Source organism: Aeromonas sp. PI_26 (genome assembly GCF_027854445.1).
In the GTDB taxonomy this organism is placed as follows: Bacteria; Pseudomonadota; Gammaproteobacteria; order Enterobacterales; family Aeromonadaceae; genus Aeromonas; species Aeromonas veronii.
The window spans coordinates 1-109962 of sequence record NZ_JAJNOE010000015.1 but is presented as its reverse complement, the minus strand read 5'-3'; the positions used below and the strand labels follow the sequence as shown (position 1 = coordinate 109962).

The following is a 109962-nucleotide window of genomic DNA, read 5'->3' as shown; positions in this document are numbered from 1 at the left end:
TTTTAAATAAAATAAACTCACTGCAAGCATTGAAGAAAATAAACAAGGTTATTTACATTTTCGTTGCCCTTAGCTATGAAAAAGAAGCACTGAATAAGCTTAAAGAAAAAGGCGTTATACCAGCAACACCAGAAAGTCTTTTTGGTAAAGATATAGCGGAAGCATTCATATCTTTAATCGATATTACTAAAAAGTCAGCTATAGGAGAGATTGAAAGTAAAGCTTTTGATGAAGTGATTACAAGGTTAGGCAGTCTCGAAGGTGCTATGGGTAATATGCGTGGCGCGTTCTTTGAAATACTGGTCAGTCACATAATAAGAAATTCTACTGCTGGCAATGTCTATCTTAATAGAACATTTAAAAATAATGGTGGAGAAAAGGCTGAGGTTGATGTTTATGTCGTTCCTCAAGTCGGTGAGCCAAGAATCATCGAGTGTAAAGCCATGAAGCCAGGTTCTTTTGTGAGTAATGAAGAAGTAAATAGATGGTTAGATATTAGAATTAAACGAGTCAGAGAGCATTTGCAGAGACTAGAAATAACGAACAAAAATGGTGGCATTCCTAATTTCGAGCTGTGGACAACTGGACGTCTGTCTGATGAGTCAATTGCCCGTATTGAAAGGACTAAAGAAGCAAATATAAAGAAATTTAATCTTTTGGTTTTTGGTCCGAATGAAATAAGGAATGTGGCAAGTTCTGATGATGCAGCTTTGAAAATATTGAAAGAGCATTTTCTTCCTAAGGCTTAGCATATCTCGTATGTTGGGCTTCTCAGACTCAGCACCAACCTACCGATTATGTAGGTTGTGGCTGAGCGTAGCGAAGCCCAACGTTTACCGCGAAATCTCTTTTTCTTTCCCCTTATCCCCGACCCTTTTCCTCCTTTTTTAATCAATGGGAGACGGGAGCAATGCCGTTACCGCTGTCCGATTACGCTTCGCTAATCGAACCTACGTGGCTGGCGATCATATTTCCGGTGCCGCTTTATCCCCTCTCCCTTTGGGAGAGGGTGAGGGGAGCGGGTTGGCACAATATGCTGCACTTGATCACCCCCCTCTTGCGCCGCCCGATTATCCCATCCCCCAAATGACTGAATCGTGAGTTAAATCCGGTAAATGGGGCGCGCTTGAGCCACACTTATGGCCACCCTGACTCAGCCTGCGCCGTGAGTGGCCGATAACCGGGGAAACGGCGGTACGGTGGGGTTCTGGCTGACAGATCTGTTGCAATATGCCAAGGTAGCGCCTCACGACAACAGCGCGATTCCCCGTGGTGGCGCGGGGCGGAAGAACAAGGATAACTGCTATGGTGCAGGACAGTGACACGATCAGGATCTCGGATGTCAGCGAGGCCGTGATGCATGGCATTCTGGAGGTGACCAGCGATGGCATCTGGGATTGGCATGCCAATACCGGTTTTGTCTATCGCAACCCCGGCTGGTACCGGATGCTGGGTTACGAGCCTCACTCCCTCGGCAATACCGTCTTCACCTGGGAGAACGTGATCCACCCCGACGATCTGTCGGCTGTGATGGCCAAGTTCGATCTCTGCCTGAGCGGCAGTGCCCATGAGTATCGTGCCGAGTACCGTTGCCGCTGCCGGGATGGCAGTTACCTCTGGATTGAGGATTGCGGCCGCATCATTGAGCGCAATCCCGACGGGTCTGTGGCGCGGATGATCGGCGCCCATCGCGATATCCACGCCAGCAAGCTGTTGCTGGAGCAGCTGGAGCGGCGCAATCAGTCGCTGGAGCAGCAGGTTGCCGAGCGCACCGCCGAGCTGGTGCGACTCAACGAGGCGCTGCAACAGAAAGCCGAGGAGAACCGTCTGCTGGCAGAGACCGATGCCCTGACCGGCGCCGCCAGCCGCTATCGGCTGGAGCGGGCGTTGCAGCTGGAGTGCGAGCGGGCGCGCCGCTTCCATCAGCCGTTTACGGTGATCGCCATGGATGTGGACAACTTCAAGCAGATCAACGACAGCTATGGCCACAACGCCGGGGATCAGACCCTGATCAACATAGTGGCGCTGGTGCGCCACCATATCCGCGAGATCGATCTGCTGGCCCGCTGGGGCGGTGACGAGTTTATGGTGTTGTTGCCCAACACCGGCCGCGAGGATGCGCTGGTGGTGGCGAGCAAGTTTCAGGCATTGATGGCGAGCGAGCCCATCTGCCCCCATGCGCCTGCTACCATGAGCTTCGGGCTGGCGGAGTATCAGCAGGATGAGCAGAAGGAGAGCCTGATGGTGCGCGCCGATCGGGCGCTCTATCAGGCCAAGCAGCTGGGTAAAGACCAGATCTGCTAACGCGCAAGGTATGGAAAGAGAGCAGTAAAAAGGGCCGCAGGTTTGAAACCTGCGGCCCTTTTGCATTGTTACTGACGCGGCGCGACTTAGAAGTGGTAGCGCAGACCCAGCTTGAAGGTATCCAGAGAGTAGTGCTCGTCACCCAGGCTCAGGGCGTCGAACTGGCGCTCGTAACCGATACCGGCAGAGAAGTGGTCGTTGAAGGCGTAGTCCAGACCTACTTCCAGATTGGGGTGTACCTTGCTCTTGGTTGCGCTCTTGCTTACCTGATCGCTGAAACCGAGGAAGGTGGCGTTGCCGACAACTTCCAATTCGGTGCGGGTGTAGGCGATGCCCGGTTTGGCATAGGCGCTGAAGCCCCAGGCCAGCGGCTGGCTCAGCTTGGCGGCCAGGCTGATGCTGCGGGTTTCGATGGTGGTGTCGGCAAAGCCGCTTGCAATCGGGGAGGTTACCCAGGTCAGCTGATCCATCTGCTGGGCGTGCAAGCCACCTTCAACCGCCAGCCAGGGTTTGAAGCTGTAACCCACGATCAGGCTGCCGCCGTCGAGCTGGTCGTCGATCACTTTGGCGTCATAGGCGTCTTTGGCCGCACCATCGAGATCCATCTTGGAGGTAGTCAGATCCAGACCTGCATACCAGCCTTCGGCATGGGCGCCGCCATTCATGGCCAGAGCAAGCAGGGAGAAAGCGGCAATTTTATTAAACTTGTTCATGGATAAATAACCTTGTGTTGCGTGAACTGCGTGTGATTTATATTGCTCAATCCATGAAGCTTTTTATATTTCCGTCATTGCTCTGCTCTCACAGAGGGGCCGCAGTATAGTCAGCACATTTCTGAATAACAAGAGAGTGATTTCCGCATTCTTCTAAATATGACTGGCGGCCATCAGGGTCATTTTGTTTAATAAATGGTGTTATTAGAGTTTTAGCTTTATTGAGGTTTAAATAATTAACCAGTGAGGCAAATGACAGGCTGTGAGTTCGGTTTTGATTCTATGTGATTGATTTATATCGGCATTAAATTTTCATTCGAGCGTAGCCGTGATGAGTTGTCTAAAAATTGGCATCTCAGATGTCACTCACAGGTGTCAGGCTCTTTTTGATGTTTTTTGAACGCCTCACAAGGTGAAACCGTGAGAAAAAAATCTATCTTTTTGCCTGTTTTTTGCTCTTTTCGAGGTTTGGGATTGTTCCCAATGTGACTTTTGGTGTTCTTTTGAGGCTGTTTTTGCGTGGGCCATGCTACCCATCAGATACGCAGATGGGCTCTTGTGGGTGGCTTTTCTCTTCACCCGGTAGCAGTTGTTGGGGTGGGAGCGGGGAGTGATAAGAAAATATTGGTAGTACTGGTTGATTAATTTTGTTGTCTTATATATGCAAGCCATTTACAAGATAAGTTTTTGATGTTTTAAATTACTTGCTTATATTTGTTTTTATATTGAATGAAGCTTTCCAAGTAAGCCATTTAAATATATTGAATGGCAATAACACGGTATTGATGATCGTTTAGGATACCTTGCCAGAACGGTCGTGATGGTTGGTGCATCAGTGGGCGGCGGGTGGCCGGTGACACTTCCCCTTGCCAGGGCCCTTGACCTGACCTGCGAATTCAGGGAAAAGAAAAGGGCGGTGCTATCAGCGCCGCCCAATGCCAGGAAAGAGAAAAAACCTTACGGTTTAAAAGATAAAAATTTGGAAGCAAACAATCGATTTCTCAACCAGGAAGGGTCTTGAATTCGATACGTTTCGATTATGCGCGATGTTCTATGCAGCACTAGCAAAATGTTTGCGGGTTGAAAGATATGCACTGTCTGGTGTCATATTTTGCGACCTCATCGTTCAACTGGTCTGTCCTGATGGGCGTTGTAGGCGATTTTTTCTCTAGGCTGTTTTTTCGGTGTCAATATCTGAGCCTTGAAGGTAAAAACAGGTCAGAAGCTGACTCGGCATAACCATGCAATGAAAGTGCGATAACAAGGAAGAGTGGCATGACCTACAGCCAGACCCTGGCCAACAATATTCTCGACACCCTGAAGAAGACCCTGACCGACAAGGGGATCCGCTATCAGACCCTGGCAGAAGCCATGGGTGTCTCCATCGCGACCGTGAAACGGATGATGAACAAGCCCTCCCTGCCGTTCGATACTCTGCTGGAGATCTGCCATCTGGTGGGGCTCTCGTTCGAGGAGTTGCTGGATCGCACTCAGGACGCCCAGAGCCGCCGCGCCGTCTTCACCCAGGAGCAGGATGAGGCGTTTCACAACGAGCCGGGGCTCTACGCCTTTCTCGCCAATATCTTCTGGCGCGACAAGACACTGATCGATCTCAAGCGGGAGTACGGCCTGACCGATGCCTCCTGCTACCTCTATCTGCGCAAGCTGGAGAAGCTCGGCATTTTGCAGCTTGGTATCGACAACAGTTACCACTTCCTCATCAGCGAGCGGATCAGCTTCGAGCAGCACAGCCGTTTCGCCCGCCAGCAGGCACGGCAGGCGATGTCGGTGCTGGGGGAGTATCTGGTGGAGAACATGCACAAGTCGAACAACTATATGGCGCTCTGCCAGCTGCACCTCAACGAGGGAGAGGCGATGGCGCTGATCGACCGGATGAAGGAGTACTGGCATCAGGAGATCAAGCTCAACCGCCCCGCCATCGGCCAGCAGGAGCACGCCAAGACCTACACCATGTCGTTGCAACTGGCCGACTGCGGCTACCAGAGCTTCGACGAAATGATCCCCAATATCGACAACTGATCCCGGCGGATCCTGCGGGATCCGCTCTGTTGGTTGGAATCTAATCGGCGACCCGGGTTTGTTGCAGCTTGCCTGCGAGCGGCTGCAATGCTCGCGTATCCAGACAGATGCGGATCGCATCCGGCCGCCAGTGCTCGATATCGCAATCCACCAGACCGCCTCGCTCGTCGTAGTTGACCCGCACCAGCCGTAGCACCGCGCTCCCCTCCGCCAGATTGAGGGCGCGGGCGATGGCGCCACGCGCCGCCGAGGGGGTGATCTCGAGACTCGCCCCGCCCTGGCCTATGCCATAACGCTGCTGATAGAGCTCGGTGAGGGAGCTGGCCAGCGGCGCGCTGGCGATATCGGGAAAGCGGCTCGCCAGCAGGTGGTGGCTGACATGCAGCACCGGGCGACCGTCGATCAGCCGCTGGCGGCGGATCTCGTAGAGCGGCGTGAAGGGTTCCAGCCCCATCCAGCGGCACAGTTCGCTGCTGGCAAGCTCGCTGCCGTGGGCCAGCACCCGGGTTTCGGCGGTGCGTTGCTGCTCGCCGATCCACTGGTGAAAGTGGGTGTGGATGGCGGGGTCGTAGGTGAGGCGGGGTGGCGCCACAAACCAGCCGCGCCGCTCGGCACGGTAGATAAGGCCATCCGCTTCGAGGCTGGAGAGCGCCTCCTTGATGGTGATGCGGGTGGTGGCGAAACGCTCGCTCAGGGCCCGTTCGGCGGGTAGCTGCTGCCCGGCCCCCAATTGGCCGCTGCCGATATAGCGGCGCAGGGTCTGGCAAATCTGTTCGCACTTGGAGGATGAGCGGCCATCGGCCATGCTCTGTTCGTTTACTCTCTGCTCGCTCAATCTCGGCTCGGTCACACTCTTGTCCCTGTTGCTTATTCAGAAGGTGGATGACTGGAGTAGTCCAGCTTCACTTGGGTTCAGAGTTGTAACCGCTGTGGATGACAGCGCCATGACAGGGTGATTGTCATCAAACTGCCATTAAAGCGCCCCGCCACCGTCACAATTCCCCTTTAGCATCCCTCTCGAACCTTAACTGACCTAGTCCAGAGGGATGGGATGATGAAAAGCGTGATCGCAAGTGCACTGGCCATGGTGGCCATCAGCCAACCGTTGTTTGCCACAAATAGCTATGCAGCCGAAAATATCGCGGATCTCGAAAAGGCCGCCCGTGGCGAAGGCCAGCTCCACAGCATCGGCATGCCCGACAGCTGGGCCAACTGGAAGGATACCTGGCAGCAGCTGGGCAGCATCTACGGCATCAAGCATCAGGATACCGACATGAGCTCGGCGCAGGAGATCGCCAAGTTCGCCGCCGAGAAGGCCAATGCCACCGCCGATATCGGTGACGTGGGCGGCGCCTTCGGTCCGGTTGCGGTCAAGCAGGGGGTCACCCAGCCCTACAAACCCTCCACCTGGGCCGATATTCCCAACTGGGCCAAGGATGCGGACGGTCACTGGATGCTGGCCTATACCGGCACCATCGCCTTCCTGATCAACAAGGATCTGGTCAAGGCCGCCCCTACCAGCTGGCAATCCCTGCTGGGTGGCGACTACAAGGTGACCCTGGGTGATGTGGGCGTTGCCTCCCAGGCCAACAACGGCGTGCTGGCGGCGGCCTATGCCACCGGCGGCAGCGAGAAGAACCTCAAGCCCGCGCTGGAGCTGTTCGGTCAGCTGGCCAAGCAGGGCCGTCTCTCCCTGAACGATCCCACCATCGCCAACATCGAGAAGGGTGAGGTGGAAGTGGGTGTGCTGTGGGACTTCAACGCCCTCAACTACCGCGACCAGATCGACCCCAAGAAGTTTGATGTGGTGATCCCGAGCGACGGTTCAGTCATCGCCGGTTACACCACCATCATCAACAAGTGGGCCAAGAACCCCAACGCCGCCAAACTGGCCCGTGAATACATCCTCTCCGATGCCGGTCAAATCAACCTGGCCCGTGGCTACGCTCGCCCGATCCGCAGCAATGTGACCCTGCCGGATGACGTGAAGGCCAAGCTGCTGCCAGCCGAGCAGTACGCCAATGCCAAGCCGGTGCAGGATCACGCCGCCTGGGAGCAGAGCTCCAAAGCCCTGCCGCGTCAGTGGCAAGAAACCGTCATGATCAACATGCAGTAAGGGAATCCAGTGCAACACAAGGTGATAGTGGTACTTGTGGATGGTCTGGCAGCCGAGGTAGCCCACACCATGGGCTACCTCGGTGGCATGGTGGAGGCGGGGCGGGGCCTGCATACGACCCTGAATGCGGCCCTGCCGTCTCTCTCCCGACCCCTCTACGAGTGCATCCTGACCGGCGTGCCGCCGGTGGTGAGCGGCATCACCCACAACGGGGTGAGTCGCCTCAGTCTGCATGACTCCATCTTCCATCTGGCCCGTGCCGCGGGCAAACGCACCGCAGCGGCGGCTTACCATTGGGTGAGCGAACTCTACAACCGCAGCCCCTGGCTGGCTGCCCGCGATCGCTTTACTCACGATGAGCAGTTGCCCATTCAGCACGGCTGCTTCTACTGGGATGACAACTACCCCGACAGTCATCTGTTGATGGATGGTGAGTGGCTGCGCAGCCAGTACGACCCCGATTTTCTGCTGATCCACCCGATGGGGGTGGACGATGCGGGCCACAAGTTTGGCCTCGATTCCCGCCAGTACCGCAATCAGGCGCGCCGCATGGACAGCCTGCTGGCCGATCTGCTGCCCCAGTGGCTGGCGGAGGGATATCAGGTGGTGATCACCTCGGATCACGGCATGAACAACGATCTGAGCCACGGCGGCACCCTGCCCGAAGAGCGCACCGTGCCGCTCTGGCTGTTTGGCGATGCCTTTATCGAGCGCTGGCCGGATGGCGTGGTGATCGCCCAGACCCAGCTCTGCGCCCTGATGGCCGATCTGTTGGGCATTCCCCACGACAAGCCGGCAGCGCCACCGCTGCTCAAGGCCGCCTTTATGCGCGAGGTGCACTGATGATGCCTGCCACCACCGAGATCCTCGTGGATCAACCCGTGGCAACCAAGCACAAGGTGCGCCGCCACTGGCTGCCCGCGCTGGTGCTGCTGCCGTTTATCCTGCTGATGATCCTGTTCCAGCTCGCCCCCATGGTGTGGGTGCTGGTGGGCAGCTTTCAGACCCCCGATGGCTGGGGCCTCGACTACTACCGGGAGATATTGAGCTCCCCCTTCTACCTGCAATCGTTCGGCAACTCGTTGCGCATTGCCGGTATCGCCAGTCTGGCGGGGCTTGCCATCGGCACCCTCGGGGCAGCCGCGCTGCGCCACAGCGGCGAGCGGGTCAAGCGGGTACTCTTGGCCTTTGTCACCATGACCGGCAACTTCAGCGGGGTACCGCTGGCATTCGCCTTCATCATCATTCTCGGCATCAATGGTGCGGTGACTCTGCTGCTGAAATCCTGGGGATTGATCGACGGCTTCAACCTCTACTCGGGCAGCGGCCTTATCCTCATCTACACCTACTTCCAGATCCCGCTTGCCCTGCTGTTGCTCTACCCGGCGTTTGATGCGCTGCAAGATGAGTGGCCGCAGGCTGCCGCGCTGCTCGGCGCGAGCAAGGGGCAGTATGTATGGCACGTGGCGCTGCCGGTGCTGACGCCCGCGCTGCTCGGAACCCTGATCATCCTGTTCGCCAACGCGGTGGGGGCCTATGCCTCTGCCTACGCCCTCACCACCGGCAACTTCAATCTGGTGACTATCCGGGTGGCCAGTCTGGTCTCCGGCGATATCTTCCTCGAGCCCAATATGGCGGCGGCGCTGGCGGTGATCCTGATGGTGCTGCTGGGGGTCGTGACGGCCGCCAACCAGTGGCTGCTGAAAAAGAGCTATGTGAACAAGGGGCAATCCCATGCATGATTTGACGCCGCGCTGGCCAAAGTGGGTGCTGGGTGGGCTGGTCGCCACCCTGCTGCTGCCGCTGCTGGCCACGTTTCTCTACTCCATCTCCACCCGCTGGGGGGCGACCCTGCTGCCGGACGGCTTTACCCTCGACTGGTATCTCAAGCTGTGGGGCGACCCGCGCTTTCTGGCGGCTTTTGGCCGAAGCCTCCTGGTCTGCTTCGCCACCCTGCTGCTGGGCACCCTGGTGCTGGTACCGACCGTGCTGGTAGTGGCCTACTACTTCCCCAAGCTGGATCCCTGGATGAACCTGCTGATCCTGCTCCCCTTTGCGGTGCCACCTGTGGTCTCCTCGGTGGGGCTGCTGCAGATCTACGCCGATGGTGTCCTGCCGATTATCGGCACGCCGTGGATCCTGATCGGCACCTGGTTCACCGTGGTGCTCCCCTTCATGTACCGGGCGCTGGCCAACAGCCTGCAAGGGGTACCGCTCAGGGATTTGATGGATGCCGCCCATCTGCTGGGGGCCAGTAGTCGCCGCGCCTTTCTGCTGGTGGTGATCCCCTGCCTGCGCAAGGGATTGCTGGCGGCGCTGTTTCTCTCCCTCTCCTTCCTGCTCGGCGAGTTCGTGTTTGCCAACATGCTGGTGGGCACCCGTTACGAGACCCTGCAGGTCTACCTCTACAACATGCGCGCCACTTCGGGCCACTTCACCAGTGCGCTGGTGATGAGCTACTTCCTGCTGACCCTGCTGCTCACCTGGGCGGCTAACAGATTTCATCGGTGAATCAACATGTTCCATCTAGAAGTGAATCAACTGCACAAATCCTACGGCGACACCCGGGTGTTCGAGGGGATCGAATTCGGCATTCGCAAGGGGGAGCTGGTGACCCTGCTCGGCCCCTCCGGCTGTGGCAAGTCCACCCTGCTGCGGGCGCTGGCCGGGCTCACCCCTGTGGATGGCGGTCAGGTGCGGGTGGCCGGTGAGGAGATCACCTGGCAGGCGCCCCAGAAGCGCGGCATCGGCATGGTGTTCCAGAGCTATGCGCTGTTCCCCAACATGACGGTGTGGGACAACGTCGCCTTCGGCCTCAAGATGAAACCCCAGCCGGGACGGGAGTTGGCGGCCAGCGTGCAGGAGGCATTGGCGCTGGTGGAGCTGACCGGTTTCGAGCGCCGCTATCCGGCCGAGCTCTCCGGCGGCCAGCGCCAGCGGGTGGCACTGGCCCGGGCGCTGGTGGTGCAGCCGCGGATCCTGCTGCTGGACGAGCCGCTCTCGGCACTGGATGCCCGCATCCGCCGCAGCCTGCGCCAGCAGATCCGCGAGATCCAGCAGCGGCTCGAACTCACCACCATCTTCGTGACCCACGATCAGGAGGAGGCGCTCACCATGTCGGATCGGATCTTCCTGATGAACAAGGGATCCATCGTCCAGAGCGGCACGCCGGAGGAGATCTATACCCGTCCCGCCAGCGAGTTTGTGGCGGGTTTTATCGGCAACTACAACCTGCTCGGCGCAGAGCAGGGCAAGTCGCTGTTCGGCCCCCGTTTTCAGGGCAAGCTGGCTCTGCGGCCAGAGTCCATCACCCTGCTGCCCGCCGGGGCGACCAGCAGCGAACCCAGCCTGCCCGGCATCGTTCGCCAGCAACAGTTGCTCGGCAACGTGATCCGCTATCAGGTGGAGTGCGAGGCGGGGCTGTTGATGGTGGATTGCCTCAACCGTTCGGCTGGCGATTTGCTGGCACCCGGCAGTGCCGTGACTCTGGCGGTGGCCCGGGATCAACTCTGTGAGGTAGCATGACGCCTCGTTTCATTTTCGTTGTTACCGCAAGGAGCCCTCATGGCACTGGCACTGTTTGATCTGGACGAGACCCTGATTGCCGGGGATTCCGCCAGCCTCTGGCTGGAGTACATGGTGGCCGAGGAGCTGGCCTCCGCCAGCATGATCGCGGAGGAGCAGGCCATGATGTCCCTCTACCATCAGGGCAAGATGGATATGCACCAGTACATGGCCTTCACCCTGCAACCGCTGGCGGGCAAGACGCGCCAGTGGCTCGACTCGCTCTCTACCCGCTTTGCCGAGCAGGTGCTGCGCGAGCGCCTCTACCCCGAGGGGTTGGCGCGCATCGAATGGCATCGGGAGCGGGGCGACGATCTGGTGCTCATCTCCGCCTCCGGCGAGCATCTGGTGGCCCCCATGGCGAAGATGCTGGGGATGGATCACTGCGTCGCCATTTTGCTCGATGAGGAGGAGGGGATGCTGACCGGCCAGACCCGCGGCACCCTCAGCTTTCGCGAAGGCAAGGTGGCCCGTATCAACCAGCTGTTTGCAGGCAGGGACCATCTCTGGCAGGGGAGCTTTGGCTACAGCGACTCCCACAACGATCTGCCCATGCTGCGGGCGGTGAGCCATCCCCATGCGGTCAATCCGGCCCCCGCGCTGCGTCAGCAAGCCGAGGAGCTGGGCTGGCCGGTGTGGGAGTGGCTGCGCTGAGTCGCGCGCCACACAGGCTTAACGTGCGGCAAGAAGCACGATAAACAAAGAGAGAGGCAGGAGCCTCTCTCTTTGTTTTTACTGACGGCGTTGTGGTTGGTGCTGGCCGCTGTAGGCTACCCCTCGTTGGTTTGTTGCCGGGGCTCGCCAAAGGCGGGAACGCCCTCCTCGGCACTCTGGTGAGGGGTGTGGCGCAGCGGGAAGCAGATACGGTTTTTCCCCTCCCGCTTGGCCTGATAGACCCCCTTGTCGGCCAGCTCCACCAGCTCTTTGGCCGAGAGCCCGGAGCGGCTGAAGGCCACCCCGCCACTGATGGTGATGGTGAGGTCGGGTTCGCGCCACTCCAGCTGCTCCACCCCGAGCCGGAACGCTTCCAGCAGGGAGGGGAGCATCGGCTGCTCTTCGCCGTAACGGAAGATCAGCACCAGCTCCTCGCCGCCATAGCGGCAGAACCAGCCCCACTCGTGGAACAGATTCATGCCCAGCTTGCTCACCCGCTTGAGCACCACATCCCCCGCCTGATGGCCATGGGTATCGTTGACCCGCTTGAAATCATCCAGATCGAACATCACCACCCCGAAGGGAGCGCCACTGTTGAGCTGTTTCTGCAGGCACTCGTCGAAGAAGCGACGATTGTAGAGCCCGGTGAGCTTGTCCTGATGGGCTTGCAGGCGGATCTGGGCAAAGTCCTGGCTTGCGGCATCCATCTCTTCATAGACCTTGGCCAGCTCCAGCATACGGCGGCCGTTGTATGCGATACCGCCGGAGCGGCTGGCGCGGATCAGCAGGGTGATCTCCCCCAGCATCCGGCGGAAGTAGCGGGACCAGAGCAGGGCCAGCAGCAGATAGAGAATGCAGGCGACAGCAATCATCAACTGCACGTTGATGGAAACGCTGTCGATCACCTGCTGCATGCTGGCGGTGGGCTCGACGCTGAGCAGGATCCAGCGCTGCTCGGGGATGCGGTAGTAGGAGACCATCAGGCCGCTGGCATTATCGAGGAAAAAGCCCTGCGGCAGTTGCATCCGGGTCAGCCAGTCGGGGTGGGCGAGGGGTTTGAATACCCGTTCGCGATCCGGATGGGCCAGCACCAGCCCGTCATGGTTGAGCAGGATCTGATAGCCAGCCCCCAGAGGGTGAGTCTCATCATGCTTGTTGTTGAGCCAGCTGGTGAGGGGGGTGAGCTGGGTATCCAGCGAGAGTACGCCAACCCGCTTGCCGTCAGGATCTTCAATTACCCTGGCCAGCGCCATGGTGAGAGTGCCCAAGGTGTAGTCGTAATAAGGATCAGTCCAGACAATCTGTCCGGGATGGCTGGCGGCCAGCAGATACCAGGGGCGGGTTCTGGGATCGAACTTCTCGTCGGCCTGCCAGGAGGGGTGGATCAGCATCTTGCGATGTTCGGTGCCCACGTAGACGTAATCGAGCTCCATCACCTTGTGATAGGCCTGCCACTGTTTCAGGTAGCGCTCGCCGTTGCGGATCTCCGGACCGCTGAAATCCTGATAATTTACCTGCTGATAAATGAGCGTAAACTGGTGTTTGAGGGTCGCCAGATAGGGTTCGATCAGGGTATGGAAATACTGGGTGTTGCGAGCAATCAGGTTCTGTTGCTGCTCGTGGCGCAGGGTGCGCTCCATATGCAGGTAGTAGATGCTGCCGAGCAGCAACACAGGGATAAAGAGCAAGAGGAGGCCCAGCCGCATGCGGGTGATCAAAGACCAAGTGTTCTTGGGCTTGGCGGGGGACATGAACAGATCCTTTTCGTCTCGGGTGGCACCAGCATATATGATGCTGTGCGGCTCGTCTAAAGGCAGCAAATGAGATGTTTCCGATGCTGAACCACACTCTGCTCTCAATGATTCATTATGGCAGCATAGCGGTGCTAATCCTTGCCCTCTGTGTCGAGTATCTGATCTTTCGGCGCGGCCTGAACATGCTGCGAGTGCGCCGCCTGCTGCTGGCAGATGGGGTGGCGGCGCTGGCGCTCTTCTCCATCTTTGCGACCGGGTGTCTGCTGGCCCTCGAGCATGCCAGCTCGGTGGCAGAGATCTTTGCCCATCCTGCCCACGGCCTCAAGATGGGGCTGTTTCTGCTGATTGTTGGCTCCCTCGTTTATCCCAGTCGCCTCTTCTATCGCTGGCGTCGCGCCCTGCGTCTGGGCAAGGCGCCGATGATCTCCATCCAGCAGCACTTCCGGGTGGTGTGGATCCTGCGGGGTAATCTGCTATTGATTGCCCTGTTGGCCGTGTTCACCAAGCCCTCGCTGCTGTAACACTCGCGGTGCTCAAAAGCAGTGCGATGCAGCGCGTTGAGAGCAAGAGCGAAGACAAAGAGTGGAGACAAGAGGATAGGGAGGCGGGTATCTTGGATCGGATAACCCGTCACGCGCCGATTTAAGGAAGAATCGCCATGCGCTCCAATCTGATGTTGCTGATGGCTGCCACCATATGGGGTATGGGTTTTGTCGCCCAGCGCCTCGGGATGGATCACATGGGGCCCTATACTTTCAATGGCCTGCGCTTTCTGCTCGGCGCCCTCTCCCTGCTGCCGCTGCTCTGGTGGCTCAAATCCCGACAACCTGTTGCCGTCGCGGGCGACCATCGCCAACTGCTGATCGGTGGTGTGCTGGCCGGGCTGGTGCTGTTCTGTGCCGCCTCCCTGCAGCAGGTGGGGCTGCTCTATACCACTGCCGCCAAGGCCGGTTTCATCACCGGGCTCTACATCATTCTGGTGCCGGTACTGGGGCTGCTGCTGCGCCACAAGAGCGGCCTCAATACCTGGATTGGTGCCCTGATTGCTCTGACGGGCCTCTATGTGTTGAGCGTCACCGACGAGTTCACCATCGGCTTTGGCGATCTGCTGCAGGTGGCCGGGGCACTGTTTTGGGCCGTTCACCTGCTGCTGGTGGATCACTACTCCAACCGGGTCGCTCCCATCAAGCTGGCCGGGGTGCAATTCGTGGTCTGCGGCCTGCTCAGTCTCGCCACCGCTTTTGTTATTGAAACTCCGACTGTTAGCGGTGTCGTGGCCGGTTGGCAGGCGCTGCTCTATGCCGGGCTGGTGTCGGTCGGGGTCGGTTATACCCTGCAGGTGGTGGGGCAGCGGGGTGCCCATCCGGCCCATGCCGCCATCATCCTCAGTCTGGAGACCGTCTTTGCCGCCGTGGGTGGCGTATTGTTGCTGGATGAAATGCTGGATGAGCGCGCCATTGCCGGTTGTGCCCTGATGCTGGCGGGGATGCTCATCTCCCAGATCCGCTTGAGATGGTGGTGGAAGTCGCGCCGGGACAAGGTGCCAGCGACCAAGTAAACCGCGCTCGCAGCATAACAAAAACGCCCCGACTGTCGGGGCGTTTTGCATGGTGGCGGCTCGGTCAGGGGCGTAGATCCAGCTCGCGTTCCAGCTCTACTGCCTTCTGGCGGGCTGGGTGAGTATTGAGGCGTTCCCGGTAGGCTTGCAGGTGCGGGAAGTGGGCCAGCTGGCCGCTTTGCGCCAGCAGATCCACCAGGAAGGAGTTCATGATGTCGGCGCCGGAGAGGCGATCCCCCACCAGATAGTGGCGATTCGCCATCACATCGTTGAGGTAGCCCATCACCTTGGCACACTCCGCCTTGGCGTAGTCCGGCAGGAAGCGCATCGGGCTGCCATCCTTGCGCACGAACATGTCGAGCAGCAGTGGCAGGATGCCCGAGCTCTCGGCAAAGTGAAGCCACTGCAGGTATTCGGGATACTCCGGGCTATCTGGTGCAGGAGCCAGCCGATCGGCGGCATAGCGGGCAATCAGGTACTCGGTGATGGCACCCGATTCTGCCAGCACCTGGCCGTCGAACTCGATGACCGGCGACTTGCCGAGGGGGTGAATGGCTTTTAGCTCGGGCGGTGCCAGAAAGGTGGTGGCATCGCGCTGATACGCCTTGATCTCATAGGGTTGGCCCAGCTCTTCGAGCAGCCAGATGATGCGTTGGGAGCGGGATTTGTTCAGGTGGTGCAGGACTATCATAACGACCTCGATTCGGTGGCAGGGTGGGATGTACGAGCGGGCGAGGGGGGCGGTTCACCGGCAGTAAAAAAAGAGCGGGCTGATGCCCGCTCGCTCAACACCTGACTTATGCCTCCAGCGCCTGATCCAGATCCGCCAGAATGTCCTCGATCGCCTCGATCCCGACCGACAGCCGGATCATCTCGGGTTTGACCCCAGCCTTGGCCTGCTCCTCTTCGCTCAACTGGCGATGGGTGGTGGAGGCGGGGTGGCAGGCCAGCGACTTGGCGTCACCGATATTGACCAGCCGCTTGAATATCTTCAGTGCATCGTAGAAACGCACGCCGGCTTCATAACCCTCCTTCAGGCCGAACGAGAGGATGGCCGAGGGGCGACCGGCCATGTACTTCTCTGCGAGCAGATAGTGCGGGTGACCCGGCAGACCGGCGTAGCTGACCCATGCCACTTTGGGGTGATGCTTGAGGTGGTTGGCGACCCGCAGGGCGTTGTCGACGTGGCGCTCCATGCGCAGGCTCAGGGTCTCCAGCCCCTGCAGTAGCAGGAAGGCGTTCATCGGCGCCAGCGCTGCGCCGGTATTGCGCAGCGGCACTGTGCGTACCCGCCCGATAAAGGCGGCCGGGCCAAAGGCCTCGGTATAGACCACCCCGTGGTAGGAGGGCTCGGGTTTGGTCAACTGCGGGAAGCGCTCGGCGTGATCCGCCCAGGGGAACTTGCCCGAGTCGACGATGACGCCACCCAGCGAGTTGCCGTGGCCGCCGACATATTTGGTCAGGCTGTGGACGACGATGTCAGCGCCATGTTCGATGGGCTTGCAGAGCACCGGGGTGGCGACCGTGTTGTCGACGATGAGCGGCACGCCACGGGCATGGGCTGCCTTGGCCAGCGCGGCCAGATCGACGATGTTGCCCGCCGGGTTGCCGATGCTCTCGCAGTAGACCGCCTTGGTCTTGTCGTCGATGAGGGCGGCGATGGCTTCGGCGCTGTCATCCTTGGCGAAGCGCACCTCGACCCCGAAACTCGGCAGCATGTGGGCGAACAATGTGTAGGTGCCGCCATAGAGCTGGGGAGTGGAGACGATGTTGTCACCGGCTGCGGTCAGCGCCTGAATGGCATAGGTGATGGCGGCAGAACCTGCCGAGACTACCAGTGCGGCGATCCCCCCTTCCAGCGCGGCCATCCGCTGCTCCAGCACATCATTGGTGGGGTTCATGATGCGGGTGTAGATATTGCCCGGCACCGCCAGATTGAAGAGATCCGCCCCGTGCTGGGCGCTCTCGAACTCGTAGGCCACCGTCTGGTAGATGGGTACGGCAACGGCTTTGGTGGTGGGGTCGTTGGTAAAGCCGTGGTGCAGGGCCAGGGTCGCATCTTTCATCACACACTCCTTGTTGGATGTTGCTTATGGCAGTTATAGATGGATAGACGTCCAATCTATCAGGCCCGTGGCCGTTGTAAACAGCAAGATCCGGCAAAGCAATTGCTCCCGCAGGGGATGCGCGTCCCGAGTGGCTGGCACGGCTCGCACTCAGAGACGGCGGCGATACTCCTTGTCGTCGATTTGGTTCATGTCCCACTGCATCAGGCGGTTGAGCTGCTGCATGGGATCCTCGATGAGCGGCAGCGGGCGCGGCAGGATCCGCTTGAAGTAACGGCGCAAGGTCTGCTGGATCCGGTTCGGTTTGAGGGGGTTGGCGTGGCTCATGATGGTGCTCCTCTACTGTGGTTCTCACGTTCATCAGCAGTATTGAGCTAAAATGCGGAAGTAAAAACTGATGACTTATAGCAACAGGATTTCCTCTTTTATGCCGACCGGTCGCCTTTACCAGCAATTTCAACGACTCGCCCAGCTGCTTGGCAGCGACGAACGGGAGATCAGCCTCGCCGAGGTGGCGGATCTGCTCTGCTGCACCCCACGCAACGCCCGTCTGCTGCTGCGGCGGATGCAGGATCAGGGCTGGCTCAGCTGGTCGGCGGAAGCGGGGCGGGGGCGGCGCTCCCGGCTCACCCTGCTCGACAGTCAGGAGAGCCTGACCCGGCGCCGCTTGCGGGAGCTGCTCAGTCAGGGCCAGCTGGCGCAGGCGGTGCGGCTGGCCGAGGATCGCCTCGATCTGCTCACTCCGCTGCTGATTGAACAGCTCGGTCAGGCCACCCGCGAGGGGCGCCAGATCCTGCGGGTGCCCTACTACCGGCCGCTGCCGCAGTTGTTGCCCACCGGCCCGATGCGCCGCTCCGAAATTCACCTGAGCCGCCAGATCTTCAACGGCCTCACCCGGCGAAATGAGGAAAATGGGGAAATCGAAGGGGATCTGGCCCACCACTGGGAGTGTCTGGGCCCCTGTCACTGGCGCTTCTATCTGCGCCCGGCGGTGCGCTTTCACCACGGCCGCGAGCTGGTGGTGGAGGATGTGATGGAGAGCCTGCTGGCCCTGCGGGATCGGCCGCTGTTTTCCCATCTGACCCGGCTGGAGAGCCCCTGGCCGCGCACACTGGATCTCTATCTCGACAGCCCGGATCCCTGGCTGCCCCACCTGCTGGCGGAGCCGGTGGCGACCATTTTGCCGCGGGAGCTCAAGGGGGAGGCGGGCTTTGCCCTGCAACCTGTGGGCACTGGCCCTTACCGGGTGGCCGCCAACGATCCCCTGCATCTTTGCCTTGCGGCGTTTGACGACTACTTCGGCCTGCGCGCCCTGCTCGACGAGATCGATATCTGGATGCTGCCGGAGCTGGCGGAGCGGCTGGAGACCCACCTGCAGCTGGGGCGCGACAGCCCTGAGCTCGGCACCATGCGCGGCGAGTCGGAGCTGGAGTCGGGCTGCTATTTCTTGCTGCAGGACGATCGTTCCGGATCCTTGCAGGATCCCGCCCTGCGCCAGTGGCTGGGTCAACTGCTCAATCCGGTAGCCCTGATGGGACGGGTCGCCCCCGAGTTGCAACGGGGCTGGACCAGTGCCCTCGGCCTGTTGCCCCACTGGCGCGAAGCGTTGCCCGCGCCCTTGCCCACACCGGCGCAGTTGCCGACAACCTTGGCGCTTGCCTGCTTCAACCAGCATCTGGAGTTCAACGAGTGCGCCAACGCCATGAGCAGCCTGCTGGCCGAACAGGGGATCCGGCTCGAGGTGCGCACCCTCGATTACGGCCGCTGGGTGAGTGGCGAGGATGAAGACGTGGATCTCTGGCTTGGCACCCTCAACCTCGAACATGCCGGCCCCTTTGCCCCCTACGCCTGGTTGCAGGGCACCCCGTTGCTGCGCAAGGTGTGGAGCAGTCAACGTGAGTTGTGGCAAGGGTTGATGCAGTGGCGCGCCAGCGGTGAGGAACCAGGCCCCCGCGCCCTGCTGGCAACCGTGCAGCAGCAGAGCTGGTTTGTGCCGCTGTTTCACCACTGGCTGGAGCTGGAGAGCCGGGTCGGCGTGCACGGGGTGCGGATGACGGCGCTCGGCTGGTTCGATTTTCGCAGCGCCTGGCTGCGGCCCGAGCCGACCCATCAACCCGCAGAGGCGCCATAGTTCGTCCAATTTCTGTCGCGGCTGACGAGTGCTCCGTGGCCGCTTGCGTGAAAGATCCGTAAATCGGCCGCTGCTGCACAGTTTGTGTCACGCCTCTGTGCCATGCTGTTTCAGGTTATGGACAGCAGAGCAAATGAGGAAAACGATGAGCAACAATTCAGACAGTTCCGCAGGAAAATGCCCGGTCATGCACGGGGGAACCACCTCCGTCGAGACGTCCAGAATGGAGTGGTGGCCGAAGAGCCTCAACCTCGACATTCTTCACCAACACGATACCAAGACCAATCCGCTGGGGGCCGGTTTCAACTATCGGGAAGCCTTGAAGGGGCTCGATATGGCGGCCCTCAAGCAGGATGTGACCGCCCTGATGACCGACAGTCAGGAGTGGTGGCCCGCCGACTGGGGCCACTACGGCGGCCTGATGATCCGCATGGCCTGGCACTCGGCCGGGACTTACCGCATCGCCGATGGCCGCGGCGGCGGTGGCAGCGGCAACCAGCGTTTCGCCCCTCTCAACTCCTGGCCGGATAACGCCAACCTCGACAAGGCCCGTCGCCTGCTATGGCCCATCAAGAAGAAGTACGGCAACAAGATCAGCTGGGCCGATCTGATCATTCTTGCGGGCACCGTGGCCTATGAGTCCATGGGGCTCAAGACCTTCGGCTTCGCCTTTGGCCGCGAGGATATCTGGCATCCGGAGAAGGATATCTACTGGGGATCGGAGAAGGAATGGCTGGCGCCCAGCGGCAAGCCGGGCGGTCGTTACTCCGGCGAGCGGGATCTGGAAAACCCGCTGGCGGCGGTGATGATGGGGCTTATCTACGTCAACCCGGAAGGGGTGGATGGCCAGCCCGATCCCCTGAAAACCGCGCAGGATATGCGGGTCACCTTCGCCCGCATGGCGATGGATGATGAAGAGACGGTAGCGTTGACCGCCGGTGGCCACACAGTCGGCAAGGCTCACGGCAACGGCGATGCCAAACAGCTTGGGCCCGAGCCGGAAGGGGCCAGCCTCGAGGAGCAGGGGCTCGGCTGGATCAATCACAACAACCGCGGCATCGGCCGCAACACTGTGACCAGCGGCATCGAGGGGGCCTGGACCACCCACCCGACCCAATGGGACAACGGCTACTTCGATCTGCTGTTCAAGTACGACTGGTGGTTGCAAAAATCACCGGCGGGGGCCCATCAGTGGGAACCGATCAATATCGCCGAAGAGGATATGCCGGTAGATGTGGAGGACCCCTCGATCCGCTGCAAACCCATGATGACGGATGCCGACATGGCGCTCAAATTCGACCCCGAGTATCGCAAGATTGCCGAGCGCTTCCGCGATGATCCGGCGGCCTTCTCCGACGCCTTTGCCCGTGCCTGGTTCAAGCTGACCCACAGGGATATGGGGCCGAAGAGCCGCTATGTCGGCCCCTATGTGCCGACAGAAGATCTGATCTGGCAGGATCCGGTGCCAGCCGGACGTGCCGATTATGACGTGGCGGCGGTGAAGGCCAGGATCGCCGCCAGCGGCCTCTCCATCAGCGAGCGGGTCACTACCGCCTGGGATAGTGCCCGTACCTTCCGAGGCTCCGACAAGCGGGGTGGTGCCAACGGCGCCCGCATCCGGCTGGCGCCGCAGAAGGATTGGCCGGGCAACGAACCGGCGAAGTTGGCGAAGGTGCTGGCGGTCTATGACAAGCTGGCGGCCGAGTGTGGCGTCAGCGTCGCGGATCTCATCGTGCTGGGGGGCAACCTCGCCATCGAGCAGGCTGCGCAGGCCGCCGGGGTGACGGTGAGCGTGCCGTTTGCGCCGGGCCGGGGGGACGCCACTCAGGCTCAGACCGATGTGGCCTCGTTCGAGGTGCTGGAACCGCTGGCCGACGGCTTCCGCAACTGGCTCAAGCAGGACTATGTGGTGACGGCGGAGGAGCTGCTGCTGGATCGCGCCCAGCTGATGGGGCTCACCGCCTGCGAGATGACGGCGCTGGTCGGCGGGATGCGGGTGCTCGGCACCAACCACGGCGGTACCGGGCACGGGGTCTTTACCGATCGGGTCGGGGTACTCAGCAACGACTTCTTCGTCAACCTGACCGACATGGGCTACCAGTGGCTGCCGAAAGCGAGCAATCTCTACGAGATCCGCGATCGCCGCAGCGGCGCCCTGAAGTGGACGGCCACCCGGGTGGATCTGGTGTTCGGCTCCAACTCGGTGCTGCGCGCCTATGCCGAGGTCTATGCCCAGGATGACAACAGCGAGAAGTTTGTCTGTGACTTCATCACCGCCTGGAACAAGGTGATGAATGCGGATCGCTTCGATCTGCTCGGCTAGTCCCCAAGCCGTTTGGTTATCTGCACCAGCCCCGCACAGCCAAGATGTGCGGGGCTTTTTACTGCCCGCTTTTCTGTGCGGCCTTACAATCAGCCGCGCTGCGACACCCGCTGGCCGGTCGCGCAGGGCCGCTGGCATCCCTGTGCTTGGGCCAGCAGTATCATGTAACATGCTGATCCGCTGGTTATGCCCGGCGGCCACCCCATTGGCCACTGATGTCCAATCAACAGGACAAGGACAGAAACAAAGAGACAAGGAGTCAACCCATGCTGGAAATGCAGATCCAACCCCGCTTTCAGGAGACGGATGCCCTCGGCCATATCAACAATACGGTGCCGGCGGTCTGGTTCGAATCGGCGCGGGATCCCCTGTTCCGGATCTTCTCCCCCGATCTGGATGTGCATAACTGGCACCTGATCATCGCGGGCTATACGGTGCAGTTCAAACGGGAGCTGTTCTACGGCCAGCCGGTCACCATCAAGACTGGTGTGCGCCGCATCGGCACCAGCTCCTTTACGGTCTGGCAGGAGGCCTGGCAGGGCGGCGAACTGGCCGTCACCGCCGAAACGACCCTGATCCATTTTGACTACCGGGCCCGCCAATCCCTGCCCCTGAGCGATGCTCACCGGGAAGGGCTGCGGGCCTGGCTGACAGAGAGTTAACCACGGGCCGGATGGCCCATCACAGGAGTGTTATGTACAACTCAATGCGCAACACAGCGATCGCGCTGACCCTGGGATTCTGCTCCCTCCCTTCTCTGGCCGCTTCTCTCGCCGAGCAGTTTACCCTGATGGAGAAGGGGGCCGAGAGCGCCCTCGATACCCGTCAATTCAGCCATGACGGCGTCGATATCAAGGCCTGGATCGATGGCGTCCCCGTTATCATCGCCGTGCCCATCATGAACGAGCTGGGCAAGCTGGAAGGGGAGAGCCGCTACTACTTCAAGGGTGGCAAGTTGTTCGGGGTCAAAGAGCCCGCCGCCCAGTTTGCCTTTGATGACAACGGCAAGCTGACCCAGTGGCTGGACGAGAAGGGCCAGCCCGCCGAGTTCGTCAGCAAAATGAGCATGCAGCAGCGTCAGGAGTGGCTCACCAAGCGAGCCGCCGAGCTGAGCAAGCTGTTTGTGGTGAGCGCGGCCGAACAGAAGGCGGCCAAGGGGGGCGTCAAGCTGAAGGGGGCGGATCTCGCTCACTGGCTCTGCAACGGCAAACTGATGGATCTTGCCCACGGCGACAAGGTGATCTTCGAGCAGGATAAGCTGAAGATTGGCGAGCAGGGGATCGAGGGGGAGGTCTCCCTGCGTCAGGATAAGGGGTGGCAGGAGCTGAGCCTCAAGTGCGAGGTGCAGGGCACCCAAGTGACCCGCCTCACCTGGCAGCCGCTGCCGGGTGCCAACAAGCCGCAATAAGCGCAGTAGCAAGGGGGCCCATCGCGGGCCCCCTTCTCATTCGGTGTGTGGCTCCCCCAGCTTGAGCCGGGTGAGCGCCTCGACCCGGCGCCACTGTCCGGGCTCGAACCAGCGGGCCAGCAGCTCCTGCTGCTGTTCGGCCCGGGCCTCGTTCGGCAGTTGCCTGAGCTCGGCCAGAAAGCCGCTGAGCTGCTCCTCGAACCCTTGCCGGTTCTGCTCCAGCTGGCGCATCCGATCCACCGCTTCCGGCCCCCCTGTCTCCAGCAGCAGAGCCTCCCGTTTGGCCGGGTCCATCTGCGCCAGCTCTTGCAACTCCCCAAGCAGGCGGCTGTTGGCCTCCGCCTCGCGAAACCAGTCCGGTTGCTCCGCCAGCCAGAGATCCAGCTCGCTGGCCAGCTGCGACTTGTCGCTGTCTCTCGCCTCCGCCAGCGCCCTGCGGCGCAGCGTCAGCTGCTCCATCAGCCGATCCTCGGCAAACAGCTGGGTCTGCTCGGCTGGAGTAAAGCTCTGCTGGCGCAGCTGCTCCCGCTCGTCAAACAGGATCTGCAAGCTGGCGAGGGAGATCTCGGTGGGCACCGTCAGGCTGCTCTGGGCCGAGATAAAGGTGCGATAGCGCGCCTGCAGGGCATCGGCGGCCTCCTGCTCGGGATCGTGCGGGTGGCTCTGTGCATGCTGGCTGGCTTGAGCTGTTGATGAGTCTGCCGTCGGTGCCGTGGGCCAGAGCAACACCCCGCCAAGTAGCAGGGTGATGGCGCAGGGCACGACGAGCAGGGTGGCTATCTTCATAGTCCCAGCTCCTTGAGACGGTTGGCATGCTGGCGATAGAGGGTGACCGGATCGGTCTCGAACAGATGGTGGATACCGAAGGACTGGTTCACTTCGTCCAGATGGTTCATCCGGTAGCCGGTGCCGATCACCTTGCCGAGGTGGCTGCTGCAGACCCCGACCAGTCCGTCATTGGGCTCCTTGAAGAAGGAGCCGGTCAGCGCCAGTGCGGGATCCACCGGATCCAGCAGATTGGTCAGGTTGCCGCGTCCGCTCCAGGAGAAGTAGTAGACGCCGTTGGTCGCCTGCATCGGCCCCTCGCCGCAATAGCGGCTGGGCAGCCCCTCCGGGTAGCGCTGGTTGAACTGGCTGGCCCCCTTGCTGGTGAGGGCATCGAGGGCGGCGACCGGATCTTGCGGTAGCTGGCTCCCGCCCGAGAGCAGTGAAATCATGCCGGAGAGGGCGTGGGCCGCGGCGGCCGCCAGCTTCTCGGCGGCGCTGCCGGGGGCGGCATTGGCCCGCACCAGATCGGCAATCTCGGAGCCGTAGTTGACCCCGCCAACGCTGGTGGCGGAGGCGACCAGCTCGGGGGCGACCGAGGCGACATAGCGGATGGTAGGGCCGCCGTGGGAGTGGCCGATGAGGTTGACCTTCTCGGCGCCGGTGGCCGCCAGCAGCAGCTCGACCTGGGCGAGCAGCTGCTCCCCCCGTTGTTCTGAACTGGCGGTGGCTGACACCTGCGCCACGTAGACTTTGGCACCATCCCGGCTCAGGGCCTGGGGAATGCCGTAGAAGTAATCGACCCCGAGCAGCTTGTCGAAGCCGAACAGGCCGTGCACCAGCACTATGGGGTAGCGGGTCTGGGTGTATCCGCTGGCGTGTGCCAGCATGGGCAGGGTGCAGAGCAGCACCAGAAGCCATCTCTTCATCATCAGCATCCTTGTTGATTCGTGAGGAACAGATTGTGTGGCGTACTCCATGTTCGCCGGTGCCAGTATGGTGGCTGCTGACGGGAGAGGCTGTGAGGGGGATCGCAACTCGGGATTCAAAAGGGATTGAGGGTACGGGCGGGGAGGCTGTGCTCCCCGCCCTGCGGCTTATTGCCACTCCACCAGGTGATACTGCTTCTTGCCCCGGCGCAGCAGCAGGTAGCGACCAAACAGCCGATCATCGGCACTCAGCTGTTCATCCTGCTTGATCACACCATTGAGGCTGATGGCCCCCGCCGCCAGCAGCTCGCGGGCGATGCGTTTGGAGTTCGCCAGACCGCAGCTGACCAGCAGGCTGACCAGATCCGTCTCGCCGCTGACGGTGCTGCTCGGCATGCCATCCTGCGCCAGCTGGGCTAGATCGCTCTCGCCGAGGCGAGCAACATCGCCGCTAAACAGCAGCTCGCTGATGCGCTGCACCGCCGCCAGCGCCGCCTTGCCGTGTACCAGCTCGGTCAGCTCGTCCGCCAACACCTGCTGGGCCTGCTTGCGCCCCTGCCGCTTTGCGTCTTCCGCCTCCAGTACATCAATCTCGCTCAGCGACATAAAGCTGTAGTAGCGCAGGAAGCGGTAGACATCCTCATCCGCGGTGCCGAGCCAGAACTGGTAGAAGGCGTAAGGGGAGGTGAGCGCCGGATCGAGCCAGACCGCGCCCCCTTCGGTCTTGCCAAACTTGGTGCCGTCCGCCTTGGTGATAAGGGGTAGAGTCATGCCGTGCACCTGCGCCTGATGGAGACGACGGGTGAGATCCATGCCGCTGGTGATATTGCCCCACTGGTCGTTGCCGCCAATCTGCAGGGTGCAACCGAGCCGCTGGTGCAGCACCGCAAAGTCGTAGGATTGCAGCAGAGCGTAGGAGAACTCGGTGAACGAGATGCCCTGATCCGGGCGAGCCAGCCGCTGACGCACCGACTCCCGCGCCAGCATGGCATTGACCGAGAAGTGCTTGCCGATATCCCGCAGAAAATCGAGGGCGGACATCTGCCCCATCCAGTCGCCATTGTTGACCAGTTGCGGGGCCGACAGGCCCTCATCGGCGGGCAGCAGCGCCCTGATTTGGGCCGACAGGCTGGCGACCCAACCCTGCACGGTATCGGCACTGTTGAGGCTGCGCTCGGTCGCCTTGAAGCTGGGATCGCCGATAAGGCCGGTTGCCCCGCCCACCAGTGCCACCGGGGTGTGGCCCGCCAGCTGGAAGCGGCGCAGCATCAAGAGCGGCACCAGATGACCGATATGCAGGCTGCCAGCGGTGGGATCAAACCCGCAATAGACGGTGCGCGGGGTGGCAAGATGATCGGCCAGGGCCGCCGGGTCGGAATTCTGGGCCACAAGGCCGCGCTCGGTCAGCTCATCAAGCAGGTGGGGGTTGATCATGTGTGCTCCAACAACAGGGGAAAAGCCGTCATCCTCGCCGTTCTGGCCAGTGGCGGATATGTCCCCTGAGGGACAGTTTTGCCACTCTCGTGCTAGCATTCAGCCATAGCGGGGAATCGCTCCCCGTTACCGGAAACGTGCCACCATGACCCAGCCATTCACCAAAGATGCCTTGACCTGCAGCATGACCGAGGTGGTCGATGCCCTGCACAGCAGCGCCTTTGCGGCGGCGCTGGTGCGGCTGATCCAGCAGCAGGTGGCGTTTGATTGTGCCCTGCTGCTCGGGGTGGGGCAGCGGCCCGTCTACCTCTACGACAACCTCAATCATCAGCGGGCTCTGCTGTTTGATCGCTACCTCACCAGCCACTTCAGTCAGGATCCCTTTATGCAGGCGCTGGAACAGGGCTTGCCTGCCGGCGTCTGGACGCTGGCGCAGGTCTCCCAAGGGCGGCTCGATCCCGAATATCGCCACCACTTCTATCAGGCCACCGGCTGGCAGGAGGAGGTGGGGCTGATCCTGCCGGTGCGGGACGGGCTGACGCTGATGCTGTTTCTGGGGCGACTCGACAAGCGCAGTACTCTCAGCCGTGACGAGCTGGCGAGGCTGGAGCAGCTGTTCCCGCTGGTGCATTCGCTCTGTCGTCAGCAGTGGCAACAGAGCTCGCCGTTGCTGGCCCAGAGCACTGCACTGCCAGACAGCGCCAGCCTCCGGAGCGCGGTGGGGCAGGCGATGGCGAGTGTCGGGGGCGATAGGCTTACCCGGCGCGAGCAGCAGGTGGCGGAGTTGCTGCTGCAGGGGCTGGATACGGAGGCGATTGCCGCGGAGCTCGGGATTGGCAGCGGCACGGTGAAGAATCACCGCAAGCATCTCTATGGCAAGTTGCGGCTCGGCTCGCGGGCAGAGCTGTTCAATCTCTTTCTGAACCACCTCATTACGGCTCCGGTGGAGGCATCACAGGCGTTATCGGCGGGAGATAAAGAGAATCCGCCATAGGGCGGGCCGGAGTTACTCGATGCGCGGGATGGTGGGATTGGTTTCGGGCAGGATACTGAGCAACTGGTAGCGCTTCATCAGCTGCTTGTATTCATCCCCCTGTCTGACCTTGTCCAGCGCCTGTTGCAGGCGGGCAACCTGTTGCTTGTCTGCCCTCAGGTTGAAGGCGAAGCAGTTATCCTGCTCTTCAATAATCGCGACGGTGACAAAATCCTCGCTGGGAAAACCCAGCTCCTTGGCCTGATGGCGCAGCATCACCTCGTTGCCCGCCACCAGATCGGTGCGTGCCATGATGAGCTGGCGCACCACCTGATCCATGCGCTCCACCGACATCATATTGCCCGGGCTGATCCCGCGGTTGAGCAGCAACTGCTCCCCGACATCCGCCTGCATCACGCCGATCTGCAGCTTGGCGAGATCCGCTTTGCTGGCCACTTTGGGGGCATCCTGCTTGCGGCCGACCAGCGCGACCCTGGAGTGGCTGATGGGGCAGACCCAGAGGAAGTGGGGATCCCGCTCCTTGGTATGGGCCGTGGTAAACAGCACGGCCTCTTGCTGCTGGGTCAGCAGATACCAGCCGCGGGCCCAGGGCAGAAAGTGGATGGGTTGTTCCGGCTCTCCCATTTCGCGCCACATCAGGCGCAGCAACTCGACCGCCAACCCCACAGGCTGACCATTTTTATCCTGGCCATTTAGCGGCATGTTCTGCTCCGAATAGTAGATAAGTGCCGGAGCAGGGAGCGCGATAAACAGGGCGAGAGAAGCGAGAGCAGGGAGCAGACGACGCATGATGCACTCCTTGTGCTGGTAGTTACCTAACAGTCTATGTGGCCTTTTCCATAACGTCATGATCCGGTAGCGGGATAAAAAACAGGCCACCTTGCGGTGGCCTGTCGGTTTATTTGAGCAGGGCTTCCATCTCCGCCTCTGCCTTGGCGCGAGCCTTGGCCTCCGCCGCTCTGGCGGCATCGGCGACGCTCTCTCCGGCCGTATGAGAGGCTGCACTGACAGCCTGCTGGGCTGGTTCTGCAACGGCCTTGGTTGCCTCTTGCGTCACGGTAGCGGCGGCACTGCTGACTGCCTGTTTGGCCGGAGCGGCAACGGCCTTTGTGGCCTCTTGCGTCACGGTAGCGGCGGCACTGCTGACTGCCTGTTTGGCAGGCGCGGCAAGGGCTTTGGTGGCTTCTTGCGTCGCGGTCGCAGCGGCGCTGCTGACGGCCTGTTTGGCAGGAGCGGTAACAGCCTTGGTGGCTTCTTGGGTCACGGTCGCAGCGGCGCTGCTGACGGCTTGCTTGGCAGGAGCAGCAACGGCCTTGGTGGCTTCTTGCGTCACGGTTGCGGCGGCGGTGCTGACGGCTTGTTTGGCAGGAGTGGCAACGGCCTTGGTGGCTTCTTGCGTTGCGGTCGCAGCGGTGCTGCTCACCGCCTGTTTGGCTGGCGCAGTGACTGCGGTGGTTGCACTACGGGTCAGATCGGTCGCGCTTTGGCTTACCGCTTGGGTGGCCTGCCCTGTGGCGTTGGCGGCTGCGCCGCTGATAGCCTGACTTGCACTGTTGGTCAGCGAGCCGGTGACGCCGCGGGTCACTGTGCCCAGAGCGCTGCCAAGGGAGAAGGGGGAGGCGCCACTCTGACTGGTCGCCGCCCCGGTCAGGGCATTGGCCGCCGGGGTGAGCTGGCTGGTGGGGGTCTGCCAGCCCTGCATGGCGGTTGGCCAGGTCGGTGCCGTGCCCGCCAGATTTTCGCCGAAGGTCAGGGTGGTGCCATCCCCTTTTTGCAGCAATACAGACATCTGGTTGGTTTGCGAGTTCCACACCATCCCCGCCTGCTTGGCGATATCCGGCACGGGCGCATACTCGGAGACCACATAGAAAAGCGGCCCCTCCTGCTGTAACTTGTCGGCCGTCTTGAGCAACTGCATGGTGCTGTCGTAATTGGGGCCAAGGATGGCGGTCATCCGATCCTTGATCAGGGGTTGTTCGAACAGATTGACCTCGTTCGGGTCAAAGCCGACCAGCGGCTTGAGTAGGGCCCACATCAGCTGGCTGGTGGGGCTCATCATCAGCAATGGAGCAACGCAGGCGGACAACATCAGGCTCAGGCAGGCAGCCTTGAGCAACGGCATGATACGCATTGGGATAATATCCAAATAACGATTTGATAAATAAGGTTATATTTTGTCAGGACGTGACAAATTCACCGGGAGTTTGCGCGTGGCAGCGAGAGACTGCCCGCAGGCGCTGGCAGGCTACCATATTGGTTCCACAATGCCAGCAGGCTGTATGATTATCCGTCAAGTAAACCCCGGGGCTGGTCGACTCTTCGAGAGTGCCTCCCATCGCAACAGGGTCCCCCTCATGAAAAATGTACTGCTCTGCCTGCTGGCTTCCCTCTGGCTTATCCCCGCTCTGGCCGCGTCCAAAACCACTGTGGTGGGCGACTCTGCCAGCCCCGAGCTGGTGATGCCGCTGGGCTCATTGCCCGAGCGGGTCTGCTGGTTTGCGGATCAGAAATATTCCGAAGGGGCCCGTATTCTGCAGGGAGATATCTGGCTGGAGTGCGGCCCGCAAAACGACCTCGAGAGCAATGGCGCGCTGGCCTGGCGCTCTCCTGCGGTGGTGTTGCCTGCCACCCGGGGAGCAAAAGATCAGAAGACGATTTCCGTGGGTCAGTGAGGCTTTTCTTGATCCAGCTAAAGACATGGACGTGATCCCTGTCGCATAATGCAGCTCCTTTCTTCTCTTGGCTGGAACCTAAGAAATGGCTCGTCGCTCTTCCAATGCACAACGTCGTCGCAGTAGCTGGTGGTACAAACGCTTGTTGGCAAGGGAGCGGGAAGAGCGCGAAGCGCGTTCCGTAAGGGATTGATACTGCATTGAAAAACGGAGCCTCGGGCTCCGTTTTTGTTGTTGGCAATTTGCCGTCTGGTTATCTTGTCCACCCATCGCATACCCTGTTGCCCGATGCCATCGGCAACTATCCAGAGAGCTGAAACTGTGAGAGTCGACGTTGTCTCCTACAACCCCCAATGGCCAGCCAGCTTTGTAGCTGAAGAGGTTCAATTACGCAGTGCGCTGGATAACTGCTTGCTAGCTGTCCACCATATCGGCAGTACCTCTGTCGTCGGTTTGGCCGCCAAGCCCATCATCGACATCATGCTTGAGGTATCATCGCTGGAGCGGCTCGATGAGCAGAATGGTCAGCTGGAGGCGCTGGGCTATGAGGCGATGGGGGAGTGCGGGATTGCGCGCCGCCGCTATTTTCGCAAGGGGGGTGATGAGAGAACCCACCAGATCCACGCCTTCTTGCAAGGGGATGACCATGTGCATCGCCATCTGGCCTTTCGTGACTATCTAAGGGCCCACCCTGCGGTATGCCGGGAATACGCCGAGTTAAAGCTGGCGGTAGCCGCGAGCTGTCAGCACGATATCGAGCGCTACTGTGCGGGCAAGAATGCCTTTGTGAAAGAGCACGAGGCGAACGCGTTGCGGTGGCAGGCCGGGCAGGATCCTGCTCTCTGAGCGAGCTTGCTCGCAATAGAAAACGGGGGCCATCAGGCCCCCGTTTTGTTTTTGCAGATCTTGCCTGCTTGCGGCTTAGCGCTGCAAGGCGGCCAGTGCCAGTTCGACTCGTTTGGCATACTCTGGGTCGGCTTGCTCGAAGTGTTTGAGCTGGGCCGCGACGATAGCGTCATCCTCCACATTGATAAGGGAGCGGGCCAGGTTGGCGGCGAGCCGCGAGCGCTGCCCCTCGTCCATGATGCGGAACAGGTTACCCGGCTGGCTGTAGTAGTCGCTGTCGTAGTCACGGAAGTCGTAGTGCAGGGCGGCCCCTTCCAGACTCAGCGCCGGTTCGTGCTGCTCGCTCGGTTGCTGGGTACCGAAACGGTTCGGCTGGTAGTTGGGGCTGGCGCCGCCATTGCTGTCCGCCCGCATGGCACCGTCACGATGGGCACCGTGATGGAACGGGCAGCGCGGGGCGTTGACCGGCAGCAGGCCGTGGTTGACGCCGAGGCGATAGCGCTGGGTGTCGCCGTAGGAGAAGAGTCGCCCTTGCAACATGCGGTCCGGCGAGAAGCCGATACCGGGCACCACGTTGGCCGGGGTAAAGGCGGCCTGCTCCACATGGGCGAAGTAGTTGTCCGGGTTCTGGTTGAGCTCCAGTATGCCCACCGGGATAAGCGGGTAGTCGCTGTGCGGCCACACCTTGGTCAGGTCGAACGGGTGGATGTTGTAAGTCTGGGCTTCGGCCTCCGGCATCACCTGCACATAGACCTTCCAGCGCGGGAAGTCGCCCCGCTCGATGGCATTGAACAGATCCGCCTGACTGGTCTCCCGATCCTGCCCGACGGCGGTGGCGGCCTCTTCATCGGTGTAGAAGCTGTGGCCCTGCTCGGTCTTGAAGTGGAACTTGACCCAGAAGCGCTCGTTGGCGTCGTTGATAAAGCTGAAGGTGTGGCTGCCGTAGCCGTTCATCTCCCGCAGGCTCTTGGGGATGCCGCGATCGCTGAACAGTATGGTGACCTGATGCAGGGATTCCGGATGGCGTGACCAGAAGTCCCAGGCGGCAGTGGCGCTGCGCAGGTTGGTGTGCGGATCCCGCTTCTGGGTGTGGATGAAGTCAGGGAATTTCAGCGGATCGCGGATGAAAAAGACCGGGGTGTTGTTGCCCACCAGATCCCAGTTGCCCTGCTCGGTATAGAACTTGAGGGCGAAGCCGCGCACATCGCGTTCGGCATCGGCGGCGCCCTTCTCACCGGCCACGGTGGAGAAGCGCAGGAATACAGGCGTCTGCTTGCCGATGGCGCGGAACAGATCGGCCTTGCTGAACGCTCTGATGTCGTGGGTCACGGTAAAGGTGCCGTAGGCGCCCGAGCCCTTAGCGTGAACCACCCGCTCGGGAATGCGCTCGCGGTCGAAGTGGGCGAGTTTCTCCATCAACCAGATGTCTTGCATCAGGATGGGGCCGCGCGGACCGGCGGTGAGGCTGTTGTTGTTGTCGACGACGGGGGCGCCGTTGGCGCTGTGCAGGGTCTTGTCAGTCATGGCTTCTCTCCTTGTTGATATGGGGCCAGCCTACGGATCTGCGCCGTGCTCGGCCAATGGGCCTTTCCTCGCCCTTTGATAGGCAAGACAAATGGGTGCATGTAACCGCGCCGGATATTGCATGATGGAGGTTTCGAGAAGGAGCCTCATATGCAGATTACTATCCGTCATGCCGAACCCACCGATGCCCCCGCCTTGCGGGATCTTTACGCCATGCCCAATGCCCAGGCGGGCACTTTGCACCTGCCTATGCCACCCCTTAGCCAGTGGCAGAAGCGGTTGGAGAGCGACAGCGTGGTGGCACTGGTCGCCGACGTTGACGGCCTGCTGGTAGGCCAGCTCTCGCTGCTGGTTGAGCCCAATCCCAGACGCAAGCATGTGGCCGGGATTGGCATGGGAGTGCGGGATGACTGGGCTGGCAAGGGGGTGGGCTCTGACCTGATGGCTGCGGCGCTGGATCTGGCCGATAACTGGCTCAACCTGCACCGGATTGAGCTGACCGTCTATACCGACAATGAGGCCGCACAGGCGCTTTATCGCAAGTTCGGTTTTACCGAGGAGGGGCGAGCCCGTGACTATGCCTTCCGCCAGGGGCGTTATGTGGATGCGCTCTATATGGCCAGAGTCGCGGGGGGCGCCAGTCGCTAACGGTATGGTCGATTATCAGGCCAGATTGCGCCCGGTGATCCGGGCGCTGGAGCAGAATCCCGATCTCTCCATCGAAACGCTGGCAAGCAGTGCCTGCTTGTCTTTCTACCATTTTCACTGGGTGTTTACGGCTGTGGCGGGGGAGACGCCCGGGGAGATGTGTCGTCGTCTGCGCATCCAGCGGGCTGCTTGGCAGCTCTGCTATACCGATGCCAGTGTCACGGCCATTGCGTTGGGGGCGGGGCTCGCCAGTTCTCAGGCGTTTGCCAAGGTATTCCGCCGTTACTATGGTTGCACGCTGGGAGAGTTTCGCCGCGACAAGAGCAAGAATGGACACTTGATGAGCAAGGATGGACACGCACTTGTGCAGCCGAATCCTTATGCTGAGGGTCACTCATCAGCAAGGAGCAATACCATGAAAACCATCGAGATGGACGCCCGTACTCTGGCCTATATGCGTGTCACCGGCCCCTATGGTGAGGGGTATGACCCCGTCTGCCGCCAGCTGCATCAGTGGGCCAGCGCCCGCGGTCTGGAAGGTGGGGAGTGGATCTTCATCTATCACGATAACCCCGAGGTGACCCCGCCAGCCCAGTGTCGCACTGACATCGGGGTGACGGTGCCTGCGGGGACGGTGGGGATGGGAGCGGTCGAGATCCAGCTTATTCCCGCCGGTCGTTACGCCCAGTCCCGTTATCTTATTACCGACCGCAGTCAGTATGGCCCGCGTTGGCAGGAACATATCGGCGATATCGTTGCTGCCGGGCTGGAGTTTGGCAATGGTCCCTGCTTCGAGCTCTATCACAGCATGAGCGATGATCCGGTGCAGGACGATGTCAGCTTTTGCTCCAGCCTAAAGGGGTAGGGCACAACAAGACGTAAGGGATGGTACAGAACGTCGCGCAGAAACGAGAGAGCCGGACAGTGTCCGGCTCTTTTGCATCTGGCGGTTGGGCGGCGGTTAGCGCTGGAACCCCTTCTGGGCGAACTTGGGACGGGCGTTCATGATCTGCTCCACCTGCTCGTCGCTCATCTTGCCGCGCGACAGCCCCAGCACCTTGTAGGTGAGCAGCGGTCGGGCGGGCAGGGCGATCATCAGGGCGCGGATCTGGTTCTCGTCATCCTTCTCCCGGGTCGGCTTGCCGTAGGCGTAGGTGAGGACGCCGGCATCCATCAGGTTTTTGACGGCGGGTTCGGTGATCGGCAAGTTTATGACGCTTTTACGCTGCAGCACGAACTCGCGCAGCACCGCTTTCTCGTTGAAGTCGAGGAAGCCGATCATCTGGGCCAGCTGGTCCTGCTGACGGCGCGCCTGCCACTCGTCACAGGCCCACTCCCAGGCGATCAGGAAGCCCTGACTGCAGAAGTAGGAGATGGCGATCAGCATGCCGACCCCCAGCCAGGCCGCATGATCCGCAGCCCACTGGCTGACGGCCCCTTTCATCAGCCCGGCCGGAAACAGCAAAATGATGCTGCAGCAGAGCAACAACCAGACCATCAGCCAATTGAGGCGGTTCAGTTGATAGAAATGTTGGATCCACCGTTTCATTGTTCATCCTTCCCAAACTGTTGTGGATAGTGAACTACCTACAGCAATCGGTGTGCCAACAGCGCAATGGCGGCAGGAGGATAGGTTACATTCCCTTACAACTTATTGAATGAGTTGTCATTAATTTGCCTTGTGAGGCGGCGGTCGAGTTGGTAAAACGTCCCCTCAGTCATTGGGGAGTAGCAACCCGCCCGCATTCCGGGCCGGGCCCATGTCAACACTCTTGGATCCTCGCATCCATGGCATGGGCGGCGATAGGCACTATCGCTCTGCAAGACCTTTGGCCTCGATATGCACGCCAGCCGGGCGAGCCATGTCGGGTCCATCGGTTATTCTGCTCGCCTGGCGGTATCTATTATGTTGATTACCCTGCTGTTATTTCTCGCCTCTGCGGTCACCATCTACCTTGCCTGCGAATACTTCGTCAACGGCATCGAGTGGACCGGCCACCACTTCAAACTCTCCCAAAGCGCCACCGGTTCGCTGCTGGCGGCGCTCGGTACGGCCCTGCCTGAGTGCATCGTCACCCTCACCGCCCTGCTGATGGGCAACACGGCCGCCCAGCAGGAGATCGGCATCGGTGCCGCCCTCGGCGGGCCGCTGGTGCTGGCGACCATCGGCTATGGGGCGGTCGGTCTCACCCTGCTGCTTTGCATGGGGCGTACCGAACGGGCCATCGATGGCGAGGTACAGCGCGAGATTGGCCGGGATCAGCGCTGGTTTATGGGCATTTTTCTGGTGGCGACTGTACTGGGTCTGGTTGCCTTTACCGGCAAGAGCTGGCTGGCCCCGCTCTTTGTGCTGGTCTACCTCGTCTATGTAAGGCGCGAGCTGAAGCAGAGCGACAGCCACGAAGTCGAGTTGCCTGAGCCCCTCAAGCTGGCTCCAAATGCCGGGATCCCGTCCCTTGGCAAGGTACTGCTGCAGACGCTGGCTGCGTTGGTGGTGGTGGCGCTGGCGGCTCAGCTGTTTGTTCATCAGCTGGAGAGCATGGGCGAACTGTTTGGCCTCTCGCCGGTGCTGGCGGCCCTGCTGTTGAGTCCGGTGGCGACCGAGATGCCGGAGCTGATGAACGTGCTGATTTGGGTGCGGCAGGGCAAGAACCGGCTGGCGCTGGCCAATATCTCCGGGGCCATGATGATCCAGGGCACCATCCCCAAGGCGTTCTGTCTGCTCTTCACCCCTTGGCTGCTGGATGGCGCTATGATGGCCTCCTCGCTGGTGACGCTGCTGGCGGTTGGCTTGCTGTGGTGGGGATTCAGAAGGGGGGCGATGACCGCCGGGCGGCTGGCGCTGGTCGGTCTGCTCTATCTCGGTTTTTGCGGCTGGCTGCTGGTGAGCTGAAGCGGGAAGCGCGGATATGAAAAAGCCCCCTTGGCCGGGGGCTTTGTTGTATCGGTTGAGGCGGTGCTTACAGCGCGGCGATTTCGGCCTGCTGGGCTTCCAGCTTGGTCAGCTGGAGACGGTAATCTTCCAGCTTCTCGCGCTCTTTGGCGATGACCGCTTCCGGCGCCTTGGCGACGAAGGCTTCGTTGCCGAGTTTGCCTTCGATACGGCCGCACTCGCCCACCAGACGGGCAACCTCTTTGGCCAGACGGGCCAGTTCGGCATCCTTGTCGATGAGACCGGCCATCGGGATCATCAGCTCGGTGGCACCGATCAGCTTCTTCACTGACAGCGGGGCGGTTTCACCGTCCGCCAGAACGCGGATGGACTCCAGACGGGCCAGCGACTTGAGGAAAGCCTCGTTGTCAGCGGCGCGCTGGGCATCCTTGGCATCGCACTGGAGCAGCACGTTGAGGGGCACGCTCGGTGCCACGTTCATCTCGGCGCGGATGTTGCGGATGCTGACGATGAACTCCTTCACCCACTCCTGATCCGCCATCGCGGCTTCGTCCACCTTGGCGGCGTCGAACTCCGGGAAGGCCTGAATCATGATGGTGTCGGCGTGTACGCCAGCCAGCGGCGCGACCGATTTCCAGATGGTCTCGGTGATGAACGGGATGATCGGGTGTGCCAGACGCAGCAGGGTCTCGAGGACGCTGACGAGGGTGTGGCGGGCAGCGCGCTGCTCGGCCTCGGAACCCTTGGTCAGCACCGGCTTGGTCAGCTCCAGATACCAGTCACAGAACTGGTTCCAGATAAATTCGTACAGCACGCCAGCCGCGATGTCGAAGCGGTAGGTATCGAGGGCGGTACGGAAGTCACGGATGGCCACTTGCAGCTGGGACTGGATCCAGCGATCCGCCAGACTGAACTGCATCTCGCCACCGGCAAAACCGCAATCCTGATCTTCGGTGTTCATCAGCACATAGCGGGAGGCGTTCCACAGCTTGTTGCAGAAGTTGTTGTAGCCGTCCAGGCGCTTCATGTCCCAGTTGATGTCACGACCGGTAGAGGCCAGCGCTGCCAGCGTGAAGCGCAGGGCATCGGTACCGTGGGCATCGATCCCTTCCGGGAACTGCTTGGCTGTACGCTTGGCGATCTTCTCGGCCATCTGCGGCTGCATCATGTTGCCGGTGCGCTTCTCCAGCAGATCTTCCAGCGAGATACCGTCGATCATGTCGAGCGGGTCCAGCACGTTGCCCTTGGACTTGGACATCTTCTGGCCCTCTTCGTCACGGATAAGGCCGGTGATGTAGACGGTCTTGAACGGGACTTGCGGCTGGCCGTTTTCGTCCTTGATGAAGTGCATGGTCATCATGATCATCCGGGCAATCCAGAAGAAGATGATGTCGAAGCCGCTCATCAGCACGTCGGTCGGGTGGAAGGTCTTGAGTGCCTCGGTGTTGTTCGGCCAGCCCAGGGTGGAGAAGGTCCACAGGGCAGAGCTGAACCAGGTGTCGAGCACGTCTTCGTCCTGACGCAGTACGGTTACGGCCGGGATGCTGTGCTTGGCGCGCACTTCATCTTCGCTGCGGCCAACGTAGACGTTGCCGGCGTCGTCATACCAGGCCGGGATGCGGTGACCCCACCACAGCTGACGGGAGACGCACCAGTCCTGGATGTCGCGCATCCAGGAGAAGTACATGTTTTCGTACTGTTTCGGCACGAACTGGATGCGGCCATCTTCCACCGCCTCGATGGCGGTCTTGGCCATGGGGGCCACGCGCACGTACCACTGGTCGGTCAGCATCGGCTCGATGGGCACGCCACCGCGATCGCCGTAGGGCTGCTGCAGCACGTGATCCTTGATCTCGGCCAGGAGGCCCAGCTCGTCCAGCTTGGCGACGATGGCCTTGCGGGCGGCGAAGCGCTCCATCCCGGCGAACTCGGTCGGCAGGGCGGCGTCATAGGCGGTGCTGGGGTTGCCGTTGGTGTCGACCACTTCGGCCTCGGCGCGCACGTGGGCGTCCAGGGTGAAGATGTTGATCATCGGCAGGTTGTGGCGCTTGCCCACTTCGTTATCGTTGAAGTCGTGGGCCGGGGTGATCTTCACGCAACCTGTGCCCTTCTCCATGTCGGCGTGTTCGTCGGCAACGATGGGGATCAGACGGTTCACCAGCGGCAGCAGGATGCGCTGGCCGATCAGCGCCTTGTAGCGCGGGTCTTCCGGGTTCACGGCCACGGCGGTATCGCCCAGCATGGTCTCCGGACGAGTGGTGGCGACGATCAGGTAATCCTTGCCTTCAGCGGTCTTGGCGCCGTTGGCCAGCGGGTAGCGCAGGTGCCACATGTGGCCCTTGATCTCGCGGTTTTCCACTTCCAGATCGGAGATGGCGGTGTTGAGTTTCGGATCCCAGTTCACCAGACGCTTGCCACGGTACATCAGGCCATCTTCGTAAAGACGGACAAACACTTCCTGCACGGCAGCGGAGAGACCCTCGTCCATGGTGAAGCGCTCGCGCTCCCAATCCACGGAGTCGCCCAGACGGCGCATCTGGCGGGTGATGGTACCGCCGGACTCTTCCTTCCACTGCCAAATCTTGTCGATGAAGGCATCACGGCCGTAATCGTGGCGAGTTTTGCCCTCTTCTGCCGCGATCTTGCGCTCAACTACCATCTGGGTGGCGATACCGGCGTGGTCGGTACCTGCCTGCCACAGGGTATTCTTGCCCTGCATGCGGTTGTAGCGGATCAGGGTATCCATCAGGGTTTGCTGGAAGGCGTGACCCATGTGCAGGCTGCCGGTGACGTTCGGCGGCGGGATCATGATGCAGAAGGAGTCTTTGCTGGTGTCGCCGTGGGGCTTGAAGTAGCCCTGAGCTTCCCAGTGCTGGTAGAGCGCCTGTTCGATGGCGTTGTGATTAAAAGTCTTTTCCATGGTCTCGCCGTAATCTGGATGGATGGAGTCTGGTGTTGATTCTTTATGGATCAATTGGTTGCAGTCAGGGCTGCGCCGGATCCGGTGCGGCAAGGACGGGCTGATCCCTCATTTCGAGGGTATGGCCTGCCTGGCGATAGTGCTTGTAGCGCTCGCGGGCTTGCTGCTTTTGTGTTTCGTCAGTGGGGACAAAATCTACCACTTGAGCGAAGTGTCCTGCAAACAAAGGTGTCGCAGTGGCCAGATTGATGAGGCGGGCGTAGCGCCGTTTCGGTGGCTGATAGCCGATCTCCACCGGGGCCATGCCGCTTTCGCCTTGCAGCTGGTGCGGCACGAAGCGCTCCGGCGGCAGCTGCCACAACAGTTCGTCGAGGCGCAGGGCCTGGGCCTCGTCGTTGCAGAGCAGGTAGATATGGCCCGCCCCCCACGACTCGGCCGCAAGAGTGCAGGCCAGTCGCTCGACCGCAGAGGCCTGCGCGTCATCCTGTTCGCTCATCAGGTAAAAGGTCACTTGGCTCATCAGGTTGATCCCGTTTTGCGGTGACGGACTGTTGACCGCCTCATGAGGCTGACGGGGCGTTTCCCGTCCGCAGCTCACTGATTCAAGAATGAAACAAGGAAGAGGCGGGCCTCTTCCTTGTGGTTCAGGGTAACGCCAACCCTTCCGATGCAGCCATCGGCAGGGGCCGGAGAGTTACTCTTTCTCTTCGATATCCACGCCAGCCCGGTTCAGCAGGAACTGGGTCAGCAGGGGCACCGGACGACCGGTGGAGCCTTTATCCTTGCCACTCTTCCAGGCGGTCCCGGCGATATCCAGGTGGGCCCAGTTGTACTTCTTGGTGAAGCGTGACAGGAAGGCGGCTGCGGTGATGGTGCCGGCCGGACGACCGCCGATGTTGGCCATGTCGGCGAACGGGCTGTCGATCTGCTCCTGATACTCGTCAAACAGCGGCAGACGCCAGGCGCGATCACCCGCCTGCTCGGAGGCGTTGAGCAGCTCGTGGGCCAGCGGGTTGTGGTTGGCCAGCAGACCCGAGGTGTGGTGACCCAGCGCGATGACGCAGGCACCGGTCAGGGTCGCCACGTCGATCACGGTTTCCGGATCGAAGCGGTCCACATAGGTCAGCGCATCACACAGCACCAGACGACCTTCCGCATCGGTGTTGAGCACTTCGATGGTCTGGCCGGACATGGAGGTGAGGATGTCACCCGGACGATAGGCGTTGCCACCCGGCATGTTCTCGCAGCCAGCCAGTACACCGATGACGTTGATCGGCAGTTGCAGCTGGGCCAGCGCATGCATGGTACCGAGCACGGAGGCGGCGCCACCCATGTCGTACTTCATCTCGTCCATGCCGTCGGCCGGTTTGATGGAGATGCCGCCGGAGTCAAAGGTCAGTCCCTTGCCGACCAGCACGATGGGCTTGGCATCCGGATGACCCTTGTATTCGATGATGGCCATCATGGCTTCGTTATCGGAGCCGCGGGCCACCGCCAGATAGGAGTTCATGCCGAGCTCGGCCATCTCCTGCTCGCCCACCACCTTGGTGGTGATGTTGTCGTAGGCATCGGCCAGACGACGGGCCTGGGAGGCCAGATAGGCCGGGTTGCAGACGTTGGGCGGCATGTTCGCCACGTCGCGGCAGACCCGCACACCCTTGGCCACGGCCAGACCGTGAGCGATGGCTTTTTCACCAATGGTCAGTTCCCGACGCGTCGGCACGTTGAATACCAGCTTGCGCAGCGGGCGACGTGGCTCGGCCTTGTTGGTCTTGAACTGATCGAAGCTGTAGAGGCCCGCCTTGGTGGTTTCTACCGCCTGGCGCACCTTCCAATAGGTATCCCGACCCTTGACGTGCAGCTCGGTGAGGAAGCAGACCGCTTCCATGGAGCCGGTTTCGTTCAGGGTGGTGATGGTCTTGTTGATGATCTGCTTGTACTGGCGTTCGTCGAGTTCCCGCTCCTTGCCGCATCCGACCAGCAGTACGCGCTCGCTGAGCACGCCCGGTACTTGATGCAGCAGCAGCATCTGGCCTGGTTTCCCTTCCAGGTCGCCACGGCGCAGCAGCGAACTGATATAGCCATCGCTGATCTTGTCCAGTTGTTCGGCAACCGGAGAGAGGCGACGAGGCTCAAATACGCCGACTACGACGCAGGCGCTCCGTTGCTTCTCTGGACTGCCACTCTTTACACTGAACTCCATGGAATCTCCTACATCCTAAAGACAAAAGGCACCTTTTATTGAATAATGCGGTGCTTGTTGGGGTATCAGAGGCGGAGCGAACAGCCACAGGCTCCGCAGTTCAAACTGGTAAAAATCCAATATACGGCCCTATTTTTCAGGCATTCGACTAAAAACACAAGTTTACTTGGGAATGACTGTGATCGTTTTCCGATATTTGTTCAGGGAAACCCTGAAAACCCAGCTGGCAGTGTTATTCGTATTGCTGCTTATCTTTGTCAGCCAACAATTTATCAAGATCATCGGTGACGCCGCCGATGGCGAGGTGCCGACACGTCTGGTCTCCACCCTGCTGCTGCTCAACTTGCCCAATATGGCGTTGTTGATGCTGCCTATCAGTCTCTTTTTAGCCATTTTGTTTGCCCATGGTCGCCTCTACGCCGAAAGCGAGATGACGGTGATGCATGCGGTCGGCTTCAGCCACCGTTTCGTGATGCGCAGCGCCATGTTGCTGGCCTTGCTGACGGCTGTGGTTGCGGCGTTCAACACCGGCTGGATCGCCCCGCAAGCCAAGGAGCGCGAGTCGCAGGTGATCGACCAGTTCAAAGCCGATCCGGGTATCTCCTTCCTGCAGCCTGGCCGCTTTATGGAGCTCGACAAGGGGCGTCTGGTTGCCTATATCCAGGATTTGAACGACAACGGCTCAAAACTGCAAAAGATCTTCGTGCTGCAGCGGGCGGAGGGGAACAGTCCTCCCTCGGTGGTGGTGGCGACCGAAGGGGTGGTGACGGTCGATGAGAACGGTCTGCAGTGGCTGACCTTGATGGATGGTTCCCGCTACGAAGGGAACTTCTCTGGCAAGCAGTTCCAGATCTCCGATTTTCGCGAATATGGTCTGGTGATCCGCCAGCAGGAGATGGAGCGTTCCAACCGCAAGGCGGCGGCCAAGCCGACCATGGAACTGTTCGGTTCCCAGGACAACGCCATGATGGCGGAATTGCAGTGGCGTATCTCGCTGCCCCTATCCATTCCGGTGCTCACCCTGCTGGTGGTACCGCTGGCGCGGGTCAATCCCCGTCAGGGGCGCTACGCCAAGCTGCTGCCGGCCATCATGCTCTATCTCTCCTACTTCCTGCTGCTCAGCGCCGCCCGTTCGGCCATCGACAGCGGTCGGCTGCCCTACTGGCCGGGGATGTTCCTGGTGCCGCTCGGTTACCTGCTGTTTATCGGCCTGCCCCTCAATCTGCAGGGCACCAGCTGGTGGAACGGGGTGAAAGGGCGCTATTTCAACAGAAAATCAGCATGATGCTGCAACATAGGAACTTCTGCTGATGTTTGGCATTCTCGATAGATATATCGGTAGGGTCATCTTTATGTCGATCCTGCTGTGTGAAATCACGCTCGTTGGTCTGGCGGCGCTCATCAAGTATGTGGAGCAGCTCAAGTCGGTCGGTGACGGCAACTACGACATGATCAACGCCCTCTACTATGTGCTGCTCTCCATGCCCAAGGAGGCGGTGCTCTTCTTCCCGCTGGCGGCGCTGCTGGGTGGCCTGATTGGTCTGGGTCAGCTGGCGACCAGCTCCGAGCTGGTGGTGATGCAGGCGGCGGGTCGCTCCAAGATCAGTATCGTGATGGCGGCGCTCAAGACGGCGATCCCGCTGATGATCATGGTAGGGCTGATGGGGGAATATGTGGCCCCCGCCGCCAAGCGGATAGCTGATGACATCAAGGCGGGCGCGCTCTCCGAAGGTCGTCTGACGGTTTCCGCCTACGGGGTGTGGGCTCGCGATGGCAACAACTTCGTCAATATCAACGGGGTGCGTAACGATGGTGCCCTCACCGGCATTACCCTTTATCGCTTTACCCCCGAGCGCAAGCTGATCGACGTGGTGCAGGCGCAGGAGGGGGTGTTCGAGCGCCACCACTGGCTGCTCAAGCAGACCCAGGTTACCCGCTTCGACGATCCCGCGCAGATCCGCAGCGAGCAGCATGACAAGATGGAGTGGAGCTCGGAGCTGACGCCCAAACAGCTGGGGGTGGTGAGTATCGACCCCGAGAACCTCTCGGTCTCCGGTCTGCTCGACTACATCGGCTATCTCGATGCCAACAAGCAGGATGCCGGTCGCTACAAGCTGGAGATGTGGCGCAAACTGCTGTCACCGCTCTCGGTGGTGGCGATGATCCTGCTGGCATCCTCCTTCATCTTCGGCCCGCTACGCTCTGTAAGCATGGGGGCACGGATGCTGATGGGGATCATGACCGGCTTTGCTGTCTATGTGAGTGATCGGGTGTTTGGCCCCATCAGTCTGGTCTATGCGGTACCGCCCATTCTGGCGGCTATCGCGCCCAGCCTGCTGTTTGGCGGTATCTCCTTCTACATCCTCAGCCGCAAGCAGTAATCCGCACGAGGTTATGAGGAAATGCAAAGAGGGCACCTGTTGGTGCCCTCTTTCGTTGCTGCATTGCTCCGGTATTACTTGTTAAGCAATTCCAGATTTTCCTGCTTGCTCAGCACGATCACTTCGCACTCGGCCCAGATATCCTGAAACGCCCGTGGGCGCTGGTGGTTGAACAGGCACATCAGGTTGCCCAGACCAAAGGCGGCAGTGGCGAGACGGATCAGCGCCTGGGTAACGCGGATATGGCTGCCATCCTCGTTCTGAATGCGCAGCCGCCAGGCGCGCATGCCGACGGTTTGGCCAGCGCGGGTCCAGAACCAGGTGTAGAAACCGCAGATGACGAAGGCGAGCCACAGGGTGTAGATCAGGCTCAGGTGGTGGCGGGTCAGCAACCAGACGGTATCTTCACCCGCCGGTACGCTGGCCATGCCGGTGACCAGCAACAGCTTGGCGACACCCATGCCAATAAAGCCAGCGATGATCAGCAGCGAAGTCACCACCAGCGCATCATAAATCAGAGCGCCGAGGCGACGCAGCAGACCTGCTGACGGGTATGGCTGAGTGGCAGGAGAGGGGGATTTTAGTTGGACTTTTTTAGGCTTGGCCATCGTTTTTATTCCATTAAGATGATGGCGGCATTCTATGTAACTGGCCCCGCATCGGCAAGGCGTTGAATAAATGAACAAACGGGAGTGTTCAATCGAAAAACACCTTGCATGGCATCGCGCCATTCGTATAATCCCTCGCAGTTGCCCGGGTGGCGAAATCGGTAGACGCAGCGGATTCAAAATCCGCCGGTGAATAACCGTGTCGGTTCGAGTCCGACCCCGGGCACCATTAGAATTCAATGACTTAAGGCCATCCTAGCGGGTGGCCTTTTGTTTTTCTGCTGTTAAGTGGCGGCATAGTGGCGGCAGTGATTTAGATGATCGATGCTGATTATCCTCCAGCGTTACTTTCTTGCGGTTCATTGTTCCTCTTCATTTCTGCGCGACCTTCTTATTTTTTTGTTTGGTATAGATGGGTATGATGCCACGCTGCTCGGTGGTACCCAGTTCATGCGGCGCCATTCCCTGGCCATGTTTTTGGATGCCCCAGCAGTAAAAAACCCCGGCTTATGGTCGGGGTTTTTCTTTTCCAGGCTCACAGTTTTGCTCTATCTTTACATAATTAATTTATGTGACGGAGCGACAATAATTGATTAAGACAAAACGCCGCGTGGGGCGCCCCCGCAAAGAGCATACCCTTGACGGTGCCGCTCGCAGCAAACGCCTGCGAACCAAGCGAGCAGAAGAAGGCACGAAAGAGTTGCGTCTCGTGCTCGATACCTCGACCTCCGATCTGTTCCATGCTCTGCGCGAACAAAGTGGGTTCGCCCAGCGAGAGCAGTCAGATTTCTTTGCCGCCATGCTGCTTAAGGTGGCCGGGCGCGAATGGCTTGGCCCTGCGTTCACGCTTCCCATCGAGAAGTAGCAGACCAGTGTGAGGTAATGACCACCTCACGTGAGGTAGTCATTACCTCGCATTGACAACCTAGCCAACCCTGTTCCTACGAAAGCCACGGAAAGTAGCCATTCTCCGGCCCTAGGCTCCGGCATTCACACGCCCCGTTTGTCTCCCTTTGAGAGCGTCAAAAACTTCACTCGTGAAATTCTGGATCCTTGCCCAAATAGCCCGCTAAGCCTTGCCCCGTCTGGCCTTGCCCTTTTTCATTAGTGGTTCGACCTGATCCAGCACGCCGCCCCAGATCCTCACGGAAAGTAGCCACCATCTCAGCAATATCAATCACTTGTGCTTTTTGCTCCCTCGATCCTTTGTGATCAAACAGCCCAAAAACGATCGCAAAATGAAGTTTTGTGAAATTCTGGTTTTGCCCCAAAGCCCCAGTACTGGCGCGCCCTGGCGAATAGAAATGCACTAAAAAAAATTTCACAAAATTTTTTTTATAAAGCCCGAAGGTGGGGGGGGAGGAGTGCGGATTCCGTGAGTCAGAGGATTCCGCCGTGGCGCCTGGGCTGCAAGCCTGGGGGCGGGCCACAAAAAAGCGACGCATGTGCGTCGCTGTCGTGTTGTGAGTGGTTATGGCTTTCTACGAGCCTCCTCCCCATCCCATTTTTTTGAATGCCTTGGCAGCGATAGCCATCAGCTCGTCGTTGCCCGCCTCTGGTAACATCTTGCGAATAGGAGTGCTAACCGTCCACCGGTTCTTCCTCGTCTCTCCCGTGGTTGTTCGGATGATGATGGCTGCGCGCTGTACACTCAGGTGCTCCTGTATCCACTTGAGCGAGGGCTTGCGATAGCGCCGGCGCTTCCCCCTATTCGATAGCACCTTGTAACCCAGGGCGCGAAGGCGCAGCGCTTGGCTGCGCGTACAGGGGCTATCCGTTGGCTGGAACGGCTCAGCTCTCTTGCCCTTCTCCGACGAGCGCGGACGGGCTGGCTTGGCCGGTGGTGCCGTGAACTGCTGGTCCATCCCCTGCTGCTGCTGATTGGCGATCATCCCTACAAAGCGCTTATCAAAGTTGATAATTGCCTCGTCTGCCGTTGCGCGGGTGCGCAGGCGCTTGGAAAGCCCCGCAAGCCGCTTGTGCTTGCGTTTGCTTATTGTCGGAGCCCACTTAGTGCCGTCCGGTGCCTTGCCCGCCCTGATGCGCTGCTTATTCACCTTGACTACCTCACGGCCGATCATCTGCATCAGCTTTCGGCGCTTGGCTGGCGGCAGGGTGACCAGCTCCAGCCTATCCAGTGCGCGGGCCAACTGTGGCTGGTTGATGGAGATCTCAATCATGTTCGCTCCTTACTCGATGATGGGGGAGAGCTGGCTAGATAGCTGTCCAGCTGCTGCGCCCTGGGCGGCGATAGCCTGAGTGTTATCCGGTGGTGGCCCACCGTGGCGGTGGCTGGCGGTCAGGGTGGCCAACTGCTCTACCACGCCCATCAGCTCCAGCATCAGGCGCAGAGTGTTGATGCTGTCCGTTCCCACCCACGAACGGGGCGCCTCCAGGTGCTGCAGTTCGCCGGCGACGGCTCGGCGCATCTGTCCGACCACCTCGGTCAAGTTGCCTGCAGCTGTCTGACTCATATCACCCAGGCAGCCCATCACCATGTCATCGCCGGCGAGCAGCTCGATGGCGCCGAGGGCCTCGATGCGCTTCATCGCCCCGACCTCTTCGATACTGTGCTGTAGCGTGGTGATGTGGTGCTGACCGAACGCGCCCAGGTATTCATCTGCCTGGTGGTACATCTGCAGCGCCCTGTCGTCTTGAGCGCGGTCAGTGTGACGCACCTGGTTGCCCACCGTGTCTGTGCGGCTGAACACCTCTTCCCGCTGCTGCTGGAGCTGCTCGCCCGGGGCAATATCTGGCAGCGGCCAGCCGGTGCCCAGGATTGTGCGGATAAATGGCCGATCGGCACGGCCAAAGGCAAAGCCGAGCTCAACGATGGTTCCCTCGATGGGATACTGCAGCAAGCCGTGCTCCGGCCCGCCAAATGCTACCGGCATCGGCACGGCGCGATAGAGCGGGGTGAGCGTGTCCGGTTCGCCATCCTCGCCCAGCAACTGCACATCCACGGCATAGCGCGGGCGATATGGGTCATTGAGCTGGCCTGCTGCGGCACTGTCGCTGATGGCCTCAACTCTGCCAAACTTTGGCAGGTGCATGCCGTCGGCCAGCTCCGGGAACTCGCTCTCGATGTTGGCGCGCGCCGGCGACTTCACCACTTTTCCCGGGGTGACCATTGTCAGGGTCATTTCGTCACCCTTGACGCGCACGCGGGTCACCCGCTTGCCGTTGATGCTCATCCCCGGGCGCATGGCCGGCAGCACTGGCAGAACCAGCAGGTTGCCTGCTTGGCGGCCTGACCAGGCCGGATCAAGCGGCATGTACCGACCGTGCCACTGGCTGTCTGCATGACTGCCGACGAAGATGTGGCCAGAGGGCTCCTGGTACCACACGAAGTCGGGGATACCGAACGCCCGCCCTGCATTGTCGAGCAGTTGATACCCCGAACCCGAGCTGGTGAAGTTGGGGATCGGCTTATCGACGTAATCCGCCTTTGGCAGCATAAAGACGAGGCCGGTCTGCTCGGTGAGCCAGGCCAGCAGAGCGCGCAGCGTGGCGTGCTGTTTGCTCACAGGGAAGCGGGCGGCGAGCACCCCGGCGCGCTCGCGGCACAGCACCTGCTGCGCGTTACCAGGTGCTGGCTGCACGTCGAACACGTAGCCATCAAAAAATCGGCGCATGTCATTGTTGTAGCCCACGTCCAGGGTGAGCAACTGCCCTTTTTGCACCTGTCCGTTGATGGTCACGATGGCACGGCCGCCGGCATTGAGGTCCAGCATGATGTCGTGATTGACGATATGGACATCTTGACCACCGATGTTGGCCCTGGTCGTCAATTTCATGACAGGATCCCCCCGATGGCGCTATCCGCGCGTTTTACCAGACGCTCAAACCGGCTCAGCTCCTCATCTCCCGCTTCGCCCTCCCCGGGCTTGGCCTCTGTCGTGCCCGGGGTGCCGCCGGCAACGCTGGCCGCATTTTTGGGCAACCTGGCTTCCCGCTTCTCCGGTACCGAGTTGTATTCACGCAGCGTGAACTGCACCTGCCACGCCAGTAGCCCCTCTTGTTCTGTGGCACTGATAGAGCCTGAAAACGTCGCTTGGCGTACCTTGACGCTCTTGGCCAAGAGTGAGCCGACACGGTAGATGTGACGCTGGCCGCCATCTCCCTTGGTATCGGCCATCTCAAACAGACGGCTGAGCGTATCCTCCTCCTTGAATGGCACCAGGCCCGAGACGCTGAGCTCCTTGGCCTTTGTGCCCTGCTCGGCGCTGCCAGTGGCGCTGGTCTGGCCGGACTGGTCTTCGTCTTTGAACTGCATGGATAGGGAAATGCGCATGGATTTCATGGCGATGGGCTCACCGTCCAGGGTGAGCATGGCGGATTGGGTCATGGGGTCATTTCCTGCCAGAAGATGATCGGAGAGGGCGAGAGGATGAGTGCGGCGACCGTCATGCTGTGACTGTGATCAGGAGGCGCGCTATCGTGCAACTGCGCTGCCAGGCTGGCCGGATCCCCGTGGCCGTGCCAGCACCATATCTGACCGCTCACTTGAGATAGTGCGTCGACTGCGGCGCTGAGCTCTTCGAGACGGGCGCTGCGACGGGCTGCCAGTGCCTGCAGTTTGTCGATGGGAGAACGCTTAGCACTGGCTTGGCTTTCCAACTGGGCGATTTCGGCCCCCAGGAGTGATCGGCAACTGCGTAACGGATCCCACATCAGGGGCTCGCTGGCCCTCCAGCGTGGCACTGTGGCTGCAGTAGGCTGACCCATCAAGTCGTTGCTGGCTGTCAGGCGGCGCAGGGCCGCGCACCACTCAGGGAGGGGGAGGATGATGCATAGCGGCGCCAGTGCCTTAGCGAGCGCCTCGGCGCTGTTCCCCGTGACGAGCCACGCGACAGCGTGAAGCGGACCGGATGGGCGACGGGGATCTGCACCATCCTGCAGCTTAGCCGCCAGGGTCGCGACTGCATTGGGGGCTGCAAGGCTATGCAGATCCCCCTGCAGTTGGCCTACACCGTGTTGATAAGGGGTCACAGTCAGGCACTGACCCGCGACCAGCAGTTTATCGAGGCTCGCGCGTAGTGAGGAAAGCGCGGCCGATGCCGCGCTTTGTTGCCCTTGTCGATACTGGGCGCGCCCAGCCACGCCTTGCAATCTGTCGAGCGCCGAAAGCTGCTCTTGAGGCAACGCAGCCAGCTCACGCCGAGTTTGACTATGCAACTCTGCTGCACAGGCAGGCCACATGATTGGGCGTTGTGACCAGCTCATTGCGGGAGTTCCGGCCAAGTGACAGCCGTGGGCCATCCTTCAGACTCAGGGAGGCGCATCAGGGCAATCCGGTAACGCTGAAGCGCTTCCAGCCTGGTCAGCTCCTCCGGTGTAGCCAACCCCAGCTCTTTGGCATCTTGCAATGGGGCGATACGCACTGTCGCATCAGTAATCAGCTGTTCGAGCTTGTACCTCTTCTCGGCTTCGTTTTGTTGGCTCTCGTTCTTTTCTTTCGTGCTGATTTCACCAAACTCGCCGAACATTGCGCGCATATATAGCTCTCGCCCGTGTGCGGCCGAATCATCCCTTTTAGCTGTGAAGGGGATGAACCTGTCTGGCTGATGGCTAAATAGCACTTCCATGTCCAAGCTATCAGGCTGGTTTGTTCGGGTCATGACATTCTTTGCAGTGATGATGTTCATCAAGCGATCCTTATCCAGAGTGATTTGGTCCAAGCGCCTCCAGGGTAATACCCCATCAACTTCCAAGTGCCAGCAGGACTACCTCCCCCCATATCTGATTCGTGCATATCAGTTGAAGACCAGCGCAGACTGCTGCCCGGCACGGTTTGTCCCGGACCATAGGCGCCCAATGCTTGGGTGTAGAAAAATCCGTATGTACCTATTTGTCCTGAGCCCCCAGCGACAACATCTGCGTTCCCTCGGGCTGCGGTATGAGAGTGTTCTGCTGGTGCTGCACCGATGCTCCCTGGAGAGTGCGCGTGACTTACATCAGCTTTGCCGTTTAGATCTTCCTGCAGCCCCCAGATGTCACCCACGCTGTGGCCGTGCACGGCAGGCGCGGCTCCGCTTTCGCTCGGGGAGTGGGTATGGCCAATGTTTGATTTGCCACTGAGCGCGGTCTGCAGGCCTGCGACATCCGCCATGGCGTGCCCGTGCACAGTCGGTGCTGCACCGCTTTCACTTGGGGTGTGGGTGTGCCCCACGTTAGATTTGCTATCGAGGTCTGCCTGCAGCCCCCAGATATCCGCGACAGCGTGCCCGTGCACAGCAGGTGCTGCCCCGCTTTCATTCGGTGAGTGGGTATGACCCACCTGCGCTTTACTATCCAGCGCTGGCTGCAGCCCCCTGATGGTAGCGATGGTGTGCTCATGGCTGTCGTCCGCCACTTGCAGCGTGACGATGATATCGCCCTCTACATCAAGCGTGGCGGTGCCTTGTACATCACCGGTTAGGCGCAACTTACGCTGAGTGCGCCGGTCTGTGATGGCGCCAGCCTCATCAACATGGCCAATCCTGGTTACGTAGTGCTGATAACCGTGACTGTCCACATAATCGAGCAGCACAGACTGCCTGACCCTGATGGAGGCGTAGTTCACCCAGGCATCTAGCGGTGATCCGGCTCGGTGAACATCCAGCCACACGTCAAACCATGGTGTTTGTGGGTAGATTGGTTTGGCTTCATCGAGCTTAACCCGCAAACCACCCACGTGAGCCACACCTGGCAAAATGTTGAAGGTGCCCCCGTCATTGACCAGCTTGAAGCTATCTCCCAAGAACGATGCGGCTCCAAAGGCCCGCAGCGCATCGAGCCGCATGTCATCGTCCATGCCACGTAAACGGGCTGCGTAGTCGATTTGCCAGGTACTGGCATCAACCGTGGTCACGGTGGCGCTGGCCGCGCCGCGATAGCTCATCACCATGGACTTGACGATCGAGTTTCCGGTCTTGCCGGTATCGATATTACTGCTGACTTTGCGCTCAGTGCCCTTGTGCACGATCATGCCTACGATGCCGAGAGCACTGTTGATGAGGTACATCGCGTTGAAGTCAAAGTCGCCGATCGTGGTATCCATCACGATACTGTAGGTGACTGCATCGGCATTAATGCGCCCGCGCTGGTCTACCGGTTGTCTGTGCACGATCCGGCTTGCGGCAGGCAGACCACTGTTTTGGTCGATTGGCGCATCTGGATCGAGGTTTGGAATATTGGCCAGCACAACCTCATCGAGCACGACTGGTTCTTGGCTTGCTTTGCAGTCACGTAGATATGTGATGAATGCGTTGGTGATTGCTTGTCCCATCTCTTGTGCCTCCTGTTATGTCGCGCTTGGCACGTCCGGGTACTGGACGCTAAACCCGCTGCGAGGACCACGCTCAAACATTGCCTCGACGGCAGCGATGGCGATACGGCGCCACATCAGGATGTCTCCCATTGCTGCGGCGTATCTGTCGTTTTTGGCGATCACATCACGGCAAAGTGCTTCTTTGTCTTCCCAAGGCAGCGCTATGCCGTCGATGAGCGGAGTGTTGGCTCGATCGTCTGCCAGATAGGCCCTGGCCTCTGCAGCTTGCTGGGGCCAGCTGTCGATTTCTGCTTGGGTAGATGTTCCGCGAAGAGGAGTGCAAGCACGCTCGAATTCTCGTTCCACCATAGCCATGGCGGTATCTGCATCAATAGTCTGAACCGGATAAGGCTCTGGCAGGTGGCCTGCATTCAGGTATTCTTGATATTCACTCCATGAGCTGTCTTCCTTGGTGACAATGCCACAACATCCATCGTCATCAGCCCATAGCACCATATTTTGGTCTTCTAAAAAAAAGCGCATGTATTGCCTCACAAGAATGTTGTAATGATGGCGTAACCATTCCCGCCATCCCCACCATCACCAGGCAGGTGAGGCGACCAGGCTGCGCCACCGCCACCGCCACCGCCACCATTAGCACCGTGCCCGCCGCGTCCCCCATCGCTGTTAATTGATGAGCCTCCACCGCCGCCACCAATTCCCGGGAAAACTTGCGAGTAGAGCGGACTTGTCCCGGTATCCATGCCAGCGCCACCATTAGCTCCCCCCGCAGTGCCCGAAATAATTTGGCCTGCTGGTGCCATTAAAATTGACCCCCTACTTCCACCACCATAGCGCGACGTTTGGTTGGAGATAGGACCGCCACCGCCACCGCCACTGGCCCCTTCACTGGCATTGCCATTGGCGCCACTTACTCCGCCAGCACCTCCTGAGTGAGGTCCATACCCCCCCGTTCTAGCCGTAGCGCCAGCAGCTGAAAAATTCACTCTGCCCGAGACGTTTCCAAATTTTGTTTCTCGACCGTTTGCCCCTTTGCTACCTGGTCCCGCGCTGGCTTTCCCGCCTGCGCCTCCAGCGCCTATCTCAACTGACATTGCGTCAGTAAGGTGACTTGCAAGGACGAGTATATCTGTGGTTGCTCCGCCCCCTCCGCCATCGCCTGCGTTGACATTCTCAGGCTGAACTCCGACAAAGCCAGCTTGGCCACCGGCACCACCACCACACAGCTGAATGTGAACAAGCTTTGCACCAGATGGTTTCCTCCATGTCCCAGACACCTTAAATACGTCCACTTTGACCGAACTACCTACATTGTCTGCCGCTTCTCTGGCCTCTCTGGCTGCCTCTTCTGCTTTCTGTGCATACTGCTGTGCCTCATCAGTACTTGGCTTGAGGTTTCGTTTTACGCGTTCAGCCAAGCTGGGTTGGGCCTCTCGCCCTGGAACCGGCACCATCTCGCCTTCAGGCTTGGTCATGATGTCCAAAAACGATCCGACCGCAGCGTTCAGGCGCTCGACCGCGAGGTCGCCATCCAGTTTGTTCATGTCTCCTCCGTAAACCCGAGCGAACAGGCGCTCAACACCTGCTCCGCCCAGTCGTTTTCGATGTAAAAAAAGGCTGTCCCGACCTGGTGCGCCAGCTCAATGGCTCCCGGTGCGCCGACCTGGGTTTTGACCTCGTAGGTCGATTTGAACCGGTACCGCCTGCAGGTGCGCCCGTAGTGCTGGATCAGGCTCTCGATGAGCAGTTGGTTGCGAGTAAAGTCGTTGTCATCCATCTCGACGATGATGACATCCCAGGGAATGTCTGGCTGGCGCTCGTGTAACTCACATGCACCGAGCCCCAGGCGTTCAAAAATGCGCTTGAACCCCGCCACTTCTCCGGAGTCTTGCGCGTTGACGAAGGCGAACTTGACCCGCTTGCGAAAGAGCTCGAGCGGCTCGCCGGCGACACGCACCATGCCTCTCTCCCAAGCGATCAGCGAGAGCACCGGCTGGGCGCAGGTCAGTGGGTCCTGATCCAGTGGCAACAGCAACCAGCGGCGCACCTTGGCCCAGAACGCCATGATCCCCCTCACCAAAAAAGCGGGCTCGGCCAGAGTGCGGCTGATGGTGGTGCCATCTTCCCACCAAGGCGCAGTGTTGCCCGGTAGCATGGGAGCATGTTCATCATGTTGAGTGTGGATTGGGTCACTCACCGAATGTCACCTCCAGCGCCGTGAGCCGTGGAATATTGAGCCCTGCCACAATGTCGGTCTGGGCAAAGTCCAGGCTGTGGATCTCGGGGAACTGGCGGTGCAGCTCGCGGCCCAGCTGCGAGAGCGAGAAGCGGGTGCGCGGCCAGGTGCGAGTCACGTCCGGGAAGGCAGCAGACTGGCGAAAGGCGGCTCGCACCAGATCGCGGATCCCCTGCTTGAGGGCGGCCAACTGCTCCTCGGTGAGGTTGGCAACCGGCCACACCGTCAGGTCCAGGGTGTGCTGGGTCTCCGGGAGCGCCATCACCAGCACATCATCGCCATGACCATGATTGCCCTCGGTCATCACATAGCTGTTCAGGCGATCGACGAGCGCCGCCGGCGTGCTGCCCACTTCCAGCAGGATGTAGGCGTTGGCTGTACCTGGCCCCCGGGGGGCTTCGTGCCTGAAAAAGATATGGTCGGCACGAATGCCCGCCACACTGGCCAGCATCGAGCGATAGATGGCATCTATGTGATAACGACCCACCGCCGAGAACTGGTTCTGAATGCGCAGGCCCAGGGCGTCGTTGCTCTCCTCATCTGCGCCCGGGGTGACAATCCAGTCATGGCCCTCATTGCGGGCAGAGAGGATCCCGGCAACCGGTTCACTCAGTAGGTTGTAGTAACCCGGGGCCAAATCCCACGCCACCCCGGGGGCCTCTGCCTCGCAGATGACCCGCGCCACTGCTTCACCAGCTGGGCTGACCACGGCCTGGCGTGGCTTCATGCGATAGATGACGCCGTTGATACGCTCTGTGGTGACCCAGATGTCGGCAGGAATGGTCACTGTGTCGGCGGGGTTCGCTTTGACAAAGCGGATGATGCCGACGGTCTTCTGAGCGGGCTTGCGAGTGAGATCCACATCCCACGCCTTGAGCTCGAGATAAGTACCGGATGCCGTGGCCGCGAAGGCACTCGGCAGCACGTGGCCGGCGAGCAGGGTTTTGAGCAGCCAAAGTGCCGGCTTAATCACCACGCCGCGGACCAGTCGCCAGAACGGGCTGACGTCCGAGTCATTGGTGATGAGGGAGCCGGCGGCGATGACCTCTTGCTTGAGCTCAGCTTCGACCGCCTGCTCGGTGGTCGGGATCCCGGACTGCGTGAGCAGGGCCATAAAATCGATAGTGGGGCGAGCTTTCACAGCGTGACCTCCAAGTGTCCGAATTCGTAAGTGCGGGCGGTTACCAATACCCGGTCAGGGGCCTCCTCACGAATGAGGATGGTGCCCGGTACCAGACGTACGTCGTTTTCAACCAGCAGCTCAATCTCGGTCATCACATCCGCTCGCAGAGTCGGGCTGCGCTCACCGATGAGCTTGCGGGCGAGCCCGGACTCCATAATGCGATGCTTGATATCCTGCCCCACGCTGTGGCGGTCCTGCGTGTAGCGTGGCTGGCCGCCGGCATCGAGCTGCCACGCCCCCTCTATGACGAGGATATCGATGTATTTTTTTTCGCTCATCCGCGTTGCTCCATCCAGACGTTGTTTGAGAGCTGCTCGGGGGTGAGCGGGTTTTGCACATACATGTGGACATCACCGGTGCTGAGGGTTTTCGCTGGCGGCTGGCGAGCTGCCGTGACCGACGCATTCTTCTGGATGAGCTGCTGGCCGAGCCCACCGACCGGGGGCGCGCTTGCCCCTTGCTGGCGGTAGCTGGCCAGTGGTGAGTTGACCACTTGAGCTGGCGCAGCCAGGGCCGGTGTATCTGGTTGCATAAACGCCGGCAGGACGTTGATATCCAGCCCACTGGTATCGATATCAATACCCGGGATGAGGTTTGCCAAGTCCAGCGCGGTTTTGATGAGCTTGATGAGCATCCGCCAAGGAGTGAGCAGCAAGTCAAAGGCGTGCCCCAGAACGGTCCCCAAGGTACGCCCGCTGTCGGCTACGCCGTCAATGGCCGAGGTGGTTTTGAACAGCCCCGCGACCAGGCCGCCAAGCCATGTCACCCCCTCCCATAGCAACCCCGCGATGATCGTGAAGCACTCGATCAGTGGGGCCAGCGACTGGGCCGCCATGGGCCCCAGTGTGTCTGCGATGCCACTTAAAAACTCGGTGATGAGCTCAAAGCTGGTGATGATCGCGAAGGCGGCGCATAGCTCATCCCAATAGGCGATGGCCAGCACTACGGCAGCGACCAGAGCGATCAGACCACCGACAATCCACGCCACCGGGTTGAGCGCAAAGGCCATATTGACCGCAAGCATGGTGGTGCGTAACCACTTAAGCGCACCTGTAAGCAGACCTGTGGCCAAGGTGACTTTGCCAAATGTCAGCGCCCACGCCAGGGTGGCGAGCTTTGCCACGCCTGCAAGTACCAGCCATGTGCCAGTAACTATGCCAAGGCCTGCGATGGCCAGTGCGGTATAAGCCACCAGTTTTGTGATATTGGGGAAAATTCTGGTCCAGCGCAGGACGACGCCCGCGCCATCGGCAAACACCCCGACCACCTTGTTGATGGACGGCAGCACAGCACTGAACAGGGCGGCGCGAATGGCGAACCATGCCGCCTCTACTCGCTCGTATTGGTCCGTCATGGCGGCCGCCATCAGTGTCGCCTTGTCCATGCCACGGGCCTGTCCCAGGGCATCGATACTCTGACCCAGCGCATCGGTTTTGCTGAGCAGGTTCAAGATGACCGGCGTTGCCGTTTCGCCAAATGCTTTCTGCAGGGCGGCAATGTCGCTACCGTCCAGCACATCGCCGAACTTGCCCTTGATTTGATCCAGTACATCGACCATCGGCAGCATCGCGCCAGCCGCGTCATAGAAGCCCAATCCAAGCTCTTTGCCCGCTTTGGGGATCGCAGATAAAAATGATTTGTAGGCGGTACCCGCAACGGCACCGCCCATGGTGGCTTGCAGGGTACCCAGTACCGCGAACTGCTCGTCCATCGAGATACCGAGCGAGGTGGCCGTGGACTGCACGCCCTGGAATGCATCTGCCATACCCTGGCCGGTAGTCTTGAACATCTGCACCGCGGTTGCTGTTTTGCCGGCGACGGCCTCGACCCACTCGGCTTTGCCCATCACAGCAGCCTGCTGCTCAAAAATGCCGTACATGGTGCCCATGTAACTGGTGATGGTGCCCGTGTCGGCCTTAGTGGCCGCTGCCAGTACGGCAGATGCGCGGGTAAAGGCGGGGAGCTCTTGTTCGGATAGCCCGCCGATGGCGGACTGGATATCGTAGGAGGCGCGCACGAACTCAGTGGCGGACTTGCCATACTCCACGCTAAAGCGCAGCGCCTCTTCTCCCAGAAGCTGCAGACCTGTCTGCGAGACATCGAGAGAGGCCACTTCTCCAAGCGCCCGGTCCATCTCGATGGCGGGCCCGAGCGCTGCCTTGATAGCCATGGCACCGGCGGCGATGGCCGCGCCGCCGCCGGCGAGCTGGGCAAACCCTGCCCCTGCCACCTGCTTCACCTGGCCCAGCTCTTTTTTGATGCCCTGCAGAGGCCGGGTCGCGGCGTCTATCAGGCTAATTCGCATCATCAGTTGTTCGGTCGCAGAGGCCATGGGTTACCCGTTAAATGCAGTGCCGATGCCGTGCGCGACGCTGTTGGCGGCGCGCTCGGCAAAGTACTTGTCCAGCCAGAGGGCGCGAGCCAGGCTATCGAGTTCATCATCCTCACCAGGCAAGTAATGACGGCGAAGCGTCAGTGCCTGCTCCAGCTGGTTTTGCTCGATAGCCTCGGCGCGCGCGGTCAGTTTTTTACTTCGATGTCCAGATCCGGGGCGTACAGCTCGTTAACCTTGGCGGCGATCTGGAGCGCTGCGCCCGGGCGTGCCAGCAGCGCTTCCAGCGCCTCTTTGCTCTCGGGGCTGATAATGCGCTTGAGGTACTGGTGGGACGGGGCGATCTTGTCGGTCATCGAGAGCCCGTTGATGTAGCTGTTGTAAGCCGTCATGGTCGGGTGAAAGGTGATGTCGGTACCGGCAATGGTCAGGGTGATCGGGGTGATTTTGCTCATGGTGTGGCTTCCTCTTGGTTGATCCACTGGTTCAGGGTGTTGAGTTGGGTTTGGCAGCGGCGCAGCGCCGTCTGCAGTGTCGGGACAAAGCTCACGGCCTCGCCCCAGGTAGTGCCTAAAAAATCAGGTTCCGGGCAGTGCGGCACCAGCGCCGCCGGCGGCAGGCGCTTGATCACCTGAGTGGTCACCACGGTGCGCGGCGGCGGGCTGGAGCAGGCGCAGAGCGCTACCAGGCAGAGGCTCGCGAGCGCAATCCGGGCGACCCACCGGGGGCGTCGCCAGAGCGTGTTGCAGTTCATTGGCGGTCGTCCTGTGTTGTTGGTCGAGTTCGGCAAGGTCGGCTTGCTGGCGTGCCAGCAGCTTGCGCAGCCCTTGCTCCTCTTTGCTCAATGTTTCGAAGGCGGCGGCCTGGTGTGCGTTGACCTTCTCAAGCAAATCGATGGCGCTGTTGGCGGTGGCGAGCGCGGTGGTCAGGCGGCTAATGTGCTTCATGCCGCCCAGGAACAACCCCAGCAATACGGTGAGAGCAGCCAGGATGAGAAGGTCGCGCTTCATGCTTCACCCATCGACAGCTGTGCCGGAGTGCCAACAGGCAGATCACTCACTGGCAGCGGCTCATTGAGCGGCCAGCGATAACTTGGATTTCTGCTGAGAGGGAACTCTCTCACGTTCACGGCATCGTCTTGGTTGCCACCCAGCACCAGCAGGTTGCCAGTCGGGGATTTGCCGACTACAAAGCCCACATGGCCACCGCCTGTGCGAGTGAACACCACTACGCAACCCAGCACGGGAGCATTCAGCTTTGTGCCCCAATCCAGATAGCTTTTGGCACTCTCGAAGCGGGTAGACTGGATGCCAACCCGTTCCAGGCAAGCCCCCACAAAGGCCGCGCACCAGGGCGTTTCGTCATCTTTGATGCCGCCCCGCTTGATGGCTTTCCACATATCCAGAATGGCCTGGGCATGTTGCGAGCCCTTTATCTCTCTGAGCCCCAAGAATTTGCGGGCCTCGTCAATCCAACGCATGTCAGATCTCCTTCTTGCCGAGCAGCTTTGTCGCGTGCTCACGGATGATGTCGATACCCAGCAGGCCAATCATGCCGCCAAGCAGTGGCGTGGCTTCCAGCGGGATGCCGATGAGGTGGATACCCGTGGACACAGCCAGGGTGATGAGGCCACACAACAGCGCCTCGATGAGCCGGCGGCGACCCGAGCCACCACCGTAGGTGATGCGTAAAAATGAGATGGCCAGCGCCAGCAGCGCACCATACACAGCAGGCCAGTTCTCCATTAACCACGCGAGGGCGATAGCCCAGAGCGTGGCGTCTTTGTTCGGCATAGCAGTCAACCCTTTTTCTTGATATGGCCGGCGCGCTCCTGGCGCCCCTTGCAGGGGGCGCACAGACGAACGCCCTGGATAGCCTGGCGGCGCGCCTCTGGGATGGGGCTGTCGCATTCATCGCAGATGTATGCGCTCTCACCCTGTCCCCGGCTCTTGCCCAGTTGATGTGCAAGCTGGGCATCGAGCATGCGGGCCGCGTGCGCCGTGGCGCGGTCGATGTCATCCATGGCTTAGCCGATGAGGTGGCGCGTATCGTCGGCAGACAGGTAGGGCACGCCGTCGATGTGAACGAAGTCCGGCGAGGTGACGAAGCCTTTCACCTTGTGCACTGCTTTGGCGCCGCCCTTGGGATCGACATCGAGCAGGTCGGCCACGCAGAGCTTGACGCCAAAGGCTTCAATCTTGAGCTCCTCTGCGCCCGTGTTGGCGTAGAACAGCACGTCTTCCGGTGGCAGGCCGCGATAACTGCCCGCTGCTCTGGCCGCGCTGCCGAGTAACTTGAAGTTCTTGGTATCGAGCTCGAACTCCAGCTCTGCGGATGCTTCGCCATCGACAAAGCCATCTGGTACGCCACGGGTGGTGGCCACCGCTGAGTTGTCAGTGATAGACAGCGATGCTTTTTCTACGTGCACCATGGTTTCCAGCAGGGTGATATCGAAGTTCATCCCCGAAAATCGCTTGGTCATGGCTTAGCCCTCCCCGTTGTTGAGGCTCAAATCGAGCATGATGTTGATGGCGATCCCTTTCGGGCAGTCGACTGTGCGCACCACCACGTAGATGGCCACGTGGTTTTTGTCTTGCCAGGTGATCGTGATGTCGTCGTCCTTGGGGGAGGCGATGTCGCCCGGGAACGGCTGGCCATTAATCACTGTGGACTTGGCCATAGCACGCAGGTCCTTGCCAAAAAAGGTCTTGGCGGCCGCGGTGCTGCCGGGCGTGGAATTGAGGGAGCGATCACCGATGCGGGCAATACCCCGGATCCGTAGTCGGCGAGCGACTTTGTAGGCCACGCGCAGGTTCTCGATCACCTGGTAGTCACCGCCCTCGACATCCAGCGTGCGACCATCGGCCCAGTAGATACCGTCATAGTCGGGGTACCACATCGGTACCGAGTAGCGGTTCTTCTCGAGCGCCTGCAGGGTTGCCAGTGGCAGCGGTACGCCGTCCTTATCGACCGGTGCAAGCCCAAGGCCTACCAGGGCGCCAGTCTTCACTCGGCAAGGACTGTCCGCCACGCTCACTGCGCGATTACACAGGCGGCCAGCATAAGCGCCGACAAGGTTTGGCCAGAGCTGGGGCACCAGACTGACGGAGCTCGCAGCGATGCCCTTTTGCAACTCAGCAAGCGCAGCCTCGTATTCCGACCAATCCTGGGTCGGGGCTGGGGTTGATCTGGCGGCGGGCTTGGGGGTGATGCCGGGCACCGCGAGCAACATGAACTGCCAGCGCCCCCACTTGGCGATCAGTTCCTGACTGAGCGCATGGGCGGCATTGATGCTCGCCTTGTCCCACTCTTGACCCAGCACCACCACACCTTCAAAAGACTGGGCTCGCTGGGCAGCACGGGCTGCCTCCAGCCATGAGGCTTCACCGGCAGCCAGCACATGCACCGCGGCTGTCCAGTTCTGGCCGGCGTTATCGCGCGCCGCCAGCACGTTATCCTTGAGCTCGCTGTTGCCGGTACCGAGCAACGCATCCAGGTCTGACTGGGTGTTCACTGACAGCAGCTTGCCGGCATTGGTGGTTCCGTGGCCGATAAACAGCAAGTGGCGCTCCACCTCGTTGGTGGGCCCCTGCATCTGATTGAGGTTATTGACGTTGACTTGTGGCCACATGGCGCAACTCTCCTTATGAAAGCTCAGGGGCGGAGTGTGAGCCGCCGCCGGCATGAATGGTGATGTGCTCGGCAAGCCACACATCGAACGGGGCTACGCTCCAGCGCTGGCCCTGCCAGTTAATCGGACCCTCGGGGTCAGGCACGATGTGCAACGGCTCGCAAAACTGCAGCTCTATCTCGAGGTCTGCCGTGTGCTCATCGTTTGGCACGACCGTGTAGGTCGGCTCTGGCAGCGAGAAATCCTCTCGGTACTCGTCGCTCTCCTGCACCCAGGAGGCGGCGACCGCAATCAGTGTCTCGGTGCGGCACTCCCGAAATGGCAGGTTTTCCAGCGAGAACACGGCGGTGTAGTTGAGCCAGGCCACCACATGCCCTGTGGGCCCGAGGTTCTTGGGTTCAAGGCGAATGGTGCCGCCCTCCATCCAGCTGTCCAGGTTACGGGCGCAGCGGGCGGGCAGGACGCGCACAAGCTCGGCGTGCAGCGCTGCCAAAAAATACCCCTGTGGGCGTAGCTCAGCGGCGGTCTCGCTCATAGCAGTGCGACCCCTATGCGGCGTTTGCCCTTGATGACTCTCACCAGTTGCTGACTGGTGGCCAGGAGCTGGTCACGAAGCGGGACAGATCGTTCTGCCAGGTCTTTACGAGCATCTCGCTCGGTGACGGTGGCGAACTCCGGTAAGAGCGACGCTTTGGCGCGGGCATGCACGGCGGCGATGTAGTTGGCGGTCAGGGCGTTGTCGCCGTGGACCATGCGCGGGCCTGGCACCTCTCGTGATGAGGTGTAACCCTCGGCCTCTTGCATCTGCCGGTATTCATCGAGCTGCAGGTTGATTTCACCAATGGCAGCCAACAGGGCGGCACCGGTGGCGGTGCTATCCATGTCTGCCGGCAAAGCGCCACTTCGCTCAAAGTCACCGACAGAAATATCCGGCCAAAAACCATCGTTGGTGATGGTGCTGGCGCTGTACCCGATGCCTTTACCTGAAATCATCTGCAGCCCTATCAAATGGGGCGCCCCTGAGGCCACGAAGCTGAGCTGATGACAGCGGTGTGCTGCAGGCTCACTTTCGCCGGGGCGCGGTGGCGGGGGAGTCGTTACTCCGGGTTGAGCGCTCGCAAGCGCATCGCGATTTTGTGGCGCAAGGTACTTACGCCGATTTTGCTGTGCGTCTTCTCGGCCAGCGCCAGCCAGTGGTCGGCCTGCTCGAGAGTGGCGCTGTCAGCCAGTGCGCTGGGGCGCGGTTTACCGTCCTTGTCACGCAGTAGCAGGTGACCGGCGAGCCGGTACCACTTGGCAGTGGCTTGCTCGTTGAGGCGCCAGTCACCCTTCACTTTGTCGAACACCCGGGAGAACCAGGGCTCTACGCCGTGACCCAGCGCCGCCTGCTCCTCTGCCCACTTGAGCACGGTGTCGGCGGTGAAATGGGCCCAGTCGCGCTTGATGTTGCTCGGGGTACGCTGGTTTTGCTCAATGGCAAGCAGCGCCCAGGTGATGCCTGTTTCCAGATCGTCTATATCAAACGCCCAGACAATGAGGCGCTGAAACAACTCGTTCTGATACACAGTGCCGAGTGCCGCCAGCTCCAGGTACTTGTCCACGTAGGGGCGATATTTTGGGAACAATTCATCCCGCTTCATCGCCACCTTGTCGCTCATCCGCACCAGCGCCTTGAGGCGCTTCATGTCCTCTTCCAGCGCAATCAGCTGCAGGTGCAAGCTGTTAGCCACCAAGCCAGTGGCTTGCCCAGTGGCGGCCGCCTGGGCCGCCCCCTGGCGTGCCAGCGCCCGCTGTTTGTGACGGATCCCCGGCGAGCTCATCTTTAGGCGACCACGGAGTCGGTGTCTGGCGCGCTCTCGTTGACGGCCTTCGGACCGCCCGGACGAGGACCAATCACCACGTCAGCTTCTTCAAAGCTGCCGAATGCTTCATAGACGCCGATGGCATAGCCTTCCTGGCGCCAGTACTGATTCTCAAAGCCCTTGGTCTCGTCGTTGTCGGCGGCCTTGCGCTTGCGGGTATTGCGCTGGGTGTAGATGTGCAAGTTGGCCAGGGTGGTGACCCACAATCCGTTGGCCGGGAAGTAGGGCGGAATGTAGGCCTGGCGCCCTGCGATGGACTTGGCCAACTGTTGGGCCGCAATCTGCTCGGAGGGCTTGGTGGCTTCGCCGTAGAGCTTGGCTTGAGCTGCTGCGACCAGGTCGGTACCGATGAGCACGACCAAGCGCGGGTCGGTGCGATAGAGCGGGTTGATGGTGGAGTTGATGAGGTCGGAGACCATCTGATCCAGGGTCTTGTAATCCCCCTGTCCGTCGGGGTCGAAATAGATCTTGTCTCCCTCGGCTGCGCTCACCACCTGTGAACCGTCATTCCATTCGCGAGCAAGCTGTTGCCAACCGATATTCACGTCTTCGCCGAGCGGGAACGTTTCAGGGTCAGACTCGTCTGCAATGTGGGTACCGTTGAAACCGACTCGCAGCATGTCGAGCGCAAAGGTCTGGTTGGTGAAGTCAGCGACCAGTTTTGCAAATTGCCCCGGGCTGCCGGCATTGGCCCAAGAGCACAGGGTGCTCCAGTCCAGACGGACGCAGGAGTCGGTTTCGGTCAGGCTGTACTTGTGACCGCCCACCCCGACCTTGCGGCGAAAACGCCCTTCGGTCTTGCGGCCGGTATGCAGAGCGCTGGCGCCCACTTGCACTACCTGACCAGTCAGCTGATCAACGTCCTGGCAGGTGATAAGGCCAAGGAAACTGGTCGACTCCAGAATGGCTGCACGCAGCACCGTTTCCATGGGCTCTGACACCGAAAACTGATGGGCCAGGGCGTTAACAGGTACCCCGTAGGCCTTGGCCAGCTCAGCGGAGAAGTGTGCCAGGCATTTTTCTGCCTGGGGGGTCTTGGATTGACTCACGGTTGATTCCTTAGCAAATGGTCACAGTGGTGTCGTCACCGCCCAGGCCGTTGGGGCGCTGGTTTGGCAGTTCTACCGAGAAGGATTCGATCTTTTCATTCAGGGCTGCGACCTGATCGCCAAAGCTCTTGATGGTCTGCTCCATCGCGCTGAACTGCTCAGCAGTGATGGCAGACACGGGAGCAACTACCGGTGCGGTCACCGGTGCGGGATCGGCAACAACCGGATCGGCGGAGGGCGCTTCTGCTGGCTTTCCCATGGCGTCCACTTTGGCGCTGAAGGTTTCAATCTTGGCGCCAAGCGAGGTAAACAACCCCGCCAGTTGGTCCATCTGTTCTTTGGTCATCTCGGTTTCATCCTCTGGTGCAATGGCCGCCTCGGGTGGCGTGGAGCCATGGCCGGCCAGGTAATTGAACATTTTGTGCAAAAGGCCTACGCGGTCGTTCGCCTCTGGCGCGGCTGGCATGGTCGATGGCAGTGAAAAGCCACCAAGATCCAGCGGCATGCTTTGGCCGATGATGGGCTTGTCGTGCTTGGCGGAGAACTTGAGCATGGTGGTGCCGGTACTGGCTGGCACATCTGTGACGCCGATGCCGAACAGGTAGGTTTTACCTGTGCCTGTAAAGTTCGGCAGGGGTTCGATGGAGCAAAACTTCATCTGACCACGCTGGTTCTGGTAGATCAGATCCCGGGTCGGGCAGAGCACAGCAAACAGCGTGAGTTTGCCTTTGACCGTATCGGCCTTGAGTTCCTGCACGTGTCCCATGCTGTCGCCCCACTTCATGTGCTTGGGCCAGATCTGGGCGCAATAGAACTCGGGGTCGTAGGTCTCGACCATGTCGTTTATCCAGTCGGCCGAGATCTCGCGGCCATCAATGGACTCGCCTTGAGTGGCGACGGCCACCCAGCCTGTGCGCAGTGATGAGTCAGTCGGTGTTGGCACGGCGGCCCCCTTGTATCGAATTGGCGCCAGATTATCGGGAAGGGAAGAGGGCGGCACGGTGAGGCTTTCGGATGAATTCGGATATTCGCGATATCCGAATTCATCCGAATGAGATGGGCGGGTGGCGGCATCGCTGCTCACTATCATGGCCCCAGATACGAAACTGGGGGCCCCGGTGGCATACACAGACGAGATAAGACAAGCCGCGCGGCGGTTGTACTTGCAGCGCTGGAGCGCGCAAGAGATCAAGGATGAATTGGGTCTTGGCAGCGTCCGGGTGGTGTACCTGTGGGCGGAAAAGTATGGCTGGACGGAGCTCCTCAGTGACGAGGCGCTGGAAGATGCGATCACCCGTCGCTATCAGGCGCTGGCCAGCAAGAGCAAAAAGAATCACGCCGACCTTGCCGAGATGGACAGGCTGATAGGTCATCACGTCAAGCTCAAGGAGCAGGCGGTCAAACTGGCGGAGCGCGAGCTGGCCCTCAAGGCCAAGCGTCGCGAAGGTGCGGCAGAGACAGACGATGGCGCACCCTGTGGACGTGAGCGGCCAGAGGGCGGCAAGCGCAAGAAGGGCGGCAAGAAGACCAAGAACTGGGTCGATGACCTGGGCCCCGAGGACTTCGAGGGGTGGCTTGCCTCGCTCTACCCCCATCAGCTTTACGTACGGGATGCCAAGAACAACCCCGATATCCCGCGTACTCGCAATATTCTCAAAAGCCGCCAAGTCGGCATGACCTACTATTTCGCCGGTGAAGCGCTCGAGGATGCCGTGCTCACAGGTGGCAACCAGATATTCCTCTCCGCCACTCGGGCCCAGTCCGAGATCTTCCGGCTCTACATCATCAAGTTGGCCCGCACGTTCCTGGGTGTTGAGCTCAGCGGCAACCCGATGGTGCTCTCCAACGGCGCGACCTTGGTGTTTTGCTCAACCAGTGCCAACTCCGCCCAGGGCTACACCGGCAACTTCTACGCCGACGAATACTTCTGGATCAAGAACTTCAAGGCGGTCACCGATGTGGCCACCGGTATGGGGTCGCAGGCGCACTGGCGCAAAACCTTCTTTTCCACCCCATCGAGCAAGGCCCACGGCGGCTATCGACTGTGGAACGGCGATGACTGGAAGGGCAAGGACACCAAGCGCCTGGCCATGGAGTTCCCAACCGATGAAGAGCTGCGGGATGGCGGGCGGGTCTGCCCAGACCGAGTATGGCGCTACATCATCACGATTGAGGATGCAGTGGCGCAGGGGTTCGATCTCATCAACCTCGAGGAGCTGCGAGAGGAAACCTCTATCGAGACGTTCGACCACCTCTACATGTGCAAGTTCGTGGATGAAGAGGGGGCCGTGTTCAAGTTCCAGCACATGGAGCGTGCCAGCATTGATGCAAGCAAATGGAATGACTACAGCAAGGAGCTGCGCGAGCCATTCGGCAAGCGCGAGGTGTGGCTGGGCTATGACCCCAGCCGTACCCGGGATAATGCAACGCTGGTTGTGGTCGCCCCGCCGTTGTTCCCGGGTGAGAAATTCCGGGTGCTGGAGAAGCACTTTTGGCGGGGGATGAACTTTCGCTACCAGGCGGACGAGATCGAGAAGATCGCCAAGAAATTTCGCGTCACTTACCTGGGGGTCGACGTGTCCGGCGTGGGGAGTGGGGTCTATGACCTGCTGCAGCCGGTGTTCAAATCCACGATCACTCCCATCAACTACAGCGTCGAGAGCAAGGCGCGGCTGGTGCTGAAGATGGTCGACGTTGTCGAGTCTGACCGCATCGAGTGGGATCAGGAGGACATAGAGATCCCGCTTGCCTTCATGAGCATCAAGCGCAGCACCACCGGACAGGGCCAGATGACCTTCCGGGCATCGCGTAGCAGCGAGACAGGCCACGCCGATGTGTTCTTTGCCATCGCGCACGCTATCGATAACGAGCCGCTCGACACATCGCGCCGGCGCAAATCTACCTGGGTGACCAGCAAACGAGGAAAACATGAGTCGCAAACATCGCTCGCAGCGCAGCGCACAGACACAGCCAGATACCACCCCTGCAGTGGCCGCCAGCAACAAGGCTATTACTTTCTCCGTCCCGGAGCAGATAGACCCCACGGCTTGGATGACAGACTACACCGACGTGTTCTACAGCCCGTGGGGCGAGTACTACATGCCGCCTATCGACAGGCACGGGCTGGCCAAGGTCGCCCGCATCAATGCACATCATGGCGCCATTCTGATGGCTCGGCGCAATATGATCTCCGGGCGCTTTATCAGCAGCCCTGGCGTACCTCGGGAGGTGATCACCGCCTTCACGCATAACTTCCTGCAGTTCGGAGATGCGGCGTTGCTCAAGCTGCGCAATGGCTTCGGGCAAGTAGTGGGACTTTACCCACTCTCCGGTCTCTACCTGCGGCGTAAGAAGGGGGGCGGGTTCTTGCTACTGCAGCGCGATGGCAATCACCTGCACTATCGCGAAGAGGACATCATCTGGCTGGCGCAGTACGACCCAGTGCAGCAGATCTACGGCCAGCCTGACTACCTTGGCGGTCTGCAGTCTGCACTCCTGAACAATGACGCGACGATGTTTCGGCGCAAATACTTCCTGAACGGCGCGCACATGGGGTTCATCTTCTACGCCACCGACCCGAATATGGACGATGAACAGGAAGAGGAGATGAAGGAGATGATCGCCAGCTCCAAAGGCGTGGGGAACTTCAAGTCAATGTTTGTGAACATCCCGAACGGCAAGCCTGACGGGATCAAACTCATCCCCGTGGGCGACATTGCAACAAAGGATGAGTTTTCGGCCATCAAGTCCATCACGGCGCAGGACGTGCTGACCGCTCACCGGTTTCCGGCAGCTCTGGCTGGCATCATCCCCGGGCTCGGCAGTGGCGGATTGGGTAATCCTGAGCAGTATGACCGGACCTATGCACGCAATGAGACTATCCCGATGTGCGAGCTCATCGAGGACACCATAAACGGGTCTGGACTCCCCAAGCGGTTATGGGTCTCGTTTGACAGGGAACATGGCACGGCGGCGTAATACTGTATACCGACACAGGTGGATGTATAATCAGTAGATGATTGGGCACTGCGGGGGACGTATGCGGGTATTTTGTAGAGAGTGCGGCGGAAAGGGGAAGATCACCAAAACGCAGCGCTTCAGCGCGGACACCAGTGACTCATATTGCCAGTGCAATGACCCGGAATGTGGTCACACCTGGGTGATGCAACATTCCTTCAAACACACATTGAGCCCGTCAGCTCGCACGACCACACAGCTTGCGTTAAGCCTGATTAAGTCACTTGGCCCCGAGGGGCGCAAGACGCTGCAACAAGAGCTGCAGCTCGGGCAATGAAGAAGGGCCGCATCAATGCGGCCCTTCGCTTATCTGCTCGACTGCAGTTCATGGCGAGCCGACACAGCCAAAAAGTGGCTTCGATCCCGATACTGCCCATGCGAGGCGCTGACTCGGTTATCGATGTGCTGGATCAGAGTATCCGGCAGGCTGACATTGATCCGTTTTGGCCGCCCCTCAAAGGCAGACACATCAACGTCCAGCATCAACCAGGCACCGCAAAACGCATACTCCGGATCGGCGCGATAGCGCATGACACCAAGATCGTTGATGGCATCAAGAGAGTGCCCCTGATCACGCCACTCCTCCAGCACCATGGTTATCGCCTCGGTGACCATGGAAGGGATCTCTTTCTCTGAATCGGCAGCACTGAAGCAGCCAAAGCCAGCAGAGCAGAGCGCAGGCACAACCAAGCCAAACGCTTCATTGTCTTGGGCCGGCAGTTCGACCCCGACTGAAAACAGCATAATGCTCCTCCTCAAATCAAGGTGCGGCGGGGTTATATCCCCGCCGCTTTTTTGATGGACTTGACCGTACCAACCGGCAGATTGCCTTTCGGGTGTGGCACTGGGAATGTTTTCCCAGTGAGGGGAGAAAACCATATCTGGTGACTTCCCTTACCCTGCCTTTTCAACTCACAGCCGGCGGCGGTCAATTCCTTGATTAGGTCAGCTGATTTCATCGTTCCTCCTAATCTGGAATTGATTATACACACCAATACACACGAATCAATTTTTTCTCATATCTGCAGGGAAATTCCTGCCGCGCTTCGCTTGCCGGCCACCTGGAGCGCGGTGACAGACTACGCTAGTCACCACGCGCCAGGCGGCTCATTTTTTCAACGCATATCCACAGTGCTTCTGACGCGCCATCGCCCACTCCCTATTCACCTCCTTGATAGCCTCTGCAGCAGCATGCCCCCACAACTTCCCCGCGGCATCTAGGGCTCCCTCGGCTTCCAGCTTGGCCGCTTTTGTTGCGATAGGCATGTAGCGGCTACGAGCTCGAGAGCCCTTCATCATCACTTCGTTGGTGCTGGCTTCATCAGTCATGTCATTTACTTCCTGGTTGTTGTTACTCAAAGCCCCGACGCTTGCGTGCGGCGGCGATCTCTTCTTTGTGGCGTTCGTTGCTCTCTTTCATAGCCTGCAGACGGGCTTTTGCTCCCGCTGCATGCAGTGGCTCCTCGGCAGGCCCTGCCCGGTCACGCAGCCGCTCAAGCTGGAGGCGAGCCACCTCGGCATCCCCATCCCCCAGGGCATCAAGCAGCGTCAGCGAGTCATCGGTGCCGGCGGCCGTCATCGATGCCAGCCATGCTCGCGGGTCTCCTGATTCGAGCAGTAGCCCGCGCACTTCATCGAGCGCAGCACTGCGGCGTTCCTCTCGCCGCCTGGCTTCCATCTCCAAATGGAATGCGCTCGGCTCATCCGGTGATGCGTATGGGTGCTTTTCTGACACCTTCAAGTCACCATTTCGAATGCATATGAACCTGTCTCCGGCTTTCACAATCAGGCCACGCTGGATCATTGCCACGTCCTCCCCGTTTAGCCCCAAATGGAATAGATTCATCCCGCTAAATGGATCCTTCTTAGATCCTCCGAGATCGTCCCGTACAGTTGTTGCCAGAGCTCCAAGGGGGGAAAGATGCTCGCTTCGCTCGAAACCCTTTAACTCGCTGCGCTCGCCCACACACCAAAACCCGCCGTCCTGGGCTCCAGTGGCAGCCTGTGACCCGCATTTGCGCAGCTCCCACTCCCCGGAGCGTGTCTGCTGGATGTGGCCGTCAGCGGCGCGCACGCCCACGAGCTTGGTGGTCGGCTCGCCGTATTGATTTGGCTCGGCAAAGGCTGTGCGGTGGATACTCAAAGGGCGTTCATCACGACGGCAGCAGGGGCCGCCCATGGCCTGGGTGAAGTTCTTCCAGTCCACGGCATCGGCATAGCGCCGGCACTCTTCCATGATGGGGCTGGCCAAGGGGGCCACGACGATCCCTTTGGCCTCCTGCAGGCGACCCGGTAACTTGCGCAGCTCCCGCCAGATCCCGACCGGTGGGCCTTTCAAAGGTTGGAACTGGCGCAGGCCCCAGAGGGAGGCCCAGGCTCTTACTCGGCGGGCTCCCTCTGTTGCCGCTGTCTCTGCTTCCAGATCACCTTGGTCGCCGACGCGGTGGCCGTCGATGTTTTTGGCGATGTACTTGACGATGTAGCCGACTGCGCCGCCTTTCTCTTTGTCCATCTCCTTCCAGTTAAAACGGGGGTTGATGTCGCTATAGGGGCACTTGCTCTCTGGGTGGCGCTTGCGCTCCAGATCGCCTTTGTCATGGCTCAGGGCATAGCGCTGCAGGATGCCGATCAGGCGGTGCTTGTGCTCTGGTTTGACCCAGATCAACAGGTGCCAGTGGGGCGTACCGTCGTGATGCGGCTCGACTACCCGAAAGCCGAAATAGTTGATGGGGTCATCATAGGGGCGCGGGGTGTTGGCGAGGTGCTGCCGGAATGTGTCCCAGCCCCCGCCAAGGTGCCAGCGAGCGGGGCCGTCGATGTGCGGCTGGATTGCGCGAAAACTTCTGCAGCGAAGCGGCTTGCAGGGTACTGGCAACCCTGGCGCCATGGATATGTTGCGGTCCAATGCCGATCGGCAGCGCTCCCACAGCTTGGCGATGTAGCGCTGTGAATCGGTGGGGGATGAACCGTCGTACTTGGGGTTTTCTTCTGTGGAGTCGGCCTTGCCTGGCTGGGAAGCCTTAACCGTTTTCCATGGGTGAAAGCGGCTCGGTGCTGTCCATGTGAAGAAGATACCCACATAGCCCATTTCGTCGGCTATGTCAGAAAATCCCCGAGCGCGCACCACAAGTTCGTGGCGGCGGTTTGTGGGGTTGGCGATGGAGGCTTGGACAGCCTCCTCCAGGCTGATGACGATATCTTCCTGGGCGTTATAGGCTTCCATGTCCTTGAGCCAGGCGGCTGCCATTCGCTGGCGTTCGACAAAGGCCTGCAGCCCCTGACTGGAAACGTAGGCAGAGACGCCCTTGCGCACTTTGCCGAGCAGGATGGCGCAGTGTTCGTTGTACTGATCCCAGATCTTGCGCAGGCGTCTTTCCCACCACTTGGGGTCAAGCCATCGGATCAGGTGGTAGGCAATAAAGTCGTCGCGCCCCTGGGGGGTTCGGAACTTTGGCAGGCGGGGCAGCATGCCCCATGCGTCGACTGGCTGTCCGCACATATTCCACAGGTGGAGCGGTGGTACCTGCTGTTTACCTGAATCAGTGGCAGCATCACGTAGCCGGACAACGCGCTCGACGTAGTTGATGGCCAAGCGGTCGCGGCTCTCCTTGGTGCGCAGCTGCTCGAGGGGCTCTGGGATGACGTTCTGTACTTGGCGCAGAGTATTGATGCGACTCGAGAGCCAGCGGTTGGCATCCTTGGTGATGACAACCCCCTTGAGCACGTCAGGGGCGCGGCGGCGACAATAGCCCACGAACAGCTCAGCACAGAGGTCTTTTGGCAACTCCACCCCTGGCCCACCGTTGGCTCGGGGAATGGGGCGAGCTAGCAAGTCTAGCGCCCAGTCCATGGCATAGGCCCCGTGGATCCCGGCGAAGTAGGAGCGGATGGCTGCAATCTGGCTATCGAGATCCAGCGCAGATGGCGCTCGGCGAGCCGGCGGCAGGCGTGAATCAGCCAAAGAGCACAGCGCCACGCGGCGCGTGTTCATGATGCTCTTTGCCATGGTTCTGACAGATGCAGCCAGCTTCCAGGCAGAAGGCTGCCTGGGCTGGACGGGTTTTGCATCAAATAGCGAGGCGGGGTGGTGCAGGTGCATCAGAACGGTAGGGGCTCTTCGCAACGCAGGTTGGCGAGCTGGAACTCTGGGCTGCGGACGTTGCTAACAGAGACCCGGTAAAGGTGTCGATACAGGCTGCAGCGCTGCCTCAGAAGGACGCAAGCGTAGTCCCGACGATGGCAACTTGCGAGTGCAGCTCTCAGCTGTTGGCGGCATTGGTTCAGTGCGGCCAGGTCTATTTGTGCCGTCGCATTCCAAGCCGCAATTTCAGCGACAAGCTGTGCCTCACGTTCAGCAAAATCGGGGTAGTTTGGTTGGGTGGCGATCACTGGATTGCCCTCCCCAAGCCATGGTGTGGATGTGTGGCATGCCACCAATTACCAATTTCGAGCGTGAGCGCTGGCTTGCCAAAGCAGCGCGCCAGCTTATAAATGACGCGAACAGAGCCCAGCGCTACCAACTCTTCCGGGTCGCCGTTTTTGGTGGCTGGATTGCAAGCTGCCTTGATGAATTCCTCTTTCGCAACAATCCAGTGACTTTCCAGTGACCCGTCAATCTTGCGGGGTGGCTCAGCAACCTCGAGCCGCCACCTGTCGGCAAACCACCCTCCTATCTCAGCAGCCAGTCCATCCATCTTTAGGGTCCGTGCGATCCAGTAGATATGGCGAACGGCCCCCATAGCCATGTATCCAGCGACCTGCATCTCGCTTCCTTCAAGGGAGCGCATGCTGTCTTCTCGAACTAAGCACCACTGGTGCACCAGTTCACACTTAAGCAGGCCATAAACAACGTCATTGCATGAGAGACTGCTCATTGGATCACCTCGCCCAAGCCATGCAGGGGAGCGAAATCTTCCCACCATTCCCGGATCTCAGCCGCCAGCGCGACATCGTTTTGTCCCAACGCAGTCCAGTAGATGGCACGAATAGAGCCAAGGTGTAGGTACCTAGCTTCGACAGTCCCATAGGCGGCGGAGAAAGCGCTGATGCAGCTAGCCCGATACTCTTGCCAATGCAGCCACAGCCCGCTTCTCGGCTGGCCTGGCTCTGTGGTACCCGACTCGTCATCGTCACCACTGTCATCATCGAGCAGCGCATCTGGGCGACTGGTAACAACCAGCTGGATCTGGATGTGTTGCGGGCCAGACTGGACGCTGCCCATGCACACCCGGTTGTCATCGGCGTTGGCGGCGAACATGTCTGCCAGCATCCCCTCTACCAGCTTGGGGGCTTGGGCGGCTATCTTGATTGCATCGCTCATCAAGTGTTTCCTCGTAGTGGTTATCGATGAACCCCCACGCATAGGGGCTCAGCGATAAGGCCGGCGAACCGGCCAAGTGGTAGTTACTCGACGTTGATGAGCGGGGATCTCTGGGTACCGGTCATCAGCCAGAAGGCGTGCTCGGTGAGCGAGTTGTGGTTGGCGATTGCCAGAAAGAAACCGCCACCGATCTCGCGATAGCCGAGCTCGTAGTTTTTGAGAGTGGTCGGCGGCATATCGAGCAGCGCAGCAAACTTGGGTCTGCTCAGTTTCAAGTGCTTCTTGCGCAAGAGGTGCAGGCGCTTTCTGGCTTCGTAATTGAGCGGGGATTCGTTGATCTGCATTGGCATGGTCATGACTGATTACTCCGGCGGTTAGCGATAGCGTTAAGGTGGCAATTCAGATCCAGCCAGCGAACAGCTGCGCGCTCTGATTTGCGGATCAGATTGGTGTTTGTGCTGGTTGCCTTGGAAGGCGCAGACAACTGCGCAGACAAGCGCAGTGCCGAGAAGGTGTTGCGCACGCAGTGACTGGCAGTTCGGGTGTTGATGAGGTAAAGCGCCATCACGCCACCCCCTCGATAACTTTCACGCCACCGCTGGCCATAGGCTCGATGCGGGCATAGCCACGCTCACCGCGCATCCAGCTTTGTCCGATACAGAAGTAACCCTGCTGTTGCAGGTACTTGTGAGCATCCTTGTGGCTGGGGAGAGTGCGGCGGGTGATAACAGCTGCATCGGCCATCAGCGGCCTCCTTGATTTGCGGGTGAAGGCACCATGTCGCTGACGCGGCGAATAAGTTCGGCCCTGGCTGCCGGTGAAAGGCGTCTGCCATAAGTCCAGGAGAGCTTGCACTGAAGCAGCTCAAGATTGCGCTGGGCGCTGGTCGTTGGTAGTATTTGCACGTCAGTTACTCCGTAGTGGTTGCGATTGATAGAAACCCAGTTAGGCGTTTGCGGCGCCAGTGACCTGGGTTTTTTCTTGTCCGCTATTCGCTGATAGCGCTTCTTTCAAGACCTTCCTTTTCCGTGCCAGCTCGTCAACTGGCTCCGCCTCTCCCCCTTTTGCTTTTTCTTCTGGCGGCATCTGTGCATCACGCCAATCTTTTGACCCCATGCGACCAAGGAACTTGTCGTGATAGTCCAAGCGAGCGGCGGCCAGACGCAGCGATTCACGATCACCCCTCCCCGCAGGGAATTCAGGCTTTGCCAGTGAAATTGGCAATTGCGCTGTGAAGCAAATTGCCTCGCGCTGGCACTGCTCAAGATCGGCCCAACATCTCGGGACCATTGTTCTTTCGTGCTCGAAGAGGGCGTGGATTTCAGAGAGCGCCTTTTCTGCTGCATTCATACCTGCCTCCTTTTACGCTGCACGCTGGAGCAAGTTGACGGGCAACAATCCCATCATTTGTTTGGCGATGAACACGTGCACCATCACCATCACAAGCTCGTTTTTATGGCCTTTTTTCATCACATCCAGGCGGCCTGTTTTTACCCAGTGACGAGCGGTATCTACAGAGACGCCCACCCACTCTGCGAATTTGGCTATTGGCATCAGTGGCGGGGTATCAGGCGAGATCACGATATTGATCGCGTTGATGGCGGCCGGCACAGATGCTGACTTGGCTGGGTCTATATGGCGGGGTGGCATGCTCTTACGCCTCTCCTGGTTGCTCTTGCGCAGTGGCCGTCGCTTTTCTCACGCACTCACCTGCTTTGAGTGCTCCGCCTGTCAGCACCTCGATCTCATAGGCTCGTCCCTTGGGGATAACTTCACCCCAACAGGAAACTGTGGCAGCGCTGATGCCCAGCGCCCTCGCCACCTTAGAACCCCCACCAAAGTGCTCGAGCACATCCGCCTTTTTCATCGCAAACTCCTTTCAATCATGAACAAAACTTTGGAACTTCAATCTTTAACTTTGAGATTTTTATCTTTTTGACTTTGGAAAGTCAATCATCGAATTTAAAAACTTCAATACATATCGATGTTAAAGTTTTCAAACATGAAAAATGAACGAATCAAAGAACTGCGAAAAAAACACGGACTCACCCAGCGCAAGCTTGGTGAGCTTATTGGTGCGACCGGGCCATCAGTCTCGCAGTGGGAAAGTGGTGATGTATCGCCGAGCGCGGACTATCTCGTCGCGCTCGCGAGGGTGTTTGGCGTGGATGCCCACTGGCTTTCTACAGGGAAGGGATCGCCTGAGCTGTCAAATGTTGAACCCGCAGTTATCCCGCAAGGGACGCGGATCCCGGTTCTGAGCTATGTCCAGGCTGGTCATTGGCAAGGAATGTGCGAACAGGCAGTCGATTTTGATGGCAACATTGAATATGTCTCTGCCAGCGTTGATATCGGCCCGTGTGGGTTTGGCCTCTGGTTACGTGGCAACTCCATGACCCCGTTCTTTAACGAAGGCGATCTGGTCATCATCGACCCCGACGAACAACCTCGACCCGGTGACTATGTGGTCGCCAAGAACGGCGGCGAAGAGGCTACTTTCAAAAAGTATCGTCCCCGCGGCATCGATGAGAATGGGAAAGAGGTATTCGAGCTGGTACCGCTCAATGATGATTACCCCACCATGCACTCCGACCGCCAGCCGATCGAGATCATCGGTGTGATGGTAGAACACCGATCATTTAGAAAACGCTCCTTTATTTAAGAGCTTTTTTATGCGAGACATTATTTATGGCAACGAATAAACAAAAGGATGTAGAGCTCATAGATTTATCTGATCTACATTTTGACCCTGAGAACCCAAGATTCTCACGGCTTTATGGTACTCAGCATCAACCAGAGGCTGAAGTTGTTGAACGAATGGTTAGTAACGAAAACGTTCAAGAGCTGATGGGTTCAATAGGTGAACAAGATTACTTCAATGGCGAGCCACTACTAGTTGCTGTGAGACCTGAGGGGGGGTATACAGTAGTTGAGGGGAATCGTCGTCTTGCTGCACTAAAACTCCTTTCAGGCGCTTTTGGAAGGGATCCATTGCCATCCATTACAGCATTACGTGAAACTGCAAAGCATACTCCGACAAAAATCCCATGTATTGCATTTCCTCAAAGAAGAGACATTTTGAGGTATCTTGGTTATAGACATATAACTGGTGCTAAGAAATGGGATTCTCTATCTAAAGCTAGATACATATCTCAATTGAGAGATGAGTTTTTCAAAAATATAGATAATGAAGAAATGCTCAAGGCTATAGCTAAAGAAATCGGTAGTAAGAAGGGCTATGTCGCACAAATGCTTACAGGTCTTGCTGTTTATGACGATGCAAAAAGCCATGGTTTTTATGGTTTGCAGCATGTTAAGGATGAGGATGTTGATTTTAGTTTGTTGACGACCGCTCTGTCATATACAGACATATCAGAATATGTCGGCTTGGAAAGCCGAACTGATATTGAGATAAAAGGATTAAATAGAGAAAAAGCTAAGGACTTGTTTAGTTGGATTTATGCCCAAGACCAACAAGGAAACACTATATTAGGTGAATCTAGACAACTTAAAAAGCTTGCAGCAATCGTTAAAAACGAAGACTCAGTTACAGCTCTTAAACAAGATGGAAGTTTAGAACTCGCATATATATATAGTGAGGGGCCTACAGTTGCGTTTTCAAAAGCGCTCAATGAAGTAGAGATGAAGGTCAAAGCTGCCTATAGCATGTTTCCTAATGTTAGGTTTTTTGATGAGGCTCATATTGATCAAGTGGGTAGAATATATGCAATGGCTGAGGATTTAGATCTAGCCATGAGAAGAGCTATTCGTCGCAAAAAAAGCGAGGAATGATATGGTTGATGACTTCCTGATCAAACTAGGTGATCCCCCACGAGTATCATACGTTCATGTATGGGCTGATTATGTTGAGCTTTTGACTATTACAAGTGCGGATGGTCTATTCTCATGTGGTGGACTGGAGGATGCATTAGGTGAAGTAGAGGATTTGGCCATCGACCAAGAAGGGTTAGATGATGATGATGGCGAATATGGGTTGGATAATGTAGTTCAAAGAAAATGGGCTGACATCAGAAATTGCTTTAGGTCAAGACAGGTAAGATTCGGTGACAATTGGCCATTCGCAATAAATGATACTGTTCTTACCAGCCGCATTGATGTGGACAATCCAACACCAAGGCAAAAACTATATATAGCACTACTAATTGCGTCTTGCCTCAGATATGTAAACCGAGAGATGTACGCACCAATCACTGCTAACCTTGAACTAATAGGTTATCATATTTTTAAAAAAATGATGCCTGAGCCATGGATAGTTAGGCCTTTCGGTGCTCATCAACAAATTGCTGATGGTTACACTGGTACATTGTTTAATAAATTCAGGCAACTTGCTATAGACTTGAATGCAGATTTAATCCTCAAAGAAGAAGAGTTAAGACCTGGTGATACTGGTGATGGTGGGATAGACTTGATAGCTTGGCATCCAATGGGAGACGCCCTAGGTAATATTCCTGTTGCTTTTGCTCAATGTGGGGCGTCTTTAAAAGATTTAGAGCATAAACAATTTGAATCTAGCCCTGTCAACCTAAATAGCAAAATATTACCTCAACACCCAGGAATGAATTATTATTTCGCACCTCATGATTTGAGACGAAACACAGGCATTTGGGATAAAAAGCCAGGATCTGTTGTTATGATTGATAGGAATAGGATTATGAAACTAGCTGAAACCTATGACCTAAATGAGGAGCAAATAATAAATACGCCGCATATCAACAGGTTGATAAATATGCAGCGTATTGATGTCTAAGCCTACCAGATGTTCGGTAATGCTGATGCTACGGCGGTGAATAAGGGCGGAGGCACGGCATTACCGATAACAGTATACCTATTTGTCAAAGAGCCACTTTTAGTGTCAGGGAATACAAGATTTTGGGAAAATCCTTGTAATCGAGCTGCTTCACGGTAGCTAAAACGTCTAGCTCTACCCTCATTCACAAACCTCCATACATTGTGTTCCACTTTGGTCAATGCAGGGCTGAGTGGATGTAAAGGCATGTGCCGAGCATTACTAACAATGGTCTTGGATAGTTGATCCCAGTCTCGACGACGATCTCTGGACATGTAGTACCAGTGAAATTCCCTATCGTAGAACTCCCCTTCAGGCCACTCTGGCAGCCCAGCAATGGCTTCACGAATTGTTGTGAACGGCTGCTGAGCATCAGGGCCATGAGTTGCTTCAGGAAACTCATAGGTCAAGCCAAAGTCGTGGCGGATGCCGACGATGAAAATGCGTTTACGTTCTTGAGCGACACCATAGTGTGCAGCGTTCAGAACGGAGGTGCTGACGCGATACCCCGCCTCTGTAAACACCTTGATTTGGTCTTCAAGCAGATGGCGAAAGTTTGCTCTGACCATCCCAGACACATTCTCAACGATAAATGCTTTGGGTTTGATCTGAAGTAATGCCCTGGCAAACTCTAGATATAAGTAATTGATTTTTCTACTTGGTTCTCTTACGCCACCTTGGCTGAAGCCTTGGCATGGGTAGCATCCTACGAGCAGATCCGACTTAGGGAAATGCTCTACATTACGCACATCTCCTAAAACATAGTCAGTTTCAGGATGATTCTCTAGGTACACGTCTTTGGCATAGGGGATGATGTCGTTGGCCATAAGAACGTCAAAACCGGCATTGATAATGCCGGCATCCGAACCCCCACACCCCGAAAATAGTGAAACAGCAGTTGGCATAGTCTTCTCCAGTTGATGGGGATTATATCGGAATTTTGAAATTGTGGCCACAAGTGCCCAGTTGCTAATAGAAGGCCCTGAGGGGCTTTATATGGGGCCTGACACATCTCAAGTGTGAGAGGAACTAAACCAAACATCCTCAATCCTCGATGTTTACTGTATAAGCATACAGTAATTTTGTGGAGAAGTTATGACAGTAAGAAAGCTCACCGATGGCAAGCCCAAGCTTTGGCTTGCCGAAGTCTATCCCCAGGGTCGTGATGGCCCCCGCAAACGCAAGCGCTTCGCCACAAAGGGCGAAGCCTTGGCTTGGGAAAAGCACATGCTTGTCCAGCCCTGGCAACAGCCAGCGGCGGGGAATGTGGATGAGCGGCGGCTGAGTGACTTGGTGGCTCTCTGGTATGGTCGGCATGGCCAAACCCTGACCGATGGTGATCGACGCCGCGACAAGCTGAATTGGCTGGCTGAGGCGTTGGGCAACCCGCTGGCTACCGAGTTCACGGCCCAGCAGTTTGCGGCATACCGCGAACGGCGATTGGCAGGCGAACTTTATGTGCCTGGTCAGCGCAAGCAGGTATCACCGACGACGATCAACCGCGAACTGCTTTACCTGCAGGCTGTGTTCAATGAACTCGGCCGCTTGGGTGAGTGGGCTCATGGCAATCCGCTAGAGGTGCTACGTCAGTACAAGGTACAAGAGTCCGAGTTGGCATTCCTGAATCAGGATGAGATTGAACGGTTGCTTGCTGCCTGTGCGGGACTGAAAGACTTGTGGCTGATCGTAATGCTCTGCCTCTCGACTGGTGCCCGCTGGTCAGAGATCGAGAAAATGACCCGCTCACAGGTTGGCATCGGCCGGCTTACCTTCACTCGTACCAAGGGTAAGAAGAATCGCACCGTACCGGTTGCGGGTTGGCTGTTGGCATTGCTGCCCAAGCGCACCGGCAGGTTGTTCGGCGACTGTTATGCCGAGTTCGAGAAAGCGATACGGCGCGCCGAGATTGAATTGCCTGCTGGGCAGAGCACCCACGTTCTGCGCCATACGTTCGCGAGTCACTTCATGATGGGTGGTGGCAATATCTTGGTGCTACAGCGGATCCTCGGCCATACCGATATCAAGATGACTATGCGTTACGCCCACTTCGCCCCCGACCATCTCGAAGACGCCGTCAAACTCAACCCGATCACCGCGCTGAAAGATGGCGGCAAAATGGCGGCAGCGCTCACCAGCGATACACAATAAGTCCCATTTATCCCCATGCAAACCCACGAAGCCACAGCAACTCATTGATTCAAAATGACTTGCGGTGGTTTCAAAATCCGCCGGTGAATAACCGTGTCGGTTCGAGTCCGACCCCGGGCACCATCAAATTCATGACAAAAGGCCATCAGCAATGATGGCCTTTTGTTTTTTTTGGCGTTTCTGCGCTTTTGGGGCGTTACTGTTGAGCTGGCAGTACTTCCTGTTACCTCTTGGTATCCCTTCTCTTTTCCTGCTCTCCATTATTTCCTTTTCTTGATATAGCCGCTGACGGCATCACCGCCAGCGGCCTGTTTCTATTGCGGTTTTTTCCAAACCTTGCTGCATCAGAACATGGTTGCCGCACTATCCCAGCAGGGCAAACAGCAGGGTACCGAGGCTGCCTGCGAGCGTCAGCGCGATGATGGCTCTGGGTGTGCCGTGCAGCTTGGTCCACATAAACAGGCTGGTGAGGGCGAGCAGCAGCAGGGCCAGGGCGGCGATATCGCCAAACAGCTGCCAGCCGAGGCCGGTGCCCATGCCGCGGTGCAGCCGGTTGAGGCTGGCGGCAAAGTTGGCCAGTTGCAGGTCGGTACGTACCAGCAGGGTACCCTCAACATAGCTGGCGGCCACGCTCTGGCTGAGGGTGACGCCGCGCATCTCCCATTTGGCGGGCAGGGTGAGCGGACCGTTCGGGGTGGGCAGGGTCTGGGCCGGGGTGATCATGGTGCGCCCATCGGCAAAGGTTTCGGGATAGCGCTGTTGCAGCAGGCTTTTCAGCTGCTCCGGGCTGGTGAGCGGTGCCTTGAGCACTATCTCTTCACTCGATTTGTCGGTGTGGGGGCCGGGGATGGGCAACACGGCACGGTGTTGCAGCCAGAGGCCGGTGATGCCGTACATCAGCATCAGGGCGAGGGTAAAAAAACCGGCCCAGGCATGGAGGCGGCGTACCCATTTGTTGTTGTGAAGGGGAACTCTTCTGCGTTTCATCGTGGTTGCTTCATAAAAAACTGGCCAGCAAGGGCTGGCCAGTCGGGGTGGTTGTCACAGAGATCAGAAGCGGTAGGTACCGGTCAGACTCAGCTGACGGGGTGTGCCCGGCATGATCTGGTTGGCACTGGTGGCGCTGACAAAGTACTCGTGGTCAGTCAGGTTCTCGGCGCTCAGCTCGGCTTCCCACTGTTGCCAGCGATAACCGGCGCGCGCATCGAAGCGGGCGTAACCGGGCAGTGTGGTGGTGTTGGCGTTGTCGGCAAAGCGATCGCCCACCGCCGTCACGCCGGTTTCACCGAACCAGCCCTGCTCACCACTCTTGTAGCCGAGATAGAACTGGCCATTCTGGCGGGAGACGTTCATCGGGCGCTTGCCCTGCAGATCCGCATCCGCCTTGACCTGCTCCGCATCCTGAATGGCGAAGCCGCCACGCAGGTAGATCTCGTCGGTCAGCTCGGCGCGGGCGCTCAGTTCGACCCCTTCGGTACGCTGCAGGCCGGTGAGGATCACCTTGGTGGGATCCAGCGGATCCTTGGTGCGCTTGTTGTACATCTCCAGTCGATAGAGGGAGAGAGTGGTCGCCAGCTTGCCGTTCAGCCAGTCACTCTTCACACCCCCCTCGTAGAGGCGGGTGTGCTGGGGTTCCAGCCCGTTGTTCTTGTCACCCGGGGTGATGCCGATCAGCTCGCCGCCCACCGGAGTGAAGGTCTTGCTGTAGGAGGTGTAGAAGGCGTGATCCTCGAGGGGGTTCCACACCAGACCAAGGCGCGGACTCAGGCTGTTGACCGAGACGCTCTCCTCCTTGTTGAGGTCGTTGCGGCGACTGGTGACAGTGAAGTCGTCACGGCGCAGCCCGCCCACCAGATGCCAGTCACCCAGGCTGAGCTGATCCTGCAGATAGAGGCCATTGCCGCGCACCTTGTGTTTGGCGTCGCTGGAGAGCTTCATGGCGCCATTGTAGGTAGGCAGTGAGCCCGGATCGTAGAGATTGCCAGACGGGATGGCGGTGGCGTTCTGGTAGAGCTTGGGTGTGCGCTCCTGCCAGTTCTGCTCGAAGCCAACCAGCAGGCGATGTTCCACCGGGCCGGTCTGGAACAGACCTTCGGCCTCGGTGTTGCTGATCAGGTTCTTCGCTTTCAGATCCTGCTGCCAGCGGGAGCGGGTCACCTGATCCCCTTTGACGCTGGTGACATAGGTGTTGTCAAACTGGCTGTCGAGGGTGGAGTAACCGAGCTGCTGGCGCAACTGCCACTGATCGTTGATATCCCAGGAGAGGCGTGAGCGGGTGGATTGTGCCACGTCATCGATGAAGTCGCGGCTGGTATCGCTGTAGACATACTCTCGCGGCACATCGGCCGGACGGCCATTGACCCCGGGAATGCCGCGATCCGGGGTGCGGTCATGTTCGTTGCGCTCGTACTGCACCAGCCAGTTGAGGTTGTCGCTGATCTCCCAGTTGGCGGAGGGGGCCAGCAGGGTGCGCTTGCTCTTCACGCCGTTGCGGAAGCTATCTTTGTCCTCTTGCGCCATGTTGAGGCGCAGTTGCACCTGCTCACTCGCCTCGCCATTGAGGTCGGCGGCCAGCCGCTGGCTGTCAAAGCTGCCGACCCGGGCGGTGACGCTGGACTCCTGCCCTTTCTGCGGCTTCTTGCTGACCCGGTTGACGATGCCCCCCGTGCTGCCACGTCCGTAGAGCACGGCAGCCGGGCCCTTGAGCACTTCCACCCGCTCGATATTGCCGAGATCCCGGGTGTACTGCATGTCGTCGCGGAACCCGTCGAGATAGAAGTCGTTGCTGGCGCTGAAGCCGCGGATATTGACCCCGTCGAAGCGGGTATCACCGCTGGCGTTGACCCCGGGAATGCCGTTCAGGGCTTCACTCAGCGTCGGTTGGCCGAAGGCGGTCAGCTCGCTGACCTTTACGCTGTCGATGGTCTGCGGAACCAGCTTGGCTGGCGTATTGGTACGGGTTGCGGTGGCAACTTCCTGATGCTGGGAGCGTTTGCCAACCACAGTCATGGTTTCATCGGCGGCCTGGGCTGTGAAGCCGGTGCCCAGCAGTGCCAGCGAGACCAGCGTTCTGCGAAAGTGAGGGTGCTGCATATTCAATATTGACTCTTTGGATGTCGACCTGACGGCTCGAACATATTGATTTAATTATAATTAGCCTGACCCGCCAAAGCGGGATGCCAATGATATTGATTTTCATTTGTCTGACAAGGTGAAATGCAGATAAAAAAAGCGAGGCAGGTGCCTCGCTTGGTTGGGGATCTCGAGCTTACTGGTGAGTCTGCATGCTGCTCTGGTTGGCGGCCAGGGTGGTTCTGCCCGAGCTCTCCAGCCAGGTTTTGATCCGCTTGGCGTCGGCGACCCGATCGTTGGTGGTCTCGGCATTGAGCAGCACCATGATCACCGGCTCACGATTGACCTTGGTGCCCAGCACCAGACAGCGGCCCGCTTCGCGGATATAGCCGGTCTTGGAGAGGGTGAACTCCCATTGCCCTTCGCGGATCAGCCGGTTGGAGTTGAGGTAGTGCAGCTGACGCTTGTTGGTGCGCACATAGCTCTGCTCGTCGGTGGAATATTGGCGGATCAGCGGATAGGAGGCCGCTGCGGCGGCGAGTTTGGCGAGATCCTGCGCGGTGGAGACATTGCGCGGGTTGAGCCCGGTACTGTCGGCGTAGCGGGTATTCCACATCCCCAGCATGCGAGCCTTGGCATTCATCGCCTCGACGAAGGCACGCTGGCCGCCAGGATAGTGGCGGGCCAGCGCCGAGGCGGCGCGGTTTTCAGAGGACATCAGGGCGATATGGAGCATTTCGGCGCGACTGAGCCTGGAGCCGATGGCCAGTCGTGAACCGGTTCCCTTGATGCGGTCGATGTCGGCATTGGTCACGGTGAGCATTTCGTTGAGGCGCAGGTTGGCATCCAGCACTACCAGCGCCGTCATCAGCTTGGTGAGTGAGGCGATGGGCATGACCCGGTTGCCGTTGCGCTCGGAGATCACCTCGCCGGTTCTGTGGTTGGCCACCACGAAGGCAGCCGAGCTGAGGTTAGGCACATCCCGTCGCTCGAGAAAGCCGCTGCTGCTCTTGCTGCTGGCGGAAAAGGGGTTGGCATGGGCACTGTCCATAGTGGCCGGCAGCATTACTGCGCCAAGCAACAGGGGAAGGAGGGAACGCATCATCATGATCAGCTCTACCGGACGAAATACAGGGATATCTCGCTAAGTTATATGTCGTGAACTGGCGCTTCACAATCATTCTCACCTTGATATTGATAATTTACGGCGTTGAGCGCGCTCTGACGGCGAGGAGAGCGTAAAACAGGTCTCCATAGAGTCTTTTTTTACATTGAAACTATGGGCTGGCCGTGATGGTGAGCGGAAGCCGGCGCTAAAAAAATCGGGACCAGAACAGTCCCGATTGGCATGGAGCATTGCCTGCCGTTTAGTGGGCATCTTCCTGCTTGATCTTGAAGCGCATGGCGATCACCACGAACAGCAGCGGGCCAATGATGGTCCAGACGCCGGTGGATATATCGCCGGAGATAAAGGGGGCTACCACGGTAAAGACGTTGCCGAAGGCGACCAGGATCAGGCTGATGATGGTAGCCAGCAGCACCGAGCCCGCGCTCTTGAAGAAGATCAGATCCTTGCCCAGCGCCGGGTTGTTGCGATAGCGATACCAGGCGTAGATGAGGAACATGTAGGGCAGGGTCATGCCGACGTTGGTCATGGTGATGATCAGCTCATAGAGGGCGGCGGCCCCTTCCGGGTTGATCAGGGTAAAGATGGACTTGGCGGCAATGAACAGACAGACCACCCAGGCTTGCACCTTGAGGGCTTCAATCCGCACGCCATTCTCGTTCTCGCGCTGGAAACGCTCCGGCCAGAAGTAGCTCGGGGTGCCGGTGATGAACTGGCGCAGCGGTGCGTAGGAGAGGGCGATAAAGGCACCCAGATAGCTCAGGAACATGCCCAATCCAGCAAAGCGCATGAACACCTGTCCCAGCCACTCGCCACCAAGATGGCGCCCCAGCTCCAGCATGATGATGAAGAGGGCGGAGAGAGAGGTGATCCCCTCGGCCGGGAAGTCGCTCCAGCGCATGATGGAGCCGACCGCCAGAAAGCCGATGATGTAGCAGAGCACGATGAAGGCGCCGGAGAGGAAGATGCCGCGCTTGAGGTCGCGCTCCGGATCTTCCAGCTCGTCAGCCACCCCGGCCATCGCCTCGACCCCGCCGTAGGCGAAGATGGCGAACACCATAAAGCCGAGGAAGGGGATGATGTCGTTGAACGCGGCATTGGGAGAGGCCGTCAGCGATGCCTGGGTGAAGGGCTCCTGCAGGGTCATGCCGCTCACCGCGAAGGTGAAGACGCCGCCGACCAACAGCAACACGTTGAGTGCCACCACGGAGAGACCGCCGATGGCCGCCACTTTGGCGAAGCGGGCGCTACCCAGGGTGATGAGCTTGGTGACGGTGGCAACCAGCGCGATGGCGACCACACCCAGAATAAAGGGGCCAAAGTCGATGCCGGTACCCAGGGTGACCGGGATGACGGTGATGTCGCGGCCAAACAGCATGAAGGAGAGGGGCACCCACATAGAGAGCGCCTTGCCAAACATCCAGATGACGTAGGAGGCGAACCACATGGTCAGACCGATAAAGGCGAATCGGGTCGAGACCGAGTGGCGCATCCAGGTAAAGATACCGCCCGCCTCTTTGCGAAAGCCGGTACCAAACTCAATCATCATCAAAATGAACGGGATGAAGAAAAACAGACCGCCGATCACGAACATCGGAATGGCGGCATATCCCATTCGGTAAAAACCGATCCCGATATTAGTGACGCCAAATACCGATGTTAATATCATCAATATAAAGGCGCCCAACTTCAGCTTTTTTGCTGACATATTAAAAACTCCCTGATGGTGCTGGATTTAAAATAATCAAAAATTAAACAGACGAAACCGGACCCATTAATAACGCGGTAGCGCCATGCCATCCTGCTGTGGCGGGCGCGATCGGGTCATCTCTGACCGGGCTGGCTTACCCGTCAGGCGGTCAATGAATGTATGGGCGGAGCGGCATGGTCTGTGCCATGCGCGGTATTGGTCAGCGTTGCCGAAAATTAACTGTGAACGATTTTATCATTAATGCTGCTTGGCAGGTAAGTTTCCCGAATGAAGCTGTGGTTGAAATAAACAGACCTGCCAGTTAATTGATACGTTGCGGATGTAAACATTTACGCCCGGGCCGACACTTATTTCCACTATTGGTATTCGGCATATTTGGCGGAGTGCATTACGCCATCCTGTCAGATAAATCTGCACCAATGGCGACAGCGCTTATCCTCCCAGCCGGGTCAGCAGCACGCCGCCGGTGATAATGGCCGCCGCCGTCAGCCGCATGCGCCCGAGCGGCTCTTTCAGCAGCCAGACCGAGAGCAGCATGGCAAACAGCACACTGCTTTCGCGCAGAGCCGCGACCACGCCAATGGGGGCTTGGGTCATGGCCCAGATAACAATCCCGTAGGCGAGCAGTGACATGGCACCTCCTGCTATTCCCGCCATCGCATGGCGACGGATCTGGCGCCAGGCGTTACGCCTCTGGTGGACGATCAGCACCAGCAGCATCGCCAGCTCGGTGCAGGCAAAGAGCCAGAGGGTGTAGCGTACCGGTTCACCCCCTGCACGGGCGCCGGCACCATCCGAGAGGGTATAGGTCGCCGTGAACATGGCCGTGATCAGTGCCGCCCGAACCGCTTTGCTGTCAAGGCGCTGCTGCCCACCTCGCCAGGCCATCAGCAAGACCCCCATGATCAGCACGCAGGCGCCGACAATGCCGCCGTAACCGGGGTAGTCCCCCAGCAATATGGCACTTAACGCCATGGCGAGCAGTGGGGCACTGCCACGGGCCAGCGGATAGATCTGGCCAAAATCGCCTTGATTGTAGGCATGGCTGAGAAACAGGCAGTAACCGATATGGAGCAGGACTGAGAGGCCGAGCCAGGGCAGCTCGGCAGCAGAGGGAAGCCCCATGGGTAGCAGCGCCACGGCGGCGATAAGCCCTGAGAAGATCGCCACCAGTGACACGCCCACCAGCCGCTCTTCGCCAATTTTGACCAGCGCATTCCAGCTGGCGTGAAGCAGGGCTGCCAGCAGAACGGCAAAAAAGACGGTGGTGCTCATGGGAAAGGGCTCTCGGGCGATGGGGGTCAACAGCATACCCGCCCGGAGCCTGATTGGCCGAGATCTTTATCAAGGCTTCGGCTTTTCGGGGCTCGCCTCCTGCGTGGTGGCGTTACCCAGTTGCCCCAGCACCAGTTTGGGATGGGGGTCGGTCTGCAGCGGAATATCCTGCAGTGCTGTTCCCTGCTGGTGGCGGTGGATGATCCCGGCGGCCATCTTGCCCAGCGCCTCGTAGCTGCTGATGGTGCCAACGCTGCAGCCGTGCTCGACGAACAGCTCGGCACTGCAGATGGTAGGGATGGCCGCTTCGTTGAGCGCATTCAGCAGGCGGGGGGCGATGGAGAGCAGATAGCTGTCTGCGGCCAGAAAGACGATGTCGTTTTTGGCATCCTGTTGCAGCCGCTTCAGTTCGTTGTCCAGCCGCCGTGGGTCAGGGGCCATTCGCCAAGTGACCATCTGCCACTGGTAGCGTTTCGCTTCATTGAGCAACATATCGGCCACCAGCAGGGTGTTCTGCTCACGGGGGTTGAAGGGTAGCAGCAGCCGTTTTCCGGTGGCAAGGTGCTCGCTGGCGTTGGCCAGTTGCAGCGCCATTGGCACCATGTTGCTCACCCCAGCCACCATGCTGTTCTGGGCTTTGTCTTCCGAGAAGATGTCTGCCCCGACCGGATCGGAAACCACATTGAAAATCAGTGGCTTGCGGTTTGCTACCAGACTCTTGGTCATGGTGGTGGCGGTGGTGCCAAAAGTGTAGATGTAGTCGTATTCGGCCAGTTTCGGCAGCATCTGCTGGCGCAGCATGGTTGCCAGCGCCGTACGATCCTGATCGGCGTTATAGGTGGTGATGGTGGCCTGATAGCCAAGGCGTGTCAGCTCTGCCCGAAAGCCCGCTTCGGCTGCGGTTTCACCGCGCCACAGCACCATGGCGATAGAGAGGGCGTGAGCGGGAAGAGCCAGCAGCAACAGCAGGACGAAAAGCAGCCTGACCATGATCATCTCTCCGGCGATACATCTACTGTTGAGCCTAGGCCACTTTCTCCGGTCGTGAACGACGCTCAGCAAAAAGCGCGATGGCAAGCCATCGCGCTTTGGGGATCCGCAAAACCTCGATTAGAAGTCGTAGCGGGCAGCCAGCTGGAAGTCATCCTTGACGTTGAGCTTGCCGCTCTCCTTGCTGTCCAGATTGTTGATACGGTATTCACCAATCACCCGCAGGTTCTTGTTGAATTTGTACTGGGCACCCAGGGTGTAGTAATCCAGGTTGTCTTTCTTGATGCCAGCCTTGTCCTGCTCCTGTTTGTTCCACAGGGCCATCAGACCGAAGCCGTTCTCGAAGTTGTAGCCCAGCGCGGCTTCCCAACCGGTGTGATCGGTGCCGGTCGCCAGGAAGTCACTGCCATCGGCATAGCTCAGGGCGGCGTAGGCGGCCTTGTTGTCGAACTTGGCGGAGATCAGCCACAGCTTGGCATCTTCTTCACCGCTCTTGTCGCGGATACCAACGTTGTACGCGGTACCCAAAGACAGGTTGAACGGGAAGGTATAGGCCACGGCAGCACCGTAGGCGGCGTCGCTATCCTTGCTGGTGGTCTCTTCGGTGTCACCACCGTCGAACTTGTAGCTGGTGTCGAGCTGGAAGCCATTGAACAGACCGGAGTATTTCAGTACGGAACCGGCGCGGTTGGTGGCGAAGGTGTCGGTCTTGGCGCCCAGCGCGTCGTTGCCGTAGCCGTCGGAGAGGGAGACATCAGTCCAGTCGGCCAGGAAACCCGGGGCCCCCTTCTGGCGACCGAAGGTCACGGTGCCCCAGTCAGCGCCGACACCGGCGAACGCCAGACGGGTGCGCAGGTTGTCGGAGTTCTCGCTGATGGTCTTCTCGCTGTCATTGATATACATCTGTACTTCGTACTGAGCCAGAGCCTTCAGACCGCTCTGGATCTGGGTCTCGGCCTTGGCGCCGAAACGGACAAACTGGTTGGCACCCTGCTTGTCGCTGTATTCGCTTTTCGGTTTGCCGCTGGCATCCAGTTCCTTCTTGTCACCAAAGAAGTGGCCTGCGTAGATACGGCCATAGAGATCCAGCATGGAGGTGTCATTTTTGTACACTTCAACGGCTTGAGCCTGGAAGGCTGCGGTGAGAGCCAGTGCCACTACAGTCAGCTTTTTCATCTTAATCCCTTGTGGTGTTGCAAGCTTTTGTTTTGAAAACGGGGTCATGCTAGGCAGCGGGGATGACAGCGGGGTGACAGTTGGATGAAGAGTCGATGGCAATTGGGTTGCAATTGGATGAATTGGCTACATTCTTGCTCGCAGCGGCTACTTTTGTGCGCAAAGGTTTGCCCTTGTGGTAGAATGCCGCCCGTTTTCGAGCTCCATAGGTTGGATATGCGATGAGACGTGAACTGGCAATCGAGTTTTCCCGAGTGACGGAAGCGGCTGCACTGGCTGGCTACAAGTGGCTCGGACGTGGTGACAAGAATATCGCTGATGGGGCGGCCGTAGCGGCCATGCGCCACATTCTCAACCAGATCGAGATCGATGGTGAGATTGTGATCGGCGAAGGTGAAATTGATGAAGCGCCGATGCTCTATATCGGCGAGAAGGTCGGTACCGGACACGGCGACGCGGTGGATATCGCGGTCGATCCCATCGAGGGTACCCGCATGACCGCCATGGGTCAGGCCAACGCGCTGGCGGTGCTGGCGGTGGGCGACAAGGGTTCTTTCCTGAAAGCGCCCGATATGTACATGGAAAAGCTGATCGTCGGGCCCAAGGCCAAAGGCGCCATCGACCTGGATCAGGCTCTCGAGCTGAACCTGAAGTCCGTGGCCAAGGCGCTGGGCAAGCCGCTCTCCCGTCTGACCGTCATTACCCTGGCCAAGCCGCGTCATGACAAGGCAATCAAGGAGATGCAGGGTCTGGGCGTGCGGGTGTTCGCCATTCCTGATGGTGACGTTGCCGCCTCCATCCTCACCTGTCTGCCGGACAGTGAAGTCGACATGCTGTATGGCATCGGCGGCGCACCGGAAGGGGTGATCTCCGCGGCGGTGATCCGCGCGATGGATGGTGACATGCAGGCCCGTTTGGTGCCTCGTCACCGCGTCAAGGGCGACAGCCCGGAAGTGCGTGCGCTGGGCGAGCAGGAAATTGCCCGCTGCGAAGCGCTGGGCATCGATGTCAACAAGGTGCTCAAGCTGGAAGATATGGCGAAGAATGACAACGTCATCTTCTCCGCCACCGGCATCACCAAGGGTGATCTGCTGGATGGCATCACCAGCGATGGCGTGATGGCGACCACCGAGACTCTGTTGATCCGTGGTAAATCCCGTACCATTCGCCGTATCAAGTCGATCCATTACCTGGAGCGCAAAGACAGCGTGGTACGCGATATCATCCTGTGATGATGGCTCGCTGAACCGGCAGTGTTGTCTGAAGCCCGATCGCCCGTGCGGTCGGGCTTTTTGTTGTGCGCCAGCTACGTTTGTGCCGCCGCTTCGGCTATGGTGGCTCAGACCGTCCCAAAGGAGTGGAGTCTATGGAGTGTCGTAGCGGCTGCGCTGCCTGTTGCATCGCCCCCAGTATCAGCAGTGCCATTCCCGGTATGCCAGATGGCAAACCGGCTGGCGTCCCCTGTATCCAGCTCGATAGCGCCCTCGGCTGCAAGATCTTCGGTCAACCGGAGCGGCCGGCGGTGTGCGGCGGTTTTCGCCCCATGATGGATGTGTGCGGCAGCCACCGTGCCGAGGCCATCTGGCTGATCGGCGAGCTGGAGCGGCTCACCACCTGACGAGGGCAGGGCGAAGAGATAAAAAAAGAGGCCGCATCATGCGGCCTCTCGCGTTTCTGTTCGCCGGGGATCAGATCCCCGCCAGTTCCAGTGCCTGACGATAGTACTCGTTGGCCTTGTTGGTAAGGCGACGTTTGTCCATCAGCTGGCCGAGAGCGTGATAAGCGGCGGCGCTCGGCGCCCGCTCCACCTCCTGCTCCAGCAGCTTCTGGGCATCGTCCAGTTGACCTGCCAGCAGATAGAGCTGGGCCAGTGCGGTGTCCACCTCCGGTTGCCCCTGCTGTTTTTGCAGCAGCGCCAGCAGCGGCTGGTAGCTGTCGAGTTTCAGCTTGGGCAGACGAGCCAGCAACTGGGGCATCGGCTGTTTGCGCAGCGCCTCCTGCCACAGGGTGGCTGCCTCGCCATCGGCGCCCAGCTGGCGCAGCAGATCGCCGTAGCAGGCCAGCAGTTCTGGCTCGAGGCGCAGTTTGCGCGGCAGATCCTGCCACACCGCCTTGAGGGTCTCGAGGCTGCCGGCAGCCTGTTGCAGGCGACCACACCAGGCCTGTTGCAGCAGATCTTCTTCCTGTTTCGGGGTCAGTTTGCCCACCTTGTGCAGCGCCGGGATCAGGTCGCACAGGGCGCTCCAGTCCTGACGGGCCAGATGCACCTGGCGCAGCTGATCCAGCACCATGGGGTGGCGCGGGTTGAGGGCGTAGACCGACTCCAGCATCGCCAGCGCGGTATCGTACTGGCCCTGCTCGATCTGCAACTGGGTCTGGGTCAGGGTGAGCGCCAGCTCGGCTTTGGGATTCTCCTCCTGCGCTTTTTGCAGGTATTGATCCCGGCGGGCGTCGTCACCACGGGCCTGTGCCGCCTTGGCGGCGCTCAGGTAGTTGAGCAGCGGGGTGTCGCTGTTGCTGGCCCCCTTGATCATCAGCTTTTCAGCCTGACTGTAGTGCCCTTCGGCCATTGCCAAGGTGGCGGCGACGGTCTGTTGATTGGCCTTGCGGCGGCGGCGCGAGCCGTACCAGCCGAGGGTCTTGCGGCGCAGGCCGAATACCCGACCCAGCAGCCACTCGACGATCAGCAGGGCGCCGTAGAACAGCACGGCCAGGATCACCGCGCTGGTGACGGAAGATTCGATGGTGTAATTGCCAAGGGCAATCAGCACATAGCCCTTGTTGCCGGAGGCTTGCGGGCCAAAGATCAGCCCTGCGACCATCACGGCGACCAGAATGATTATACGGATCATGGTGCCCTCCTCAGCTGCTAGCCAGAATGCGTTGCAGGCGTTCGGTTAGCACCTGCTCCAGCATGGCCTGGGTCTTGAACTGGGCCGGATAGTCGATCTGGATCTGCTCACCCTTGAGCTTGTCGATCTCGCCTTGCATGTAGCGGGTGGCGCTGTTGTCGGTGTCGAAATACTGGGTCAGCCAGCGTTGGGCCTTGTCCAGGCTGTCTTCGTAGAGCGCCTGCTGCTCGCGATAGACGGAGAGCTGGGCCTGCAACAGCTTGGTCTTGAGGTTTTCACGCAGGAAGATCTCCTGCTGCGGCGAGAGCAGCGCCTCGACCGCGCCATCGCGGCGACGGATGGTGACGAAGTTCTCGGTGAACTTGACCCAGTTCTTCTTCAGGTTGCTCTCCCACTCGTCGGGATTGGTGCTGACCGCCTGATCCGGCTCGGCCTTGGCTTCCGGCATGCTGACGGTGGAGAGGGGCAGCAGCTCGATCTGGTCGGACAGTGCAGCCAGCTTGAGGGTCAGCCCCTCGCGGTCGATGCGCGGCATCCCCTTGAGCTTGGCGATATCCTCGGCCAGCGCCTTGCGGATCGGCATCAGGCTGGGGTCGTTGAGGGCAGCAATCCGCTCATCGGCATTGCCGAGCAGGGTGATGGCGGAGACGAGGTCATGCTCCAGCCACAGTTTGCGGCCCGCCATCCGTACCAGATACTCGGATTCGGCCAGCATCCAGTCGTTGGGGCGCTTGTCATTCAGATCCAGTACCCGGTTCTGCAGACCCTGCATCTCCCCCTGCAGCCGCTGCTGGGTTTGATCCAGCGCGGCCAGCTGCTCGGCATCCTTGCTGCTGGTCTGGTCGATCTTGCTCAGGGCGCTCGCCAGCTGCTGCTTGAGCTGGGCCAGTTCGGCCTGCTGGGCCACGGCATTCTTGTGACCGTGCAGATAGAGACCGCCGGTCAGGCCAAGGGCCAGCAGGATGGCAACCCCTCCCAGTACGGCACCGGAGCGGCTCTTGCTGCCATTGACCGCAGCGGTCGGCTGGGGTTTTACCTGGGATTCTTGTTGTTCTGTCATTCCATCTTCCTCAGTTCCAGTGCGGCCGTCAGGGCCTGGTTGGATGCACCTTGGGCAATCGTGATATGGATAAAGCCCGCGGAGTGGGCCATCTCGGCCACGCGCGGGCTGGGGACCACCAACAGGCGGTCAAAAAGCCAGGGATGCTGGTGGTCGGGAACCAGCTCCAGCAGCCGTTGCAGCAGTTCACCACTGGTAATGAGCAGGCTGTCCAGCCCCGCTGCCTGCCAGTGGCGGGTCAATCTGTCCCCGTCCAGCTCGGGGTAGTGGCGCTCATAGGCCGCACAATAGTGCACCAGAGCACCGCGTGAGGCCAGCGTGCTGGCAATGAGATCCCGCCCGCCATTGCCGCGCAGGATCAGTACCCGTTTGCCTGCTATCTGCTGCAGGGCGGGCAGGGCCAGCAGCCCTTCGCTGCGCGGGTCATCCGGGCAACTTGCCGTGATGCCGATGGCGGCAAACGCATCTGCGCTGGCCTGACCCACCGCAAAGTACTCAATATGTGGCCAGGTCTGACCAGTTTGCAACAGAAAATCGTGTGCAAAATGAACGGCATGGATGCTGACGGCGATAACCGCGTCGGCACTGCGCAACAGGTCGGGCAGGAGAGGGAGTTCGCTGCCCGCCACGGTTTCCAGCAGTGGGCAGCAGAGTGGTGCATGGCCGTGCTGGCGCAACAACTGCACCAGCTCGGCGGCCTGAACGGCCGGACGCACCACCAGCGGGGTCATGCGCGGTAGACCTCGGCGAGGATCTCGTCGGCACCGGCGGCCAGCAGGCGCTGGGCCAACTGCTCGCCGAGGGCCTCACCATCGGCCAGCGGGCCGCGGATCTCGTCGCGGATCACCTGGCTGCCATCCGGGCTACCCACCAGACCACGCAGCCAGATCTGCTCGCCTTCGACCAGTGCGTAGGCTCCGATAGGCACCTGACATCCCCCCTGCAGGGCGCGATTCATGGCGCGCTCGGTCAGCACCCGGGCGCGGGTCTCGGCGTGCTCCAGCGGCGCCAGCAGGGCGTGCAGCTCAACATCGTCGAGGCGGCATTCGATGCCGACAGCCCCCTGACCGTTGGCGGGCAGACTCTGTTCCGGCTCGATAAAGGCGGTGATGCGGTGCGCCATCTCCAGTCGTTTCAGACCGGCGGCGGCGAGGATGATGGCGTCGTACTCACCCGCATCCAGCTTGGCAAGGCGAGTGTTGACGTTGCCACGCAGGTCGCGGATCACCAGATCCGGGCGGGCGGCGCGCAGCTGGCACTGGCGGCGCAGGCTGGAGGTGCCGACCACGGCCCCTTGCGGCAGTTCGGCAATGGCCTTGAAACGATTGGAGACGAAGGCATCGCGGGGATCTTCCCGCTCGCAGATGGTGTGCAGGCCGAGCCCCTCGGGGAACTCCACCGGCACATCTTTCATGGAGTGAACGGCGATGTCGGCCCGCCCTTCCAGCATGGCGGTCTCCAGCTCCTTGACGAACAACCCCTTGCCACCGACCTTGGCCAGCGGAGTATCGAGGATCTTGTCACCCTGAGTGCTCATGGGCACCAGTTCGACCTGCAACTGCGGGTGCAGGGCTTCGAGCCGGTCTTTGACAAAGTTGGCCTGCCACAGGGCCAGCGGGCTCTTGCGAGTGGCAATTTTCAGGGTTCGGGCTGCCATATCAATCAGTTGTTTCATTTTTAGAAGGAAATCGATATTACCACCCTTTGCCCGGGCTTTCATGGCGGAGCCGGCAAAAGCGGGGCCAAGCTCAAAAATGCATGCTGAAAATGATTTTCATTAAGCAAGGTGTGTTGATTAATTCATTGAATTTATTGTGATTTAATGATTTCCCCTGATACTTGATGTGGTCATACCAGAAATAATCTGACGTTTAGCTGAAGGCTTGTTTACCACCGCTGTTTGCATTGTTAACATGATCACACTTTTTTGACGTATCCCCCTTTTGGTGCGTCATTTTCACTTAGGTGATAGGCAGGGCATTGCAGGAACACATCGATACGCTGGTTGCGCGTTATGACGACATTACCCGTCTCAAGACGCAACGGGCGTTAGGCCTCATGAGTCGCTATGGGCAGCAGGTATTCCAACTGCTGCCTGTCATGCTGCACTTCAATCATCCCCTGCTGCCCGGTTATGTCTCCGGTGATGTCCCTCATGGCATCTGGAGCTTCAGCGCCACCGCCGAGCAGCAAGCCTTTATCGATGACCTCTGCCGCAACGCCAACTGCCAGAGCGGTCTGGCAACCCATGATCGAGCTATTCAGGGGCTCTACTCCATGGGCAGCACCTCCTCCATCGGTCAATGCTGTCACTCCGATCTCGATATCTGGGTCTGCCACGTGGCCGGTTTGTCACAGGAGCGGCTCGATCTGCTGGAGCTGAAATGCCAGCAACTCTCCAAGTGGGCCGAACAGCGCGGGGTCGATCTCAACTTCTTCCTGATCCCGGAAGACAAGTTCCGCCAGACCAACGATGCCGAGATGCAGGGGGAGAGCTGCGGCAGTGCCCAGCACCTGCTGCTGCTCGACGAGTTCTACCGCAGTGCCATGCGTATCGCGGGCAAACGCTTGATCTGGTATCTGGTGCCCACCGAGTGTGATGATCACTACGATGCGTATGTGAACGGGCTGTTCGAGAGCGGCAAGCTCAAGCAGGATGACTGGCTCGATCTCGGCAGTTTTGACCGTATTCCGGCCGAAGAGTATTTCGGCTCCGCCCTGTGGCAGCTCTACAAGGGGATCGACTCCCCCTACAAAGCGGTGCTCAAGTCGGTGCTGATGGAGGCCTACTCGCACGAGTATCCCAATACCCGCCTGCTGTCGATGATTGGTCGCGACTGGTTCCAGCACAACGAGGGGATGCACTACCGGCTCGACAACTACTGTCTGATGCTGGACAAGGTGACCAACTACCTCAAGTCCATCGGCGACATGGCGCGGCTCGATCTGGTGCGCCGCTGCTTCTACCTCAAGGTGTGTGACGGTCTCAGTCATCCCAAGGATGATCACTCCCCCGAGTGGCGCCGCGAGCAGATGAGCCAGCTGGTCTCCTACTGGGGCTGGAGTCAGGACAAGCTCTATCAGCTCGATCATCGCCACGAGTGGAAGATCGAAGAGGTGAAGATCGCTCACGCCGAGCTGCTGGAAGCCCTGATGCAGAGCTACCGCAACCTGATCCAGTTCGCTCGCCGCAACAACATCAGCGAGTCGATCAACCCGGAAGATATCGGCATTCTGTCGCGCAAACTCTACGCCGCGTTCGAGAGCCTGCCGGGCAAGGTGCAGCGCATCAACCTCAAGATCGCGCCGGATCTGAGCGAGCCGGATCTCAGCTTCGTGCAGGTGCCCCACGGTCGCCTCAACCGCGCCGGCTGGTATCTCTACAAACATTCGCTGGAGCCGGTGGACATCATTGGCCGCGCGCCGCTGGAGTTCAACGGTTACATCAGCAAGCTGGTCTCCTGGGCCTACTTCAACGATCTGTTGACGCCCCAGTCGCGGGTGCACCTGTTCAATCAGGGTTCGGATCTGCACATCGACAATCTGCACCAGTTCTGCCGCGATCTCTCCGGCTGCTTCCCCGAGAAGTACCCGCTCGCTACCAACCTAGCCCTCAGTCGGCCGTGCGAGATACGTCAGCTCTCCATCTTCCTCAACCTAGAGATGGACCCGACCAGTCACTGGGTAGGTCAGGTGATCGAATTTGACGCTAACACCGTGGATGTCTTCTCGTTCGGCCGCAATCAGGAGTGTCTGGTCGGCTCGGTGGATCTGGTCTATCGCAACTCCTGGAGCGAGATCCGTACCCTGCACTTCCAGGGGGATGAAGCCGTGGTCGATGCCCTCACCACCATCCTCGGCAAGATGCATCAGGATGCTGCCGCCCCCGAGATGATCGAGGTGTTCTGCTACAGCCAGCACTTCCGTTCTCTGGTGCGCTCCCGCTTCCAGACCCTGGTGGCGGAGTGTATCGACCTGCGCCTGGCCCGCGACAAACAGCAGCTGGTCAAGACCATGGCGCTCGGCAAGGAGAAGTACGGCATCTTCTTCGAGCGGCGAGGGGTGTCGGTGAAGAAGCTGGAGAACGCCATCGATTTTTACCGTCACATCTCCCACAACAAGCTGGATCACCTGCCGCTGCGGCTCGACAAGACCCACAGCCAGCATCTGCCGAGCATCGTCGATGCCTACGCCAGCGAAGGGTTGGTGCAGTTCTTCTTCGATACCCGTGATGCGGGCACCAACATCTATATCCTCGATGAGGCGAACCGGGTGGAGATCTACCAGCACTTTGCCGGCAACAAGGATGAGCTGGTGGCGGGGGTCAACCGCTTCTACACCTCCAATCACGAGCGGTTCAGCGATGATGGGCAGTTCATCAACTTCAACCTGCCGCAGTACTACGAGATAGTACAAGTGAATGGCGAGCTGGATGTGATCCCCTATCGCAGTCAGGGCACTCTGCGCGAACAGGTGCCGCCCGCTCGAGAAGTGGGCTGACCCGTCAGTTGGAATCGCCATAAAAAACGGCCTGCAGATGCAGGCCGTTTGCTATTGCGGTTGCTCAGGCGCCGAGGCGAGCCAGCAGCCAGCTGCGAATGTCGCCGAGCTGCGGACGGTAGATCTCGTGACGCATCGGGTACTCGTGCCACTCGGGGGCGAGTCCGGCGCTTTCCAGCCGGTTCTTGGCATCCCAACCGAGCGACAGGCTCACCACATCGTCATAGATGCCGTGCATATAGCAGATGGGCAGGGTGCGAGCAGCCTTGCTCATCTCGCCGAGCAATTTGTCGGGGGCGGCCAGATAGGTGGACATGCAGAGCAGGCCAGCCAGCGTTGCCTGATAGCGCAGCGCGGTGAAGGAGGCAATCACCCCGCCCTGAGAGAAACCTGCCAGCACGATATGCTCGGGGGCAAACCCGTCGGCTACCAGCTGATCGAGCAATGCGGCAATCTGGTCGGCCGATTCACGGACATGGGACTCAACTGCCCGCTCGGCGGGATCCTCGAAGCTCTTGATGTCGTACCAGCCGCGCATCTTGTAGCCCATGTTGATGGTGATGGGGCGCTCGGGGGCATCCGGCAGCAGGTGACGCACCGGTAGCTCGGCGGGCAGGTCCAGCGCGTCCACCAGCGGGGCGAGACCGGCGCCGGAATCACCCAGCCCGTGCAGCCAGATCACCGCATGACGGGCGCCCTGCGGGTGCAGGTCAATCATGGGAACACCACCTCTTCGCCTGCCTGGGCGGAGCAGGATTGGCTCAGCAGCGCCTTGAGTTCGTGGCCGAAGCGGTTGTCGATCCAGGTGTCACCCTGCAGTTCGAAGTGGAAGCCGTTCTCGCGGGTGGCGACCCAAATCTGGTGCAGTGGCTCCTGCTTGTTGATGATGACCTTGGTCTTGTTCTCGAAAGAGAGGGTCAATACGCCGCCGTTGCGTTCGCAGTCGATATCCGGATACCCCTCGTCGAGAGTGTCTTCCACATATTGGAAAAAGGCGTCGGTAAGGGCGTGATACTCGTGATCCTTCATCGGTTTATCCTGTTGCTTTTAACAATGTGAGTGCGATTATAGAGGGCCAAAAATTTTTTCGCAGCGAACCATTATGATCACCCAGTTCACCAAGTGTCTGATTGCCACTCTTCTGTCCCTCGGGTTGGCCGCGTGCGGTCTGAAGGGGCCGCTCTATATGCCGCCCCCCGAGCAGCCACAGAGCCAGAGTACACCGCAAGCAGCACCGCCTGCGACCTCCGAGGCTGCCACCGAGGCCGCGCCGCACTAATGCCGCACCCATTCTAGGAAGGAACCGCCCCCTTGGATCACTTTAACTACGACGCCGACGGCCAGCTTCAGGCCGAGCAAACCTCGCTGCAACAGCTTGCCGAGCAGTACGGTACCCCGCTTTACGTCTACTCCCGTGCGACCCTCGAGCGCCACTGGCACGCCTTCGACAAGGCTGCTGGCGATATTCCCCATCTGATCTGTTATGCCGTGAAGGCCAACTCCAATCTGGCGCTGCTCAACCTGCTGGCCCGTCTGGGCTCGGGGTTTGACATCGTCTCCGGTGGCGAGCTGTCGCGGGTGCTGGCGGCGGGTGGTGATCCGGGCAAAGTGGTCTTCTCTGGGGTTGCCAAGAGTGAAGCGGAGATGCGCCTCGCGCTGGATAAAGAGATCCTCTGCTTCAATCTGGAGTCGGAAGCCGAGCTGGAGCGCCTCAATCGGGTAGCGGGCAGCATGGGCAAGAAAGCTCGCGTTTCGGTACGGGTCAATCCGGATATCGATGCCGGTACTCACCCCTATATCTCCACTGGCCTCAAGCAGAACAAGTTCGGCATTCCCATCGAGCTGGCGCCAGCCATCTATCGCAAGGCGGCCGCCATGGCGAACATCGAAATCGTCGGGGTGGATTGCCATATCGGCTCGCAACTCACTGAATTGAATCCCTTTATGGAAGCGGCTGACAAGCTGCTGCGGCTGATCGACGGTCTGGCTGCAGAAGGCATTCATATCCATCATCTGGACGTGGGGGGCGGCCTTGGGGTCAACTACGGTTCCGAGCAGCCACCCCATCCGACCGAGTATGCCGAAGCGCTGAAGCAGAAGCTGGCGGGCCGGGATCTGACCCTGCTGTTCGAGCCGGGCCGCGCCATCGTCGCCAATGCCGGCGTGCTGCTGACCCGGGTCGAGTACCTGAAACCTGGCGAGACCCGCAACTTCGCGCTTATCGATGCCGGCATGAACGACATGCTGCGCCCCTCGCTCTACGGCGCCTGGATGAACATCATCGAGGTGGATAGCCGCGCCGGTCATGCTCCCGCGCTCTATGACGTGGTGGGCCCAGTGTGCGAGACCGGTGACTTCCTCGGCAAGGAGCGCACCCTGGCGATTGCCGAGGGGTCGCTGCTGGCGGTGCGTTCGGCCGGTGCCTACGGCTTTACCATGTCATCCAACTACAACACCCGTCCGCGCGCAGCCGAAGTGCTGGTGGATGGTGCCGAGGCGCACCTGATCCGCGAGCGTGAGCAGTTGGCCGATCTCTGGCGCGGTGAGCACCTGCTGCCCTGATGCAGTAGATAGAGATGACAGAATTTTACAGCCCTGACAGCACAGGAATGCACGATGTGGATAGATTGTTCCAGGATGCATGGGGCTTTGGACAACGACTTCATGGCGCTTGGCGACCCTTGGTTCGGTGAATTTTTACAGCCCTAACAGCACAGGAATGCACGATGTTGATAGATTTTTCCAAGATGCATGGCTTGGGCAACGACTTCATGGTGGTGGATGGCGTCACCCAGAAGGTATTTTTCAGCAATGACGTCATCAAGAAGCTGGCAGATCGCCACTTCGGGATCGGCTTTGACCAGCTGCTGCTGGTGGAGCCGCCCTATGACCCTGAACTCGACTTTCACTATCGCATTTTCAATGCCGATGGCAGCGAGGTGGAGCAGTGCGGCAACGGCGCCCGCTGTTTTGCCCGTTTCGTGCGTCTCAAGGGGCTGATCAACCGGGATCGCATCGCGGTCAGTACCGCCCGGGGTCGCATCGTATTGCAGCTGGAGGGGGAGAATCAGGTCACGGTCAACATGGGGGTTCCCCAGTTTGAGCCGGGCAAGATCCCGTTCCGGGCCCAGAAGGCAGAGAAAACCTATCTGCTGCGGGCGCAGGAGCATACCGTGATGTGTGGCGTGGTCTCCATGGGCAATCCCCACTGCGTCATCGAGGTGCCTTCGGTCGCCGATGCGCCGGTCGAGACGCTCGGTGCCATCATGGAGCGCCACGAGCGTTTTCCCGAGCGGGTCAACGTCGGTTTCATGGAGATGGTCAATGCCACCGAGATCAAGCTACGGGTGTTCGAACGGGGCTGTGGCGAGACCCTGGCCTGCGGCACCGGTGCCTGTGCGGCGGCGGTGATTGGCATCAGTCAGGGCAAGCTCAAGGAGCGGGTCACCGTCAGTCTGCCGGGCGGCAAGCTGACCATCGCCTGGAAGGGGCCGGGCCAGCCGGTCTATATGACAGGTCCCGCCGAGCATGTGTTTGACGGCCAGATAGAGGTTTAGCCGATAAAGGTTCAGGTACGGGGGGCGTTGGCCCCCTTTGCCCATGATGTCGGGGCAGCGAGCCCCATTTCTCTGATGGATCAACCAATTTATGAGCGAACTCAAACGGCAGGAGCAATCGGTGGATGAAGCCACTGTGCTGGAGTACCTGGCCCGTTATCCCGAGTTTTTCCAACGCCATGCCGCCGTGCTGGACCGGATCCGCATTCCCCATGAACGCAAAGGGTCGGTCTCGCTGGTCGAACGTCAGCTGGAGCGTCAGCGCGAGCGGATCGAACAGCTGGAGCAGGAGATCACCGAATTGATGGGGATCGCCAGCGAGAACGAGCGGATCTTTCGGGTCTATGCCGATCTCTACGGCGAGCTGTACGGTTGCCAGACCCTGTTCGAGGTGAGTGCCGTGATGGGCAAGGCCTTTGTCCAGCGGCTGCGCCTGACCGGGCTGCGGCTCTGGCTCAACCCCAAGAAGTTTACCCTGAGCGGGCCCGAGCAGCGTTTTCTGGCACAGGGCAAGCAGCTCGAATCCCTGCTGGGTCAGCGTCTGCCGAGGCAGGATTACTACTTTGGCCGCCTGAGCCAGAGCGAGAAGCAGGCACTGTTTGGCCACGATGTGCTGGTCAACTCGGTGGCCCTGATGCGGCTCGGCGATCTCGGCGTGCTGGCCTTCGCCAGCTCGGATCCCGGCCACTTTACTCCCCACAACGACACCCTGCTGCTGGGCCAACTGGGGCGCCTGCTGCAACTGCGTCTGCCCGAGTTGACTCATGGCTAGAACACCGGCCAGGGCGCCTGCCAAAGCACCCGTCATCGCACCGCCATTGCCCGCGGCACTGGCGGACGAGCTGGCGGCCTTTATCGAATACCTGAGGGTCGAGCGTCAGCTCAGCCCTCATACCCGCAATAACTATCAAGCCCATCTGGAGGCGATGACCGCCGAGCTGGTGGCCCTCGGGCTCACTGACTGGGGTCGGCTCGAGGCGAGTCAGGTGCGCACTCTGGTGACCCGGATGCACAAGGGGGGCCTTGCTCCTCGTTCCCTTTCCACCAAGGTCTCGGCCCTGCGCAGCTTTTGCGACTGGCAGGTGCGGCAGGGGCGGCTGACCGCCAATCCGGCCCGTGGCATCGTCACCCCCAAACAGGGGCGGCCGCTGCCGAAAAACCTCGATGTGGACGAGATGCACCAGCTGCTCAACATCACCGACGAGCAGGATCCGCTGGCGGTGCGGGATCGCGCCATCATGGAGCTGATGTACTCTTCAGGGCTGCGTCTCGCCGAGCTGGTGGGGATCAATCTGGTGGATCTGAAGCTTGACGACCGTCAGCTCAAGGTTACCGGCAAGGGCTCGCGGGAGCGGGTGCTGCCCATCGGCCGGATGGCGGTCGAGTGGCTGCAGAAGTGGCTCAAGGTGCGCCCGCTGCTGGCCGGGGATGAGAGCGAGGCGCTGTTTGTCTCCAGCCGCAAGCAGCGGCTGTCGGCCCGCTCGGTGCAAGCCCGCCTCGATGGCTGGGGCAACAAGCAGGCGCTCAACGCCCACGTCCATCCCCACAAGCTGCGCCACAGCTTCGCCACCCATATGCTGGAGTCCTCCGGCGATCTGCGGGCGGTACAGGAGCTGCTGGGACATGCCGACCTCTCTACCACCCAGATCTATACCCACCTCGACTTCCAGCATCTGGCCAAGGTTTACGACAGCGCCCACCCCAGGGCCAAGCGTGACCCGGATGCGCAGGACGATGAATAACGGGCCATGAGCCCCCGTTGCAGAGGAGAGTCCATGCACTTCTATCGCCGCTGGCAGCCGGTTGCTGCCATCTCGTTTGACCTCGATGACACCCTCTATGACAACGGTCCCGCCATCGTGCGGGCCGAGCAGTGGATGCTGAGCCATCTGCGCAGCGAATATCTGGCCACCGCCATGCTCGACAAGCCACGCTGGCTGGAACTCAAGCGCAGTGTGCTGAACGGTTCCCCCGAGCTGCGCCACGATGTCAGTCTGGCGCGCCAGCAGACCATCCGCGCCGCCATGGTCGAGGGGGGGATGGCCGACCAGCAGGCCAGCCGCGAGGCGGAGCAGGTGTTTGCTGCGTTTCTGGCAGAGCGCTCGAAGATCGAGGTGAGCGAGTCCACTCATCAGCTGCTGGCCAGATTGGCCGAACGCTACCCGCTGGTGGTCATCACCAACGGTAATCTGGATCTGGCGCAGGCAGGGCTGGATCGCTACTTCACGCTGGTCTGCAAGGCGGGGGCGTGCGCCAGAATGAAACCGGCGCCGGATATGTTTGAGCAGACCCGCAGTGCCCTCAAGCTGCCAGCAGAGCGGATCCTCCATGTGGGGGATCATCCCGAGACCGATGTGCTGGGTGCCCGCTTGCACGGCTTTCGCGCTGCCTGGCTCAACGAGCGGCAGCAACCGTGGCAACAGCTGCAACTGTTGCCGGACGTGGAGCTGACGGCACTGGAGGAGCTGGCCGAACTGCTGCTCTGATGGCGCTGGCGGGAGGCTCGGCTCAGGCGGTAATGGCTGTCAGCGAATAGCGATATATGGCAAGGGGTTACGCCCGCTATTTGCGGCAAACCAACCCGAGCAGGGTGTAGCGGTCGCGCTGGTTGACGCGGCAGTAACTGATGCCGGCGGGCAGCGCCTGCTGCAGGGTGATGGCGCTGTTCTGATAGCGGCAGACCAGATAGAGCGGGCGCAGGCTGCTATCGAGCTGGCTCCAGTAGTGGATCTCGTCGCTGTCGCCATTATCCGGTTTTAGCTGGGCCAGTTCGGCAGGATCTCCGTCGAACAGGGCCAGATTATCGAGCCGATGGCTGAGGGTTTCGTCCGGTTTGCCATCGTCATTGCGGGTGAACGCCTGCCAGCCCTGCTGCGGGGTCAGCAGCTTCTGGCGAGTCTCGATGGTGGCGGGACAATCAAATTGCAGGCTGGCGGCAAGGGCCAGGGTTGTCAGTAACATGGCTGCGGTTCTCTCTTCACGTCCTCAATCTCGTGCCATGCTACGTCATCTTCCACCGAACAGCTTCATCAGTTTATCAAGAAGATCAAGCTGTTGTGGTGGTTGTTTCATGGCTTCCGCTTCCCGCTCCAGCAGCGCCTGCTGCTCCTGCTGGCGGTCGCTCAGCACCCGGTAGAGGGGCTCGACCAGCGCCTCGCGCTGCATCACCAACTCCTGAAACATTGCCTGATTGATGCGATAGGTTTCGACGGTGGCCACCGCCCGTACCGTGAAGGAGCTGGGCTCGCCGGTGAGCAGGCTCAGTTCACCAAAAAAGTCTCCCGCGTTGAGCGTACCAAGCTTCAGCTCTCGCCCTTCGACATTGACCACCATCTCGGCTTCCCCTTTGACCAGCACGAACAGCCAGCTGGAGACATCCCCCTGCTCCAGCATGATGTCGCCGCTGACGAAGGGGGCGAACTTCACCTGATCGGCCAGCTGGAGCAGCTCGTTCTCTTGCAACATGGCAAACAGTGGCAGCTTGCGCAGGGTATCGGTTCGTTCGGCGGTGTGGCGCTTGTGGCGGGCATCCAGATGCTGCTTCTCCTTGGCCATAAAGACGTTGAAGATCGGCGGGGTGAGGCGGCGATCGTTGCGGCGCAGGGCGGCATCGATCAGGCTGCGCACCATGGAGTCGGTCGGATCGTCGCGAGCCAGGTCGGTCAGCCAGTAGCGCACTGCATAGCGGGCAATCCCACCCTCGACATTCATCAACAGGCAGTCCGGTTGCGGATGCTTGGCGACGCAGGGGAGCTTGGTCTCCCGCAGGGATTTCTCGATCAGCGCGATGATCTGGGTCGGCAGGGTATCCAGGGTCAGATCGAACCAGACCCAGCGCCGCCACTGCAAGGGTTCGCCACGGCGGCGCCCGAGCACGGTGAAGCGCTGTTTGAGCAGGTGGCTGTTGGGGATGACGACTGTCTCCCAGTTGCGGGTCTCGATGGTGGTGGCACGCCAGTTGATCTCTACCACCCGGCCCTGGGTGGTGTCGACTTGCAGCCAGTCACCGATGGCGATGGAGTTGTCGAGCTGAATGGAGACCCCGGCCAGCAGGTTGCCCAGGGTGTCCTGCATGGCGAAGGCGATGACCGCAGTGATTACCGCGGAGGTAGTGACTATCTCCCCGAGCGCCATGCCGGAGGCGTAGAGACGAAACAGACCCCAGCCGATATAGCCGATGGTGATGACGATATCGGCGATGATCCGCGGGATCCGCACATGGCAGAGGGGGAGCAGAAACTCGAACAGCAGGATCCCCCATATCTTGACCAGTATCAGGCCGGCCAAGAGGGTGGAGATCTCGATCAGCAATTGATGGGGCAGCGGCAGTTTGAACCAGCCCCCTTCCAGCTGGATCAGCAGGATTACCACCGCGCTAATCATCACGAAACTGAGCTCGGAGAGCAGCTCCCGTCGCTGTCCCGGACGGCGCCAGAAGTGGATCAGCATCAGGGAGAGGGTGAGCAAGGTCCAGAACGGGTGTTCGCCAATCCAGATCAGCGTCGGTAGCGCGGTGAGGTTTTCGCCAGCCATAGCAGCACCTTATTGTGGTTTTATTTCCAGCATAGCTGCTGCGGCGCGGGGAAATGGTGCGTTGGGGCGGCAATTTATTTATCCTGTGCAGAACCGGGCAAAGGAGTGCGATTGAGTGAAATTTTCAAAGAAAATCATCTGTTTGATGGCCCTGTTGCCATTGGCTGGCTGCGACCTGCTGGCCGAGAAGTATCGGGTCGAATTCCGGGATGGCTCCTGGCGTGAAATAGTCATTACCCCCTTCTCCAGCGAGGCGCGCTGGCGCGAGGGGTGTGCCACCGGCGAGGTGCTGAGCGACATGAAGGTGCCCATCAAGCGGGGTGATACGGTCAATGGCCGCGAGCAGTTGCTGATCGGCGGCGAGAAGTTCGAGCTGGATGACAACAACCTCTACCGCAGCAACGGCATGGTGTTTGGCCATTCGCCTGACCATATCCAGCGCGGGCTCAAAGGGATGGATATCTGCCGTACGCTGCGCCCCGAGCGGGGCGGACTGCCCAAGCTCAAGGCGCGCGGGTTTGGCGACTGAATCGATGAGGGATTACCTCGCTGCCATCAATGCACAGCGTTGGCGGCAGGCATCGCCAAAGGCTTGAAAGATCTTGATGGAGTGGGGGTTTTCATTGGCTTTCCACTCCGGATGCCACTGCACTGCCAGCAAAAAGGGTGACAGTGCGGGAGCATGAAGTGCCTCTATCAGCCCATCTTCGGCGTGGGCCAACGGCTTCAGACCCTTCCCCAACCGGTTGATGCCCTGCCCATGCAGGGAGTTGACCGGAATCTGTTCTTCCCCCATCAGTTCGGCAAACCAGCTGCCGGGCAGCAGTTTGATCTGATGGCTCGGCCCATACTGCTCGTCGACCGGATCGTCGGCATCCTCCCGGTGATCGTCATAACCCGGCTCGTTATAGACCTTCTGATGGATGTCTCCCCCCAGCGCCACATTGATCTCCTGCATGCCGCGGCAGATACCTAGGATCGGCAAGCCACGGGCGAGCGCTCCCTTGATGAGGGGCAGATCGAACAGGTCGCGATCCCTGTCCTGCTGTTTCTCCGGGGTGAGGTTCTCCTGACCGTAGAGGGCTGGATCGATATTGGAACCGGCTCCGCTCAGATAGACCCCATCGGCGAGATCCAGATACTGCTCCAGATCGGTGGTGCCGCAGCAGGTGGGCACCAGCAGCGGGACGCAGCCGCTTATCTCCACCAGCGGCATGATGTATTTGTGGGTCATCACCTGATAGGCGTGGCCGTTGCGGGGCTGGGCGCCCATGGTCATCAGTACGACAGGTTTACGGGGAGCGGGAAGCAGGGGATTTGGCATAGGGCACCTTGATTATCCTTGGCGTTGAAGTCTCATCCTTCGCCTTGGGCAGGCCCTTGCAAACCGTCAGGGCAAGGGCATGCCTCAAGGCATGGTCATGGGATCCCGCGTCGGGCCGGGTGGCAGAATCGTTGGTCAGCCTGGGCAGCGACGGCATGGATCCTCTCTTCAGTCTGCCAAGGCCGTTCAATATGTCAAACAAAATGATGCAAAGTTGTTAACGGATTTGTCTTGAACTGCTCTGAAGCTGCGATTTAACGGGGCTGTTGAGATGAGCCGTTATGGTTGGGGTAGCAAAATGGTGGATATATTAAACGCGCAGGGATGGCGGGGGATATGGAGAGGAAAAGGCATCAATAGAAGCACGCCTCCGCAAGGGGAGGCGTGTTTCGTGGATCACAGCAGGTCTTCGATCTCGCCGCGCAGATACTGGTACATCTCGCGGTAGGCGACCGGCGGCTTGTTCAGCTCCCGCTCCTTGTTGGCGGAGCGGATCAGCTGGCGCAGCTTTTGGCGATCCAGCTCGTGGAACTGGGACATCAGCTCGTTGAGGGCGCTGTCACCTTCGGTGATCAGGCGCTCGCGCCACTGCTCCAGCCGATGCAGGCGGGCATTCACGGTGGAGTGACGGTTCTTGATGATGGAGAGCGCTTCGGCAATCGGCTCGATATCGCGGCTGCGCATCAGGCGGCCGATGAACTGCAGATGGCGACGGAAGGACTCATCCTTCTTCGGCTTGAGTTTGCGACCCAGCTCGACAGCTTCTGCAAGCTCTTCATCCAACGGGATTTTTTCCAGTTCGCTGTGGCTGAGGGAGACGATCTCTTCCCCCATTTTCTGCAATGCTTCGGCATCGCGCTTGAGCTGGCTCTTGCTGGGGCCCCAGTCTTCGAACTCGTTGTCGTCTTGATATTGACTCATCGGTCTCTTGATTCCTGTCATTCACGTTTGGCGGATATGTTACCAGCTTCTCCCGCTGGGCGCAGGGGTCTGATATGCTTACCCCCCTTTCCTTCTTTCATACAGATGTGAGTTATGGATCAGCAAGACCAAATCCGCCAGGATCAAGCCCATCTCGAGGCCGTGGTTGCCGAAGCCCTGGAGATAGCCAAAGGACTGGGCGCCTCGCTGGCCGAAGTCTCCATCAGCAAGCAGACCGGGTTGTCGGTGAACACCCGGGGTTGTGAACTGGAAAGCATTGAATTCAATAAGGATGGCGCCCTCGGCATCGCCGTCTATCGCGATGGTTGCAAGGGATCTTCCTCGACCACCGATCTGAGCAAACCCGCCATTCGTGCCGCCGTTGAAGCGGCCATCGAGATTGCCCGCCACACCTCGGCGGATGATTGCGCCGGTCTGGCGGACGCCGAGCTGCTGGCCTGGGATGCCCCCGATCTGCAACTGTGCCACCAAATCGAATTGGATCCCCAGCGCGGGATCGAGCTGGCCATCGAGTGCGAGCGGCTGGCGCTTGGTCGCGATGCCCGCATCAAACACTCCGACGGTGCCGGTTTCTCCAGCCATCTTGGCATCAAGGTCTATGGCAACAGCCACGGCTTCGTCAAAGGTTATGCGGCGTCGCGCAACTCACTGAGCTGCGTGCTGATCGGCGAGCAGGATGGCGATATGCAGCGTGATTACGGCTACTCCTCCAGCCGTACCCTCGATGGGCTCTGGAGCCCGCAGCGCATTGCCGACGAAGCCGTTGAGCGTACCGTCTCCCGTCTCGGCGCCCGCAAGATCTCTACCCGCCATGCCCCTGTGCTGTTCCACCCAGACACTGCCTCCGGCCTGTGGGGCCATCTGGTGATGGCCATCAGCGGCGGCAACCTCTATCGCAAGTCGAGCTTCCTGCTCGACAAATTGGGCAAGCAGATCCTGCCCGAGTGGCTCACTATTCAGGAGTTCCCCCACCTGCTGGGCGGGCTCGCCAGTACCCCGTTCGATGGGGAAGGGGTGCGTACCCGTGACATGGATATCATCCGTAACGGCGAGCTGATGAGTTGGCTGCTGACTTCCTACTCTGCGCGCAAGCTGGGGCTGACCACCACGGGGCACGCCGGTGGCATCCACAACTGGCAGGTCTCCAATACCGGCCAGGATTTTCAGGGCATGCTGAAAGAGATGGGCACCGGTCTGCTGGTGACCGAGCTGATGGGGCAGGGGGTCAATATCGTCAATGGCGACTACTCCCGCGGCGCTGCCGGTTTCTGGGTCGAGAATGGCGAGATAGCCTATCCGGTCGAGGAGATCACCATCGCCGGCAATCTGGCCGAGATGTTCAGCCATATCGTGGCGGTGGGTCGTGACGAGGATGAGCGCTCCAGTCTCAAGACCGGCTCGGTGCTGGTAGAGAATATGAAGCTGGCGGGTCACTGATCCCGGTTTCAACAGAACCGAAATGTCTAGTCCTGAAATAGGTTTACACATTTTCAACTAGCATTTCTCTTCTCAGAACCCCCGATGTACCGCATCGGGGGTTCTGTATTTCAACGCATGATGCGGCCGCTCCTCGTTGTAAATATCCACTGCTTCACGCACCATTTCCCGCGCTTGCGTTAAATCCTGCGGGCTTTGTAGCAATAACTCTCCTTTCAAAATCCCGTTCACCCGCTCCGCCAACGCATTCTGGTAACAGTCATACCCATCCGTCATCGAGCATTTCACCCCGTACCGTTCATGTAATGACTGATACAGTCCCGAGCAATACTGCACGCCGCGGTCAGAGTGATGGATGAGCTCACCGCCGCCACGTCGTTGCTTCAGCGCTTTCTTGAACGCCATCGCCACCGACTCCGCGTGCATTCCTTCGTGTACGTGGTGGCCTACTATCTTGCGTGAGTACGCATCCGTCACCAGGCTCAGGTACAGCGGCCCGCTCCTGGCTGGCAGATAGGTGATATCAGCGACCCAGACCTGCTCCGGTGCTACCGGTGTGACCTGCTCTGGCCCCGCCTTGAGCAAGTTGGGATGACGGTAGAAACGGTGAAAACTGTGGGTGGTCTTGTGATACGCCCGCCTGGGCTGCACCAGCAAGCGGTGCTCGGCCAATATCTGAAACAGCCTGTCCCGCCCTACCTTGAGCCCGCCATCATCCTGACCCTGCAGCAGATAATGCAGCTTGCGAGTGCCCACCCGCGGTTGTCGCAGTCGAACCTGACGCACGAAGCGCACCACCTGTAGCCCTTGTGCATGGCGCTCGTCGGCGACCCGATTGCGCTTGTAGTAAGCCTGCCGGCTTATCCCCAGAAACAGGCAAGCCCTGACAATGGTCAGCCTTTCGACGTGCCGCTGCGAGATGACTTGCCGGGTCGCTTTTTTACGATGGAGACGCCGTAGTCATTCTTCAGTACATCGACGACGGCCTCAAAAAACTGGGCCTTCTGGCTCATCAGTGCCAGCTGTTGCTCGAGTTCCTTGATGCGCTGTTCGGGCGTCTGGTTGTCGGGGTCAGGCATGGTGATACTCCTGCCGGCGCGT

Annotated in this window: 116 protein-coding genes, 1 tRNA gene, 1 pseudogene and 1 riboswitch (1 of these 119 only partly in view); of the genes and pseudogenes, 44 read left to right on the top strand and 74 right to left on the bottom strand. The window is 59.5% G+C overall.

Features of this window, described 5'->3' with window-relative positions; genetic code table 11:
• A protein-coding gene (locus LRL22_RS15890) for a hypothetical protein (RefSeq protein ID WP_257691822.1) crosses the window boundary here: on the top strand, positions 1 to 749 show its final stretch. The gene continues 757 nt to the left of window position 1, outside the view; the window shows 749 of its 1506 coding nt (coding positions 758-1506); its start codon lies beyond the left edge, outside the window; its stop codon occupies positions 747 to 749.
• A gap of 556 nt (positions 750 to 1305) precedes the next feature.
• Positions 1306 to 2304, top strand: coding sequence for a sensor domain-containing diguanylate cyclase (locus tag LRL22_RS15885; protein WP_270905844.1), 999 nt, complete (start codon positions 1306 to 1308; stop codon positions 2302 to 2304).
• A gap of 86 nt (positions 2305 to 2390) precedes the next feature.
• Here LRL22_RS15885 and LRL22_RS15880 read toward each other — a convergent pair whose 3' ends face one another.
• Positions 2391 to 3017 (bottom strand): porin family protein, encoded by a 627-nt coding sequence (locus LRL22_RS15880; protein ID WP_021231774.1) that lies wholly within the window; start codon positions 3015 to 3017, stop codon positions 2391 to 2393.
• A 1275-nt stretch (positions 3018 to 4292) separates the two neighbouring features.
• On the opposite strand from LRL22_RS15880, the gene LRL22_RS15875 reads away from it, so the two are divergent.
• Complete coding sequence (locus tag LRL22_RS15875) at positions 4293 to 5057, top strand: helix-turn-helix domain-containing protein (protein ID WP_270905843.1); 765 nt, start codon at positions 4293 to 4295, stop codon at positions 5055 to 5057.
• 40 nt (positions 5058 to 5097) lie between these two features.
• On the opposite strand, the gene LRL22_RS15870 is transcribed toward LRL22_RS15875, so the two are convergent.
• The gene (locus LRL22_RS15870; RefSeq protein WP_058057086.1) at positions 5098 to 5862 is read right to left on the bottom strand and encodes a UTRA domain-containing protein; all 765 of its coding nucleotides are present in this window, start codon (positions 5860 to 5862) and stop codon (positions 5098 to 5100) included.
• Positions 5863 to 6111: 249 nt separating this feature from the next.
• Between LRL22_RS15870 and LRL22_RS15865 the strand changes: the two genes are divergently transcribed.
• Genes LRL22_RS15865 through LRL22_RS15840 form a run of 6 tightly spaced genes read left to right on the top strand, consistent with a single transcriptional unit; the run spans position 6112 to position 11391 of the window.
• Complete coding sequence (locus tag LRL22_RS15865) at positions 6112 to 7173, top strand: ABC transporter substrate-binding protein (protein ID WP_005355254.1); 1062 nt, start codon at positions 6112 to 6114, stop codon at positions 7171 to 7173.
• Between the two features lie 9 nt (positions 7174 to 7182).
• A complete protein-coding gene (locus tag LRL22_RS15860; protein WP_115522169.1) occupies positions 7183 to 8016 on the top strand; it encodes an alkaline phosphatase family protein in 834 nt (277 codons plus the stop codon).
• Positions 8016 to 8915: an ABC transporter permease gene (locus LRL22_RS15855; RefSeq protein ID WP_108613447.1), complete on the top strand. Its 900-nt coding sequence runs from the start codon at positions 8016 to 8018 to the stop codon at positions 8913 to 8915. The genes LRL22_RS15860 and LRL22_RS15855 overlap by 1 nt, the downstream gene beginning before the upstream one ends.
• Positions 8908 to 9684, top strand: coding sequence for an ABC transporter permease (locus LRL22_RS15850; protein ID WP_005355251.1), 777 nt, complete (start codon positions 8908 to 8910; stop codon positions 9682 to 9684). Before LRL22_RS15855 ends, LRL22_RS15850 begins: the two co-directional genes overlap by 8 nt.
• Before the next feature lie 6 nt (positions 9685 to 9690).
• Positions 9691 to 10698 (top strand): ABC transporter ATP-binding protein, encoded by a 1008-nt coding sequence (locus tag LRL22_RS15845; RefSeq protein ID WP_270905842.1) that lies wholly within the window; start codon positions 9691 to 9693, stop codon positions 10696 to 10698.
• A 39-nt stretch (positions 10699 to 10737) separates the two neighbouring features.
• The gene (locus LRL22_RS15840) at positions 10738 to 11391 is read left to right on the top strand and encodes an HAD family hydrolase (protein ID WP_270905841.1); all 654 of its coding nucleotides are present in this window, start codon (positions 10738 to 10740) and stop codon (positions 11389 to 11391) included.
• Positions 11392 to 11507: 116 nt separating this feature from the next.
• Here LRL22_RS15840 and LRL22_RS15835 read toward each other — a convergent pair whose 3' ends face one another.
• Entirely contained in the window at positions 11508 to 13142 is a 1635-nt protein-coding gene (locus LRL22_RS15835; RefSeq protein ID WP_270905840.1) for a sensor domain-containing diguanylate cyclase, read from the bottom strand.
• An 83-nt stretch (positions 13143 to 13225) separates the two neighbouring features.
• Between LRL22_RS15835 and LRL22_RS15830 the strand changes: the two genes are divergently transcribed.
• A complete protein-coding gene (locus LRL22_RS15830) occupies positions 13226 to 13666 on the top strand; it encodes a DUF2214 family protein (RefSeq protein WP_005355246.1) in 441 nt (146 codons plus the stop codon).
• Positions 13667 to 13803: 137 nt separating this feature from the next.
• Entirely contained in the window at positions 13804 to 14703 is a 900-nt protein-coding gene (locus LRL22_RS15825; RefSeq protein ID WP_270905839.1) for a DMT family transporter, read from the top strand.
• 64 nt (positions 14704 to 14767) lie between these two features.
• Here the strand turns inward: LRL22_RS15825 and LRL22_RS15820 are convergent, their stop codons facing one another.
• From LRL22_RS15820 to LRL22_RS15810, 3 genes are all read right to left on the bottom strand, one after another.
• The gene (locus tag LRL22_RS15820; RefSeq protein WP_270905838.1) at positions 14768 to 15394 is read right to left on the bottom strand and encodes a glutathione S-transferase family protein; all 627 of its coding nucleotides are present in this window, start codon (positions 15392 to 15394) and stop codon (positions 14768 to 14770) included.
• 106 nt (positions 15395 to 15500) lie between these two features.
• Positions 15501 to 16769: an O-acetylhomoserine aminocarboxypropyltransferase/cysteine synthase family protein gene (locus LRL22_RS15815; protein WP_124241464.1), complete on the bottom strand. Its 1269-nt coding sequence runs from the start codon at positions 16767 to 16769 to the stop codon at positions 15501 to 15503.
• 150 nt (positions 16770 to 16919) lie between these two features.
• The gene (locus LRL22_RS15810; protein WP_005336463.1) at positions 16920 to 17096 is read right to left on the bottom strand and encodes a hypothetical protein; all 177 of its coding nucleotides are present in this window, start codon (positions 17094 to 17096) and stop codon (positions 16920 to 16922) included.
• A gap of 100 nt (positions 17097 to 17196) precedes the next feature.
• Here LRL22_RS15810 and sgrR point away from each other — a divergent pair, with 100 nt between their 5' ends.
• The 4 genes from sgrR (at position 17197) to LRL22_RS15790 (ending at position 22631) form a co-directional block, all read left to right on the top strand.
• Complete coding sequence (gene sgrR / locus LRL22_RS15805; protein ID WP_270905837.1) at positions 17197 to 18900, top strand: HTH-type transcriptional regulator SgrR; 1704 nt, start codon at positions 17197 to 17199, stop codon at positions 18898 to 18900.
• Positions 18901 to 19045: 145 nt separating this feature from the next.
• The gene (gene katG / locus LRL22_RS15800) at positions 19046 to 21223 is read left to right on the top strand and encodes a catalase/peroxidase HPI (RefSeq protein WP_270905836.1); all 2178 of its coding nucleotides are present in this window, start codon (positions 19046 to 19048) and stop codon (positions 21221 to 21223) included.
• A gap of 266 nt (positions 21224 to 21489) precedes the next feature.
• Positions 21490 to 21885 carry an acyl-CoA thioesterase gene (locus LRL22_RS15795; RefSeq protein ID WP_005336457.1) on the top strand — a complete coding sequence of 132 codons (396 nt, stop codon included), beginning with the start codon at positions 21490 to 21492 and terminating at the stop codon, positions 21883 to 21885.
• Between the two features lie 44 nt (positions 21886 to 21929).
• Positions 21930 to 22631 carry a hypothetical protein gene (locus tag LRL22_RS15790; RefSeq protein WP_270905855.1) on the top strand — a complete coding sequence of 234 codons (702 nt, stop codon included), beginning with the start codon at positions 21930 to 21932 and terminating at the stop codon, positions 22629 to 22631.
• Between the two features lie 36 nt (positions 22632 to 22667).
• Here the strand turns inward: LRL22_RS15790 and LRL22_RS15785 are convergent, their stop codons facing one another.
• The 3 genes from LRL22_RS15785 to tyrS all read right to left on the bottom strand — a co-directional run bounded on the left by LRL22_RS15785 (position 22668) and on the right by tyrS (position 25759).
• Complete coding sequence (locus LRL22_RS15785) at positions 22668 to 23417, bottom strand: lipase secretion chaperone (protein WP_270905835.1); 750 nt, start codon at positions 23415 to 23417, stop codon at positions 22668 to 22670.
• Complete coding sequence (locus LRL22_RS15780; protein WP_265062872.1) at positions 23414 to 24325, bottom strand: lipase family alpha/beta hydrolase; 912 nt, start codon at positions 24323 to 24325, stop codon at positions 23414 to 23416. Before LRL22_RS15780 ends, LRL22_RS15785 begins: the two co-directional genes overlap by 4 nt.
• Positions 24326 to 24493: 168 nt before the next feature.
• A complete protein-coding gene (tyrS, locus tag LRL22_RS15775; protein WP_270905834.1) occupies positions 24494 to 25759 on the bottom strand; it encodes a tyrosine--tRNA ligase in 1266 nt (421 codons plus the stop codon).
• Positions 25760 to 25904: 145 nt separating this feature from the next.
• On the opposite strand from tyrS, the gene LRL22_RS15770 reads away from it, so the two are divergent.
• Positions 25905 to 26753, top strand: coding sequence for a helix-turn-helix transcriptional regulator (locus tag LRL22_RS15770; protein WP_270905833.1), 849 nt, complete (start codon positions 25905 to 25907; stop codon positions 26751 to 26753).
• 12 nt (positions 26754 to 26765) lie between these two features.
• Here the strand turns inward: LRL22_RS15770 and LRL22_RS15765 are convergent, their stop codons facing one another.
• Together LRL22_RS15765 and LRL22_RS15760 are read right to left on the bottom strand one after the other, a co-directional pair.
• Positions 26766 to 27542, bottom strand: coding sequence for a substrate-binding periplasmic protein (locus LRL22_RS15765; protein ID WP_270905832.1), 777 nt, complete (start codon positions 27540 to 27542; stop codon positions 26766 to 26768).
• 109 nt (positions 27543 to 27651) lie between these two features.
• Positions 27652 to 28884, bottom strand: coding sequence for a hypothetical protein (locus LRL22_RS15760; protein ID WP_270905831.1), 1233 nt, complete (start codon positions 28882 to 28884; stop codon positions 27652 to 27654).
• Between the two features lie 223 nt (positions 28885 to 29107).
• Between LRL22_RS15760 and LRL22_RS15755 the strand changes: the two genes are divergently transcribed.
• Together LRL22_RS15755 and LRL22_RS15750 are read left to right on the top strand one after the other, a co-directional pair.
• Positions 29108 to 29425 (top strand): DUF1496 domain-containing protein, encoded by a 318-nt coding sequence (locus tag LRL22_RS15755; protein ID WP_270905830.1) that lies wholly within the window; start codon positions 29108 to 29110, stop codon positions 29423 to 29425.
• Positions 29426 to 29746: 321 nt separating this feature from the next.
• Positions 29747 to 30271 carry a GrpB family protein gene (locus LRL22_RS15750; RefSeq protein ID WP_270905829.1) on the top strand — a complete coding sequence of 175 codons (525 nt, stop codon included), beginning with the start codon at positions 29747 to 29749 and terminating at the stop codon, positions 30269 to 30271.
• A gap of 75 nt (positions 30272 to 30346) precedes the next feature.
• Here the strand turns inward: LRL22_RS15750 and LRL22_RS15745 are convergent, their stop codons facing one another.
• Entirely contained in the window at positions 30347 to 31795 is a 1449-nt protein-coding gene (locus LRL22_RS15745; RefSeq protein WP_270905828.1) for a catalase, read from the bottom strand.
• Positions 31796 to 31945: 150 nt separating this feature from the next.
• On the opposite strand from LRL22_RS15745, the gene LRL22_RS15740 reads away from it, so the two are divergent.
• Positions 31946 to 32443 (top strand): GNAT family N-acetyltransferase, encoded by a 498-nt coding sequence (locus tag LRL22_RS15740; protein WP_270905827.1) that lies wholly within the window; start codon positions 31946 to 31948, stop codon positions 32441 to 32443.
• 4 nt (positions 32444 to 32447) lie between these two features.
• Positions 32448 to 33308 carry an AraC family transcriptional regulator gene (locus LRL22_RS15735; protein WP_270905854.1) on the top strand — a complete coding sequence of 287 codons (861 nt, stop codon included), beginning with the start codon at positions 32448 to 32450 and terminating at the stop codon, positions 33306 to 33308.
• 96 nt (positions 33309 to 33404) lie between these two features.
• Here the strand turns inward: LRL22_RS15735 and LRL22_RS15730 are convergent, their stop codons facing one another.
• Positions 33405 to 33992, bottom strand: coding sequence for a superinfection exclusion B family protein (locus LRL22_RS15730; protein WP_270905826.1), 588 nt, complete (start codon positions 33990 to 33992; stop codon positions 33405 to 33407).
• Between the two features lie 162 nt (positions 33993 to 34154).
• Positions 34155 to 34262, top strand: a riboswitch (yybP-ykoY riboswitch).
• A gap of 87 nt (positions 34263 to 34349) precedes the next feature.
• On the opposite strand from LRL22_RS15730, the gene LRL22_RS15725 reads away from it, so the two are divergent.
• Positions 34350 to 35336, top strand: a complete 987-nt coding sequence (locus LRL22_RS15725; RefSeq protein ID WP_270905825.1) for a sodium:calcium antiporter — start codon at positions 34350 to 34352, stop codon at positions 35334 to 35336.
• A 67-nt stretch (positions 35337 to 35403) separates the two neighbouring features.
• Here the strand turns inward: LRL22_RS15725 and LRL22_RS15720 are convergent, their stop codons facing one another.
• The 3 genes from LRL22_RS15720 to pepA all read right to left on the bottom strand — a co-directional run bounded on the left by LRL22_RS15720 (position 35404) and on the right by pepA (position 40459).
• Complete coding sequence (locus LRL22_RS15720; RefSeq protein WP_270905824.1) at positions 35404 to 38256, bottom strand: valine--tRNA ligase; 2853 nt, start codon at positions 38254 to 38256, stop codon at positions 35404 to 35406.
• A 64-nt stretch (positions 38257 to 38320) separates the two neighbouring features.
• Positions 38321 to 38776: a DNA polymerase III subunit chi gene (locus LRL22_RS15715; RefSeq protein ID WP_270905823.1), complete on the bottom strand. Its 456-nt coding sequence runs from the start codon at positions 38774 to 38776 to the stop codon at positions 38321 to 38323.
• Positions 38777 to 38950: 174 nt separating this feature from the next.
• Complete coding sequence (pepA, locus tag LRL22_RS15710; protein ID WP_005336423.1) at positions 38951 to 40459, bottom strand: leucyl aminopeptidase; 1509 nt, start codon at positions 40457 to 40459, stop codon at positions 38951 to 38953.
• A 172-nt stretch (positions 40460 to 40631) separates the two neighbouring features.
• On the opposite strand from pepA, the gene lptF reads away from it, so the two are divergent.
• Together lptF and lptG are read left to right on the top strand one after the other, a co-directional pair.
• The gene (gene lptF / locus LRL22_RS15705) at positions 40632 to 41744 is read left to right on the top strand and encodes an LPS export ABC transporter permease LptF (protein WP_270905822.1); all 1113 of its coding nucleotides are present in this window, start codon (positions 40632 to 40634) and stop codon (positions 41742 to 41744) included.
• 25 nt (positions 41745 to 41769) lie between these two features.
• A complete protein-coding gene (lptG, locus tag LRL22_RS15700; RefSeq protein ID WP_005336421.1) occupies positions 41770 to 42840 on the top strand; it encodes an LPS export ABC transporter permease LptG in 1071 nt (356 codons plus the stop codon).
• A gap of 74 nt (positions 42841 to 42914) precedes the next feature.
• Here the strand turns inward: lptG and LRL22_RS15695 are convergent, their stop codons facing one another.
• Entirely contained in the window at positions 42915 to 43448 is a 534-nt protein-coding gene (locus LRL22_RS15695; RefSeq protein WP_270905821.1) for an RDD family protein, read from the bottom strand.
• A 143-nt stretch (positions 43449 to 43591) separates the two neighbouring features.
• Between LRL22_RS15695 and LRL22_RS15690 the strand changes: the two genes are divergently transcribed.
• The 3 genes from LRL22_RS15690 to LRL22_RS15680 all read left to right on the top strand — a co-directional run bounded on the left by LRL22_RS15690 (position 43592) and on the right by LRL22_RS15680 (position 44313).
• Positions 43592 to 43677 (top strand) — tRNA-Leu (locus LRL22_RS15690).
• Positions 43678 to 43772: 95 nt separating this feature from the next.
• Positions 43773 to 44045, top strand: a complete 273-nt coding sequence (locus LRL22_RS15685) for a hypothetical protein (RefSeq protein WP_270905820.1) — start codon at positions 43773 to 43775, stop codon at positions 44043 to 44045.
• Positions 44038 to 44313 (top strand): hypothetical protein, encoded by a 276-nt coding sequence (locus LRL22_RS15680; protein WP_270905819.1) that lies wholly within the window; start codon positions 44038 to 44040, stop codon positions 44311 to 44313. Before LRL22_RS15685 ends, LRL22_RS15680 begins: the two co-directional genes overlap by 8 nt.
• A 166-nt stretch (positions 44314 to 44479) precedes the next feature.
• Here LRL22_RS15680 and LRL22_RS15675 read toward each other — a convergent pair whose 3' ends face one another.
• The 27 genes from LRL22_RS15675 to LRL22_RS15555 form a co-directional block, all read right to left on the bottom strand.
• Positions 44480 to 44893, bottom strand: a complete 414-nt coding sequence (locus tag LRL22_RS15675; RefSeq protein ID WP_270905818.1) for a hypothetical protein — start codon at positions 44891 to 44893, stop codon at positions 44480 to 44482.
• Positions 44894 to 44929: 36 nt separating this feature from the next.
• Positions 44930 to 45628, bottom strand: coding sequence for a phage virion morphogenesis protein (locus LRL22_RS15670; RefSeq protein ID WP_270905817.1), 699 nt, complete (start codon positions 45626 to 45628; stop codon positions 44930 to 44932).
• A gap of 9 nt (positions 45629 to 45637) precedes the next feature.
• A complete protein-coding gene (locus LRL22_RS15665; RefSeq protein WP_270905816.1) occupies positions 45638 to 47245 on the bottom strand; it encodes a hypothetical protein in 1608 nt (535 codons plus the stop codon).
• Complete coding sequence (locus tag LRL22_RS15660) at positions 47242 to 47796, bottom strand: baseplate complex protein (RefSeq protein WP_270905815.1); 555 nt, start codon at positions 47794 to 47796, stop codon at positions 47242 to 47244. The genes LRL22_RS15665 and LRL22_RS15660 overlap by 4 nt, the downstream gene beginning before the upstream one ends.
• Positions 47793 to 48440: a hypothetical protein gene (locus LRL22_RS15655; RefSeq protein ID WP_270905814.1), complete on the bottom strand. Its 648-nt coding sequence runs from the start codon at positions 48438 to 48440 to the stop codon at positions 47793 to 47795. The genes LRL22_RS15660 and LRL22_RS15655 overlap by 4 nt, the downstream gene beginning before the upstream one ends.
• 230 nt (positions 48441 to 48670) lie before the next feature.
• Positions 48671 to 49096 (bottom strand): tail fiber assembly protein, encoded by a 426-nt coding sequence (locus tag LRL22_RS15650; protein WP_270905813.1) that lies wholly within the window; start codon positions 49094 to 49096, stop codon positions 48671 to 48673.
• Entirely contained in the window at positions 49096 to 50718 is a 1623-nt protein-coding gene (locus LRL22_RS15645) for a phage tail-collar fiber domain-containing protein (RefSeq protein WP_270905812.1), read from the bottom strand. The genes LRL22_RS15650 and LRL22_RS15645 overlap by 1 nt, the downstream gene beginning before the upstream one ends.
• A gap of 15 nt (positions 50719 to 50733) precedes the next feature.
• Positions 50734 to 51243: a hypothetical protein gene (locus LRL22_RS15640; protein ID WP_270905811.1), complete on the bottom strand. Its 510-nt coding sequence runs from the start codon at positions 51241 to 51243 to the stop codon at positions 50734 to 50736.
• Between the two features lie 8 nt (positions 51244 to 51251).
• Positions 51252 to 52265, bottom strand: coding sequence for a glycine-rich domain-containing protein (locus LRL22_RS15635; protein WP_270905810.1), 1014 nt, complete (start codon positions 52263 to 52265; stop codon positions 51252 to 51254).
• Positions 52262 to 52918 (bottom strand): phage tail protein, encoded by a 657-nt coding sequence (locus tag LRL22_RS15630; protein ID WP_270905809.1) that lies wholly within the window; start codon positions 52916 to 52918, stop codon positions 52262 to 52264. Before LRL22_RS15630 ends, LRL22_RS15635 begins: the two co-directional genes overlap by 4 nt.
• Positions 52911 to 54098 (bottom strand): baseplate J/gp47 family protein, encoded by a 1188-nt coding sequence (locus tag LRL22_RS15625; RefSeq protein ID WP_270905808.1) that lies wholly within the window; start codon positions 54096 to 54098, stop codon positions 52911 to 52913. The genes LRL22_RS15630 and LRL22_RS15625 overlap by 8 nt, the downstream gene beginning before the upstream one ends.
• Positions 54095 to 54418, bottom strand: coding sequence for a DUF2590 family protein (locus LRL22_RS15620; protein WP_209297410.1), 324 nt, complete (start codon positions 54416 to 54418; stop codon positions 54095 to 54097). The genes LRL22_RS15625 and LRL22_RS15620 overlap by 4 nt, the downstream gene beginning before the upstream one ends.
• Positions 54415 to 56448, bottom strand: a complete 2034-nt coding sequence (locus tag LRL22_RS15615) for a phage tail tape measure protein (protein ID WP_270905807.1) — start codon at positions 56446 to 56448, stop codon at positions 54415 to 54417. Before LRL22_RS15615 ends, LRL22_RS15620 begins: the two co-directional genes overlap by 4 nt.
• 27 nt (positions 56449 to 56475) lie before the next feature.
• On the bottom strand, positions 56476 to 56616 hold the full coding sequence (locus tag LRL22_RS20455) for a DUF6890 family protein (RefSeq protein ID WP_425292801.1): 141 nt from the start codon (positions 56614 to 56616) through the stop codon (positions 56476 to 56478).
• Between the two features lie 44 nt (positions 56617 to 56660).
• Positions 56661 to 56927 (bottom strand): putative phage tail assembly chaperone, encoded by a 267-nt coding sequence (locus tag LRL22_RS15610; RefSeq protein WP_270905806.1) that lies wholly within the window; start codon positions 56925 to 56927, stop codon positions 56661 to 56663.
• On the bottom strand, positions 56924 to 57103 hold the full coding sequence (gene lysC / locus LRL22_RS20450; RefSeq protein ID WP_425292797.1) for an Rz1-like lysis system protein LysC: 180 nt from the start codon (positions 57101 to 57103) through the stop codon (positions 56924 to 56926). The genes LRL22_RS15610 and lysC overlap by 4 nt, the downstream gene beginning before the upstream one ends.
• Positions 57051 to 57419: a hypothetical protein gene (locus LRL22_RS15605; RefSeq protein WP_270905805.1), complete on the bottom strand. Its 369-nt coding sequence runs from the start codon at positions 57417 to 57419 to the stop codon at positions 57051 to 57053. Before LRL22_RS15605 ends, lysC begins: the two co-directional genes overlap by 53 nt.
• 59 nt (positions 57420 to 57478) lie before the next feature.
• Positions 57479 to 57952 carry a TIGR02594 family protein gene (locus tag LRL22_RS15600; protein ID WP_270905804.1) on the bottom strand — a complete coding sequence of 158 codons (474 nt, stop codon included), beginning with the start codon at positions 57950 to 57952 and terminating at the stop codon, positions 57479 to 57481.
• 1 nt (position 57953) lies between these two features.
• Positions 57954 to 58265, bottom strand: coding sequence for a phage holin, lambda family (locus tag LRL22_RS15595; RefSeq protein ID WP_270905803.1), 312 nt, complete (start codon positions 58263 to 58265; stop codon positions 57954 to 57956).
• A gap of 5 nt (positions 58266 to 58270) precedes the next feature.
• Entirely contained in the window at positions 58271 to 58495 is a 225-nt protein-coding gene (locus tag LRL22_RS15590) for a TraR/DksA C4-type zinc finger protein (protein ID WP_270905802.1), read from the bottom strand.
• A 3-nt stretch (positions 58496 to 58498) separates the two neighbouring features.
• Positions 58499 to 58954 (bottom strand): phage protein, encoded by a 456-nt coding sequence (locus LRL22_RS15585; RefSeq protein ID WP_270905801.1) that lies wholly within the window; start codon positions 58952 to 58954, stop codon positions 58499 to 58501.
• A 3-nt stretch (positions 58955 to 58957) separates the two neighbouring features.
• Positions 58958 to 60103, bottom strand: a complete 1146-nt coding sequence (locus tag LRL22_RS15580) for a DUF2586 domain-containing protein (protein WP_270905800.1) — start codon at positions 60101 to 60103, stop codon at positions 58958 to 58960.
• A gap of 13 nt (positions 60104 to 60116) precedes the next feature.
• On the bottom strand, positions 60117 to 60638 hold the full coding sequence (locus LRL22_RS15575; RefSeq protein WP_270905799.1) for a phage tail protein: 522 nt from the start codon (positions 60636 to 60638) through the stop codon (positions 60117 to 60119).
• The gene (locus LRL22_RS15570; protein ID WP_270905798.1) at positions 60635 to 61096 is read right to left on the bottom strand and encodes a head completion/stabilization protein; all 462 of its coding nucleotides are present in this window, start codon (positions 61094 to 61096) and stop codon (positions 60635 to 60637) included. The genes LRL22_RS15575 and LRL22_RS15570 overlap by 4 nt, the downstream gene beginning before the upstream one ends.
• A 104-nt stretch (positions 61097 to 61200) precedes the next feature.
• The gene (gene gpM, locus LRL22_RS15565) at positions 61201 to 61923 is read right to left on the bottom strand and encodes a phage terminase small subunit (RefSeq protein WP_270905797.1); all 723 of its coding nucleotides are present in this window, start codon (positions 61921 to 61923) and stop codon (positions 61201 to 61203) included.
• A 2-nt stretch (positions 61924 to 61925) separates the two neighbouring features.
• Positions 61926 to 63014, bottom strand: a complete 1089-nt coding sequence (locus LRL22_RS15560) for a phage major capsid protein, P2 family (protein ID WP_270905796.1) — start codon at positions 63012 to 63014, stop codon at positions 61926 to 61928.
• Positions 63015 to 63024: 10 nt separating this feature from the next.
• A complete protein-coding gene (locus LRL22_RS15555; RefSeq protein ID WP_336296654.1) occupies positions 63025 to 64098 on the bottom strand; it encodes a GPO family capsid scaffolding protein in 1074 nt (357 codons plus the stop codon).
• 34 nt (positions 64099 to 64132) lie between these two features.
• Here LRL22_RS15555 and LRL22_RS15550 point away from each other — a divergent pair, with 34 nt between their 5' ends.
• The 3 genes from LRL22_RS15550 to LRL22_RS15540 all read left to right on the top strand — a co-directional run bounded on the left by LRL22_RS15550 (position 64133) and on the right by LRL22_RS15540 (position 67308).
• Positions 64133 to 66265 (top strand): terminase large subunit domain-containing protein, encoded by a 2133-nt coding sequence (locus tag LRL22_RS15550; RefSeq protein WP_425292800.1) that lies wholly within the window; start codon positions 64133 to 64135, stop codon positions 66263 to 66265.
• Complete coding sequence (locus LRL22_RS15545; protein WP_425292799.1) at positions 66156 to 66992, top strand: phage portal protein; 837 nt, start codon at positions 66156 to 66158, stop codon at positions 66990 to 66992. The genes LRL22_RS15550 and LRL22_RS15545 overlap by 110 nt, the downstream gene beginning before the upstream one ends.
• Before the next feature lie 61 nt (positions 66993 to 67053).
• Positions 67054 to 67308, top strand: a complete 255-nt coding sequence (locus LRL22_RS15540; protein ID WP_270905794.1) for an ogr/Delta-like zinc finger family protein — start codon at positions 67054 to 67056, stop codon at positions 67306 to 67308.
• Between the two features lie 29 nt (positions 67309 to 67337).
• Here the strand turns inward: LRL22_RS15540 and LRL22_RS15535 are convergent, their stop codons facing one another.
• From LRL22_RS15535 to LRL22_RS15485, 11 genes are all read right to left on the bottom strand, one after another.
• Positions 67338 to 67775, bottom strand: coding sequence for a type II toxin-antitoxin system HicB family antitoxin (locus LRL22_RS15535; protein WP_270905793.1), 438 nt, complete (start codon positions 67773 to 67775; stop codon positions 67338 to 67340).
• Positions 67776 to 67807: 32 nt separating this feature from the next.
• Entirely contained in the window at positions 67808 to 67990 is a 183-nt protein-coding gene (locus LRL22_RS15530; RefSeq protein ID WP_120416393.1) for a type II toxin-antitoxin system HicA family toxin, read from the bottom strand.
• A gap of 148 nt (positions 67991 to 68138) precedes the next feature.
• Positions 68139 to 68360 carry an ANR family transcriptional regulator gene (locus LRL22_RS15525; RefSeq protein WP_270905792.1) on the bottom strand — a complete coding sequence of 74 codons (222 nt, stop codon included), beginning with the start codon at positions 68358 to 68360 and terminating at the stop codon, positions 68139 to 68141.
• Positions 68361 to 68382: 22 nt separating this feature from the next.
• A complete protein-coding gene (locus LRL22_RS15520) occupies positions 68383 to 71022 on the bottom strand; it encodes a replication endonuclease (protein WP_270905791.1) in 2640 nt (879 codons plus the stop codon).
• Positions 71023 to 71416: 394 nt separating this feature from the next.
• Complete coding sequence (locus LRL22_RS15515; protein ID WP_270905790.1) at positions 71417 to 71905, bottom strand: hypothetical protein; 489 nt, start codon at positions 71903 to 71905, stop codon at positions 71417 to 71419.
• Positions 71902 to 72351, bottom strand: coding sequence for a hypothetical protein (locus LRL22_RS15510; RefSeq protein ID WP_270905789.1), 450 nt, complete (start codon positions 72349 to 72351; stop codon positions 71902 to 71904). The genes LRL22_RS15515 and LRL22_RS15510 overlap by 4 nt, the downstream gene beginning before the upstream one ends.
• A gap of 83 nt (positions 72352 to 72434) precedes the next feature.
• The gene (locus LRL22_RS15505; RefSeq protein WP_425292796.1) at positions 72435 to 72707 is read right to left on the bottom strand and encodes a helix-turn-helix domain-containing protein; all 273 of its coding nucleotides are present in this window, start codon (positions 72705 to 72707) and stop codon (positions 72435 to 72437) included.
• 208 nt (positions 72708 to 72915) lie between these two features.
• Positions 72916 to 73095, bottom strand: coding sequence for a hypothetical protein (locus tag LRL22_RS15500; protein ID WP_270905788.1), 180 nt, complete (start codon positions 73093 to 73095; stop codon positions 72916 to 72918).
• Between the two features lie 201 nt (positions 73096 to 73296).
• On the bottom strand, positions 73297 to 73701 hold the full coding sequence (locus LRL22_RS15495) for a hypothetical protein (RefSeq protein WP_270905787.1): 405 nt from the start codon (positions 73699 to 73701) through the stop codon (positions 73297 to 73299).
• A 12-nt stretch (positions 73702 to 73713) separates the two neighbouring features.
• On the bottom strand, positions 73714 to 74001 hold the full coding sequence (locus LRL22_RS15490; protein ID WP_270905786.1) for a hypothetical protein: 288 nt from the start codon (positions 73999 to 74001) through the stop codon (positions 73714 to 73716).
• Between the two features lie 4 nt (positions 74002 to 74005).
• The gene (locus LRL22_RS15485; protein ID WP_270905785.1) at positions 74006 to 74218 is read right to left on the bottom strand and encodes a Cro/CI family transcriptional regulator; all 213 of its coding nucleotides are present in this window, start codon (positions 74216 to 74218) and stop codon (positions 74006 to 74008) included.
• Between the two features lie 135 nt (positions 74219 to 74353).
• On the opposite strand from LRL22_RS15485, the gene LRL22_RS15480 reads away from it, so the two are divergent.
• Genes LRL22_RS15480 through LRL22_RS15470 form a run of 3 tightly spaced genes read left to right on the top strand, consistent with a single transcriptional unit; the run spans position 74354 to position 77119 of the window.
• Complete coding sequence (locus LRL22_RS15480) at positions 74354 to 75013, top strand: LexA family protein (protein ID WP_270905784.1); 660 nt, start codon at positions 74354 to 74356, stop codon at positions 75011 to 75013.
• A 26-nt stretch (positions 75014 to 75039) separates the two neighbouring features.
• Positions 75040 to 76143 (top strand): ParB N-terminal domain-containing protein, encoded by a 1104-nt coding sequence (locus LRL22_RS15475; protein WP_270905783.1) that lies wholly within the window; start codon positions 75040 to 75042, stop codon positions 76141 to 76143.
• 1 nt (position 76144) lies between these two features.
• Complete coding sequence (locus tag LRL22_RS15470; RefSeq protein ID WP_270905782.1) at positions 76145 to 77119, top strand: hypothetical protein; 975 nt, start codon at positions 76145 to 76147, stop codon at positions 77117 to 77119.
• Between the two features lie 2 nt (positions 77120 to 77121).
• Here the strand turns inward: LRL22_RS15470 and LRL22_RS15465 are convergent, their stop codons facing one another.
• Complete coding sequence (locus tag LRL22_RS15465; protein WP_270905781.1) at positions 77122 to 78063, bottom strand: DNA cytosine methyltransferase; 942 nt, start codon at positions 78061 to 78063, stop codon at positions 77122 to 77124.
• A 190-nt stretch (positions 78064 to 78253) separates the two neighbouring features.
• Between LRL22_RS15465 and LRL22_RS15460 the strand changes: the two genes are divergently transcribed.
• Positions 78254 to 79306, top strand: a complete 1053-nt coding sequence (locus LRL22_RS15460; protein ID WP_270905780.1) for a site-specific integrase — start codon at positions 78254 to 78256, stop codon at positions 79304 to 79306.
• 363 nt (positions 79307 to 79669) lie between these two features.
• On the opposite strand, the gene LRL22_RS15455 is transcribed toward LRL22_RS15460, so the two are convergent.
• The 7 genes from LRL22_RS15455 to LRL22_RS15425 all read right to left on the bottom strand — a co-directional run bounded on the left by LRL22_RS15455 (position 79670) and on the right by LRL22_RS15425 (position 88656).
• Positions 79670 to 80335, bottom strand: a complete 666-nt coding sequence (locus tag LRL22_RS15455; RefSeq protein ID WP_336296655.1) for a PepSY-associated TM helix domain-containing protein — start codon at positions 80333 to 80335, stop codon at positions 79670 to 79672.
• A 21-nt stretch (positions 80336 to 80356) separates the two neighbouring features.
• A complete protein-coding gene (locus tag LRL22_RS15450; RefSeq protein WP_270905778.1) occupies positions 80357 to 82399 on the bottom strand; it encodes a TonB-dependent receptor in 2043 nt (680 codons plus the stop codon).
• A 175-nt stretch (positions 82400 to 82574) separates the two neighbouring features.
• Positions 82575 to 83486, bottom strand: a complete 912-nt coding sequence (gene pbpG, locus LRL22_RS15445) for a D-alanyl-D-alanine endopeptidase (protein ID WP_270905777.1) — start codon at positions 83484 to 83486, stop codon at positions 82575 to 82577.
• A gap of 259 nt (positions 83487 to 83745) precedes the next feature.
• A complete protein-coding gene (gene yjeM / locus LRL22_RS15440) occupies positions 83746 to 85212 on the bottom strand; it encodes a glutamate/gamma-aminobutyrate family transporter YjeM (protein ID WP_042053465.1) in 1467 nt (488 codons plus the stop codon).
• A 435-nt stretch (positions 85213 to 85647) separates the two neighbouring features.
• The gene (locus LRL22_RS15435) at positions 85648 to 86526 is read right to left on the bottom strand and encodes a DMT family transporter (protein ID WP_336296653.1); all 879 of its coding nucleotides are present in this window, start codon (positions 86524 to 86526) and stop codon (positions 85648 to 85650) included.
• 33 nt (positions 86527 to 86559) lie between these two features.
• A complete protein-coding gene (locus LRL22_RS15430) occupies positions 86560 to 87480 on the bottom strand; it encodes an ABC transporter substrate-binding protein (protein WP_270905775.1) in 921 nt (306 codons plus the stop codon).
• 120 nt (positions 87481 to 87600) lie between these two features.
• Positions 87601 to 88656 (bottom strand): porin, encoded by a 1056-nt coding sequence (locus LRL22_RS15425; protein ID WP_270905774.1) that lies wholly within the window; start codon positions 88654 to 88656, stop codon positions 87601 to 87603.
• A 221-nt stretch (positions 88657 to 88877) separates the two neighbouring features.
• Here LRL22_RS15425 and glpX point away from each other — a divergent pair, with 221 nt between their 5' ends.
• A complete protein-coding gene (glpX, locus tag LRL22_RS15420) occupies positions 88878 to 89888 on the top strand; it encodes a class II fructose-bisphosphatase (RefSeq protein WP_270905773.1) in 1011 nt (336 codons plus the stop codon).
• A 134-nt stretch (positions 89889 to 90022) separates the two neighbouring features.
• Entirely contained in the window at positions 90023 to 90274 is a 252-nt protein-coding gene (locus LRL22_RS15415) for a YkgJ family cysteine cluster protein (protein WP_005336384.1), read from the top strand.
• A 70-nt stretch (positions 90275 to 90344) separates the two neighbouring features.
• Here LRL22_RS15415 and LRL22_RS15410 read toward each other — a convergent pair whose 3' ends face one another.
• Genes LRL22_RS15410 through hemC form a run of 4 tightly spaced genes read right to left on the bottom strand, consistent with a single transcriptional unit; the run spans position 90345 to position 94225 of the window.
• The gene (locus LRL22_RS15410; RefSeq protein WP_100646922.1) at positions 90345 to 91508 is read right to left on the bottom strand and encodes a heme biosynthesis HemY N-terminal domain-containing protein; all 1164 of its coding nucleotides are present in this window, start codon (positions 91506 to 91508) and stop codon (positions 90345 to 90347) included.
• A gap of 10 nt (positions 91509 to 91518) precedes the next feature.
• Positions 91519 to 92568, bottom strand: a complete 1050-nt coding sequence (locus tag LRL22_RS15405) for a uroporphyrinogen-III C-methyltransferase (RefSeq protein WP_005336380.1) — start codon at positions 92566 to 92568, stop codon at positions 91519 to 91521.
• A complete protein-coding gene (locus LRL22_RS15400) occupies positions 92565 to 93299 on the bottom strand; it encodes a uroporphyrinogen-III synthase (RefSeq protein ID WP_270905772.1) in 735 nt (244 codons plus the stop codon). The genes LRL22_RS15405 and LRL22_RS15400 overlap by 4 nt, the downstream gene beginning before the upstream one ends.
• Positions 93296 to 94225, bottom strand: coding sequence for a hydroxymethylbilane synthase (hemC, locus tag LRL22_RS15395; RefSeq protein WP_139740585.1), 930 nt, complete (start codon positions 94223 to 94225; stop codon positions 93296 to 93298). The genes LRL22_RS15400 and hemC overlap by 4 nt, the downstream gene beginning before the upstream one ends.
• Before the next feature lie 323 nt (positions 94226 to 94548).
• Here hemC and LRL22_RS15390 point away from each other — a divergent pair, with 323 nt between their 5' ends.
• Positions 94549 to 97068: a class I adenylate cyclase gene (locus tag LRL22_RS15390; protein WP_270905771.1), complete on the top strand. Its 2520-nt coding sequence runs from the start codon at positions 94549 to 94551 to the stop codon at positions 97066 to 97068.
• Between the two features lie 64 nt (positions 97069 to 97132).
• On the opposite strand, the gene LRL22_RS15385 is transcribed toward LRL22_RS15390, so the two are convergent.
• Both LRL22_RS15385 and cyaY read right to left on the bottom strand, forming a co-directional pair.
• Positions 97133 to 97786, bottom strand: coding sequence for an alpha/beta hydrolase (locus LRL22_RS15385; RefSeq protein ID WP_270905770.1), 654 nt, complete (start codon positions 97784 to 97786; stop codon positions 97133 to 97135).
• Positions 97783 to 98097 carry an iron donor protein CyaY gene (gene cyaY, locus LRL22_RS15380; protein WP_106843461.1) on the bottom strand — a complete coding sequence of 105 codons (315 nt, stop codon included), beginning with the start codon at positions 98095 to 98097 and terminating at the stop codon, positions 97783 to 97785. The genes LRL22_RS15385 and cyaY overlap by 4 nt, the downstream gene beginning before the upstream one ends.
• Before the next feature lie 73 nt (positions 98098 to 98170).
• Here cyaY and lptM point away from each other — a divergent pair, with 73 nt between their 5' ends.
• The 6 genes from lptM to LRL22_RS15350 all read left to right on the top strand — a co-directional run bounded on the left by lptM (position 98171) and on the right by LRL22_RS15350 (position 103111).
• The gene (gene lptM, locus LRL22_RS15375) at positions 98171 to 98347 is read left to right on the top strand and encodes an LPS translocon maturation chaperone LptM (RefSeq protein ID WP_270905769.1); all 177 of its coding nucleotides are present in this window, start codon (positions 98171 to 98173) and stop codon (positions 98345 to 98347) included.
• Positions 98348 to 98379: 32 nt separating this feature from the next.
• A complete protein-coding gene (gene lysA / locus LRL22_RS15370; RefSeq protein ID WP_075112955.1) occupies positions 98380 to 99630 on the top strand; it encodes a diaminopimelate decarboxylase in 1251 nt (416 codons plus the stop codon).
• Positions 99631 to 99794: 164 nt separating this feature from the next.
• Complete coding sequence (gene dapF, locus LRL22_RS15365; protein ID WP_005336371.1) at positions 99795 to 100625, top strand: diaminopimelate epimerase; 831 nt, start codon at positions 99795 to 99797, stop codon at positions 100623 to 100625.
• A gap of 91 nt (positions 100626 to 100716) precedes the next feature.
• Positions 100717 to 101397, top strand: a complete 681-nt coding sequence (locus LRL22_RS15360; protein ID WP_270905768.1) for a DUF484 family protein — start codon at positions 100717 to 100719, stop codon at positions 101395 to 101397.
• Positions 101390 to 102367, top strand: coding sequence for a tyrosine recombinase XerC (gene xerC / locus LRL22_RS15355; protein WP_100652483.1), 978 nt, complete (start codon positions 101390 to 101392; stop codon positions 102365 to 102367). Before LRL22_RS15360 ends, xerC begins: the two co-directional genes overlap by 8 nt.
• A 33-nt stretch (positions 102368 to 102400) precedes the next feature.
• Positions 102401 to 103111 (top strand): HAD-IA family hydrolase, encoded by a 711-nt coding sequence (locus tag LRL22_RS15350; protein ID WP_270905767.1) that lies wholly within the window; start codon positions 102401 to 102403, stop codon positions 103109 to 103111.
• Positions 103112 to 103187: 76 nt separating this feature from the next.
• Here the strand turns inward: LRL22_RS15350 and LRL22_RS15345 are convergent, their stop codons facing one another.
• Together LRL22_RS15345 and LRL22_RS15340 are read right to left on the bottom strand one after the other, a co-directional pair.
• Complete coding sequence (locus LRL22_RS15345; protein WP_270905766.1) at positions 103188 to 103586, bottom strand: STY0301 family protein; 399 nt, start codon at positions 103584 to 103586, stop codon at positions 103188 to 103190.
• A gap of 45 nt (positions 103587 to 103631) precedes the next feature.
• Positions 103632 to 105158, bottom strand: coding sequence for a cyclic nucleotide-binding domain-containing protein (locus tag LRL22_RS15340; RefSeq protein WP_043821866.1), 1527 nt, complete (start codon positions 105156 to 105158; stop codon positions 103632 to 103634).
• 145 nt (positions 105159 to 105303) lie between these two features.
• On the opposite strand from LRL22_RS15340, the gene LRL22_RS15335 reads away from it, so the two are divergent.
• Positions 105304 to 105687, top strand: a complete 384-nt coding sequence (locus LRL22_RS15335) for a hypothetical protein (RefSeq protein ID WP_042053586.1) — start codon at positions 105304 to 105306, stop codon at positions 105685 to 105687.
• 12 nt (positions 105688 to 105699) lie between these two features.
• Here LRL22_RS15335 and LRL22_RS15330 read toward each other — a convergent pair whose 3' ends face one another.
• Both LRL22_RS15330 and yjgA read right to left on the bottom strand, forming a co-directional pair.
• Positions 105700 to 106482, bottom strand: coding sequence for a gamma-glutamyl-gamma-aminobutyrate hydrolase family protein (locus tag LRL22_RS15330; RefSeq protein ID WP_270905765.1), 783 nt, complete (start codon positions 106480 to 106482; stop codon positions 105700 to 105702).
• A gap of 396 nt (positions 106483 to 106878) precedes the next feature.
• Positions 106879 to 107403 (bottom strand): ribosome biogenesis factor YjgA, encoded by a 525-nt coding sequence (gene yjgA, locus LRL22_RS15325; RefSeq protein ID WP_005336359.1) that lies wholly within the window; start codon positions 107401 to 107403, stop codon positions 106879 to 106881.
• 114 nt (positions 107404 to 107517) lie between these two features.
• On the opposite strand from yjgA, the gene pmbA reads away from it, so the two are divergent.
• The gene (gene pmbA, locus LRL22_RS15320; protein WP_040068810.1) at positions 107518 to 108861 is read left to right on the top strand and encodes a metalloprotease PmbA; all 1344 of its coding nucleotides are present in this window, start codon (positions 107518 to 107520) and stop codon (positions 108859 to 108861) included.
• A 72-nt stretch (positions 108862 to 108933) separates the two neighbouring features.
• Here the strand turns inward: pmbA and LRL22_RS15315 are convergent.
• Positions 108934 to 109962, bottom strand: a pseudogene (locus tag LRL22_RS15315) (IS3 family transposase); the annotation flags it as partial.

Excerpts from the sequence above, each read along its gene's own strand:
- LRL22_RS15780 (WP_265062872.1), bottom strand. The coding sequence starts at position 24,325 with ATGAAGAGATGGCTTCTGGTGCTGCTCTGCACCCTGCCCATGCTGGCA.
- LRL22_RS15410 (WP_100646922.1), bottom strand. The coding sequence starts at position 91,508 with ATGATCCGTATAATCATTCTGGTCGCCGTGATGGTCGCAGGGCTGATC.
- LRL22_RS15815 (WP_124241464.1), bottom strand. The coding sequence starts at position 16,769 with ATGAAAGATGCGACCCTGGCCCTGCACCACGGCTTTACCAACGACCCC.
- LRL22_RS15600 (WP_270905804.1), bottom strand. The coding sequence starts at position 57,952 with ATGCGTTGGATTGACGAGGCCCGCAAATTCTTGGGGCTCAGAGAGATA.
- LRL22_RS15330 (WP_270905765.1), bottom strand. The coding sequence starts at position 106,482 with ATGCCAAATCCCCTGCTTCCCGCTCCCCGTAAACCTGTCGTACTGATG.
- LRL22_RS15880 (WP_021231774.1), bottom strand. The coding sequence starts at position 3,017 with ATGAACAAGTTTAATAAAATTGCCGCTTTCTCCCTGCTTGCTCTGGCC.
- LRL22_RS15770 (WP_270905833.1), top strand. The coding sequence starts at position 25,905 with ATGACCCAGCCATTCACCAAAGATGCCTTGACCTGCAGCATGACCGAG.
- LRL22_RS15345 (WP_270905766.1), bottom strand. The coding sequence starts at position 103,586 with ATGTTACTGACAACCCTGGCCCTTGCCGCCAGCCTGCAATTTGATTGT.
- LRL22_RS15835 (WP_270905840.1), bottom strand. The coding sequence starts at position 13,142 with ATGTCCCCCGCCAAGCCCAAGAACACTTGGTCTTTGATCACCCGCATG.
- LRL22_RS15480 (WP_270905784.1), top strand. The coding sequence starts at position 74,354 with ATGAAAAATGAACGAATCAAAGAACTGCGAAAAAAACACGGACTCACC.
- LRL22_RS15695 (WP_270905821.1), bottom strand. The coding sequence starts at position 43,448 with ATGGCCAAGCCTAAAAAAGTCCAACTAAAATCCCCCTCTCCTGCCACT.
- LRL22_RS15520 (WP_270905791.1), bottom strand. The coding sequence starts at position 71,022 with ATGAACACGCGCCGCGTGGCGCTGTGCTCTTTGGCTGATTCACGCCTG.
- yjeM (WP_042053465.1), bottom strand. The coding sequence starts at position 85,212 with ATGTCAGCAAAAAAGCTGAAGTTGGGCGCCTTTATATTGATGATATTA.
- LRL22_RS15795 (WP_005336457.1), top strand. The coding sequence starts at position 21,490 with ATGCTGGAAATGCAGATCCAACCCCGCTTTCAGGAGACGGATGCCCTC.
- LRL22_RS15840 (WP_270905841.1), top strand. The coding sequence starts at position 10,738 with ATGGCACTGGCACTGTTTGATCTGGACGAGACCCTGATTGCCGGGGAT.
- LRL22_RS15725 (WP_270905825.1), top strand. The coding sequence starts at position 34,350 with ATGTTGATTACCCTGCTGTTATTTCTCGCCTCTGCGGTCACCATCTAC.
- LRL22_RS15510 (WP_270905789.1), bottom strand. The coding sequence starts at position 72,351 with ATGAGCGATGCAATCAAGATAGCCGCCCAAGCCCCCAAGCTGGTAGAG.
- LRL22_RS15515 (WP_270905790.1), bottom strand. The coding sequence starts at position 71,905 with ATGAGCAGTCTCTCATGCAATGACGTTGTTTATGGCCTGCTTAAGTGT.
- LRL22_RS15490 (WP_270905786.1), bottom strand. The coding sequence starts at position 74,001 with ATGCCACCCCGCCATATAGACCCAGCCAAGTCAGCATCTGTGCCGGCC.
- LRL22_RS15740 (WP_270905827.1), top strand. The coding sequence starts at position 31,946 with ATGCAGATTACTATCCGTCATGCCGAACCCACCGATGCCCCCGCCTTG.
- yjgA (WP_005336359.1), bottom strand. The coding sequence starts at position 107,403 with ATGAGTCAATATCAAGACGACAACGAGTTCGAAGACTGGGGCCCCAGC.
- LRL22_RS15465 (WP_270905781.1), bottom strand. The coding sequence starts at position 78,063 with ATGCCAACTGCTGTTTCACTATTTTCGGGGTGTGGGGGTTCGGATGCC.
- LRL22_RS15720 (WP_270905824.1), bottom strand. The coding sequence starts at position 38,256 with ATGGAAAAGACTTTTAATCACAACGCCATCGAACAGGCGCTCTACCAG.
- LRL22_RS15580 (WP_270905800.1), bottom strand. The coding sequence starts at position 60,103 with ATGTGGCCACAAGTCAACGTCAATAACCTCAATCAGATGCAGGGGCCC.
- LRL22_RS15570 (WP_270905798.1), bottom strand. The coding sequence starts at position 61,096 with ATGATTTCAGGTAAAGGCATCGGGTACAGCGCCAGCACCATCACCAAC.
- LRL22_RS15660 (WP_270905815.1), bottom strand. The coding sequence starts at position 47,796 with ATGACCCAATCCGCCATGCTCACCCTGGACGGTGAGCCCATCGCCATG.
- katG (WP_270905836.1), top strand. The coding sequence starts at position 19,046 with ATGAGCAACAATTCAGACAGTTCCGCAGGAAAATGCCCGGTCATGCAC.
- LRL22_RS15595 (WP_270905803.1), bottom strand. The coding sequence starts at position 58,265 with ATGCCGAACAAAGACGCCACGCTCTGGGCTATCGCCCTCGCGTGGTTA.
- lptF (WP_270905822.1), top strand. The coding sequence starts at position 40,632 with ATGACTGTGATCGTTTTCCGATATTTGTTCAGGGAAACCCTGAAAACC.
- LRL22_RS15525 (WP_270905792.1), bottom strand. The coding sequence starts at position 68,360 with ATGACTGATGAAGCCAGCACCAACGAAGTGATGATGAAGGGCTCTCGA.
- LRL22_RS15500 (WP_270905788.1), bottom strand. The coding sequence starts at position 73,095 with ATGGCCGATGCAGCTGTTATCACCCGCCGCACTCTCCCCAGCCACAAG.
- LRL22_RS15785 (WP_270905835.1), bottom strand. The coding sequence starts at position 23,417 with ATGAAGATAGCCACCCTGCTCGTCGTGCCCTGCGCCATCACCCTGCTA.
- LRL22_RS15360 (WP_270905768.1), top strand. The coding sequence starts at position 100,717 with ATGAGCGAACTCAAACGGCAGGAGCAATCGGTGGATGAAGCCACTGTG.
- pepA (WP_005336423.1), bottom strand. The coding sequence starts at position 40,459 with ATGGAGTTCAGTGTAAAGAGTGGCAGTCCAGAGAAGCAACGGAGCGCC.
- LRL22_RS15485 (WP_270905785.1), bottom strand. The coding sequence starts at position 74,218 with ATGAAAAAGGCGGATGTGCTCGAGCACTTTGGTGGGGGTTCTAAGGTG.
- LRL22_RS15405 (WP_005336380.1), bottom strand. The coding sequence starts at position 92,568 with ATGACAGAACAACAAGAATCCCAGGTAAAACCCCAGCCGACCGCTGCG.
- LRL22_RS15640 (WP_270905811.1), bottom strand. The coding sequence starts at position 51,243 with ATGCGCTTTTTTTTAGAAGACCAAAATATGGTGCTATGGGCTGATGAC.
- LRL22_RS15820 (WP_270905838.1), bottom strand. The coding sequence starts at position 15,394 with ATGATAGTCCTGCACCACCTGAACAAATCCCGCTCCCAACGCATCATC.
- LRL22_RS15450 (WP_270905778.1), bottom strand. The coding sequence starts at position 82,399 with ATGCAGCACCCTCACTTTCGCAGAACGCTGGTCTCGCTGGCACTGCTG.
- LRL22_RS15850 (WP_005355251.1), top strand. The coding sequence starts at position 8,908 with ATGCATGATTTGACGCCGCGCTGGCCAAAGTGGGTGCTGGGTGGGCTG.
- LRL22_RS15715 (WP_270905823.1), bottom strand. The coding sequence starts at position 38,776 with ATGAGCCAAGTGACCTTTTACCTGATGAGCGAACAGGATGACGCGCAG.
- LRL22_RS15670 (WP_270905817.1), bottom strand. The coding sequence starts at position 45,628 with ATGATTGAGATCTCCATCAACCAGCCACAGTTGGCCCGCGCACTGGAT.
- LRL22_RS15575 (WP_270905799.1), bottom strand. The coding sequence starts at position 60,638 with ATGAGCGAGACCGCCGCTGAGCTACGCCCACAGGGGTATTTTTTGGCA.
- LRL22_RS15475 (WP_270905783.1), top strand. The coding sequence starts at position 75,040 with ATGGCAACGAATAAACAAAAGGATGTAGAGCTCATAGATTTATCTGAT.
- LRL22_RS15610 (WP_270905806.1), bottom strand. The coding sequence starts at position 56,927 with ATGAGCAAAATCACCCCGATCACCCTGACCATTGCCGGTACCGACATC.
- LRL22_RS15865 (WP_005355254.1), top strand. The coding sequence starts at position 6,112 with ATGAAAAGCGTGATCGCAAGTGCACTGGCCATGGTGGCCATCAGCCAA.
- LRL22_RS15620 (WP_209297410.1), bottom strand. The coding sequence starts at position 54,418 with ATGAGCGAAAAAAAATACATCGATATCCTCGTCATAGAGGGGGCGTGG.
- LRL22_RS15385 (WP_270905770.1), bottom strand. The coding sequence starts at position 97,786 with ATGATTGACCTGCACCCGCAGGGCGCCCGTCATGCGGTGATCTGGCTG.
- LRL22_RS15430 (WP_270905775.1), bottom strand. The coding sequence starts at position 87,480 with ATGGTCAGGCTGCTTTTCGTCCTGCTGTTGCTGCTGGCTCTTCCCGCT.
- sgrR (WP_270905837.1), top strand. The coding sequence starts at position 17,197 with ATGCCGACCGGTCGCCTTTACCAGCAATTTCAACGACTCGCCCAGCTG.
- LRL22_RS15540 (WP_270905794.1), top strand. The coding sequence starts at position 67,054 with ATGCGGGTATTTTGTAGAGAGTGCGGCGGAAAGGGGAAGATCACCAAA.
- LRL22_RS15470 (WP_270905782.1), top strand. The coding sequence starts at position 76,145 with ATGGTTGATGACTTCCTGATCAAACTAGGTGATCCCCCACGAGTATCA.
- LRL22_RS15685 (WP_270905820.1), top strand. The coding sequence starts at position 43,773 with ATGCTGATTATCCTCCAGCGTTACTTTCTTGCGGTTCATTGTTCCTCT.
- LRL22_RS15845 (WP_270905842.1), top strand. The coding sequence starts at position 9,691 with ATGTTCCATCTAGAAGTGAATCAACTGCACAAATCCTACGGCGACACC.
- dapF (WP_005336371.1), top strand. The coding sequence starts at position 99,795 with ATGTTGATAGATTTTTCCAAGATGCATGGCTTGGGCAACGACTTCATG.
- LRL22_RS15415 (WP_005336384.1), top strand. The coding sequence starts at position 90,023 with ATGGAGTGTCGTAGCGGCTGCGCTGCCTGTTGCATCGCCCCCAGTATC.
- LRL22_RS15495 (WP_270905787.1), bottom strand. The coding sequence starts at position 73,701 with ATGAATGCAGCAGAAAAGGCGCTCTCTGAAATCCACGCCCTCTTCGAG.
- pbpG (WP_270905777.1), bottom strand. The coding sequence starts at position 83,486 with ATGATGATGCGTTCCCTCCTTCCCCTGTTGCTTGGCGCAGTAATGCTG.
- LRL22_RS15875 (WP_270905843.1), top strand. The coding sequence starts at position 4,293 with ATGACCTACAGCCAGACCCTGGCCAACAATATTCTCGACACCCTGAAG.
- LRL22_RS15535 (WP_270905793.1), bottom strand. The coding sequence starts at position 67,775 with ATGCTGTTTTCAGTCGGGGTCGAACTGCCGGCCCAAGACAATGAAGCG.
- LRL22_RS15755 (WP_270905830.1), top strand. The coding sequence starts at position 29,108 with ATGAAAAATGTACTGCTCTGCCTGCTGGCTTCCCTCTGGCTTATCCCC.
- LRL22_RS15810 (WP_005336463.1), bottom strand. The coding sequence starts at position 17,096 with ATGAGCCACGCCAACCCCCTCAAACCGAACCGGATCCAGCAGACCTTG.
- LRL22_RS15425 (WP_270905774.1), bottom strand. The coding sequence starts at position 88,656 with ATGAAAAAGCTGACTGTAGTGGCACTGGCTCTCACCGCAGCCTTCCAG.
- cyaY (WP_106843461.1), bottom strand. The coding sequence starts at position 98,097 with ATGAAGGATCACGAGTATCACGCCCTTACCGACGCCTTTTTCCAATAT.
- tyrS (WP_270905834.1), bottom strand. The coding sequence starts at position 25,759 with ATGATCAACCCCCACCTGCTTGATGAGCTGACCGAGCGCGGCCTTGTG.
- LRL22_RS15675 (WP_270905818.1), bottom strand. The coding sequence starts at position 44,893 with ATGCGTCGCTTTTTTGTGGCCCGCCCCCAGGCTTGCAGCCCAGGCGCC.
- LRL22_RS15855 (WP_108613447.1), top strand. The coding sequence starts at position 8,016 with ATGATGCCTGCCACCACCGAGATCCTCGTGGATCAACCCGTGGCAACC.
- LRL22_RS15340 (WP_043821866.1), bottom strand. The coding sequence starts at position 105,158 with ATGGCTGGCGAAAACCTCACCGCGCTACCGACGCTGATCTGGATTGGC.
- LRL22_RS15830 (WP_005355246.1), top strand. The coding sequence starts at position 13,226 with ATGCTGAACCACACTCTGCTCTCAATGATTCATTATGGCAGCATAGCG.
- gpM (WP_270905797.1), bottom strand. The coding sequence starts at position 61,923 with ATGAGCTCGCCGGGGATCCGTCACAAACAGCGGGCGCTGGCACGCCAG.
- LRL22_RS15645 (WP_270905812.1), bottom strand. The coding sequence starts at position 50,718 with ATGGGACAAGCAATCACCAACGCATTCATCACATATCTACGTGACTGC.
- xerC (WP_100652483.1), top strand. The coding sequence starts at position 101,390 with ATGGCTAGAACACCGGCCAGGGCGCCTGCCAAAGCACCCGTCATCGCA.
- LRL22_RS15745 (WP_270905828.1), bottom strand. The coding sequence starts at position 31,795 with ATGACTGACAAGACCCTGCACAGCGCCAACGGCGCCCCCGTCGTCGAC.
- LRL22_RS15590 (WP_270905802.1), bottom strand. The coding sequence starts at position 58,495 with ATGGATGACATCGACCGCGCCACGGCGCACGCGGCCCGCATGCTCGAT.
- LRL22_RS15870 (WP_058057086.1), bottom strand. The coding sequence starts at position 5,862 with ATGGCCGATGGCCGCTCATCCTCCAAGTGCGAACAGATTTGCCAGACC.
- LRL22_RS15460 (WP_270905780.1), top strand. The coding sequence starts at position 78,254 with ATGACAGTAAGAAAGCTCACCGATGGCAAGCCCAAGCTTTGGCTTGCC.
- LRL22_RS15605 (WP_270905805.1), bottom strand. The coding sequence starts at position 57,419 with ATGAAGCACATTAGCCGCCTGACCACCGCGCTCGCCACCGCCAACAGC.
- pmbA (WP_040068810.1), top strand. The coding sequence starts at position 107,518 with ATGGATCAGCAAGACCAAATCCGCCAGGATCAAGCCCATCTCGAGGCC.
- LRL22_RS15790 (WP_270905855.1), top strand. The coding sequence starts at position 21,930 with ATGCGCAACACAGCGATCGCGCTGACCCTGGGATTCTGCTCCCTCCCT.
- LRL22_RS15400 (WP_270905772.1), bottom strand. The coding sequence starts at position 93,299 with ATGACCCCGCTGGTGGTGCGTCCGGCCGTTCAGGCCGCCGAGCTGGTG.
- lptM (WP_270905769.1), top strand. The coding sequence starts at position 98,171 with ATGATCACCCAGTTCACCAAGTGTCTGATTGCCACTCTTCTGTCCCTC.
- LRL22_RS15665 (WP_270905816.1), bottom strand. The coding sequence starts at position 47,245 with ATGAAATTGACGACCAGGGCCAACATCGGTGGTCAAGATGTCCATATC.
- LRL22_RS15885 (WP_270905844.1), top strand. The coding sequence starts at position 1,306 with ATGGTGCAGGACAGTGACACGATCAGGATCTCGGATGTCAGCGAGGCC.
- hemC (WP_139740585.1), bottom strand. The coding sequence starts at position 94,225 with ATGGCAGCCCGAACCCTGAAAATTGCCACTCGCAAGAGCCCGCTGGCC.
- LRL22_RS15760 (WP_270905831.1), bottom strand. The coding sequence starts at position 28,884 with ATGCGTATCATGCCGTTGCTCAAGGCTGCCTGCCTGAGCCTGATGTTG.
- glpX (WP_270905773.1), top strand. The coding sequence starts at position 88,878 with ATGAGACGTGAACTGGCAATCGAGTTTTCCCGAGTGACGGAAGCGGCT.
- LRL22_RS15635 (WP_270905810.1), bottom strand. The coding sequence starts at position 52,265 with ATGAACAAACTGGATGGCGACCTCGCGGTCGAGCGCCTGAACGCTGCG.
- LRL22_RS15765 (WP_270905832.1), bottom strand. The coding sequence starts at position 27,542 with ATGCGTCGTCTGCTCCCTGCTCTCGCTTCTCTCGCCCTGTTTATCGCG.
- LRL22_RS15735 (WP_270905854.1), top strand. The coding sequence starts at position 32,448 with ATGGTCGATTATCAGGCCAGATTGCGCCCGGTGATCCGGGCGCTGGAG.
- LRL22_RS15350 (WP_270905767.1), top strand. The coding sequence starts at position 102,401 with ATGCACTTCTATCGCCGCTGGCAGCCGGTTGCTGCCATCTCGTTTGAC.
- LRL22_RS15825 (WP_270905839.1), top strand. The coding sequence starts at position 13,804 with ATGCGCTCCAATCTGATGTTGCTGATGGCTGCCACCATATGGGGTATG.
- LRL22_RS15530 (WP_120416393.1), bottom strand. The coding sequence starts at position 67,990 with ATGAAATCAGCTGACCTAATCAAGGAATTGACCGCCGCCGGCTGTGAG.
- LRL22_RS15435 (WP_336296653.1), bottom strand. The coding sequence starts at position 86,526 with ATGCTGTTGACCCCCATCGCCCGAGAGCCCTTTCCCATGAGCACCACC.
- LRL22_RS15585 (WP_270905801.1), bottom strand. The coding sequence starts at position 58,954 with ATGACCAAGCGATTTTCGGGGATGAACTTCGATATCACCCTGCTGGAA.
- lptG (WP_005336421.1), top strand. The coding sequence starts at position 41,770 with ATGTTTGGCATTCTCGATAGATATATCGGTAGGGTCATCTTTATGTCG.
- LRL22_RS15335 (WP_042053586.1), top strand. The coding sequence starts at position 105,304 with ATGGCCCTGTTGCCATTGGCTGGCTGCGACCTGCTGGCCGAGAAGTAT.
- LRL22_RS15615 (WP_270905807.1), bottom strand. The coding sequence starts at position 56,448 with ATGATGCGAATTAGCCTGATAGACGCCGCGACCCGGCCTCTGCAGGGC.
- LRL22_RS15505 (WP_425292796.1), bottom strand. The coding sequence starts at position 72,707 with ATGACCATGCCAATGCAGATCAACGAATCCCCGCTCAATTACGAAGCC.
- LRL22_RS15730 (WP_270905826.1), bottom strand. The coding sequence starts at position 33,992 with ATGAAACGGTGGATCCAACATTTCTATCAACTGAACCGCCTCAATTGG.
- LRL22_RS15650 (WP_270905813.1), bottom strand. The coding sequence starts at position 49,096 with ATGAACATCATCACTGCAAAGAATGTCATGACCCGAACAAACCAGCCT.